The following is a 97,652-nucleotide window of genomic DNA, read 5'->3' on the forward strand; positions in this document are numbered from 1 at the left end:
GCACACCCCGTGCTGACCCGCATATGTGCGACGAACTTCTGTTAAGGGACACTAGATCGTCGATTATTACCGAGCCGGCCATGGTTGAGACTCCGGGCCCAAACAAATGAACACGCATCTCCAAGCGCTTCAGGCGGCTTGATTTGAGTCGGGGTCATCCAGGCGCTCTGCCAGCCAAACTTTGATGATGGACTGTCGGGTTACGCCAAGCCGCTTGGCTTCGCGGTCAAGTCGCTCGATCATCCAAGTGGGGAAATCCACGTTGACACGGCGCTGCTCTAGGTTCGGTCGCCGAGCCTTGGATAGGTCGAGTTCATCGCTGACGTCCTCTCCGGAGTCGAACTTGCGGTCAAATGTCTTAGCCTTCATACAACTCAACCTCCTGGCGTCTGGATCGCCTCACCGAGATGATTCGAATTTTGTCGTTCCGGTGCGTGATTACTGCCGACCAGTGCTTCGTTCCAATTCTCCCTACGATAAGAGAGCGGGGTTCGTCATCCGTTCTTGCGGGGATCTCAAGAAGCCGTGGATCGTCCCACAGGACCTGCGCATCGATGAAGTCAATGCCGTGCTTGGCCTTGTTTGCGGCGCTCTTGGCTTCGTCAAACTCAAACATGGTATATAAATCATACCGTATCTAAGCTTTTCGCAGCCCACAGGGGTACAGTCCTTTGGTTTGGTTTGCGACCACCGCGGCCGTTTCTGACCGTAATCAGCTCACTCATCCGGCGCGCCCAATTGTTTGATGACTTCCACCCGCAAGCAGTGATAGATGGTTTATCTCCAAACGCAGGAGCCAAATCTAATCCACCATATGTGAGCATTTCGAGCACCGCCGCTGACCGAAATTGCAAGCGTTATGACGTACCGACACAACGTCCGTCACGGACTCAACAAACCCACAGGCAGGTTAAGGACCGCTTAGGAAGTCCGCGAGCGCAGCAAGGTGGATTGCCGCCGGAGCGCAGGAGCCGCAGCATATCTAGGATATGTGAGGACTCCGAGTACCGCCGGCAATGCAGATTGCAAGCGCAGCGACTTACTCAGTGGTTCTTCAGGCGCTGGGTCGTGTTGAGAACCGATACCCCGTCCCACGCACCGTCTGAATCAAGGCATCGCAGCCATGTGGAGCTAGAGCTTTACGGAGTCGACGAATATGCACGTCAACCGTTCGCTCCTCCACGTAAACATTTTGCCCCCATACACGATCCAGCACCTGCTCGCGGGTATAGGCCCGTTCTGGGTGGGTGCAGAAAAAATGCAGCAGGCGATACTCGGTGGGACCTAAGGACAAGGGCTGGCCTTGGATGGTGACACGTTGCGCAGCAACATCAATCGCAATGTCTCCAACCTCAATTGGCGCGTCCAGCCCACCCACATGGCTGCGGCGCAGCACCGCGTGGATACGCGCAACCAGCTCTGCTGCAGAGAAAGGTTTGGTCAGGTAATCATCACAGCCGGCATACAGGCCACGAACCTTGTCTTCTTCTTCACCACGAGCTGTGAGCATGATGATGGGGATATCACAAAAGCTCTCGCTGGACTTGAGCTCGCGCGAAAAATCCAAACCGCTCATGGAGGGCAGCATCCAATCCATCAGGATTAAATCTGGTCGCCGCTCTGCAATAGCCACCCGCCCTTCCTGGGCTGTACCGGCTTCATGTACCTGGTAATCCTCACGCTCTAAAGCAAAGCGCACCAGATTCCGAATTGGCTCTTCATCCTCAACGATTAGGATATGACGACCGTACATAACTGCCCAAGACATCAGTCAAAAACTGATCTCATGATGTGACGCGATAATGACAGAAATATGTCAGTCGGCACTCTTGAGCAATCTACCGATTTGTTCATGCACGGCTGGGGAACGCACACGCTGACGGAGGCTTTGCAGCATCTGCGCGGTTAAATCCTGCCAATGGGCGTTCAAACAGAGGCGCGTTTCTAAGCCGGTGATCAAACGGGCCGTAAGCTGGGGATTCAGCCCATCCAAGGCCACGATCTCCTCCATCCAACACTGACGTGCCTGTTCATTAGCTGCCGAATAGAAGGCGCTAAGGTTATGTCGGAGCAGCGTGTCTAGCACTGCGCGCACGCGGTTAGGCGCCGTACGCTTATACCCAGGGTGCTGTAACAACTGCGGCCATTCGTCTGGCTTGGCATAGCGAGCACGCAGCCCCAACACTCGGTCTAGCACCAACTCATCATGGGCATACTCTTCCCAGAGGGACTCCCATAACGGCATCGCCTGCGCATCTTCACAGCTCCACAAAGCCGCAAGGGCGCCGAAGCGCTGGCTGAGGTTATCGCTATGTCTCAACCATTCCAGCGCGCGCTCACGAACACCATCGGCTTTGACCTTCAGGCCCAGCTGCAGCAAACGCAATGCGCGCTTGCGAGCTGCGACATCAGCCGGTACAAAGCGCCAACTGGAGGGCACATCCAAGGCTTTTTCAGCACGTTTAGGCTGCGACCAAACCGCGGCGGCGAGCGCCCGCTCCAGAGCATCGTGCTTGGGGGGTAAAACATTCGGGTCCACATCTTGACTGTCGGCCAAAACGCTAGCCGCTGGCGGCGGACTCAGCAGCGCTGCTTGAACATCGGCGGGAACATCGTCCTGCAAGGCAGCGCTGATCACCTCTTGCATCTGCGCCATCACGCTGGCGGGTTCTTGAGCGTCCATAGCCTCCCGATAAAGGGCTTGCATCGCCTCCCAACGCGCAACCAGGTCCGGTGCAGACCGAGCCGCCGCCAACTTTTGCTCGAAGGACCAATGCAGCTGTGCACGCACAGGGGCCGGGAAGCCTCCGCCAAGAATGGGTGTGACCGGGCCCTGCGCAGGTCGGCTCAAAGACAAGGTGGTGGTGGCCTTTGCTTCCCGCAAATGACAACAATAGGCTCCCGAGGCCTCCGCGCCGGCCAACGGCAAAATACCGGCAGAGTCCACAAAGCTCAGTTCAACAGGAATGGGCACCGGCTCGAACTGAGCATTGTTACGAGGCGGGCTTTGCTCCAGCTCTAACTGAATTTGAGTGTCGCTCTGTACGCTCAGCCGCAGCTCCAGCTGCGGCGTTCCTGCTTGGTCATACCAGCGCAACATAGCGGCCGTGAGGTCCTCGTCATGAGGCCCACGAAAGCAGCTCAGCAGATCCTCTAAGGTGACCGCTTGACCGTCAAAGCGCTCAAAGTAGGTTTGCATCCCGGCAGCGAAGCCACGCTCTCCAACCAGGCTGCGCAATACACGAATGAGCTCGGCCCCTTTCTCATACACCGTCACGGTGTAGAAATTATTCATGTCTACATAGGAGTCCGGGCGTACCGGATGCGACAAAGGGCCGGCGTCTTCAACGAATTGGCGACTGCGTAGAAGATCGACCTCATGAATCCTCTGCGCTGCACCGCCCCCATGCAAGGCCGAGAAATGCTGCTCTCTGTACACCGTTAATCCCTCTTTGAGAGAGAGCTGGAACCAATCCCTGCAGGTGATTCGGTTCCCGGTCCAGTTGTGCAGATATTCATGGGCCACCACGGCTTCGACCAGAATATGGTCCTCGTCGGTGGCGGTACGCGGATGAGCGAGAACACATTTGGGGTTGAAAATGTTCAAGCCCTTGTTCTCCATGGCCCCCATGTTGAAGGCCCTGGCGACGACCACCATGTAGAGATCCAGGTCGTATTCGCGTCCGTATTCTTGCTCGTCAAAATGCATCGCGTTTTTGAGGGATGCAACCGCGTGATCAAGCTGCGACTCCAAGCCACGATCGCACCAGAACTCGATGGCCACCTCGCGGCCAGAGCCTGTGGTGTAGCTATCACGCACACAACCCAAATCTCCAGCCACCATGGCAAAGAGATAGCAGGGCTTGAGGTATGGGTCTTCCCAGACAACCCGCCGAATGCCCGCCTCGTCTTGCTGTTCCACGCGATTGCCATTGGCCAGCAATACCGGATAACGCTCGCTAGGTGCCCGCAGCTCTACGCGATACCGGCTGAGCACATCTGGGCGATCCATAAACCAGGTGATGCGACTAAACCCATGTGCCTCACATTGGGTGCAAAGCAAACCTGGTGAGGCATACAGCCCTTCTAGACTTGCGTTAGCAAAGGGTGTAATGCGACCGGTAATCGTGAGTGTGGCACTTGCAGGCAATTCGCGAATCGTGAGCTGATCCGATCCGAGCTCATAGTGCTCTTCTGGCCATGTTTGGCCATCCACGGCGATGGAGAGTAGCTCCATGTCGCGCCCATCCAGCACCAGATCAGTGGGCCCGCTGCCCAGAGCTCTAAGCTGCTGGGTGCACCGCACCTCCATGGGATGCGCCCCTTGATCATCGGCAGCAGCGCAAAGGTCGATGTAGAGCTCAACGGTCTCTACGGCCCAATTGGGGGGCTGGTAGTCCTTACGGTAAATCCGCTGAGCGGATGGGCTGTCGTTGCGCATCGATCAGGCCTCCTGCGGCCAAAGTGTTGATCAAGCACTGGCGCTGTGCGCTGGTGCCAGCAAAAGTGAGATGGGCCCCTGGGAACCAGTATGGAGTGGGCACCTGCCAATGTTGGGCCAGCTGCAAGGGTTGATCCGGCCACACCAAGCTGTCCATAGTCCCGGCAAAAATTCCTAAACGACTGGGTGGAAGCTGCGCGGCAAACATGCCAGGGCTGACCGGAGCGTAGGCCATGCGGAGCAAATCTTCGCTCACGCCATCAGCTTCCAAGCTACGCCTGAGGGCCAAAGGAATATGGCGCCATTGTGTCTGCGCCATATCAAACACCGGAATGCCGGCGATCACGCAGGCCAAGTCTTCGTCCAGCCCCGCCAATAAGGCGGCGTTGTAACCACCCAGACTTAAGCCATATACACCGATAGCCGGAGCATGTCGGTTCAGGCGCAACCAGCTCAGCAAGCGCCGGATATCCCATTGTGCTTGACGCTCAGCATGGACGAAGGTGGAAAAATCCCCGTCCAAATAATGGCCGCCCGAGACGCGGCCGGTCTTCCGTGGGCCATGCAAGGGCAACACCACAGACGCGATATTGAGCCCCAGGCGCTTGTGGAGTAGCCCAGGCTCAAAGGCTCGAAAATCCAAACCTGGCGTCCCCATGCGATAGCCATGAATGGTGAGTAGCCACGGCCTCGGCTTGCCGGGATGCTCAAGCAACCACGCATGGGCGCGATGGTTGCGCATGTGTTGCCCCCAGCGCTGAAGCCCTGGCCAATCTTCGTCCAAAGGAAACTCAGACAGCCAGCGAATATGTTTGTAACGCAGCCCAAACAGGCTGCGCTCCATCCCCTCGACTCTAGGCAGAGCTGGCGGCGTGGGATGACAGTCGAGCAGTGCTGGGGGGTTGTCTGCCATCCAGCAATCGCGCCATTGTTGTAACTCGTCCAAGACCTGCACACGCGCGCTGTTCTGAGGCGGACGAATGATCGTTTTAAACCAGGCTAATAAGGCTTGATCTGTCCCAATACGCGCTGCCGAGGCCCAGTCGTGACGCGGCGCCGGCGCTCCACTGACTCGAGGGAAGCTTGCCAGGGAAATGGTCCCCGCAACCCACCAGCTCAAAGCCGCAGCGAGAATGAGTACTGCTCCTAGTACTGGCAGCTGCAAAACGAGCGCAGCTACTCCTGGCAATACAGCCAATCCCGCCCCTAATGTGAGGTATTGGGGCAGTCGAACGTCCCCTGGCCAGAGCAGTAAGCCTATCCCGGAAGCCACCAGTAGCACGGCAGGAAGCACACTCAAAGCGGCTAATAACCAGTGACCATTCGTAAGTTGCAATATCAGCAGCACGCCCAGCAGTGTTGGAATGATGGCCTTGGGGTAGCCACGCGCGACGGATGTGAACTGAACCGGGGGGGCGTTCTCAGGCATAGGCCTGCCATAAAAACAGAATCGATAGCGGCAGGCAGGCTAGCAATGCCCCATCCCACCAAAGGCGTCGCGGCCATGATTTGATGCTGGCCAGACTGGCCAGCGTCGCCAAGCCCCCGAGCATTGCGAAGATGAGGGTGGTTACCAACAGTAGGGGCATGTCGGCCGCTAAGTCGGGGTGATCATTGAGGTATACGCCGTAGATGAGCATGACGACTGCAAGAACCACGGCCATGCCGCCGCCAGTCACGGCTAAGAGGAGTCGAAAAATCATTCCCCTATTGTGCCGCACGGCGCGCCGCTCGGCGCGCAACTCCAGCTAATCCCGGCATAATTTTGGCCGCCACCTTAGGCTGTAATAAAGCCGCTCGAATTAAGGTGCTCATCGCTAACTTGGCGATGCGATCGCGGTAGGCAAAGATGCTTCCCACCATCCAGACCTCACGATCATCTATCACCGTGACCCGATCCTCCTCGTCCGGCCCGAAGGCCACACTCACCGTGAGCTGCATCTTCAGCGGTGGACGCTGCGTGCGACGCGGCTTGGGTTTAGCCATCGAGTGCATCCATCAAGGGACCTGCGGCGCAATATTCCTGCCCTAAGGGCGGCACCTTCAAGCTCATCGCTTGGGCTAACTGACGGCAGGCCACGGGCAGCTCGGTGTCGAGCACAATCGCCGCTTCAGGAGACTCCAAAGGAGCGTCGTTGACCTCTAGCTCCAGCGGCAGTTGATCATCCACGCCCTGCCAGCTCTGCAGGACTTCATTCCAGGATTGGTTGGCGACCGGCGCTGGCGCCAGAACCACCCTTAAGCGGCCAGCATGACGCTCTCTAGCTGCTGGCAGCGCTCCTTTGTGGCCGTGCAGGAGAACGTTTAATCCACCATCAAGCCATCGATCGACCTCGATTCCGGCCGCATGGCGGTGCCCACGCGCAGTCCAACTAAAACTAAAACAGCCATAGTCATCACGCGCAGCGAACTCGGGCGCGGCCAAAGGCACGCTGTAGCTGCGCAAGCGGCTATCGGTGGTGTAGCGGTGCGCCACGACACTGCGGTGGCTGCGGTCCAGCAAATTTCGAGTATCCGTCAGCAACTGACGGGCACGCATATCGCTGCGCGCCACCAGCACAAACAAATAGCCCTGATCGCGAATCATACCGACGAAAGCTGTTGCTAAGCCGCCTTAAATAGCGGCCTCATTGGTTTCGCTAGTGCGAATTCGAACCACCTGCTCCAGCGGGGTAACAAAAACCTTGCCGTCGCCAATTTTTCCGGTCTTCGCTGCTTGCAATATAGCATCCACAGCGGCGTCAGTCTGATCGTCACCCACCGCCACTTCTATTTTGATCTTTGGCAGAAAGTCCACCACATACTCCGCTCCACGGTAGAGCTCGGTATGCCCTTTTTGGCGACCGAAGCCCTTCACCTCGGTGACGGTCATGCCGGATACGCCAGCTTGAGCCAAAGCTTCGCGAACCTCATCCAAGCGGAAGGGTTTAATAATGGCGGAAATAAGCTTCATGGATGATCTCCGAACAACGATATCCACCAGTGTATCAGCCTGCTTGCTGCAAACTCTTCAGCCGCCACGTTCGCCGCCCCGCCGCTTTGGCGGCGTACAGTTGCTCATCGGCCAGTTGCAAACACTCCGATGCCTGCATCACCACTTCTGGCGGAATGACCACCGCTCCGATGCTTACGGCTATGGGCTGCTGCTGATTCTGGCGCTCAAGACCTTGCAAAGCCGTCTGCAGCTGCTCAAAGCGCTGCTGCAAGATGTCGAGCCGAGCGCAATGCCATAGCGCCACAAACTCATCACCACCCCAACGCGCACTGAGGTCTCGGGGGTGATGTCCCTTCGCCTGCATGTGTTGGCCCACCGCCTCAAGTACTTGATCACCCACGGCGTGACCTGCGACGTCGTTCACCTGCTTAAAGTGATCCACGTCGAGCAGCACCAAACACACCGCCTCTTCCGCCGTCCGGGCCTGGTCCATGCGCTGTGGCAGGCGCTGCTCGAAGGCGGCGCGGTTATACAGACCGGTCACCGGATCAATCCGGGCCTGGGACTCAAGGCTGCGTTGACGCAGCCAGGATTCCCGTTCGCGGCTTTCCACTAAGTACTGCGCGCAAAAACCCAGGGCGATAGTGAGGAATAAAAAGAAAAGCTGGTAGATCAAATTTTCTGTGCTAATCGCTGATAAGGGCATGAGCACGGCATACAGCACGTAAATGGCAGCGACCACCAACACCGCATGGCGCAGCAGGAGCCCGCTGAGAACCAGGCAGTGAAACACGATAAAGATCATGCCTTCATAACGTGCAACCTCACCCGCGGCTAGGTTCAAACCCTCAATAGCCGCGAGGCAAGCCGTGAACAGCACATAGTTCAGTGCGATCAACCAACGCCTAGCATCACCCTGTATCCGCTCGAGTACCAAATACACGGCTAGCATGCTGATGATGATGACGCCCCGCAGCATACTGGTATGCAGTAAGGTGCGGTCCCATTCGCCTAAACCTCTGACCAGGGCATAACCCACGTACATCAGGGCTGCGATCAGCAGCCCCAGCCGCACCATGAATAGGCGCCGCGCTTCGTACTCCGCAACGAACTTTGACTCCAGCGGAGTCGCAAACCGAAGTAAGAAGCGCCGCCCCAAGCGCTCACCACGGTCTTCAGCCATGCCTACTACTTGCATGACCTTTCTCCCCGTTTTGATCCGGGGGCATCATGCCCCTTAATCTGGGTTGGGGTCTAGTCGGACTAAAAGTTGGCGGTTGGCGACCTGCTGTCCTTCCTCCACGAGCACCTCGGCCACAGTCGCGGCCACCGGGGTCTGCAACTGAAACTCCATCTTCATCGCCTCCAGACTCACGATGGCTTGTCCAGCGGCCACTGTTTCACCAACAGCAACACGTACTCTGGTGACTTTGCCGTCGCTATGCGCGCAAATACGCCCATCAGAACCAGGAGCTGGCGGTTTTTCCGCAGCGTAGCTCAGGTCCTCGAAACACCAGTTCCGGTCGGCGAAACTCAGCCATACCCTATTGTGATCACGGGTATAAGCGGCGCGGACCTTCACATTGCGCCAAATCAAGTGACGCACATGACCATCGCATTCGGCTGCGCCAAGCTCTAAGGTCTGATCTCCGACCCGCAGCTGACAACGCTTTTCGCCCAAGTGCAGCACGCTGACGTTGTACTCAGTGTCTCCCTGCTTCAAGACCAGAGTCTGCGGCACCTGATTGGAGCTACTCCAAGCCATGGCATCAGCGCTGAGATCGCTGCTTTGCTGCAGTTTCCAAGCATCATCCCAATACAGCACCATGGCGGCAACAGCCACATCTAGAGGCTGTGGGGCCCATTGTTCCAAGGCCGCAGTGGGGAAATGGCTCTCCACATATCCCGTATGAAACTCCCCAGACGCGAAGTCCTCTTCGGCCAAAATCGCGTCTAGATAATCCTGGTTGGTTTGCACTCCATGCAGGCGCAGCTGCCTGAGGCCCTGGCGTAGCCGGCGGATGGCGGCTGCGCGATCGGCGCCATGCGCGATGACCTTTGCCACCATGGAGTCATAGTAGGGGCTGATTTCACCGCCCCTACGCAGACCATGGTCGACCCGCACACCCGCTAACTCTGGCAGATCCCAGCGCAGTACCGCTCCGGTTTGCGGCAGGTAATCCTGAGTCGGGTCCTCGGCACAGAGGCGCACCTCAATCGCGTGTCCGGTCTGGCTCAGCTCGTCTTGTGTGCATGGCAGGCTTTCGCCATCGGCAATCCGAAGCTGCCATTCCACCAGATCCTGGCCGGTGACCATCTCAGTCACAGGATGCTCCACCTGTAGGCGGGTATTCATCTCCAAAAAGTAGAACTCGCCATCGGCTCCCAGCAGGAACTCCACCGTGCCAGCACCCACATAGCCGATGGCCGCAGCGGCCTGTACCGCTGCCTCACCCATACGCGTGCGCAAAGCCGCGTCGACGGCTGGCGATGGGCTTTCTTCCACCACCTTTTGATGACGACGTTGCACCGAGCAGTCCCGCTCGAACAGGTGCACCACCTGGCCTTGGCTGTCCCCAAAGACCTGCACCTCGACATGCCGGGCGCCAATAACGGCTTTCTCTAAAATGATCTCACCCGAGCCAAAGGCATTTTCGGCTTCGGTTCGGGCGGCCCGCAGTAGCTCCTCCAGCTGGTTATCCTGCGTGCATAAGCGCATTCCCCGACCGCCGCCGCCAGCCGCAGCCTTGATCATCAAGGGCAAACCAATTTCGCGCGCTCGTGCGAGAAGGGTTGCGTCATCCTGATCAGCGCCTTCATAACCTGGTACGCATGGCACGCCCGCTTCAATCATGCGTAGTTTCGCGGCGCGCTTATTCCCCATCAGGGAGATGGCTTCGGGGCTAGGGCCAATAAAGATCAGCCCGGCATCCGCACAGGCTTTTGCAAACTCAGCGTTCTCAGCAAGAAAGCCATACCCAGGATGTACGGCTTGCGCCCCAGCCTCTTGCGCGGCGGCAATGATGCGGTCGATGCGTAGGTAAGAGTCTGCCGATGGCGCCGGGCCTACCGGATAGGCAGCATCTGCCATTTGCACGTGCAAGGCTCCGGCATCCGCAGCAGAAAACACTGCCACCGCGCGCAGACCCATTTTGTGAATACCGCGAATAATGCGAACCGCAATTTCCCCGCGGTTAGCAACCAATACTGTTTGTATGCGTTTCACGCCTGTGTCTCCCCTGCTCCAACTTCGGCCCACTGTGGGCGGCGCTTTTCCACAAAAGCGCGTGTTCCCTCCTGCCCTTCTTCGCTGCGAATCCCAAGGGCAAAAACCCGCGCCGCCTCTTCGATGTTGGCTTCAGGACTGCGTTGCTGGCAGTCCAGCATTAATGCTTTGGTATCGGCGACAGCTTGCGGGGCGCAGCGACGAACTTCATGCCGTACACGAGCAACAAGATCGTCAATGTCGCCCGCATCATCGGCGAGAAAATGCACCAGCCCCAAGCGCCGGGCTTCTGCACCATCAAAGCGCCCCCCACACACTCCCAGCCGGCGCGCCTGCGTCAGGCCAATGCGCTGGACCACCACGGGGGCAATCTGAGCCGGGGTGATTCCCAAGCCGGTCTCCGGCAAACCAAATTTCGCGTCGCGATGAGCAATGGCCACGTCCGTCACACAAGCCAGACCGAAACCGCCGCCCAGAACGGCACCCTCTAGTACTCCCACAACGGCCTGCGGGGCCCGGTTCACGGCCAGAATCATGCGACCGAAGGCGCGGCTGTAATCCACAACGGCATCCTCAGCCTCGCTGGGTGGCTGTTGTCGAGCCCGCGCCATATCTTTGATGTCGCCGCCGGCACAAAAATGGCCACCCCGCCCGCGTAGAACCAAAGTGCGGATGCTGCGGTCATCATGAATAGCCGCCAATACGGCCTCGATTTCCGCCAACATCTCCAAAGACATGGCGTTGCGGGCTTCGGGCCGGTTAAACCAGATCGTCAGCAGTTCCTCGCTGCGCTCCAGTTGGAGATGCTGCGTAGCCGGCAGGGTGCTCATGCACGCCCTCCGGCCAAGCCTAAGCGCTTGGCGATGATGCTCAGCATGACCTCATCGGCGCCACCGCCAATGGAGTGCAGGCGGAGGTCACGGTAGAACTGGGCAACGGAGGATTCCCACATAAAGCCTTGCCCCCCCCAAAACTGCAAGCAGGTATCGGTGAGCTCGCGCGCCAAGCGAGTGGTTTTCAGCTTCGCCATCGAAGCCTTCAGCGTCACATCGCGCCCGGCAATGAGGTCTGCACAGGACTCACGGGTCAGTGACCTTGCTGCCTCCAGCTCCGTGTGTAATTCACACAGCTTGAACTGCACATACTGCTTATCGAGTACCGTGGCTCCAAACATCTTCCGGCCACGCGCGTATTCAGCAGTATCGGCCAGCACGCGATCCATGGCTTTGAGAATGCTGGCCGCAAGGAAAATGCGTTCCTCTTGGAACTGCTGCATTTGGTAAATAAAGCCCTTGCCCTCTTCACCAATGAGATAGCGGCGGGGCACGCGCACGTTATCGAAGAACACCATCGCCGTATCCGAGGAGCGCTGGCCCAGCTTGTCCAGCTTGGTATTCCGGGTGACGCCAGGAGCATCTAAAGGAATGACCACCAAGGATTTATTCCCATGCCGATTCCCGGCCTGCGCCTCAGAGGTATTGACCAAGGTGCAGGCCCAGTCTGCCTGGGTACCATTGGTAATCCACATCTTTTGCCCGTTGATGACGTAGTCCCCGCCTTCGGCGATGGCGGTGGTGCTAATCGCTGCTACGTCCGAACCTGCGCCAGGCTCAGAAACCGCGATAGAGGTCACGTGCTCCCCAGATACAGCTGGCGCCAAAAACTGCTCGCGAAGCTCATCAGAGCCATAGCGGGACAAAGCCGGCGTCGACATATCGGTCTGCACCCCAATGGCCATGGGAATGCCGCCGCAGGTGCAGGTGCCTAAGGCCTCGGCAAACATGTACTGATAGGAATAATCCAGCCCTAGGCCGCCGACATCCTCGTCCTTAGTGATGCCTAGCAGGCCCAACTCGCCCAGACCACGAAACACTTCTCGGGCGGGGAAGACGCCTGCGGCTTCCCACTCAGCCACATTGGGATTGATCTCGTCTTCTACAAAGCGAGCTGTGGTGCGATAGATCTCGTCGTGTTCATGTGTGATATGCATAGCAATTGTCTCCAGCTCCTAGGCTGGAGTCCTCAGTGAATAAAAGGGGTACAGAGTGGGCGCTAGGGTCGCCGTGAGCATGACAACAGCCCCTTAGAGGCGAGCCACGCCGAAACTGTTGGTTTGCACCTTGCGGTGCTCACGCTCCCGGCAGATAGCCAAACACAGCGCTAGAACGCGGCGCGAGTCACGGGGGTCAATGATGCCGTCGTCCCATAGCCGTCCCGAGACTTTGAAGGGGTGGGAGTTCTCCGCGAACATGGCCTCAATTTTGGCCTGCATTTGCTCCAAGAACTCGGTAGAAACCTCTTGCCCGGATTTCTTCATCTTGGCTTCGGTCACAATGGATAAGACCTTGCCGGCTTGTTCACCGCCCATAACAGCGGTGCGAGAATTGGGCCAAGCAAAGATGAAATCGGGATCAAAACCGCGCCCGCACATCCCGTAATTTCCGGCCCCAAAACTGCCACCCACCACCAAAGTAATTTGGGGGACGCTGGCGTTAGCAACAGCCTGAATCATCTTCGAGCCATGCTTCACGATTCCGCCCCGTTCGGACTCCGTGCCCACCATGTAGCCCGTAATGTTTTGCAGATAAACAATGGGCATGTTGAGCTGACAGCAAAGCTGAATGAACTGCCCCGCCTTATTCGCCCCCTTGGTGGTGATCGGGCCGTTATTGCCAATGAGGCCGACGGGCCAACCCTCAATACTGGCCTGGCCACAAATGGTTTGCTGATCAAACTCAGCCTTAAACTCAGTGAAGTCGGAGTCGTCCACCAGCCGCGCAATGAGCTCGCGACAATCGTAGGGTTGGCGATAATCAGCAGGCACCACGCCGAGCAGGTCTTCTATGGGGTACTGGGGCGGCGCAAAGTCGCGCCCACCGGGGAGGGTTTGATTGCTATTCCAGCCCAGCTTTTGCATCACCTCGCGTGCAATGCGAATGGCCTGGGCATCATCGCTGGCGGTGAACTCACAGGTGCCAGCGACCGTTGCATGCATCTCGGCTCCTCCAAGTTCTTCGTCGTCGGCGATTTCCCCGGTTGCCGCTTTGAGCAGCGGAGGACCAGCCAAGAAGACCTTGGCATTGTCGCGCACCATGATGGTCACATCCGATAGGCCAGGCATATAAGCACCGCCGGCCGTAGACGAACCATGCACGATGGTCACCTGGGGAATGCCGGCGGCAGAGAGCCGGGCTTGGTTGCAAAAGGTTTTACCACCCTGGATAAACATCTCATGCTGGTAAGGCAGATTTGCCCCCCCAGATTCAATCAAGGCCACAACCGGCAGTTTGTTGGCCAAGGCGATCTCTTGCAGCCGCAGCGTCTTTTGAACCCCCCAGGGGCTCATGGTGCCGCCTTTAATCGCCGAGTTGCTGGCAGTAATGAGGCACCGGACACCGGAGACATAACCGATCCCTCCGATGAGGTTGCCGCCCGCTAAAGAGCCATCTTTGTCGTCATGCTCCTTGTACCCACACAGAGTGCTGAGCTCCAAAAACGGCGAGCCACGATCTAACAGGCGTGCGACCCGCTCACGCGGCATCAGTTGTTGACGACTACGAAAACGCTCCCGCTTGCTCTCCTCAGAGGCCCGCACCTTTTCTTCTACGGCGCGAAACTCCGCAATACACGCCAACATGTCTTCTTGATTCTGGGCGAACTCCGGGCTGTGGCTATCGACCTTGCTTTCAATGACGGCCATGCTTTTCTCTGTCTCCTAGCAATGTGTATGCGTGGGCTCAGCCGCCAAGAATCTTGGGCCGAACTGCGCGGTGGAAGCCCTGATACGGCTGAGACCGATCATGGTCTGGAATGGGGTACATACGCTGATTGAGGGTAGAGCCTCCGTCAACTCGTATGGTGATGCCGGTGAGATAAGCAGCCGCAGGACTCAGCAAAAAGGTCATTGCCGCAGCAACCTCGGCCTCTTCGGCTAATCGCTTCAGGGGTACAGCATGGCGAATCTTCGGTAGAGCCGCGCGAATCTGTGGGTCGGTATAGGTATCCAAGCCTGAACTGGCAATCCAGCCTGGGGCCACTGCATTCACCCGAACACCACTGCGCGCCCACTCCACAGCGGCCGTTTCGGTGAAGTTGACCATGCCAGCGCGTGCCGCGCCGGAATGGCCCATGTTGGGCATGCCGCCGAACATATCTGCAACGATGTTGACGATAGCGCCACCGGTTTCCGCCATACACTGGGTGTAGACCTCGCGACTGACGAGAAAACCGCCCGTAAGGTTCGTGCGAACTACGGTTTCCCAACCCTTTTGATTGATGGCGGTGAGCGGGGCCGGAAACTGTCCGCCGGCATTATTGACCAAGCCGTGAATCGGTCCGTGTTCGGCAATGATCCCTGCGATGGCGGCTTCCACAGCGGCTTCGTCCCGAATATCCAAAGTGGTGTAGGCCGCCTGACCACCGTCACTTTGGATCTCGGCTTGGGTCTGGATGAGCTTCGTCTCCTGGCGGCCAACCAGAACAACCTTGGCGCCTAAACTCGCCAACTCATGCGCAGTGCATCGGCCGATACCGCTGCCACCGCCGGTCACCACGATGGTTTGTTCGGCAAATAAGCCTGGCCTAAATACCGAGTCATACAGTGCTGTCTTGTGCTGGCTCATGCTAGCGGAGCTCGCAGCCATATGAATTAAGGTCGTGTGTGAGGTAATGCTTATACATCATTGTTCTAATTGGTTTTTTAGGAGCATTTCATCGCGACGTCATCACAAGCCAGGGTGCGCCGACACTTTAGCTGAGGGTAGAGTTAGCGCAAACATCATCTGTTTTGACAGGGCGTTTTAAGCTTTATATCAGGCACTTAGGGAACATTATTAAGGTATTTAAGCGCTTTGAAGTTGTGCACTTCGCCATCCTAGCCCTCAAGTTCAGCTCGCTTTGCGGCTGGGCAAGATACTCATCATCTTGCAAATAATGCCCAGCATGATCTCGTCCGCCCCACCGCCAATGGAAATCAACCTGGAGTCGCGGAAATTACGGGTAATTTCTGTTTCATTCACGTAGCCCATCCCGCCCCAATACTGCAGGCAAGAATCCGCGACCTCACGCACCAGCCGACCGGCTTTGAGCTTGGCCATGGAGCACTGCTTAACCGCGTCTTTACCGTTAACGTAGTCCTCGCAGGCTTGGTAGCACAGCGCTCTTAAGCACTCCACCTCGGTTTGCAGCTCAGCCAGGCGGAAGTGGATCACTTGGTTATTGATCAGAGGCTGGCCGAAAGTCTGCCGCTCTTTGCAGTAGTCAATGGTTTGATTGATCGCGCGCTCCATGCCTTTGACGGCGCTCATGGCCCCATACAAGCGCTCTTCCTGGAATTGCATCATTTGATACATGAAGCCTGCACCCTCTTGGCCGATGCGAAAGCGCTGGGGCACCCGCACATTATCGAAATGGATAATCGCCGTGTCCGAGGCGCGCATGCCCAGCTTGTCCAGCTTCTTTTCCACGGTCACACCGGGAGCATCCATAGGCACAATCACCAAGGATTTATTGCCATGACGCGAACCCTCGGAGGTGTTGACCAACAGGCAAATCCAATCCGCCTGAGTGCCGTTTGTGATCCACATCTTCTGCCCGTTGATGATGTAGTTCTCCCCTTCTTTAGCCGCTCGGGTTTGGATGTTTGCAACATCCGAGCCGGCTCCAGGTTCACTCACCCCAATCGAACACACCCGCTCACCCGCGATGGTTGGCGCCAGAAACTCTTCCCGCAATTCGTCAGAGCCGAACTTGGCCAGAGCTGGCGTGGCCATATCCGTGACCACACCAATGGCCATGGGTAAGCTGCCACAGGAGCAATTGCCCATCTCTTCAGCGAACACCAAAGAATAGCTGTAGTCCAAACCCATGCCGCCATAGGCCTCGGGTTTAGATATTCCCAGCAGCCCAAGGCCTGCCATTTTCTTGAGAACCTCGCGAGCAGGCCAAATGCCGGCCTCCTCCCACGCCTCGACATGCGGGTTGAGTTCGGCCTCGACAAAACGTGCTACGGTTTTCCGGAGCTCCTGGTGCTCTGCACTAAATTGCATTGATAGTCATCCTCTTAGCCGCACTATCTAGAATTAGTCTGAGCCGTCTCGCACGACCAGACCTTCATGTAATTTATTTAAAGTAACTTCTCAGGCACTTGTACTGGATGCTCGAGCAGGATCTGCCCTAGGCATTTGCCCTGCGGGTCGATACGTAATGAGGCCACACCGCCTCCGCCTAAGGCCGAGTCCAGCAAAAAGTTCAGAGCATGCGTTCCGGGCAGCACATAACGATGTACGCCAGCGTTATCGGCAAGTAAGTACGCAAACCAGTCGCGAACAGCTTCGGCACTTAAACTGTGGGCAATCCAGGGAAAATACTGCGGCTTGCGCGCCATGACGCCGATGTTGGCCTTATCCCCCTTGTCGCCACTACGCGCCACCGCCAATGTCATCAACGGCACTTCCGTCAGCGGCTGGTCCAAGTCTATGTTCCAATGCCCTCCGGCATCGATCACCGGGGCCTGGTGGGCAAGCTGATCGTCCCCTGGAGGAACCGGCACCGCGACTTCCTCGTCGCTGATCTGCAGCCGAACCGGAACCTTGTTCTTGGCCACCAGCGTGGAATAAAGACGTGGAATGGGTGTCACGCTTGCCCGGCCGCCAAAATAACCCGTCACTCCAGGCACCATGCCCGTCGCCGCCTGCGGCATCTCCCGCGTTAAAACCTCCAAGGCTTCTTTGCGCGTGTGTTTGGCGGCAATTTTCAAAACAACTTCGCGGGTATCATCGCGCCGGCTATGAGGCCCGTAGATTGACTCGGCCCCTAAGGTTTCGACACACACTTCACTGAAGTCGCCCCAGCCTTGTTGTTCCAAAATGCCACGCGTTTTGGTCAGTATGGCTTCGGCGGCTCGCCGGGCCTTTGCTGGCGCTTGCATGCCGCCGATGAGCAGGGTGGTCGTCACTCTAAATTGATCGGGATAGAGCGCCGAGACTTTGTAACTCGAACTGGGGCTGCGGCCACGACATCCGCTGACTTCCACCAGATCCGGCCCCACCTGGGTCAATTCCACGCTGCGAAAGTCGCAGGTCACATCCGGCAATAAATAGCAGCCAGGATCCCCAATCTCGTAGAGCATCTGCTCACCCACAGTCAAAGGAGTAACAAGGCCTCCAGTGTTGGGTGGCTTGCTCACCAGGAATCGACCGTCGGCAAAGCATTCCACGACGGGAAAGCCCATGTTCTCGTAGCCCGGCACGGACTCCCAATCCGTAAAGTTCCCCCCCGTACACTGCGCCCCACATTCGATAATGTGGCCGGCGATACCACCGGCAGCCAGACGGTCGTAGTCGTCTTCTGACCACGAGAACTCGTGCATTAAAGGGGCCAAGGTCACCGCCGAGTCGACAATGCGCCCCGTAATAACCACATCGGCGCCGGCATCCAGAGCCTGCTTAAGCCCACCCGCACCTAGGTAAGCATTCATGGTGATGAGCTGCTCGGGCATTGGCGTATCGCTAAACATTTCACGCGCACCTTCGGCGCGCAGTTCGTCTTGCAGGTGGCGCACATCATCACCGAGCACAACGGCTACTTTGAGCTCAATCCCTTGCGCCTGGGCCGCCTCCTGCAGCGCCTGGGCACATGCCTGGGGGTTCAAGCCGCCAGCATTCGACAATACGCGGATACCCTGGCGTTTAATTGCGGGCAACAACGGCCGCATGACGGGATCGATGAAGTCGCGTGCGAAGCCTGCTTGAGGATTCTTCATGCGCTGGCGCAACATGATCGACAGCGTCACTTCCGCAAGATAATCGAAGACCAAATAGTCCAGATCACCATGCTCGACCAATTGCCGGGCCGCAGTCTGCGTGTCACCCCAAAAAGCAGACGCACAACCAATGCGTACTGAAGTCTTCATTCTGTCTCCTTCCCTGCTCCCAGCAGTCCTAGTGTCTAGAGCATTGCAGCCAGGCCACGCGGCAAGCCCACTGTCCAATCCGGCTGATCACTCACCGGCTGCGGCGCAAATCCTGAATTGATGGCTCCCAACACCCGCGCCAATGCCGGCAGATGGGGGCCGATAGCGGCTTTGCCTGTGGTGAGCAAGGCCACAGAGATATCTCTCTCCGGATCCGCCCAACACAGAATATTGAGAAAACCCAAGTGACCAAATGCTAATGGATTCCGATGCCCATAAAGGCTGACGAGAGGGTGACCAAGCATCAATCCACGACTATATCGAATCGGAATACGCAACATCCGGTCGTAACGAATGCGACCGAAAGGTGCAACCAAGTTGCGTACCGTTTCCGGGCTGAGAAGTTGTTGCCCTTCCCAGCGCCCACCATCCAGCAACATTTGAAAAACGCGACTGCTCTCCTCGGCAGTGGAGAAGATGTTCCCCGCCGGAATCACATTGTTCAGGAAGATGGGGGTATTGGAGATGGCACAAGCCTCTTCAAACTCTATGCCCAATGCTTTACGCGCCATCGCGCCCAAAATCGGCGGTAGTGGCGGGCCGGTGAAGGCGTTTAAGGCCACTGAGTCGTTGTGTTCAGGGCGCACACCATAGGTAAAGTGCTTCAACCCCAGGGGTTTACGCAGCAAAGTATCGAGCAGCTCAGGCAAGGGGCGGCCTGTGGCTCGCTGCGCCACTTCGCCCAGCACGAAGCCGCCAGTGATAGCGTGGTAGGCCGTCATCCGCCCGGCTTTAGACATGGGCGGCATCCGGCAGAGAACGTCGATGACGGAATCCCAATCTCCGGCATGCTCAATGCCGAACTCTGTGGGAAAAGACGGTATGCCCGCCTGATGCGCCAACACCTGTTCAACCGTGGTTTTATGCTTGCCGGCGCGACCAAACTCGGGAATGAACTCAGCTACGGGGTCATGCAGGCTTAAATACCCCTGCTCCGCCAACTGATGGATCAGCAAGGCGGTCATGGCCTTCGAAGAAGAAAACAAACTAATCGGCGTATCCAGATCCAAGGGGACCGCCGGACCAACATCGCCGGGCGCATTGCCACGAGCATGCCCAATCGCGCGGTTCAGCACTACACGCCCGCGATGCCGAATACACAGGCTGATTCCAGGGTGGTAGCCAGTTCGGTAAAGGTCCTCCACCCGGCGCCAGATCGACTCCCTGAGACGGGATTGACCCTGCTCCTCAGAGTCGACGCAAGTTACCTGGCTCAGATCTGCCGGCACAGACACCAGATTCCGCTGGTAATGACGCCGAATAATTTTGGTAACCACGCTTACTCGTCTCTTCCATTTGTCGCCAGGTCAGAAGGGACAAAACTACCACAACAAGGTCATCACGCGCCCATTCCATTGGAAATACTAATTACCGGATTTGCCGAGCAGACTGGGTTTCGGGCTACACTGAGCTCGGCTTCGCTGCTCAGCGCGTCCTCGAGGACGCACGCAGTAGGACGCGGCCGCCGAATTTATCGACCATCGACCACGAGCGAGACAACTATGACCCTGGACGAAATCTTCACCAAAATGCCCACAGCTGTAGACCCTGATGGTGCAGCTGGTGTGAACGCGGTAGTGCAGTTCAACTGCTCCACCCCACGCTATGTCACCATCGCTGATGGAGCGGCAACGGTGAGCGAAGGAACCGCAGGCGAACCCACCGTATCCATCACGATGACAGATGACGACTTACGGGACCTGCTCACCGGAGAATTGGACGGCATGACCGCCTTCATGACCGGCAAGGTGCAACTCGAAGGCGACATGATGTTCGCCCAGCGTTTAGGCTCCATCTTCGATTTGTCGAAGGCTGCCTAAGTTAAGGCTTCAACCACATACTGCCCAACAATGCGGCAGAGGCCATGGCGCGACACTGCCCTGGCTAGTGCGAATACCAACCCCGGCCGCTAGACCTGCTATGGCGCCGGGGTTTGGCTTAACGGGCCGCAGCAACCATGTCTTGAATCAAGGCCGGTCCTCTGTAGACAAAACCCGTGTAAACCTGCAGTAAATCTGCGCCAGCGTTCAGGCGAGCCTTCGCCGAGGGGCCGTCATGCAGGCCACCCACGCCAACCAAAGCAACCTCAGAGCCCAGTTCATCTCGCAGTAAGGACAATTGCTGACAGGCGAGTTCACATAAGGGCTTGCCGCTGAGTCCTCCACTTTGTTCGGCCAGCTTCTGCTCCTGCAATGCAGGGCGAGAGATGGTGGTGTTCGTGGCGATCACCAATGGCACGCCTGAGGCCTTGAGAATTTTGGCCATCGCGCGTAGCTGATCCGCATCATTATCCGGCGCCACCTTCACAGCCACAGGCCGCGACCCGTGCTGGCCGCCCAGCTGTTCGGCGCGTTCCATCAGAGTACCCACAAAGGCCTCTAGAGCCGCCGGTGCCTGCAGATCGCGCAGATTGCGGGTGTTGGGCGATGAAATATTGATGGTGACGTAGTCCGCCAAGGGGTAAACCCGCTCCAGGCAATACAGATAATCCTCCACAGCACGCTCCATAGGCGTGTCTGCGTTCTTACCAATGTTGATTCCCAAAGGCCCACGGCGTTGGCTGCGCTCAACATTGCGCACCAAGTTGTCCACCCCTTTGTTATTAAAGCCCAGCCGGTTGATGATGGCCTGGTCAGCAACCAGTCGAAACACGCGCGGCCGGGGGTTGCCCGTTTGTGGACGGGGCGTCACCGTTCCGACTTCGACAAACCCAAAGCCCATGGCGAACAGGCCGTCTATGCATTCGCCGTTTTTGTCCAGACCTGCGGCAACACCGACTGGATTAGGAAATTGCAGACCACACACTTCGCGTGGCAACACGCTGGGCTTGGCTCCCATGGTGCTGGCGGCCAGTTTGGGCATACGCGACAGCATCTGGATGGTGGCTGTGTGGGCGCTTTCCGCGTCCAGCTGAAACAGCGCTTTCTGCCCTAAAGAAAAAAGGTTCATGTGATGCAATAAGCCCTTTTGCTAATCATGCCTGCGCTCAGGCAGGGCCAGAGCGGCCATCTGGACTATGACCAGTCGTGCGCCACCTTACTCTTGATGGGGCGGCTCCAACAGGTGCCCCAGCTTTGCAGCTTTGGTCGACAGATACTGCTCGTTATGAGGATTGGCATAGCCTGCTAAGGGCAAGCGCTCTACCAAGGGCAGACCCGCCATCTCCAAAGCATGTAGCTTGCGCGGATTATTCGTTAATAACCGCACCTGGGTAATTCCTAGCTGATGCAGCATCTCCACAGCGACGTCGTAGCGTCGCTGGTCAGCAGCAAAACCCAATTGCTCGTTGGCTTCTACGGTGTCGGCGCCTTTGTCTTGGAGGGCGTAGGCGCGGATCTTATTGGCTAGGCCAATGCCCCGCCCTTCCTGACGCAAATACAAAATCGCACCCTGGCCCGTTTGGGCAATTTGGCGCATGGCCGCTTGGAGTTGTTCGCCACAGTCGCAGCGCAGGCTGCCAAAGGCATCGCCGGTCAGGCACTCAGAGTGCAAGCGTACCAACACCGGCTCGTCGGCTTTCCAGGATCCGCGCGTGAGTGCGACATGCTCTAGACCCTTGTTGTCTTTATAGACTTGCACGGAGAATTCACCATGCGGCGTGGGCAAAACACTCTGGGCTTCAAATTGCACTAGGGGCGTGCTGGACACGGTCGTTGGGACTCAGGGCGAGAAGACGCGCTATTGTAGTGGAGCCTCGACATTGACGTCGGCATCAGGGTGCCGGATAGTGCGGGGCCGCAAACCTGCGTTTGCGTCCATCGTCGTACGAGAACATTTTCTGGAGGATAAAAAATATGGCAGCAGCCGGGGGAGATACGGTTGTCCCGACCAATTGGAAAGGACTCATCATGACCGCGGTCGCCGTCGCCATAGTGGCGGGGTTGACTTATATGGGATTGAACTTGTTCCTGGGTCAGGCCGAGGGTGAAGGCACTGCGAAGCCTGAAACCAGTCTGCAAGACCTGTATTCCGTGAATGCGCGTCGGGACATACCGGCCATGGATACCGTGCGGGCATTGCCCCGCACGGCCTTGGCACCCACCCAAAGCTTGCCGCCGCCGGAAATTGTCGACGACGAACCCAATGTTGAGGCCGAAATGGCCGAAATGGCCGAAGCCGCAGACACTCCAGCAGAAACCGCTTCGGACTCCGTAGAGGAGGCAGCCGAAAGCCGCGTGGAGATGGCCGAAGCTGAGCCTGTAGACAGCGCTCCTGGCGAGACCACGAACGAAGTGGACCTCACAGCGCAATCCACCGACGACCCTGTTCCTGCGCAGCCAGAGCAAAGCCCCTCTACCCAGAGTCAGTCAGACACTCTGGATACACGGTATCGCGTGACCACAGCCGCGCTGCGTGCTTGGTGGGCCAGTGAGGACGCTCCAGCGGAGGCCCTGAGCATCCGTTTTGTGGGCCCGCTGGATGCTAGTGTGGCGCCCCAAGGCATGGGCGTGCTGTTCGACCATCCCGTCGATGCCCAAACCTTTGCCAGCTTCATCTCCCTGCAAAGTCCTCGGGGTCAATCCTTGCAGCCACAATGGTACAACGGTCAGAACCCACGCTTGGTCTACACCAAGGGCTTAGCGCCGGGTCGCTATTCTTTGAGTCTAGATGCCGGCTTACCGGCAAGAAACGGTTATTTGTTGCCGCAGCAATTCAGCGGCCCAGTATTCGTTAACTAGATATGGCTCCCGCACAGACCTTATTTGACCTGAGCGGCAAAGTCGCTCTGGTGACTGGCTCATCCAGAGGCATCGGGGAGGCCACGGCTAAACTTCTGGCAGAGCATGGCGCCACAGTGATTGTCTCCAGCCGCAAGCAAGAAGCCTGCGAAGCCGTTGCCGCGGCCATTGTTGACGGCGGTGGCCGCGCCGAAGCACGCGCTTGTCATGCTGGCGATTTGGATGCCATGACACATTTGGTCAGTAGCATCGTCAGCCACCATGGACGCCTGGACATTTTGGTCAACAATGCTGCCGCAAACCCCTTTTTCGGCAATGTGCTGGATACACCTCTAGAGGCCATCGATAAGACCTTACAAGTCAATTTACGGGGCTATTTCGTACTCAGCCAGTTGGCCGGACGGCAGATGCGGGAGCAAGGTGGCGGCTGTATCGTCAACATTGCGTCTATTAACGGTCTACGGCCGGGCATGCACCAGGCGATCTACTCCATCACCAAAGCGGCCGTCATCAATATGACACAGGCTTTTGCCAAGGAATGCGCCCAGTTCGGCATTCGCTGCAATGCCGTGCTGCCTGGCCTCACAGATACCAAGTTTGCCTCCGCGCTCACCCAGAACCCACAACTGCTCGAGTCCGTACTGCCCCAGATTCCGGCGGGCCGGTATGCGGAGCCAGAAGAAATTGCCCCAGCGGTGCTCTATTTGTGCAGCCCGGCGGCAAGCTATGTGAATGGCACCACGCTCACCGTGGATGGTGGGTTTATCGGTGCTGGCGGGCTCTAACTCGGCAAGCATTACCGCAGGCGATCCTTATCGGTATCTGGGGGCAGATTTTTCTTTGCCAGCGGGCAGTAGCGGACACAAACTTGCAGGGCAGCGAGCATTGCATCTTTGTATGCCAGAGTAGCGGCCTATGAATGCGGCCAGCTCACCACCTCTCGCCATACCAGTATCGCTATGCCCAATATGCGCTTCCGTCACCATCGCTACTGCACAGCAAGGCCTGCTGCTCAGTTCAGGGGCCTCGGCTCGCTCAGTAATAATGCGCCTCCACCGCCATGGCGGTTAGGGCTGTAATCCCATGCCTAATGAGATGATTGCTGTCGGTGGGGGCAAAGGTGGGGTCGGGAAAAGCCTCTTTTCACTCGCTCTAGCCATGGCCTATGCTGAGCGCGGCCAAGAGGTTGTATTGGTTGACCTGGATCTAGGTGCAGGCAACTTGCATACCTACTTGGGTATTGCCCCAACCCAACCATCGATTGCTGAGTTTCTGGAACGAAAAGCCGCCAGTCTGGACGAGCTACGCCTGCACACCAGCGTACCGCAACTGAGCTTGATCAGTGGCGCGGGGTTTTTGCCTGGAATGGCCAATCCGCCGCACTGGCTGAAGCTCAAGTTGATCCGCCATCTGCAACAACTACCCTGCGCCGTCGTCATTTTGGATTTGGGCGCCGGAGTGAGCTTCAACACTTTAGATTTTTTTCTGGCCGCCCAGCATGGGGTGGTGGTCAGCGTGCCAGAAGCTCCAGCCATCATGAACGCCTACAGCTTCTTGAAGGCAGTGGCGTTTCGTCAGCTACATCGGGTGTTCAAGCAACATCAGGAAGTGGCTCCGCTACTCGCTTCGCACGCAACTGCGGATAACGCCGCTGCCGCGAATCACACCACCTTGGAAATGTTGTTTGCCGATATTCTTCGCTGCGGACCAGACGCGGCCCAACTCGGTGAAGAAGTGCTGCAAAGCCTCCAAGCAGGGCTGGTCATGAACCGACTTGCCCCTGGCAACCAACATGAACTCCTGCACAATTTGCTCAAGTTAGCGCAGCATAAATTGGGCCTACCCCTGACCCATTTGGGCAACATGCCCGAGGTCCGCGAGATGGGTCACTACCTACTCAAAGTGCCTAGCCTGACTGGAACCCCGTCAGGGCGCGCCTGGGTTGATGCAGCCGCGCACATTGCCGACAGTCTCGTTCCACCCCGCCCTGCGATTCCCTTAGATGCTCTCAAACGCAGTTATTCCGATACCGAGGTTGCGGCAGTCATCGAATTGATCGAGCAGTTGGATGACAGCATCTTCCCAGATGGCAAGCGGGATTCTTGGAAGCTACGCATGTACTTCAAGCCCGAGACCGTGCTGCACCATCTACTCGATCATGGCCTACCACCCCAGCAGCTCAACAGCGTACTGGAGCAGCCGCTTCCCCTATCCCATGTGGCAGCGTAGATAACCTCGGTCTTACAGGGCACTGAAGGTGACGCGGAGCCGAGCAAGGCCTAAACTGCGCCCCTTTCTCTGGCGCAATAGCTCTTAAACGCGCCAACCCAACCTCATTGCATGACTGACACCAAACCACCCCATATCGATGCCAGTCCCTGGCGCTTTAGTGTGGCCCCTATGATGGATTGGACCACCTCAGAGTGCCGGCAATTTCATCGCCTGCTCAGCAAGCGCGCCCGGCTCTACACCGAAATGGTCACCACAGGTGCGCTCCGCCACGGCGATGTACAGCGTCACCTAGGCTATCAGCCCGAGGAGCACCCACTCGCCTTGCAGCTTGGGGGCTCGGATAGCCAGGATTTAGCCTTCAGTGCCAGGCTCGCCGAAGACTACGGATATGCGGAAGTGAACCTCAATTGCGGCTGTCCATCGGACCGGGTGCGCAATGGGCGCTTTGGTGCTTGCTTGATGGCCGAGCCCGAGGTCGTCGCCGAGGCTGTCAGTGCCATGCAAGCCGCGGTGCGTATTCCAGTCACCGTCAAATGTCGCCTGGGTATTGATGAGCTGGACTCTGAAGAACATCTGCACCACTTTGTAGGCCAGGTGCACAGTGCAGGCTGTCACGTATTCATTGTGCATGCTAGGAAGGCTTGGCTGCAGGGGCTCAGTCCTAAACAGAATCGCGAGGTGCCGCCGCTGGACTATGCGCGAGTCGGTAGGCTCAAGCAGGCTTTCCCCGACTGCGTGATTGTGCTCAACGGCGGGCTGAGCAACCTGCAACAGGCCGAGGACGCCATGCGCGACTATGCCCTCGATGGTGTGATGCTGGGCCGCGCGGCTTACCAAAACCCCTGGTTACTCCACGCGGTCGATCAGCGCTTCTTTGCCGAAACACCTGTGCAAGGGGAACTGACCAATCCCTTGGATATTGCCCCTGGCCTACGGCAGCTGCTGCAGGCTATAGAAGAACAAGGCCGCCCACCGCGGCACTTACTACGGCATACTCTAGGCCTGTTTAATGGCCAGCCAGGGGCCAAACTTTGGCGCCGGCGCTTATCCCAGCCGCTGGCCAGCGGTGAGGGTTTATTGGCCTTGGATCAAGCACTAAACCACCTGAAGCAGGAATTATCGCGCCATGCTGAAACGGCTTTCTCTTAACGTTTTTGCTCTGATTTGCTGTATGACCACAACTGTTCACGCCGCCCAAGACCAAGTTCGCCTGGATACTTCCGAAGGCACCATTGTGGTCGAGCTATATACCGACAAAGCGCCGCGCAGCGTTGCGAACTTCCTGCGTTACGTCGATGCCGGATTTTACGACCAAACCATCTTCCACCGGGTGATCAGCGGCTTTATGGTGCAAGGCGGCGGTTACACCAGTACCTTCAGCCGCAAAGACACCTTGGAGCCAGTGGAGAATGAAGCCAACAATGGCTTAAGCAATACCCGCGGCACCTTGGCCATGGCACGTACTGCCGACCCACATTCGGCCACAGCCCAGTTCTTCATCAACCACGCCGATAATCCCTACCTCGACCATCGTAGTGAAACCATGCGGGGCTGGGGATATACCGTATTCGGTCAAGTCATCGAAGGCATGGATGTTGTGGATGCTATTGCCAGCTTGCCTACAGGGGCTAAAGGCCCGTTCCGTAGCGATGTCCCCGAACCCTTGGTTGTGATCAACACAGTCACTCGCGTTGCCACACCAGCCGAGGACCCGGCAACGGTCAACCCTACACCCGAGTGAGTGCGGAGCCGGGTTCGCTGTGTCGGCATTTTCTGGCCGACCTCCATCTAAGCCCTCAGCTTCCTGAGCTCACGCGGGCCTTTGTGGCCTACTTACGAGGCCCTGCCACGCAGGCCCAAGAGATTTATTTACTCGGCGATATCTTTGAATATTGGCTGGGTGATGACATCAGCATGCCGGAGCACACCGCGGTGATCCAAGCACTGTCGGATTTGCCCAAGACGACCCGGCGCTACTTTGCCGCCGGCAATCGTGACTTCCTGCTCGGCAAGACAATGGCGAAACGCTGTGGTTTTCAGATCTTGCCGCAGCCCTCGATACTCTCGGGTGAGCCACGCACGGTGGTGCTTCATGGCGACCAGCTGTGCACCTCCGATCGAGCCTATCAACGCTATCGTCGTGTGGTGAATCAGCCCTGGGTACAAAGCCTTTTCACAAGCTTGCCACGTCGCTGGCGTCAACAGATTGCGCGCCGTCTACGCTTACAGAGCCAAATGCGCCAACAACAACCTCAGATGCTCAGCCTCACCGATGCCAGCCCGGAGGCCGTTGATGCCCTACTTGCGCAAAGCGAAGCGGAGCTGATGATTCATGGCCATACTCACCGCCCCGCAAGCCATCAACATCCGCATGGTCGGCGTGAGGTTTTAACCGATTGGCGCCCAGGCCACCCGCAGACCTTTAGCTGGCTGGTCCAAGACCACCGCGGCCTGCACCGCGAATCGCTCAGCGCGCAGGCGGAGCCTGAACCCAAGCGGCACAGCCTCTCAGGAGAATGAGTCCGTCAGCTGCGCGAGCCCTTCATACTCAGCGCGCTGAAAACCCGCTTCGGCCCTAGCCTGATGGTTAAAAGGCCCAGGGCTTTGAAAACCAGGCAAATACTTGGCGACCAGAGCGTGAAAGGTCTGCAAACGCGGCAACTTGCGCTGCGTGCATAAGTGGGCATACCAGCGACTGCCAATGGCAACATGGCGCACTTCTTCGCGCAGAATCACGTCCAGTATGGCCACCTCTTCCTGCGCACCGACCTGCGCTAAGCGCGCCATCATGGGTGGGGTCACATCCAAACCCCGCGCTTCCAATACTCTGGGCACCAAGGCCATGCGCGCCAGCACATCATGCGCCGTTTTTTGCGCAGCCTCCCATAAGCCATTATGCGCCGGTAGATCCCCATAACCAGCGCCTAGACATTGCAGACGCTGCTCTAGCATTTGGAAGTGACGGGCTTCGTCCACCGCCACTGACCACCAATCTCGACTAAAGCTCAAAGGCATATCTGGCCCAAAACGGATGAGGGCATCTAAGGCCAAGTTGATGGCGTTGAACTCTATATGTGCCACGGCATGCAGTAGGCCAATGCGCCCCTCCACACTCCCCAGCCCCCGCCGCGGCACTTGGCGCGGCGAAATGAGTCGCGGGTGCTCCGGCCGCCCAGGCTCCAGACCGAGCGCAGCTCTGAGTGGTGGATGCTTGGGCTCAGGCAAGGCCAAAGTCGCTTTTAGCTTGGCATGTGGATCGCAGATTTGCCAGGCCTGCTGATAAGGGCACTCGCCCGCCACACCTTCTGCCGCCTCAGCCACTTTGCTCCAGCGCCTGAGCAAAGTCCTCGCGCAGGTCCTCAACGTGTTCTAGGCCAATGGACAGCCGAACCAGGCCATCATTGATTCCGGCCGCCGCTCGCGCTTCCGGGCCTATACGGTAATGCGTGGTACTTGCCGGATGGGTCACCGTGGTCCTGGCGTCACCGAGGTTGGCGGTGATGGAAACCAGCTTACAGGCGTTGATAAAAGCATAGGCTTGAGGCTGACCACCGGCCAGCTCTATGGCCATGATGGCTCCATGCGCGCTTTGCTGACGATTAGCCAGTACATGTTCGGGATGACTGCTCAACCCCGTGTAATGCACTTGATTGACGCCAGGCTGCTCCTGAAACCAATGTGCAAGATCTTGAGCATTACGGCTGTGTGCCTGCATACGTAGATCGAGCGTTTCCAAACCCTTGAGGAATACCCAGGCGTTGAAGGGCGACATGCTCGGACCAGCGCTCCGCAAGAAGCCAAATATCTTCTCCCCTACACGCTGCGGGTCACCCACCACGGCACCACCCACACAGCGCCCCTGCCCGTCCAAAAATTTGGTCGCAGAATGGATCACCAAATCGGCTCCCCAGTTCAGCGGGCGCTGTAAAGCCGGGGTGCAAAAGCAGTTATCCACCACAAAGGTCGCCTGATGCGAGCGAGCTACGGCAGCCAGAGCCCGCAGGTCAGAGACTCGGCAAAGAGGGTTGGTCGGGGTTTCGACCAAGAACATTTTGGTGTTGGGCTGACACGCGGCCTCCCAGGCAGCAACGTCCGTAGGATCGACCAGGTCCACCTGTACACCAAAGCGCGTGAGATGGTTCAGCAAAAAACCCGTTGTCGAGCCGAATAAACCCTCGGCGGCCAACATATGGTCCCCGGCATTGAGCAATGCAAAACAGGTGCTCATCACTGCTGCCATGCCCGACGCGGTAGCCACGCAGTGGCTGCCCCCTTCCATCGCGGCCAAGCGCTGCTCGAAGGCCTGTACAGTGGGATTGGTAAAGCGCGAGTAGATAAAACCCTGCTCTTGCCCGGAAAAGCGTGCTGCGGCTTCTTCAGCACTGGCAAACACAAAGGACGATGTCGGGTGAATGGCAGCGGAGTGCTCGCCCCACTCTGATCGCTGATCAGCCGCGCGAATACCTAATGTTTGCGGGCGCCATTGGCGGTCCTTGCTCATGGCTGCGGGCTCCTGCTAACTAGAGCCAACATCGTGCATGCCAACCAACTTGCTAGGACCGGACTCTGGCCGTTGACGGCGCGCGCTATCGTTGCGGAATAACTCCAGCTGATCCAGGTACTCGTTGTCGATGTCTGCGGTGGGGTACTGACCACTGAATACCGAGTCCTCAAAATCTTCAATTTCGGTGCGGTGGTGGCGTACAGCCTCTTTCAACGCATCCAGGCTTTGGTAGATGAGCTTGTCGGCTCCGAGCTCGGCTGCTATTTCATCCACGCTGCGGCCATGGGCGACCAGCTCTGTGGCGGATGGCATATCGATACCGTAGACGTTGGGATAGCGTACTGGCGGCGCTGCGGAGGCAAAGTACACCCGCTTGGCTCCGGCATCACGCGCCATCTGAATAATTTCTTTGGAGGTGGTGCCGCGGACAATAGAGTCGTCCACCAGCAACACGTTTTTACCCGCGAACTCGAGGCCAATGGGGTTGAGCTTCTGGCGGACAGATTTTCGTCTTAAGGCCTGCCCCGGCATGATGAAGGTTCGACCGATGTAGCGGTTCTTGATAAACCCTTCCCGGTACTTCAGGCCCAAATCATTAGCCAGCTGCATGGCAGCTGTACGGCTGGTGTCGGGGATGGGGATCACCACATCGATATCGTGATCTGGCCACTCATTCTCGATTTGCCGGGCCAATTGCGTGCCCATGCGGAGCCGCGCCTTGTACACATAGATGTTGTCCAGCACCGAGTCCGGGCGAGCGAGGTAGACATGCTCAAACAGACAGGGGCGGTAAGGCCCGGGTTTGATGCATTGGCGCTTGCTGAAAGTGCCGTCGAAGCGGATGGCGATCGCCTCCCCAGGCGCAATATCATCTATCCGCTCAAAGCCCAGTGTGTCCAAAGCAACGGACTCGGAGGCAATAATGTACTCATCACCACGCTCCGTACTGCGTTTGCCGTACACCGCAGGTCGAATGCCCATAGGGTCACGAAAACCCACCACGCCAAAGCCGTTAATCATGGCCACGCAGGCGTAGGCACCGCGCGCCCGTTGCCCTAATCGACGGATGGCTGTGAAGACCGCGTCTTCATCGACATTTAGTCCGCCGGTATGGGCCAGCTCGGTCGCGAGCACATTGAGCAACACTTCGGAATCAGAACTGGTATTGAGATGCCGCCGATCCTCTAAGAACAATTGCTCACGCAGTTCATCAGCATTGGTGAGGTTGCCGTTATGCGCGAGCACGATGCCGTAGGGAGAGTTCACGTACAAAGGCTGAGCCTCAGCAGAAGAACTGCAACCCGCAGTCGGATAACGGACATGGCCAATCCCGGCTGCTCCCTGCAGGCTGAGCATATGCTCCTTGCCGAAGACATCCCGGACCAAGCCATTAGCCTTACGCAAGAAGAACTCACCCTTATCCCAGGTCATAATGCCTGCGGCATCCTGCCCACGATGTTGCAGAACTGTAAGAGCGTCGTAAATGGATTGATTAGCGGCGCTATGCGCCACCATGCCAACGATTCCACACATGGGATCAGGGCTCCTGGGGGGCTGGAGAAGGACTGGGGCTCATGGCCGGCATCAATGACGCCGTCGTCGGGCGCTGCGGCAACCAACCAGGCGGCAGTTGTTCCGCCACCCAATCGGCCAAAATTTCAAATTGCGACACCATGACGCTGCGCTGCCACCATGGCTCCTGAGGCATCGGTGTTTGCCTGGCCAGCAATACCAGTGCCGTGACAATGACCGCACCGCGCAATAGCCCGAATAACAGACCCAAGCTGCGATCCGTGCCCTGCAAATGGGTGCGGTTCACGAGCAGAGTCAGTAAATGAGAGATGACGGCGCCGGCAATCAACACGCCAATAAAAACACCGGCATACGCCGCACCAAGGCGCGCCGTCGGCGAATCGATAGAGGAAAGGAATTGCTCCGCAACCGCCGGCCCCAGGCGAATGGCCACCCACACGGCGATGATCCACGATGCCAAGGAAAACACTTCCTTAACAAAGCCGCGGAACAGGCCAATGAGCAGCGACACCAATAAGATGCCGGCGATCAGGGCATCTACCCAGACCAGCGAGTCAGTCACAGTGCAAAGCGGTCGTCACTAAGCCGTCATTTTAGCGCAGCCTGCGCGGGAAGCGAATCATTCACGGCTGAGCAGCAAAGATTGAATGCGAAATTGCATGTTCAGGCGCGCAGCCAAGGACTCCGCCTCACGGCGAGTACCCGCCAGCTCCAAGCGCACCCGCCACACACTGCGCCCGCCTGCATCGTTTTGGACCACCTTTGGATTGAGGCCTTCTTTGCGCAAAGCCTGCACGAATCGCTGCGCCGATTGAGCGTCGGTGTAGCTGGCTAGCTGTAGTGTCCAACGTTGTGCCCCTACCGGCGGCTCAGTGGCTACTGGTGATGGTGCTACGCGCCTCGTTGCAGCGGGTGCGGGCTGGGTCGGCCGTGGACTTGGTCGCACAATAGGCGTAGGACTGGGCCGGACTGGCTGCGCGACAGCGACCTGCGGACCCGGACTAGGCGCAATGCTAGGCCGCACCACAACAGGTCGACTGGAGGCATAACGGCTGCGTATGGTGCTCCGTGGATCGACCGGATCACCAAATAGCAGCGGAAAACTGACCACTCCTACTATGGCGAATACCGCAGCACCAACCCAGCGCGCCCGGTGTTGCTCATCCAAGTCCACTCATCCCCAGCGTTACAAACGAGCCGCACATGATAATTCGTAGCGGCTGCGGATGAGCGTGCGCAGCGCTTTCGGCTGCGGACAGGGCCTGTTGCGGATGCGCAAAACAGCGAACCGGCACCCCTTCGGCGCAGTGCAGACGCAAATCCTCGGCAAGGCTCCCGCGTGGCGCAGGTAGGTCTGTCAGGAACACTTGCTCTGCCTGCGCGGTCAATGCTGGCAACATTGCGGCCACGTCTTTATCGGCCTGCACCCCGCAAATTACCCAGGTGGGCATGTCCGGCCGGTGCCTAAGCCGCTCCAGCAAGCGCTGCACAGCCTCCAGATTATGGGCCACGTCCAACACTAGCTCACCATAATCTCGAGACCGAATTTCCATTCGCCCTGGAATGCTCAGGCGGCTGAAAACATCTTCGACCTGCGCCGAACTGAGGCGCCAACCCAGCACATCTGCTGCGCAGACAGCCGCGCCCAACGACAAATGTGGCAGATCACCCTCGCTACGCAGGGCATAGTCACGCCCTGCCAGCCAAACCGGACCAGCTTGTATGGCATGAATGGATGGAGCGTAGTACTCCCATGTCTGCGGGTCCGCCACAACCACCGGCCGCGCACGCCGGCATACTCCGGCCTTTTCCTTGGCAATCAGGTCCAGGCTGTGGCCCAACCATTCCTGATGATCTAAGCCCAATGAGCACAATATGGCAGCATCGGCATCCACGATATTAGTCGCGTCGAGGCGGCCACCTAAGCCCACTTCCAGCAGCACGACATCCGGCCGAAGCTGCGCCGCAATGTACAGCGCTGCCAGGGTGCCAAACTCGAAAAATGTGAGTGGCGTTTGTCCTCGAGCTGCCTCGATAGCGGCGAAAGCGGTGCACAGAGATTCATCGCTGACGGGCGCCCCATCCACGCAAATACGCTCGTTGTAACGATACAAATGCGGCGAGGTGTAACGGAGTGTGCGCTTTCCCGCTGCTTGTGCCAGCGCGTCCAAGGCATGGACGCAGCTGCCCTTGCCATTGGTGCCGGCCACAATCACGATCTGCGACGGAAGACGCAGGCCAAGCGCCGCAAACACACTGCGAACGCGCTCCAGGCCTAGGTCAATCTCTGCGTTGTGTAGGTCTTGTTGATACGCCAGCCAGGAGGCAAGATCAGGCAAGGCGAGCTGGCTCCGCAGTCGAGGAAGGCACATCCAAAGCCGGGCGATGCATGAGCACTCCTAGCAACTGGATCAGCGTGTCGCGGGCTTCGCGGCGGTCACATATCAGATCGATGGCGCCATGTTCGAGCAAAAACTCCGCGCGCTGGAAGCCTTCAGGCAGGGTTTCACGCACGGTCTGCTCGATCACCCGCGGGCCAGCAAAGCCAATCAAAGCACCGGGTTCGGCCATATTGATATCACCCAGCATGGCTAATGAGGCGCTCACACCACCCATGGTGGAATCGGTGAGCACCGAAATGTAAGGCAGACCCGCTTGACTCAGACTGGCTAGAGCCGCACTGACTTTAGCCATCTGCATGAGGGAGAGCAGCGCCTCCTGCATGCGTGCGCCACCCGATGCGGCAATACAGACCAGTGGCGCGCCAGCATCGATCGCGGCTTTCACGGCGCGGGCGAATTTCTCCCCCACCACACTGCCCATGGAGCCACCAATGAAGCTGAACTCGAAAATGGCCAGCACCACACGTTGCCCACCCATGGATCCTTTAAAAACGATGAGGGCCTCTTTTTCCTGAGACACCTTTTCCGCTGCGGACAACCGATCCTTATATTTCTTCAGGTCTCGGAACTTCAGAGGGTCGCTAGAACGCAGGCCTGCTGCGAGTTCTTCACGACCATCTTCGTCAAGCAGTAGCTCCATGCGCCGCCGGGCGCGAATTGGGTGATGCGCACCACACTTAGGGCACACCTCACAGTTGCGCTCCAACTCGGCGCGATAAAGCATGGCGCTACAGGACTTACATTTGGCCCACAGCCCTTCAGGCACGTTATGCCGGGAATCACGCGCCGTCGCGATACGCGAGGGCATGATTTTTCCCAACCAACTCATGCGGCCTGCCTGGCGCGATCGATACCAGAACGCAGCTCACGGGCTGCTAATTCCAGCTTCGCTGCCATTTGCTCGGTATCGTCACCATTGCTGGCAGCATCGGCGATGCACTGTACCAATGCGCTGCCGACGACGACGCCATCTGCTACGTCCGCCACTTGGGCCACCTGATCTGCCGTTCGAATCCCAAAGCCTACAGCCAGCGGCAGCTCAACGGTACCGCGCAATTCCGCTAGACGACTGGCGACGGCAACACTATCCAAGGCGGCACTGCCAGTCACCCCTTTAAGGGACACGTAATACAAATAGCCACTTCCGTAACGGCTCATCTGTCCGGCCCGCTCCAGGCTAGTGGTTGGCGACATCAAAAAGATGCAGTCCAGGCCCTGGCCCTCCAGTGCGGGCTGCAAGCTATCCCATTCTTCGACGCTAAGATCCACAGCGAGCACGCCGTCCACACCCGCTGCAGCGGCCTGCTCGGCAAAGCGCTCTGCTCCCATGCTCTCAATGGGGTTGAGGTAGCCCATGAGCACCACAGGAGTCTGCGCGTCCTGCTGCCGGAATTCACGCACCATGTCGAGTACGCCGCGCAGATGCGTTCCCGCGTTCAATGCCCGCTCACAGGCCAATTGGATAGTCGGGCCATCCGCCATGGGATCGGAAAATGGCACACCCAACTCAATGACATCAGCGCCACCGCGAACCAAGGCGTGCATCAATGCCACCGTGTGCTTGGGGTGTGGATCACCCGCCGTTAAGTACGGCACCAAACAGGCTCGATTGTTGCCCTTGCATGCGGCAAACACCTGCTGGATACGACTCACAACTCCCACCCTTCCATGCGTGCGATCGAGTAAAGGTCTTTGTCACCGCGGCCTGAGAGGTTAATCACAATGCTTTGATCCTTGCGCATCGTTGGCGCCAACTCCATCACGTGGCCAATGGCATGGGCGGTTTCCAAAGCGCAAATAATCCCTTCGGTGCGCGTGAGCAGATGAAAACCCGCCATCGCTTGGGCATCTGTTGCCGCCACATACTCGGCGCGCCCGCAATCCTTCAGCCAGGAGTGCTCAGGGCCCACGCCAGGGTAGTCCAAACCAGCGGACACGGAGTGCGTCCCGGCCACTTGGCCATTGTCGTCTTGCATTAAATAGGTGCGATTGCCATGCAAGATGCCTGGACGGCCCGCCGTGAGCGGCGCTGCATGGCGGCCCGTTTCCACACCATCACCGCCTGCCTCCACGCCAATCATGCGCACACCAGCATCGTCAATGAAGGGATGAAACAAACCGATCGCATTCGAGCCGCCACCAACGCAGGCCATGACGACGTCCGGGAGTTGCCCGGTCATCTCCAGCATCTGAGCACGCGCTTCACGGCCCATGACGGATTGCAGTTCACGCACCATCTCTGGGTATGGATGCGGGCCCGCACAGGTCCCAATGATGTAGAAGGTATCGTCAACATTGGTCACCCAATCACGCAGGGCCTCGTTCATCGCATCCTTGAGAGTGCGGGTGCCGCTGGTGACGCCGACGACCTCCGCCCCCAGCAGCTTCATTCGATAGACGTTGGGTTGCTGCCGTTCGATATCGGTTTCGCCCATATAAACGATGCATTCAAGCCCGAGCCGCGCTGCGACGGTAGCGCTAGCCACACCATGCTGACCGGCTCCGGTCTCCGCGATGATGCGCGATTTTCCCATATGCCGAGCTAACAGCGCCTGGCCGACAGTATTGTTAATTTTGTGAGCCCCAGTGTGATTCAGATCCTCCCGTTTCAGGAAGATCTGCGCACCACCGAGTTCATCGGACAGCCGTTTAGCGTGGTAGAGCGGGCTTGGTCGTCCCACATAATGCGCGAGATCATCGTCCAGCTCGGCACGAAACGCGGAATCCGCCCACAGTTCACGCCAGTTCGACTCCAGCTCACTGAGCGGGCCAATCAGCGTTTCCGCCACAAAAGATCCGCCGTAGGGGCCAAAGTGGCCGGGGCGAGAATCTGCGGTCTGGGGGGAGCGATTCATCATGAAGAAGTCTCGTTAACTGGAGTGTTGACTGCCGCATCCGCCAAACGGACAGCAGCCGCGAAGTCCACCATTTTACGGGCAGATTTGATCCCTGGATGCTCTTCGATCCCACTACTGAGGTCTATACCCCAGGGATGATGTGTGCGAATGAGCTCGCCCACGTTGTCAATGCGCAGACCACCGGCGATCAGACTTTGCGCCGGCAGCTCAGGAATCTGCGCCCAATCGAAACGATGACCACTGCCACCGCTAGCATGGGCGCCGCCGTGACTATCGGCCAACCAAAATGCCGCGCGGCCCGCATGGTCGGCCTGGAAGGCCGCCGCCTGCTCTGGGTTACCCATCGGCAGTGCCTTGATATACGGCAGGCCAAAAGCGGCGCAGAAGTCCGCGCTTTCGCGGCCATGAAATTGCAAATAATCCGGCTGCACCTGGTCCAAGACGGTATGGACCTGCGCCGCATCTGGGTCCATAAACAAAAACACCGTATGGGTTAACGCCGGCCGATGTTGCAACCAGCTTTTGACCTCCTTGGCCGCGACCGCACGTTTACTCTTGGGGTGGAATACAAAACCCACCGCATCTATGCCCAACTGCCCACAAAGCTCAAGGTCTTCTGGACGGGTGAGACCACAGTATTTAATGCGCGTGCGCGCCATGCGCGGGCTCCGATCAGATAGGTATTCGCAATTCTGGCGCTGCAGGCAGCGCAAATTCATCTGGGTATTGTGCCGCAACAAAATAAAGCCCGCCGGGCGCAACCGTAGGGCCAGCGGCACAACGGTCACGCGAGGCCAAGACATCGTCCACCCAGTCCACGGCACGTGCACCCCGACCTACCTCGATCAAGGTGCCTACAATGTTGCGCACCATGTTGTGCAAGAACCCGCCAGCCTCGATATCGAGCATGAGCCAGCAGCCTACACGCTGCAGGGTAATACTATGCACGGTCTTCACTGGGGTTTTGGCTTGGCAGTCGCGTCCGCGAAAGGCTGAGAAATCATGTTGGCCCTGGAGGCGCCTTGCGGCCTCCTGCATCGCCCGCGCATCTAAGGGGCGAGGTTCATATAGACAGCGCCCATGCCAGGTCGCCCGCCGGGCTGGAGCATTCAGAATCACATAACGATAACGTCGCGATATGGCCCGGAATCGGGCATCGAAGTCCTCGGCGACCGGCCCAATCCACTGCAAGCTGATATCGCTGGGGAGATGGGTATTCGTGCCCAACAACCAGCCCCGAGCGCTGCGAACGGCGTCGGTCTCAAAGTGCACAATTTGGCCCAGAGCATGGACGCCCGCATCGGTACGCCCGGCGCAGCGCAAACCAATCGCATGACTAGCCACCTGAGCCAGTGCCTGCTCCAAACACGCCTGCACACTCCGCAAGCCTTGCTGGCTCTGCCAACCTACAAAATCGCGACCGTCGTATTCGACCATCGCCGCCCATTTCGCCATGCTCGCGTATTACCCAGCCTTAGACACCATCACAGTCGCTGCCATCGCGACCACGGAGAACAGTGGCACAGACCACACCAATGGGCTGGAATGATACTCAACCTGTATGGGCCTATGACTGCGCAGGCTAATCTCTTGGCTTTCCAGTTCCCAGCACAAGGCTGCCAAGGCATCGATAGCTCCCTTCCAGCCGCCCCCACGGGGGCGCGACAGTAGCTGACGGCGCATGTCTTGGGCTTGTTCCAGAGCCAAAGCCAACATCGCCGCCACGCGCTGGGGTTGCAGTCGCAGCACAGCCAGTGGACGAAACAAGGCAGCCAAAGCGGCAATACGTTGATCTAGCGACAAGGGTTCGAGTACGGCCACCACGCTCAGAAGCAATGTCAGCAGCACTACGCCCTGGCGCAGACCCGCTTGAGCCAACTCCCAACGAAGCTCATTCGGACTGCTCAGCACGGTCACGCCATGCAAAATGAGTAGTGCCAGCAAAAACCAACGCAGGCTCACAATGCGCGCGAAGAACACTGGCCATAGCTGCGAACGGCGTCCCTGCACGTAAACCGCCCAGGCCAGCCCCAGAAGCAAGGCTTGCGGCAGACTGGCCCAAGCACTGGCCATGGCGGTCATTAAGATTTGGACGCTGCCCACCAAGCCACGTACCGGGCCACGAGCGAGGCGGGACGTCTTTCCTGAACTCAGCCTAATTGCTCCAGCATGGATTTCGCCTCAGATTGCTGTTCCGCAGAACCGCGTAGAGCCACTTCATCTAAGAGCGAGCGCGCCATGTCCAGTTCGCTCATATCGATGTAGGCCCGCGCCAAATCCAGCTTGCCGGCCATGTCATCGCCGGTACTCACCACCTCGTCATGACTCACGACGGATGTGCTCTCGTCACCGGAATCGTCTAGTTCGGGCTCCCCCTCCATACTCAAGCTGTCATCGTCAGCGATGGCGCTGTCATCCAGCTCGAACTGGTCCAAGCTGAGCTCCATATCAGCGGAGTCGGTATCAGCAACATCGCTCATGGCAGCGTTGTCCTGCTGTTCCAAGTCCAGATCAAAGCCTTGTTCTTCGGTGTCGTCGGTTTGCAGGTCGTCCAGGGAAAAATCTACATCTTCCAGGGCGCCATCCGAAAGATCGTCATCCGACAGCTCTTCGCCAGACAGTCCTTCGGCAGCCTGCGAAAGGCTTTGTATGTCATCTGTTAATTCCAGATCTGGCGCGGCGTCAGCTTCCAGGTCTGAGAGCGAAAACTCCTCCGAAGACTCTGCGTCGTCCAGCGGCTTAGAAAGCGCATCCGCTCCAAATTCCTCATCTAGGCTGGCTGGCTGCGCTTCAGACTCCACCACCGCTGAGGGCTCAGCCGGTACGTCGCTGTCTAGGTCAAAGTCAATGATGTTGCCGGTGTCGGTTTGATCCGGCTCTGGAGCATTCGGCGTGTCCGGAGCCTCTGGAAGCTCGAACTCCACCACATTGCCATCTTCGCCAGGCGTCTCTTCGACCAATGTGCGCTCTGTATCGGACTCAGAGCTATCCAGGCTCAACTCCTCGTCCTCGCCCTCGTCCAGAGGCGCCGACGCCTCCTCGAGGGAGAGGTCCACCGTATCCGTGTCGACCTGCTCAGAAACAGAGTCCATGGCTTGAGACTCTGGCTCGGCAGCGGTTGTCGCAAAGTCAGACGAGGACGATTCTGCTTCCGGCAAATCCAAAGAGCCCAGTTCTTCAGCCTCGGCGCTGTCCGCAGACGCAAACAAGGCCGCAGCGGGCAGCAATTGTGAACCCCATTCGCTAATCCGCGGCCAGGCAGCGGACTCGGGGCGGTTCAGATGGACCTCACTGGCCAAGGCCTCAAAGGCTTGGGTGTTACCGCTGGCGAAATATGTTTCAGCCAACTTCTCAATCAGGTCATCGCGTTCGGGCTGAGCCTCTCTGGCCTGAACCAACACCCGCTCTGCCTCATCGTAAAGACCATAGGCAATATGAAAATCAGCCTCGGCGATGGGGTCGGCGACCCCATCGTCCAAGCCATCCATAGCCTCATCATCAGAATCGGTGAGCGGCGCAGCATCTAAGGACACCGACTCCAAAGCCTCACCCTCATCTTCCGCTTGAGCCGTACCGACCGGGGCGGCAAAGGCGTCCTCCATCGGCCGGGCTTGGCCCACATCATCCGCAGGCGCAGCGCTAGAAGCCAAGGCTTCTTCGTCACGACCCCAGGGGCGCTTGCGTAACAGCAACAGCAAGAACACCAAGATCAGCGCCGCAGCACCTAACCACACCCACAAGGGCATTTTCTCTACAGCCGCAGAATCCGCTTGGGATGGCGGCGTAGTGGCTGCAGTGGCATCAGCAGACTCATCCAAAAAGGACTCTTCCAACAAATCGTCGGTATCTGCAGTCATCGACTCCGCCGGGCTCTCAAACTCGGACGCCGACACAGCCTGCGCCGAGTCAGCATCCGCCGAAGCCGTCTCGTCTTTTGCCGGCCCGGCGCCAGCAACCACCGCGGCCGTCGGGGCCGGCGTGACCTGCGTCACCCGCGTCGGTGTAGGGGCGCGGGTTGCAACTGGCTCAGAGCGGAGCACCTCCCGAGGCGGCGGCGTAATTGGAACGCCCGCAGCAACATCAAGCTGCTCGCCACCTAACAAGCGTTTAGCCTGACCCTCAGAGACGCGCTGCATCGTCGCGACACTCGGCACCGTCAAGCGTGCACCACGCAGGAGCTTGTCTGGAGAGCCGGCGAAAGCCCTGGGGTTGTTTTGATACAAGGCCCAAGCCGCCTGCGAGACACCAACGCTACTCGCACCGGCAATATCTGCGGCAATGGCGAATAAGTTTGCTCCAGGGCGAACACGCAATACCTCGCCTGGTTGCGTGCCCCTAACGATGGGCTCGTTACCCCGAGCTGAAGTGGGAATGCGCCGCTGGTCAGCGGAATCAACGATTGGGCTATTGCCGAGTACCGCTTCGCCTGTAGCGAGGCTAGGCACTGACGGGGGCGGCACGGCCATCTGGCGCTCGGCCGCAGTGTCCACCCCGCGCACAGTCGGCGTGGCGACCTCAGTCCGCGCAGGCGCTGGCACCTGAGCCTGCGCAGGCAGCGCGGACTGGGCCTGCTCTTCAACGGGAAGCGCAGTAGGCGCCGGGCTTGGCTGAGCGACAACCAAGGGTGCTGGCGCGGCCTGTGCCGGATCCAAGAGCAGCGTGTACTCGCGCAGCAAACGCCCCTTGCTGGTGCCGATATCGAGAACCAAAATGACATAGGGCTCTAGCCAGGGTCGCTGGCCGCGGACGCGGATTCTCAAGTTGTCCGGCGCCTGTCCCTCGATGGCAAAGCGCAAATCACTGGCGGCAACAGACCGCTCTAAACCCAACTGGGCATAAATATCCGCAGATGCCACGCGCACCTGAAGGTTGGCTGCTTCAGCTGCAGATACATCACTAATGCTCAGCACTGCCTCCAGGGGCTCATTTAAGCGCGACTGCGTTTGAATATCTCCGGTGCGCAGAGCCCACCCGGGCAAGCACACCAAAGTGAGCATGGAAACCAGAAACCAGCGTGTCATCGTCATCCTCAAACCCCAAAACGTGACGGTGTTTGGCAACATCTGCCGTTGTAATAGCTTGCCACTGTAACCGGCCAACGGCGGAGCTACAACGCAGCAATGATGCGCTATGTGGAATCAGGGTGCATTCATGATGCCGTGGCGCCATGATGCGAACCACAGCAGCTCAGAAAATGGCGGTTTTCTGCTGTAGCTGACGGCAACGATCTCAGCGCGGCGCTTAGACCACCGTCGCCATGCTGTGAGCAAAACTCACAACCTGGGCCCACCCTCGGCTAGCGCAGCCATAGTGCTTTTCCAGCAAGATTTATTGCGCCAGCGGAGGCGTCTATGCGGTGGACGGCGCTCAGATGTGGCCCCGAGTACGCAGCAGCTCAGCAATCTGCACCGAGTTCGTTGCGGCCCCTTTACGCACATTGTCAGATACCACCCACATGTTTAAGCCCCTGGGGTGAGAAATGTCTTCACGCAGCCGGCCTACCCAGGTCCAATCATTGCCTGCAGCCTCCGTCAATGCCGTGGGATAGCCGCCATCCATATGCTGATCGAGCACACGCACGCCAGGCGCCTTCTCCAGCAAAGCACGCGCATCAGCCAAGCTGAGCTTGTCACGGGTTTCGATATGCACCGCCTCAGAGTGACCGAAGACCACAGGTACCCTGACGCAGGTTGGATTCACCTGAATCTGATGATCACCCAAAATTTTGCGCGTCTCCCACACCATTTTCATCTCTTCTTTGGTGTAGCCATTGTCCTGAAACACATCAATATGTGGCAAAACGTTGGCAGCAATGGGCTTGGGGTACACCTTGCAGTGCATGCTAGTCCCCTGCGCGATGGCCGCATTCTGCTCGGCCAGCTCGTCAATGGCTTCCTTACCGGTGCCGGAGACAGCCTGGTAGGTGGCTACATTAATTCGCTCAATGCCTGCGGCATCGTGAATGGGCTTGAGCGCAACCAGCATTTGGATGGTGGAACAATTGGGGTTAGCGATGATGTTGCGCGTTGCGTAACCATCTACGGCCTGAGGGTTCACCTCAGGCACCACCAGGGGCACATCATCTTCGTAACGGAAGTGACTGGTGTTATCGATCACGATACAACCAGCTTCTGCCGCCACCGGCGCCCACTGCGCGGAAATGCTGCCACCTGCTGAGAACAATCCAATCTGGGCGCGACTAAAATCAAAGTCGTCCACACACAGCACCTCCAGCTCACGATCACCAAAGCTCACCATCTGGCCTGCGGAGCGACGGCTGGCAAGCGGAAATACTTCGGCCACCGGAAACTGGCGTTCGGCGAGCACCTCAAGCAGAGTACGGCCAACAGCGCCGGTAGCGCCAAGAATTGCAATGTTGAGTGGTTTCATGGGGAGGTCAGTAGCAGTCTTTGAGAAGAAAGAAAGAAAAGCGACAGGAAGCTACAACTTAGAGTAGCGGTCTCAGGAGCTGAGCCAGGCCCCCTCGACCAATAGATCGATGACGCCAACCTAGAGATGACAGCGCGGGAGCCGTAAGCGCAGCACACACCGCAGCATTTGCACTCAACGCTATTGCGCCGCTTGCAGTCGATGGCGCAACGCCGCTAACACGGCATCTCCCATAGCCTGTGTGCCGACCGGAGTTTCTCCGGCCCCAGCGATATCCGCCGTGCGGACCCCGCTGGCCAAGACATCAGTAATCGCCTGCTCTAATTGCTTAGCCAGATCCGCCCGATTCAGGCTATGGCGGAGTGCCATCGCCAAAGAGAGCAACATGGCCAATGGGTTGGCCCGATCCTGGCCGGCAATATCCGGAGCGCTTCCATGCACAGGCTCATACAGACCTCGGCCACCGGAATTCAGCGAGGCCGAAGGCAACATACCAATGGAGCCCGTGAGCATGGCGGCTAGGTCCGACAAAATATCGCCGAACAGATTCCCTGTGACCAACACGTCGAACTGCTTGGGCTGACGCACCAACTGCATGGCAGCGTTGTCCACGTACATGTGGCTCAGACTCACATCCGGATAATCTGCACTCAGCTCGGTCACCACATCCCGCCACAGCTGGCTTACCTCCAACACATTGGCCTTGTCGACGGAGCACAGGCGCCCCTGCCGACGGCGCGCCGCCTCGAAGCCTGCTCTTGCAATCCGCTCAATCTCTTCCGCGGTATACACCATGGTGTTAAAGGCCCTGCGCGGCTGGTCTTCCTGAGCGCGCGGTTGGCCAAAATAAATACCGCCGGTCAGTTCGCGAACAATCAGGATGTCTAGCCCTGCCACCAGCTCGGGCTTCAGGCTGGAGGCCGCCGCCAACTCCGCAAAGGCTTGAGCCGGGCGCAAATTGGCGAACAAGTCCAAACTGGCACGCATCCGCAGCAAGCCGCTCTCAGGCCGCTGAGCACGTGGCAACTCATCATATTGGGGGCCACCAACAGCGCCGAACAAAATGGCATCTGCTGCATGACAAAGGCGCTCTGTTTCCTCCGGGAAAGGGTCGCCATCCACATCGTAAGCAGCTCCGCCCACGCGGGCATGCTCCCACTCACATTGCCAATCGGACAGCTCATTGAGAAGGGCTAATACCCGCTCCGCCTGCGCCACAATTTCAGGACCGATGCCATCCCCAGGGAGCAAGAGTAATTTGGCAACGCTCATACTTGGGCTCCAAATAACCAGGGCTTTTCGGCCCGACGCTGGGCCTCATAGGCTTCAATTTTGTCGCGCATCTGTAGGGTTTCGCCAATATCATCCAAACCCGCCAACAAGCGCTCTCGGCGCGCTGGGTCGACCTCGAAGGCCACCGTCAGCTCTCCAACCTGGAGCTGATTATTCTCCAGATCAACCGTCATATCGGCCCCGGAGACGGTCGCCGCAAACAGCTGCTCCACAGTGTCTTCATCAAGCTGAATGGGCAGCACGCCATTCTTGAAGCAGTTATTAAAGAAGATATCGGCGAAGCTAGGGGCGATCACGCAGCGAATGCCGAAATTGTCCAGGGCCCAGACGGCGTGCTCGCGTGAGGAACCACAGCCAAAGTTCCGCCGTGCCAGCAGAATACTGGCACCGGAGTAGCGCGCATCGTGCAACTCAAAATCTGGGTTGATGCGCCGAGTTTCCAGTGGGGTGTCTAGTGTGCCGGGGTCCAAATAACGCCAGTCGTCAAACAAATAAGGGCCAAAACCTGTGCGGCGCACCGACTTGAGGTATTGCTTGGGGATGATGGCATCGGTATCGACATTGGCCCGGTCCATCGGCAGGACGCGCCCGGTATGACAGCGAAACGCTTGCATAGTGAAATCCTTTGTAAAGCTACTCACTCGCTCAGCTGTAGCGATGAGAGCAGCTCTTAATCGGCATCTTTGAGTTGACGAAAATCGGTGAAGTGTCCCAACACTCCGGCCGCTGCCGCCATTGCGGGGCTGACCAAATGGGTACGCCCACCCTGCCCTTGGCGGCCTTCAAAATTTCGATTGGAGGTCGACGCGCAGCGTTCGCCGGGCTCCAAACGATCAGCATTCATGGCCAAACACATGGAGCAGCCCGGCTCTCGCCATTCAAAACCAGCGGCTTCAAAAATACGATGCAGCCCCTCCTGCTCAGCTTGCTCTTTGACCAGTCCGGAGCCCGGAACCACCATGGCCAATTTGACGGTAGGTGACTTGCGGCGACCGGCCACAACCGCAGCCGCTTCGCGGAGGTCTTCGATACGGCTGTTGGTGCAGGAGCCGATGAAGACTTTGTCCACGGCGATGTCGGCAATTGCCTGCCCGGCCTTCAAGCCCATGTAATCCAGGGCGCGCTGCATACTGCCAGACCGCGTTGGGTCCGCCTCTGCAGCGGGATCAGGCACCCGAGCATCGACGCCAAGAACCATCTCCGGCGATGTGCCCCAGGTGACCTGCGGACCAATTTGCGTAGCGTCGAGCCGAACCTCGGTATCGAAAACGGCATCGGCGTCTGAGTGCAGACCGCGCCAATAGTCCTCGGCACGATCCCACACCTCAGCTTCAGGTGCGTAAGGACGGCCGCGAACATAGTCCAAGGTGGTCTGGTCAACGGCAACCATGCCCGCGCGTGCGCCTGCCTCAATGGTCATGTTGCACAAGGTCATACGCCCTTCCATGCTCAGGGCTTGGACCGCGGGCCCGGCAAATTCGATCACATGTTGGGTACCACCGGCGGTACCGATGTGGCCAATGATGGCCAGCGCGAGATCTTTGGCAGTCACGCCCTTGGCGAGCTCGCCATCGACCCAAACGCGCATGGTTTTTGCTGGTTGTTGGAGCAAACATTGGGTGGCCAAAACATGTTCGACCTCAGAGGTTCCAATGCCAAAAGCCAAAGCCCCAAAAGCACCATGCGTAGAGGTATGAGAGTCACCGCACACCACTGTCATGCCCGGCAGAGTGGCTCCCTGCTCCGGGCCAATCACATGGACGATGCCCTGCCTGCGATCCTGCATCGGAAAGTAGGGCAACTGATGTTCGGCCGCGTTGCGATCCAATGTCTCCACTTGTAAGCGAGAAATCGGATCGGCTATGCCCTCGGCGCGAGATGTGGTTGGCACATTGTGATCGGCGACAGCCAAATTAGCATCGGTGCGCCATACGGGCCGACCGGCAAGACGCAGCCCTTCGAAAGCCTGCGGCGAAGTCACCTCGTGCACTAGATGACGATCGATATAGATGAGCCCAGTGCCATCCGGCAGAGTATCCACCAAGTGGTCGTCCCAAAGTTTTTGATACAGCGTGCGTCCCATGCAGTCTTCCCGCCCTTTCCCAGGCGACACCTTCATCAATTGAACAACCTCCCATTGTAAGCTGCCTTGGCCCGCGCGTCCGCGCCCTTTGCCCTCCGCACCGTCCGACCTCCCATGAAACACATTCGCGAGTCCCTGCAAGAGCTACTGCATCGCCATGAACAAAGGCTACAGTCGCGTACGCTCTTAGAGCTGGGCGCAGGGGGCCAACATTGGCCGTTGCAGGTGGTGCACCTAGGCAGCCAGGACCCTGTGGCACCTCGAGTGTTCGTTGTCGGCGGCATTCATGGCAATGAGCGCATTGGCGTGGATGTGGTGATGGCCTTTCTGCATTCCTTACTCGAACAGTTGCGCTGGGATGCGTACTTGCAGGCGCTGATGCAGTCCATCCATGTCGTGGTGGTGCCCGTCGCCAACCCCAGTGGATACGCCTTAGGCCAACGCGCTACCCAAGACGGCATTGATTTAATGCGCAATGCTCCTTTGGACTCACCCCAGCCCCACTGGTTAGCCGGAGGGCAGCGCCTTAGTCGCCACCTGCCCTGGTTTCGCGGACATGCCCTGGCCGCCGAAAATGTCGCACTGATCAGGTTGATTGAGGAGCAGACCCGACACGCCACCTTTAGCTTGAGCGTGGACTGCCATAGCGGCTTTGGCAGCACGAACCGCCTGTGGTTTCCTTGGGCGCATAAGCAAGAGCCCATGCCGCACCTTGCCGAGATTTACGCTCTGCGCACCCTATTCCGGCAAACCTACCCGCACCACATTGGCTACAGAATTGAGCCCCAATGCCAGCATTACATGACCCATGGTGACCTCTGGGATTTTCTCTATGCGCGGCATCTGGCGCGCCGCCGCGGCTTGTTTCTGCCCCTCACTTTGGAAATGGGCAGCTGGCTCTGGGTGCGCAAAAACCCCCGCCAGCTCTTTCGCAAACATGGATGGTTTAACCCCCAGGTTCCTCACCGGCGGCGGCGCATCCTGCGCCAACATTTGCTGTTGCTGCAGTTTTTACTGCGTGCCGCGGCCAACCACACGGCATGGCTACCGCTGCAGGCCGAGCGTGACCAGATATTTGGTGATGCGCAGAATTATTGGGCGGAACATTTTGGCCTGGTCGAGCCCGCGTCAAACTCAAGAATCAGCGAACCCAGCGCCAAGCCAGCAGACTCGCTCCCACGGCAGCCATAGCCGCCATCCTGTAAGCCCAATCTGGACCGGCCCAATCCCATAGCCCTCCTGCCGCAGCGGAACCCAGGGAGCCACCCACACCAAAGCTCAACGAAACATAGAGGGCTTGCCCACGCCCGCGCTGGTGCGCCTCAAATTCGCGGTGAATCAGCTGCACGCCAGCCGCGTGATACAGGCCGAAGCTACTCAGATGCAAGGCTTGGAGCAACAACAGTCCCGGTAGCCACTGAACCGTCCATTCCAGCAGGCTCCAGCGCGCCACTGTGGTGAGCATGGCAAACAAGAAAATGCGCCGTAGACCAAAGCGACGAATCAGGCTGCCGGTCCAGATGAACATGACGATTTCGCAGATGACCCCGAAGGCCCAGAGCAAGCCCGTACTGGTCTTTCCCCAGCCTTGTTGCTCTAAATACAGCGAAAAGAACCCGTAATAGGGCGCAAAACTGAACTGATGCAGCATGCAGGCGCCCAGCAGGGCCAGCACCACGGGGCGACGCAAGGTGCTAAATATTGAACCCTGGACCACAGAGCGTGGCACGCAATGGTCTGCCGGCAGGCCCCGCGCGGCGATGGTCATACCAACGACCAACAGGGCCATCGCTAGGGGCAAAGGCTGTAGATCCCAGTAGTCAAAGGCCGCTCCGCCACCCACAACGGCCAGCACAAACCCGACACTGCCCCATAGGCGGATTCGCGAATAATCTCCGCCACGCTGGGCCAACTGACCCAAGGTATAGGCCTCAAACTGGGGCATGGTGGCGTTCCAAAACACCGAAAACAGCAGCACAGCACCAAGCACGGTCCAAAAGCTATGCGCCAGGGGTAACAACAACAACCCCATTGCACATGCCAGGCTGGCCCACTGAATAATGACCAGCCGCTTCCCACTTGCATCAGCCCAGGCCGCCCATAGTGGAGGCAGAACAATGCGGGTGAGACCATGAGCCGCGAGTACTGCGCCTATTTGCGCCGCACTCAGACCACGCTCCGCCATCCACAAACCAAAGAATGGCAGCATCAAGCCGAGAACGGCGTAAAAATGGAAGTAGTAGGCCGATAAACGAGTGTAGAGGCCGCCGCTGAGGGCCTGGGTCATTCTGTATCCGGCACCTGCGCGGCCACACGCGGAGTACGGGACTCAACATGACCATTCTGGCCGCGCTGACGTAAGGCATGGTCGAGCAAGGTCAACGCAAGCATAGCCTCGGCAATTGGCGTCGCACGCACACCCACGCAGGGGTCGTGACGGCCAGTGGTTCGCATTTCCGTGTCTTCACCATCGCGCGTAATGGTCTGCCCAGGAATAATGATGCTCGAGGTCGGCTTGAGAGCCAGCCTGGCAGTAATCACTTGCCCGGTAGAGATGCCACCACTGACCCCACCGGAATGGTTACTTAAAAACCCCTCGGCCGACATTTCATCGCGATGCTCGGAGCCGCGCATGGCAACCACGTCAAAGCCATCCCCGAGCGCGACGCCTTTGACGGCATTAATACTCATGAGTGCATGGGCAATATCAGCATCCAAGCGATCGAAGACTGGCTCCCCCCAGCCGGGCGGGACCCCGGTCGCCTCGACATACAGCTCAGCACCGATGGAGTCTCCATCGCGACGAATTTGATTGATATAGGCCTCTAACTCCGGAATACGGTCTGGGTCCGGACTGAAAAAGGGGTTGTCATTCACGGCTGACCAGTCGCGCAGCTGCATCCGCAGCTCACCCATCTGCACCATGCAACCACGAATCTCAACCCCCCACCAATGCTGTAAGGCCGCTTTGGCAATAGCACCTGCCGCCACACGAGCGGCCGTCTCTCGCGCCGAAGAACGCCCGCCACCGCGGTAATCCCTAAAGCCGTATTTTTGATCGTAGGCGTAGTCGGCATGGTTGGGCCTGAACACCTGTTTAATCTTGTCGTAGTCGCGTGAGCGCTGGTCTTTGTTGCGGATCAGAAGGCCAATAGGAGTACCCGTTGTTTTGCCCTCGAAGACGCCGCTGAGGATCTCCACCGCATCATCTTCGCGGCGCTGGGTAACGTATTTGGACTGGCCGGGCTTACGGCGGTCCAAATCCGCCTGAATATTTTCCGCACTGAGGGACAGACCCGGAGGGCAACCGTCAATAATGGCGCCCAGGGCTACGCCGTGCGATTCACCGAAGGTCGTTACCGTAAACAGACGGCCAAAACTATTTCCAGACATGGGTTATTCCTCGGTTATTCCTCGTCTAAGAGCAACAGCTCTTCACGGGTGAGCACGAACACGCCATCGCCGCCGACGTCAAACTCCAACCAGTTGAAAGGCAACTGCGGAAATTCCTGAATCAGCGCTGAGGTCGCACTACCGACTTCGCAAATCAATACGCCCTGCGGGTTGAGGTGACGCGGCGCTTGTCGTAACAGCTGGCGAACAAAATCCAAGCCATCCGCGCCGGACTCCAAGGCCATTGCAGGCTCATGGGTGTACTCGGCAGGCAGACTTTGATGCTCAGCGGTTGCCACGTACGGCGGGTTCGTGAGGATAAGGTCGTAGCGCTGCTCCGCGCAGGCCTGAAGGCCATCGCCCTGAAGAAGGCGTAGCTGCTCTTGCAAACCGAATTTATCGCGATTCACCCGCGCGACCTCAAGGGCGGCCGCCGACAAATCACTGGCATCAACCTGCGCCTCCGGGAAAGCCAAGGCCAGCAGGATTGCCAAGCAACCACTCCCCGTGCACAAGTCCAATATGCGACTGGGCTCAGAGGCCAGCCAGGGGTGACAGCGTTGGTCGATGAGCTCAAACAAGGGCGAGCGCGGGATCAAAACCTCTTCATTGACCGCGAATTGATAACCCGCGTACCAACACCATCCCAGCAGATAGGGAACAGGAACACGATCCTGAATACGGCGCTGCAACAGCGTAGCTAGATGATCCCGTTCTTCGGCGACCAATACCCCGTCCAAATAGGGTGCCGCGACATCCGGAGGTAGATCCAGTGCGCCGAGTACCAGCGCGGCAGCTTCGTCCATGGAATTGTCGGTGCCATGACCAAAGAACACCGGATGCTTGGCCAGCTGAGAGCTGGCGTAACGCAGCCAGTCGATGACGCGCTGCAGTTGGTCCTCGATGGGGGGAGATGTGGACACCATGAAACTGTGCAAGGCGATAAACTGCGTATTGTGCCGCAAAGCCGGCGTTCCTATTGCTCCATCGCTCATCCTTATGCGTCGTCCTCAATTGACCCGCCTTCTCCTTAGTGGCCTTGCCGTTGTTTTGGTCGCCGGATTTCTCATTCCCAGGCTGGATTTGGGCTTTGGCAGCGCTCAGATGGACAGTGGTTTGCTGCTGGATCCCGCACGTCCGCTACAAAATTGGCCAGCGCCACTAATCACGGAGGATGCCCAGGCCTTTGGTTTGAGTGACTTCGAGGGGGCCTATCACCTGCTCTTCTTCGGCTTTGCGAGCTGTCCGGATATTTGCCCGAACACCCTGCTGCAGCTGGCACGGGTCTACCGTGATTTACCGCAGAGCATTCAGCAGCAGCTCAATGTGGTTTTAGTGTCGGTGGATCCTGAGCGCGATACACCCGCAAAGCTGCGCGCCTATGTGAAGAACTTTCACACGGATTTTCGGGCTTTAACGGGGCCTGAAGCCGCCATTGCTGACCTCTCTGGTCAGGCGGGGATTGCCTACATGAAAGTCGATTTGGATGAGGGTTATACGGTGGATCATTCCGCCGCTTTGGTGCTGCTGAACCCCCAGGCGCAGATCCAGGCCTATTTTGCCCCGCCGCTCAAGCTCGACAGTCTGCAAAGTGACCTCATCAGCCTGATTCAAAGCCGCTCCTAATGCGTGATCAGGCATTTGTGGCCCTACAAAGGGTACTACCGACACTGGCTCTGACGGGTCTGGCCCACCGGGTCGCGCAGTCCGCCAACCCCAGGTTATCGCAGTGGCTGATTCGCCAAGCCATTGACGCCTTCGACATCAATTTAGACGAAGCCCTGCACAGCGAACCGGAGGCCTATTCCAGCTTCAATGCCTTTTTCACACGCGCGCTGAAGCCGGGCGCCAGGCCATTTGCTAGTCAGCCCAACCTCATCAGTCCTGTGGATGGACGCATCTCCCAATTTGGAGACGTGCGCGAGGGACAGATCATCCAGGCCAAGGGTCTGAGCTACAGCGTAGAAGAGCTCTTGGTGGATGCGGTGCAAGCGGCAAAGTACGCCAATGGCAGCTTTATAACCCTGTACTTGGCGCCCTCTGATTACCACCGCATTCACATGCCTGTACAGGCCCAGGTCGCGTCTATGCGCTACCAACCAGGGCGCTTGCTCGCGGTTAACCCGCCCACCGTACGCACGGCCAAGCGCGTGTTTAGTCGTAACGAGCGTTTAATTTGCCACCTACTAGGACAGGGCGAACACAGTCCGAGTCATCTTGCGCTGGTCATGGTGGGCGCGCTGTTTGTCAGCGGGCTGGAAACGGTACTCACCGGTCCCATTTCCCCACCCCATGGCGGCCCTAGCCAACAGTTTGAGCCGCGGCGCGTACTGGACCGGGGTGCAGAGCTGGGCCGGTTCAACTATGGCAGCACCGTCATATTGTTATTGCCGCCTGGCTGGGAGTTTCAGCAAGCGCTCAAACCCGGCGACGCAGTCAGGATGGGCCAAGCCCTAGCCGCACCCAGGCGCTGAACTCCCGTACACTGCCTCCACGCGCAAGTTGCAGCGTTGTGGAGGAGACAGATGCAATCTAGTGGCCTGATTACCGTGGGCTTGCCCATTGCCTTGTTCATCATCATGGCGGGGATGGGGCTAAGCTTGACCCCCAAGGACTTCTACAGGGTGGTTGAACAACCCCGCGGGGTGATCGTAGGAACGCTGGGTCAGATGATCCTGGTGCCCTTGCTCGGCTTCCTGGTAGCCACCATCTTCGTGCCGCACTCCGCGGCACTAGCCGCCGGCATCGTACTAGTCGCCTTATGCCCTGGGGGCACCACCTCTAACCTCATCTGCTACCTAGCGCGAGCGGACCTTGCGCTGTCCATCACGCTCACTGTGATCGCTAGCCTGCTGACCATCCTCAGCATTCCGCCCCTACTGAACTTGGCCATGGAACACATCATGGGCGACGGCGAAGTGGTACACCTGCCCTTCCTAAAAACGCTGATCACCATGGGCGTGATTATTGTTTTACCCACTCTCTTAGGGATGATCGTGCGGCGAGCCAACCCTGCCCTCGCGCATAAACTGGAGCCCTGGATCAGCAAGTTTTCGGCCTTTGTACTGGTCGCCATTATTGTGGCCATTGTCGTCACTCAATGGGGCCAGATTCCAGGCTGGGTCGCTCAGGGCTTGTTGCCCGTGGTGGTCTTGAACTTCGCCGCTCTTGCTTGCGCTTATGTACTCGCTCTCGCCACAGGCCTGAATCCTTATGACCGAATGACGGTCATGGTAGAGCTCAGCCTGAAAAACACCACCATAGGATTACTGGTCGCGCTATCGCTGATTGGCGATGTAGAAATGGCCATTCCTTCGGCAATCTATGGGCTGTTTATGTACGCCAGCGCCTTTGTGTTGGTGCGCTATGGGCGCCGCAACCTCAAAGCCCAGGACCCATTACCGGCGTGATATTGGATCTTAAGGCCAAGCTGCCAAGGCTTTAGACCCGCTGCAACGGCACTGCCAGAAGCAGCCAAGAAAAAACCGGATGGGCGTTTCCACCCATCCGGCTCCCAGGTTCTCCAGGGCCGCTTAATTAAAAGCTGGACCAGGAGTCGGGGTTAACGGCTTGCTGCTGAGCACCATGGCCATTACCGCTTTTTTGAGCCTGCTTGCCCTGCATTGCGGCGGGAACATTGGACATGGAACCGGCATCAACCAAGGGCTGTGAATCCGGAACCTTGGTGACCGCCACACGTCCTTTGCTATCCCGCTTGAGCTTGAAGGCCGCGACCGAATCGGCCAGCCCCGTAGCCTGCTCAGCCAGCATCTGAGCCGAGGCCGTGGCTTCTTCCACCAGAGCCGCGTTTTGCTGGGTGACTTCGTCCATGGAGTTAATGGACTGGTTCACCTGCTCGATACCGGAGGTCTGCTCTTGGGAAGCTGCAGAGATCTCGCCCATGATGTCGGTCACGCGTTTCACGCTTTGGACAATCTCGTCCATGGTCTTACCGGCTTTTTCCACGAGTTTGGAACCGGCATCCACCTTCTCTACGGAGTTGCCAATGAGCTGTTTGATCTCTTTGGCAGCGCCCGCGGAGCGTTGGGCCAGGGACCGCACTTCCGAGGCTACCACCGCAAAGCCGCGACCCTGCTCGCCCGCTCTGGCGGCTTCCACCGCCGCGTTCAGCGCCAAAATGTTGGTCTGGAAGGCAATGGCATCGATGACGCTGATGATATCGACGATCTTGCGCGAGGACTCGTTGATCTCAGACATGGTCTTGACCACATTGCCCACAACCTCACCACCTTCGCTGGCCACCCCGGCGGCGCCTTGAGCAAGCTGATCAGCCTGCATGGCGTTTTCGGTGTTCTGACGCACTGTTGCAATCAGCTCTTCCATGGAAGAGGCCGTTTCTTCTAGCGACTGCGATTGCTGCTCGGTGCGGCGGGATAGATCGGCGTTGCCATCGGCGATTTCTTTGGAGGCGTTGGTGATGGTCTCCGTCGCGGTTTGGATCCGCTGCACGATATCGGCCAACTGCTCAGAGCAACTGTTGGTGTCGTCCTTGAGCTTATTGAAGATACCGCCGTAGCTACCATCTACCGACTGGCTCAAATCACCATCAGCGATCGCGGCTAGTACACCAGCGACTTTGTTAATGACCTCGTTCAACACCGCCACAGTGCTGTTCACGCTGTCTTTGAGGTCGCCCAAGTCACCGTTGTAGTCGGTTTCGATGCGCTCACTCAGATCCCCGGCCGAGAGTGCCGAAAGCACCCGACCCGTTTCTTGAATCGGCTGAATCACCGAATCCAGCGTATCGTTCACACCCTGCACAATGGCCCGGAACTTCCCTTGATGCTTGTTCGCATCGGCGCGGGTATCCAGGGCCCCGGCGACGGCTGCCTCGGAGAGCATGTTGGCATCGTCAATGAGCTTGTTGACAGCATCAATACAGGTATTGAGGTTGTCTTTAATGGTGTTGAAGTCGCCGTTATAGTTATCGGTGATGGGCTTGGGAATATCCCCCTTGGAGATGCGATCCACATACTCAGCCGCCACGTTCAAGGGGCCAATCACCGCATCCAGGGTGTCGTTCACCCCTTCCACAATCGCCCGGAAGCTACCCTCATGCTTGTCCGCATCGGCCCGGGTATCCAGGGCCCCCGCCACGGCTGCTTCTGAGAGCAGATTGGCGTCATCAATCATCTTGTTCACCGCATCAATGGCGCGGTTCAAGTTATTCTTGATGGTGTTGAAGTCACCGTTGTAGTTATCGGTAATCGGCTCGGGGATGTCGCCCTTGGAGATGCGGTCCACGTATTCAGCAGCCACGTTCAGGGGCCCAATCACCGCATCCAGAGTGTCGTTCACCCCTTCGACAATCGCCCGGAATTTGCCCTGATGCTTGGTAGCATCAGCCCGGGTATCCAGGGCACCGGCGACAGCTGCTTCTGAGAGCATATTGGCGTCATCAATCATCTTGTTCACTGCATCAATACAGGTATTGAGGTTGTTCTTGATGTTGTTGAAATCGCCGTTGTATTCGTCGGTGATCGGCTCAGGGATGTCACCATTAGAGATGCGGTCCACGTATTCAGCGGCCACGTTCAAGGGCCCAATCACCGCATCCAGGGTGTCGTTCACCCCTTCCACAATCGCCCGGAACTTACCTTGGTGTTTGCTGGCATCTGCCCGCGTATCCAGAGCCCCGGCGACCGCCGCCTCGGAGAGCATATTGGCGTCATCAATCATCTTGTTCACCGCATCGATAGCACGGTTCAAGTTGTTTTTGATGTTGTTGAAATCGCCGTTGTAGTTGTCGGTAATGGGCTCGGGGATGTCCCCGTTAGAAATCCGATCCACATATTCGGCCGCCACGTTTAAAGGCCCAATCACCGCATCCAGGGTGTCGTTCACCCCTTCCACAATGGCCCGGAATTTCCCAGAATGCTTATCCGCATCGGCCCGGGTATCCAACGCTCCGGCGACCGCAGCCTCGGAGAGCATGTTGGCATCATCAATCATCTTGTTGACCGCATCAATACAGGTATTGAGGTTGTCTTTGATGGTGTTGAAGTCGCCGCTGTAGTGGTCGGTAATCGGCTCCGGAATATCGCCCTTGGAGATGCGATCCACATATTCGGCGGCCACGTTCAGCGGCCCAATCACCGCATCCAGGGTGTCGTTCACCCCTTCCACAATCGCCCGGAATTTGCCTTCGTGTTTGGTCGCATCGGCGCGGGTGTCTAGTTCACCTGCCACCGCCGCCTCGGAGAGTTTATTCGCGTCATCAATCATCTTGTTGACCGCATCAATACAGGTATTGAGGTTGTCCTTGATGGTGTTGAAGTCGCCGTTGTACTCATCCGTAATCGGCTCGGGGATATCCCCTTTAGAGATCCGGTCCACGTATTCCGCGGCCACATTCAGCGGCCCAATCACCGCATCCAGAGTATCGTTCACCCCTTCCACAATCGCCCGGAACTTGCCTTCGTGTTTATCGGCATCTGCCCGCGTATCCAGAGCTCCGGCCACCGCCGCTTCGGAGAGCATATTGGCGTCATCAATCATCTTGTTCACCGCGTCGATGGCGCGGTTCAAGTTGTTCTTGATGTTGTTGAAGTCGCCGTTGTAGTTGTCGGTAATGGGCTCAGGGATATCACCCTTGGAAATACGGTCCACATACTCAGCCGCAACGTTCAGCGGCCCAATCACCGCATCCAAAGTCCCATTCACACCCTCAACAATGGCCCGGAACTTCCCGGAGTGCTTAGTAGCGTCTGCGCGAGTATCCAGGGCACCTGCAACGGCTGCCTCGGAGAGCATGTTGGCGTCGTCAATCATCTTGTTGACCGCATCAATACAGGTATTGAGGTTGTCCTTGATGGTGTTGAAGTCGCCGCTGTACTCATCGGTGATGGGCTCGGGAATATCGCCCTTGGAAATACGATCCACATAGTCGGCGGCCACATTCAAGGGACCAATCACCGCATCTAGGGTGTTGTTCACCCCTTCCACAATGGCCCGGAACTTCCCGGAATGCTTGTCGGCATCGGCCCGGGTATCCAACTCACCGGCCACAGCCGCTCTGGAGAGCTTATTGGCGTCGTCAATCATCTTGTTGACCGCATCAATACAAGTATTGAGGTTGTCTTTGATGGTGTTGAAATCGCCGTTGTATTCGTCGGTGATGGGCTCGGGGATATCCCCTTTGGAGATCCGGTCCACGTATTCGGCGGCCACGTTCAGCGGCCCAATCACCGCATCCAAGGTGTCGTTCACCCCTTCGACAATGGCCCGGAACTTCCCTTCATGTTTATCGGCATCGGCGCGGGTATCCAGGGCACCGGCGACTGCAGCCCTGGACAGCATATTGGCGTCATCAATCATCTTGTTCACCGCGTCAATGGCGCGGTTCAAGTTTGTCTTGATGGTATTGAAGTCGCCGTTGTAGTCATCGGTGATGGGTTCAGGAATATCGCCTTTGGAGATCCGGTCCACATACTCGGCAGCCACGTTCAAGGGACCGATCACCGCATCCAGGGTGTCGTTCACCCCTTCGACAATGGCCCGGAACTTCCCTTCATGCTTGTCGGCATCAGCGCGAGTATCTAGCTCACCGGCAACGGCAGCCCGCGACAACATATTGGCGTCATCAATCATCTTGTTCACCGCGTTAATGGCGCGGTTCAAGTTGGTCTTGATGGTATTGAAGTCGCCGTTGTAGTCATCGGTGATGGGCTCAGGAATGTCGCCCTTGGAAATCCGATCCACATACTCAGCCGCCACATTCAGCGGGCCAATCACCGCATCCAGGGTGTCATTTACACCCTGAACAATGCGCCGGTAATCCCCTTTATGCCGAGAGGGATCGGCACGGGTGGCAAGCTCGCCCGCCACTGCGGCACGCGACAACCGCCCGGCGTCGTCGATGAGAAGATTAATGGATTCAATACAGGTATTCAGGTTCTCCTTGATGGTATTGAACTCACCCTTGTATTCATCCGTAATGGGCTCTGGAATGTTCCCGCTGGAGATTTTGTCCACGTAATCTGCGGCCACTCGCAGCGGCCGCACCATGGCATCCACAACGGTGTTGACCTCCGCACCCACCTTGGCAACAAAGCCATCGCTGTTGTCGATCACACAGCGCGCGTCAAGATCACCATCCCCCACAGCAACAGCCAGATCCGCCAGTGTGCGCAGAGCCTTAGCCTCGTGGGTGACGTCCATCCATTCAACGACAAAGCCCAGACGATGACCACCGTCATCTTCCACAGGGTTCACGATCAATCTAAAAACGCGATCGCCCAGGGTTAGCTGAACCACATGTGTGCCTTCCATGTCTCTGAGCACCTTTGCCTGATGCGCAGGGTTCTTATGGAAGTTATCGATGCTACGCCCTTGGACGTTATCTGTAGAAAACTCGGGAAGGTCCTTTTTAATATCGGCTTCGCAAATACGCAGCATCTCCTCCATCGCAGGATTGAGGAACATGATCTCGCGATCGGCGTTAGCGAACATGACCTGCTGGTTCAGCGAATCGAGCATATGCTTCATGCCAGACATTTCCCGAACCTTTGCCTCAGCCTCACTGCAGGTCTGCTGCATCTCCTCTTGTTTTTGCTGAAGCCCGCTACTTAAGGACTCCAAAGCGGCAAACATCCCCGCGCCCGGGCCTTGCTTGTATCTGGGGTCCACAGACACAGTGTCGCCGTTCGCTAAGCTGGCGAGATACTGCTCGGCAGCTGCCATACGCTCTTTGACTTGATTCGGAACAAAATTAAACATGGGTTACTCCACGGTGTCCGAGGCTTCAGGGGCGAAGCAAAGGGGGGTACTTAAAGGAAGGATCATCATTGGCGCGCCAAGGTGCATAAGCACTGGGGGGATTGGCCGGCCGCTACAGTCATCAAAAAAGTTCTACGCCGCCGGTATTCAGGGTTTCCTGCTGGGCTGGCTTGTGCGGCGGCGCCTTCCAGGCATCCTGCCGCTCACGAAAACGGGCATCGGCAGTGTTCACCGCCTCGGCAGCGTTTGGTGGACGTGGGCGCATCAATGCCGTGGCTAAGGCCCCTTGCAGCTCCACCATTTCTGAGTGGATATCTTCGATGCGCTGCACATGACCTTCAGTGGCGCCTACAACCTGCGTGCTGATATCCCCAAACTGCAAGCTACGCACAGCCTCCTGGGTAGCCTGGCTAATTCTTTGTCCGCATGCGGACACGTTTTCGATACTTTGCTCTAGTGCACGCTGTAACTGTTCAGCCTGCCCTACTAAACCAGAAGCCTTGCTCTCGGCATCGTGGCAAGCATCCTGTCCACGAGTAGCCATCTCTTTGACGGTGCTACGCACCGTAGACATGGCCTCGCGCGATTCATGAATACGCTTACGAATCTGGTTATTAAAAGAGCCGGAGCGCTCGGATAGCGTCCGAACCTCTTCCGCAACGACCGCAAATCCGCGCCCAGCCTCACCAGCGCGGGCTGCCTCAATTGCGGCATTCAATGCCAGCAGGTTGGTTTGATCCGCGATGGACTCCACATCTTCAAGCAGGGCAAAAATCGCGTCCAAATGCTCAGCCATGGAATCGATATGCCCTACCGTGAGGGTGGAGTTCTGACTTTCCTCCGCAAGCACGCCCACCAAAGTTTTCATCATATCGCTGGCGCTATGCGCAAAAGCGGCAACGTCTACCGATTGCTGCGCACCACCTCCGCCAACAATGGAGCGTACGGCTTGCTCCTGGTCTGCGGACTGTTTTTGGATATCGTCGAAGCTGGCAGTGAGTGTATCAACGGCATCTGCAACCAAGGTGCGCAGGCGGCTTAGATCTGCACGTAGCCCACCCAGCTCACCAGAGGCCTGCTCACGCCACTGCGCTACTAACTTTTCGCAACGGGCTCGCTCGGATACATCTCTATCAGGAGTATCTAAGATCAGCGAGCCTTGCTGAAGACGAAAGAACAACCAGGCCCAGCTCGCGCCCACTGCCACCATTGCCCCCCAGCTTAGAGCTCCAGTCTGACCAGCCAGGCACACCCCAAACAAGGCGAGCGTACTGACAACAGCTGGCAAAAGCGCTTTAGTCGCGTTCACATTCATCAGCTTTTCCTTTTCGGGAAACGAACCGAGGTACTGGCATGTGCCCAAACCTCAGAGTTGTTATGAGATGTTTTCATCGGTTCTTACCCACCCAATCAACGATGGCTTGTGGAACGTCGTGCAGATTCAAGATGCGTTCCGCGGCGTCTAGTTTTGCCGCCGCACCCGGCATTCCCCAGACCACGCTGGATGCCTCGTCCTGAATCATGGTGTGGGCACCGGCCTGCTTCATCCGAAGCATGCCTCTCGCTCCATCCTCGCCCATGCCCGTCAGCAAGACGCCGCAAGCGTTTTTGCCGCAAGCGGTGACCACAGAATCAAACATCACGTCTACCGAAGGGCGATGACGGTTTACTGGCGGGGCCCCGGAGAGCCGACATAACCAGCGGGCCCCACTCTTCACAATTTCTAGGTGTTGGTCTCCCGGCGCGATATACACGTGGCCCGGCAGGATCTGCTGGTTGTCTTCGGCTTGCACTACAGACATAGCACTGGCTCGGTCCACGCGCTCGGCAAAGGGCCTGGAGAAACTAGCGGGAATATGCTGGGTCACCACCACTGCGGGGGCATCGGCCGGAAGTGCAGAAATGACTTCACGTAGGGCTTCCGTCCCGCCAGTTGAGGCCCCCATCGCCACCAATTTATAGGTGGTGCTGTAACCCAGCTGCGGTGCAGCTTGCTTGGAGGCCCCTTTTGCGATGCCCGGTTTGAGGGGTTGCAGCCTGGCTTTTGCAGCCACCCGAATTTTGGCTTCCAGCTCAGCGGCATGTTCACGCAGGCCTTCGGCCAAACCCAAGGCCGGCTTCGACACAAAATCGACAGCGCCCAGCTCCAATGCGCGTAGGGTTACATCTGCGCCCTTGACCGTGAGCGATGACACCATCACCACAGGCGTTGGGCGCAGGCGCATCAGATTTTCAAGAAAGACTAGACCGTCCATCCGCGGCATCTCGACGTCTAAAGTGACGACGTCCGGAGAATGCTGCTTGATCATGTCTCGCGCCACATAGGGGTCCTGGGCGGTGCCTACGACCTCGAAATCATCAACGCTGTTCAGAATGTCCTTCAGAACATGTCTGGCCAGAGCCGAGTCATCCACTACCAGAATCCGTACAGGCATTAGGTCACCTCATTCCAAACAATCGCGTTTGCAGACGCTGTTTCGGTGCAGCTTTGGTGCCACGGTGTCAAGCAATCGGCATCGCCAATTCCCGCACCCGGACATGTGTCATTACCCCAGCCGCGGGCTATTGCATGGGTCTGGCTGCGGGAGATGCCCGGTGTTGCTGTGGTGGCTGAACCTTGTTTGAAACGGAGCTGCTGTGGCTCACTTGGGCACCAGCGGCCGATGCAACCCCAGGCGGGTGCGCAGTGCGAACTCCATGTCCTGCTCCGGGCTGGGGCTCTAGCCGAAAGTTCTGCACCAGCCCCACCAAACCATGGGCTTCCTGGCGCATGGCTTGGGCGTTATTTGAGGACTCTTCCACCATCGCCGAGTTTTGCTGAGTCACCTGATCCAGCTCGGAAATGGTCTGATTCACCTGGGCGATTCCCTGACTCTGCTCCTGACTGGCCTGTGCAATCTGGGCAATGATGTCGGTGACCTGGTTCACACTGCTCACAATGTCGGTCATTGTTTTACCAGCATCGTCGACCAGCTCTGCACCCGTTTTCACTCGAGTGACACTGTCAGAAATCAGTGACGTGATTTCCTTGGCCGCCTCAGCACTGCGCTGAGCCAAAGACCGCACCTCAGAGGCAACCACAGCGAAGCCGCGACCCTGTTCACCAGCTCGGGCTGCTTCAACAGCCGCATTCAGAGCCAGGATATTGGTTTGGAAAGCGATCTCATCAATCACTGTGATGATGTCAGCAATTTTTTTACTGGCCTGACTAATCGAAGACATGGTCTCAACCACCTTCTGCACCACGGCCCCACCTTTGCCAGCAACATCCGAAGCACCAATGGCCAACTTGTTGGCGTTCTCCGCACTGCTGGCGTTTTGGTCCACTGTGCGCGTGAGCTGCTCAATGGAGGATGCCGTTTCTTCGAGATTAGCGGCTTGCTGCTCGGTTCGCCGCGACAGGTCATCGTTGCTTCCCGCAATTTCGTTGGAGGATTGGCTGATGGTCCCCGCTGCACGCTGAATCTGTTTCACCAGGTCGGTGAGGTTATCGATAGTAGTGTCGGCCTCGCTACGTAGGCGTGCAAACACGCCGGCGCCCTGAATATTGACGCGCGAGGAGAGATCTCCTTCGGCGAGATTGGCCATGAAACGCTGAATTTCCGAGAAGGCATTTTCATTCACGGCTAACAGCTGATTCAGGCCCTCAGCCAGGGCGGCCAGGAAGCCTTCCTTATTGGCTGTATTCAAGCGCTGTGAGTAGTCTCCATCCACAGCGGCTTGAACGATATTCTTCACCTCGTTCTCAACAGCCAACTCAGCCGTTTGGTCCTGCCATTCCACCACTGTTGCGAGTCGCTCACCAGCATCATCAATCACAGGACTGGCAATCAACCCAAAGGTGCGACCACCGAGGCGAATGGTGGTGTGATGCGGCTGCTCCAAGTGACGGAGCATGTTCATTTGATGGTCTGGGTTTTTGTGAAAGGCATCAATGCAGGTGCCAATCAAGCCCTCTACGCGAAAAGAGCTCAGCTCCTTGCCGATATCCGACTCAGCAGTACTAAGCATCTGCCGTACGGATGTGTTCAAGTACGTAATGCGACGGTCGTTGTCGGCAATCATCACGTTCGCAGTGACATTATCCAAGGCATTGCGAATACGCAGATTTTCAGCCGCAATCTCTCTCTCGCGCGCCTCCCGCGCGGCAATCTCCGCCTGCATTTTAAGCTCGGCGGTGCGATCCCCCCATTCGACAACCGTACCCAAGCGTGTACCCGTTTCATCAAGGACCGGGCTCGCAATCAGGGCGAAAGTGCGTCCACCCAACTGAATCTCGGTGTGATGGGGCTTCTCCAAAAACTCCAACATGCTGGATTGGTGTTTGGGGTTCTTGTGGAAGCTGTCTATACAGGTGCCAACCAGCCCATCTACTTTGAACCCCGGAAGGTCTTTGCGAATATCGGACTCAGCCTTGGCCAGCATGAGTCGCACCGCTTCATTCATGTAGGTGATGCGTCGCTCATTGTCCGCAATCATCACGTTGGCGGTGACGTTGTCTAAGGCACTACGAATGCGCTGGTTTTTCCCCGCAACCTCTAGCTCGCGCTCGCGCGTTTCACATAAGCCCTCGAGCAAATCGTTGAAACACTTTGCAAGGTCGACGGCCCCGCCTTCTTCAAGATCAACACTCACACGTTTATCAATATCGCGGCTGGTCGCAATCTCCTGGGCCTGAGCGATGGCATTCTTCATCGCTAATTCCTGCACTACCTGCGCAGTCACGTCGACTGCATATTTGACCACCTTGATGGGTTTTCCATCGGGATCAAAAATGGGGTTATAGGTCGCCTGAATCCAGATCTGACTCCCATCTTTGCGAATACGGCAATACCGGCCGGCATGGAATTGTCCACGTCCCAGCATGGCCCAGAACTCTCGATACTCTTTGGATTTAGCTGTGTTTTTGTCGACAAATAAGCGGTGATGCTGACCGACAATTTCATCCCGCGCATAGCCCACTGCCGCCAGGAAGTTGTCATTGGCGTCAAGAATGTTGCCTACCAAATCAAAGCTAATCACGGCTTGGCCGCGGTGAATAGCATCCACTTGGGCTTGATTGTCATGAACCCGCGACAGAGCCGGGGTGTTATCGACGGCGGTCATCAATAACTCATCGGAAGCCGCGTCGTCGTGTCCGGCTGAAGCCAGGGTGATGGTCCACCACCGCTGCTGTCGGGAGGCGTCAAAGACACGCAGCGCAAATGACTGGGGCTCGCCAGATTCGCGTAAAGCAGTCACGGATTCTTCGAGTTGGTGGTATTCCGCATCACCAACGTTCAGCAATTGCGCCAGGCTTTTGCCGGCAGCGCGCTTGGCGTCGATCCCTAAAGATTTTGCCAAGGCCGGGCTGATCTCGACAATGTCACACTTTGCGCTGAGAACAGCGCTCGGAACGACTTCCCCCCAGAGCTGCCAGGGGTTACTCGCTTGTGGTGGCGCGTCAGTGGTCTCAATACTCATGAGAGCACCTCCAACATACCCGGTGCCTGGAGGCAGCGAATCTCAGAGCCGAACAGCAGTTGACTAATCCGTGGGCAGTTGTGATGCACAGGTCTTCCTCCAACGCTTAAGGAGTTCATGAAAGGTCCACGCAGGCAAACCAAGGCTGCATCCCTGCATTCACATTGCATGCCGTGGGTGAGAGCTACTGGAGATTGGGGCAACCGAGCCATCTCAGTGGGCTCCTCCATGCACCGCTTCAGAAGAGCTCTATGTCTCCACCAGCTCGACTCATTCGGCTGGCCTGGGTGACATACTGCTCTTCCTCTCGGATACCGTTGTCTTCTGCGCCGCTGACATGGCGGACCAGCGCCTGTCCGGTTTTGGTGAAGAACAACACCCGCCGAGCTTTGTTGCCACGCAAATCCGATCCTTGCAGAGCAAAGCCCTCCGCCTTTAAGTACGCCTCAATGAACTTGGCGTTGTCGGACCCGACATCCATGTGCGACATAGATTTGAGGACGCGGGCAGCACCGAATACCTTGGCAACAAGACGCTGTCGCTGCGCCCCTCGCTTGAGCAGCTCGTTGACGAGTAATTCCATGGCGTGCACGCCGTAACGGCCACCCCAATCACCCGAATCCCGCCCGGGCAATAAGAAATGGTTCATGCCCCCAATCTGAGCCACCGGGTCATATAAGCAAGCCGCAACGCAGGAGCCAAGCACAGTGCTCAGCACCAAGTCCTGATTACTTGCGCAATATTCACCGGGTAACAACCGAAGCAAATCCTTTTGAAACTCCCGATCAAAGGATAAGCTGGGCCTACTGCCAACCAATGATGACCCCGCGCGGTTAAACGCCGGTGGCTCTGCGGTCACCTCGACCCCAGAGGGATATAAACGGTCTGCCCCAAGGAGCGAAACAAATCCTGAGCGTGGAATAGGTTTTCCGAATGCCCCACGATGAGGAGCCCCTCGGGTTTAAGGAGGCGGTGCATGCGTTCAACAATGTGGCGCTGTCCGGCCCGATCAAAGTAGATCATCACATTGCGTAGAAAGACGACGTCCAAGCCGGGCTGGATCTTATAGTCATCCTCGAGAAGATTTTTTTGCTTGAACTGGATAAGAGATTGCAGCTCGGGCCTGACGCGAACCTTACCTAGGTTTTCGCCCTGGCCACGGAAAAAAAACTTTCGCCGTTCAGGGGTCTCTAGGGCTTCAATACGCTCTTCAGCGTAGACGCCTTGCGCGGCAGTTTTGAGTACCTGCGTATCGATGTCGGTTGCCAAAATATCCACAGGGGGATGCATGTTTCTGAAAGCCTTGCAAGCCGTCATTGCAATGCTATATGGCTCTTCTCCGGTGGATGCCGCCGCGCACCAGACACGCACACGTGAGCTGTTTTTCTGTTCCTGTAGGTACTTCGCCAAGACCACGAAATGATGTGGCTCGCGATAAAACGCCGTGAGATTTGTGGTCAAGGCATTACAAAAATCCTGAAACTCTGCAGCGGGAGAGTCCTTGACATAATTCAGGTAGTCTTTGTAGTTCGCAAGGTTTAAAGCCTTGAGGCGACGCGCCAAACGGCGCGTCACCATTTCTCGTTTCTGTGGCCCCAGAACAATGCCGCAGTGATCGTAGATCATTTTTTGGACGCGGCGGAAGTCCGCATCCTGCAGCACCGCTGCAGGAGCCGCCTCCCAACTGGGCTTGTAGTCTGGGTCCGATGCGAGTTTGATGCGTCCTTCAGCGGCTTGGCTTAGAACTCCGTCCATGTGGTGTCCTCAGAAGTAGCACCGTTTTGCGTGGCGCTGGTGGAGGGCACATGTTCCTTAGCCGCGGAGTCAGACTCCTTAGACCGAACATGCTGGGCTGGTTTGACCCGAGAAGGCCCCTCCGCCTTCTTATTCTGAGAGCGCTGCGTTTGAGCCTGCGCATTCGCTGGCCGGGTGTTGCTGGGAATATCGACCCGATTCTGGTCCAGCTTGAAGACTTGAACCATTCCCACAAGCGCTTCTGCTTGCTGTTCCATGGACTTCGCAGACGCCGCTGATTCTTCAACCAAGGCTGCATTTTGCTGAGTGACATCATCCATCTGGGTGATGGCTTGATTCACCTGAGAAATGCCATTGCTTTGCTCCTGGCTGGCGGCAGTGATCTCCGCCATGATGTCCGTGACTTTTTGCACGCTGGACACGATTTCGCCCATGGTCTCCCCAGCATGGTCGACCAGACCTTTGCCGGTTTTCACCCGCTCCACACTATCCGTGATCAGGCGATTGATTTCCTTGGCTGCGTCTGCACTACGCTGAGCGAGTGAGCGAACCTCGGTTGCAACAACCGCGAAGCCTCTGCCCTGCTCTCCCGCACGAGCTGCCTCCACCGCGGCGTTTAGCGCCAGAATGTTGGTCTGGAAAGCGATGCTGTCAATCACTGAAATGATATCGGCAATCTTTCGGCTGGCCTCGCTGATGGACTCCATGTTGACCACCACTTTGCGGACAACATCCCCACCCTTGACGGCCACCTCCGATGCACCGGCAGCAAGTTGATTGGCTTGGCGAGCATTGTCCGCGTTCTGTTGTACGGTGGTCGTCAGCTCTTCCATGGACGCTGCAGTTTCTTCCAGGCTCGCGGCTTGCTCCTCGGTACGCTGCGAAAGATCGCTGTTCCCGATCGCAATTTCTCTGGAAGAGGTGTCAATAGAGTCGGCAGACTGACGAATTTGCGCGACGAGATTGGTCAGTTGGTCCAGTGTAGCGTTCGCCTCATCACGCAGTTGCGAGAACACGCCGGCCCCTTCGATATTGACCCGAGTGCGCAGGTCGCCCTTGGCAAGGTGCGAGAGCAGGCCCAGCAACTCGCCGAAGGCCTTCTCATTCGTATCCAGCAACTTATTCAACCCACTCGCCAGAGCGTGGAGGAATCCGGTCTTGTTCTCCGTCGTGAGACGCATGCTGAAATCGCCCATCACGGCGTTTTGGACAATCTCCTTGACCTCGTTCTCGATGGCCATTTCCGCTTTACGGTCTAGCCACTCTACAACCGTACCGCGGCGCTCCCCAGAGTCATTCAGGATGGGACTCACGGTTAAATTAAAGGCACGTCCGCCCACCACAATCTGAGCACGATGCGTGTCGATCATGTTCTCGATCATGCGCTGCTGATGCACAGGGTTCTTGTGGAAGATGTCGATGCACGAACCTAAAACCTTACGCACATCAAATTGCGGGAAGTCTTTACGCAGGTCTGCCTCTGCTCGCGTGAACATATCGAATAAAGAGCGGTTGATATAGGTAATGCGACGATCGTTGTCGGCAATCATCACATTGGTCGACACATTGTCTAGAGCGTTGCGAATACGCAGGTTCTCATCGGCGATTTCGCGTTCGCGCTCAGCACGCGCCTCAATTTCAGCCTCGAGCTTGAGCTCCGCCGTGCGGTCCCGCCACTCAACCACAGTGCCTAAACGTTCATCGTCGGCGTCTATCACTGGGCTGGCAATCAATGCAAAAGTCCGACCGCCCAGACGAATTTCTGTGTGATAGGCCTCTTGCAGGCGCGAAATCATCCGTGCCTGGTGATCGGGGTTTTTATGGAAGGAGTCGATGCATGTTCCCTCCAGCGAAGCCATATCGAAGCCTTTGAGCTCTTTTTGGATATCGCTTTCCGCCTCGCGCATCATCCGCCGAACCGCTGAGTTCATGTAAATGATGCGGCGATCATTGTCGGCAATCATGACGTTGGTGGTGACGTTATCTAGTGCCGCGCGAATGCGTAAGTTCGAGGCAGCCACTGATTGCTCGCGCTGATGATTCTGATGCAGTGTTTGCAGCAATCCATTGACGACACTCACCAGCTCGTTGACCGCAGTGCAGTCCTCATGCTCGCGTAACCGACGCGACAAATCCTCGCTGGCCGCAATCTCGGCTGCCTCGCTGACCACATGTTTGAGAGCCTGCGACTCGCGCACACGATCAGTGACAACGGTCGCGTACTTGACGACCTTATAAGGCCTTCCATCCAGGCCGTATATGGGGTTGTAAGTGGCCTCAATCCAAACCTCGCTACCATCTTTAGCGCGACGTTTGAACTCCCCCGCCTGGAACTGCCCTATCCTTAGCTGGGCCCAAAAATTCTCGTATTCCTTGCTGCTAGCCGTGTCAGAGCTGACGAACATGCGGTGATGGCGACCAATGAGCTCACTTTCGTCGTAGCCCATGGCTTCCAAGAAGTTCTCGTTAGCCGATAGGATCTTGCCATCCAAATCAAACTCAATTACCGCCTGGGATTTCGAGATTGCGGAGATTTGGCCCTCAAAATCCGCCGACATTTTCATCTGCGCGGTGATATCCGTCGCAAATTTGACGATTTTGAAAGGCTTTCCACTTTGATCGAGGATGGGGTTGTAGCTGGCCTCAATCCAAACCTCTTCACCATCTTTACGAATTCGTTTGTAACGACCCGCATCAAATTCCGCATTCTGTAGCTTGGCCCAGAACTGCTGATAGCCGTCCGACTTTGCGGTGTCGGCGTCCACAAACATGCGGTGATGAAGACCAACGACTTCCGAGCGTTGATAGCCCATCAAACGCAGGAAGTTGTCATTGGCTTCAGTGATCGTGCCATCCATGGCAAATTCCACCACCGCCTGTACTTTATGGATAGCTTGTATTTGGCCTTGCAGGTCAGCTTCGCGCTGAAGAGCCTCGGCACGGCGGTGACGGAAATCAAGTAAGAACATAATGCCCCCGGAGAATGTAGGGTGGTGTTAGTGCATGGTCTCGGCATCATCCGATGCCAAGTCATCCGCTAGAGCGAGCCCCTCACTGCCCATTAGCGCCTCTATATCCACCAAAATAAGTAACCGTTCATCAATGGACCCCAACCCGGTTACAAAGCGGGTGTCCAATGCACCTGCCGACATATCTGGCGGTGGGCGAATTTGGTCGTCGGCCAGCGATATCACATCGCTCACGCCATCAACGATTAAACCGATAATGCGCTCGCCAACGCTAAGCATGATCATGACGGTGAATTCGTTGTACTCGGCCTGATCCATTTTGAAGCGCAGCCGCATGTCTACGATGGGCACAATGGTGCCGCGTAGGTTGATGACACCCTTGATGTAATCTGGCGCCGCCGGCAGTCGGGTTACGGTGTCGTAACTTCGGATCTCCTGGACTTTCAGAATATCAACGCCGTACTCTTCATCTCCCAGCTTAAACGTCAGGAATTCGCGTCCATCAGCATTCGCATCCTTGGCCCCGCCAGCAATGCCATTTACAGGGTTTTCCGATGCGTCTTTGGCTACCGGAGCCGTTAGTTCAGACATGTTTCAAGCCTCCTGCACAGCGCTTAGGCTGCGGCTTTTCTGGTTTCGCTGGCCGCACGAATGAGACCAGATACATCAACAATTAAGGACACGCGTCCATCGCCAAGGATGGTCGCCCCAGCGACTCCATCGACAGCGCGGTAATGGGTTTCGAGGTTCTTCACAACCACTTGCTGCTGACCGACCAACTCGGAAATCACCAGCGCCAATTTGTCGCGATCATCCTCGACCAGAACCACCAAGTAGTTGTCCGACTCTTCTTCTTCGGTGTAACCAAAGAAGGGCCCGAGTCCCAGCACGGGGACATATTCATCGCGCACTTTAATCAGCGACTTCTGGCCACCAACGCTGCGAATTTCGTCCGCTTTGACCTGCAAAGACTCCATCACCGAAGCTAATGGGAGGACCAGAATCTCCTCGCCCACACGCACGGTCATACCGTCCAGAATGGCAAGCGTGAGGGGAAGACGAATGGTGACGCGACTACCTTTTCCGGGCGTGGAGTCAATATCCACAGCGCCGCCTAATGCACCGATGTTCTTTTTGACCACATCCATTCCGACGCCTCGGCCGGAAATGTCTGTGACCTTCTCCGCAGTGGATAGGCCTGGCATGAAGACCAAGTTCCAAACATCGGAGTCGGGCATGCTGTCTGGCACATCAATCCCGCTTTTGCGGGCTTTGGCAATGATCTTCTCGCGGGACATCCCACGACCGTCATCACTGACTTCAATAATGATGTTGCCGCCTTGGTGCCAAGCTGAGAGCCGGACCGTGGCCATCTCGTCTTTACCCGCCGCCGCCCGGTCATCGGGTGTCTCGATGCCATGGTCAATCGCGTTGCGCACAATGTGATTCAGCGGATCAACAATTTTCTCAATCACGCCTTTGTCGAGTTCTGCGCCTTCGCCCTCGGTCACCAAGCGAACCTTCTTGCCCATCTGATTGGCGGTATCGCGAACCAAGCGTGGGAAGCGACTAAACACGAAATCAACGGGCAACATGCGCGTCGACATCACCGCCTCTTGCAGGTGGCGAGTGTTGCGATCCAGTTGGCCTAGGCCTGTGAGTAAAGATTCGTGTTCGACGGGATCAAGCTTGGCCGCGCGCTGTTGCAACATGGCCTGGGTGATCACTAGCTCACCCACCAAATTAATCAGTGCATCCAGTTTCTCGACGGAGACCCGGATGGAACCGCCAGAGTCGCGTTTGGTGTCTTTGGCGACAGCGGCCTTCGCTGCGGCGGCCTTGGGAACACCTCCGGATTCGTCAACGGCTTCAGCCTTATCAGCCGCTGGAGTGCAATCCTCTATGGTCAGCTCGCAGGCATCTTCCACCCAAGCAAACACATCGCGAATATCGGCCTCGGACGACTCCGTTTTAAGCCAAATCGTCCAGCTTAGAGGACAGCTTTCAGGGTCATGTTCGATCAGCGGCTTGAGGCGAGCAAGATCGGCCTCCACCTTGGTGTCACCCAGAGCGGATAGGGCCCGCAGTATGCGCAGGGGGTCATTACCCTGCTGTGCCACATCTGGTTCTGGAGCGAAGTGAATTTTGAATTCTCGCTGCCCGGCCTGTGCCGGACTCGCGGCCGCCGGGGCGCTCACCTGTGCAGCAGGGGCTTCGTCCGACAAGATCGCTTTGAGGCTGTTTTCTACCTCAGGATCCGGAGCGGCGTCTTCACCGCGCTGCGACGCCTCAAGCATGGCCCTGGTGCAGTCCACCGAGCGCAGGAGCACCTCGATAATGTCGCTGCTCCACGGCCTTGTGAGGGCGCGCAGCTCCTCTAGCAGAGTCTCCATAAGGTGGGTGAAACCACCGACCTCCATGAAGCCAAAGGTGCCTGCACCACCCTTTATAGAGTGTGCAGCCCGGAAAATGGCGTTCACCGCTTCCGGGTCATCGGCCGCAGTTTCGGGCTGCAGTTCCAGCAGCTTGGTTTCCATGGCGTCCAAACCTTCAAAACTTTCGTCAAAGAAGGTTTGGTGAAATTGGCTCATGTCCATACTCATGCTGGACTCTCCCTTTTAACCGAGAACGCGCGATATGGTGCTAAGTAACTGGTCCGGGTTAAATGGCTTCACAATCCAACCCGTCGCTCCCGCGCTGCGGCCTTCGGTTTTCTTGTCGGAGCCCGCTTCAGTGGTCAACATCAAAATCGGTGTGAACTTGAAAGCGGGAAGCTCGCGAAGCTTCTTGACCAAAGAAATGCCATCCATGCGCGGCATGTTGACGTCTGCCAGCACCAAGTCGAATTGCCCCGTTTGAGCAATGTCGTAGGCCTGCTGGCCATCTTCGGCCTCGGTGATTTGGTGACCTGCAGCTTGAAGGGTGAAAGTCACCATTTGCCGCATTGATCGGGAATCGTCGACAGCGAGAATGTGCGCCATGGCCGGCTACTCCTGATGGGTGGATATTGATTCGGAAGACTGCAAGCGTTGGGCCACGCCAAAGTCTGTAGCGCCTTCCTGCAGGGCCTGGCTGGCGTTTTCTACAGACCAGGGGCGTCCGTGCGCGTCGAGTTGGGCCAGCAAAGACAGCAGTAGCGTGAGCCCAGTGCCATCAACCCGCTGAACAGCTGAGGCATCGATACTGAGCGGCGTGTCATCACTGTCCCATTCCGCCAGTTGGTCAGCCCATAGCTTGGCCGTGTCGGCGGCGGTCTGTATTTGGAGCTGCTCGGGCAATGGCATTTGCAACATGGGTTTTCCTTGTGCCTGGAACGAAAAATCAGTTACGAGCAGAAACCGCTGCGAGCAGCTCTTGCTCAGCCCTGTTGAGAGGTCGTGACGGGACACTGGCGACTTGCTGCGCCGAAACCTTGGCGCGTTGACCTGCTGCTGCGACGCTGCGTGCAGCTTGCGCCTGAAGCTCTAGCGAATAGGTCTTCATTTCTAGATTGGCGCTGACCGTTGTTAAGGACTCCAAGCCGTCACGTAAATGGCTTAGCGCTCCTTCGGTTGCCTCCGCATAGGCCATTTGCGCTTGATGCACCGCCTCGAGTTGTCGGAGCAGCTCTCGCTGATGAACGCGCAGCTTGGCCAGTTTCCTACCTAGAACCGCGCTGAGAAATAATCCACAAACAGCCAAGCCGCAGCCTGCAAAGGCGAGCACAATGGGGTCGATCATGAGGCGTTCTCCGGCAGTAAGGAGTCCAAAGCCAGCACCACGACAAAGCGGCCGTCTCGGTGGATCATTGCGCCAAGCCCTGCACTGCCAGCCGCCGAAGAATCTGTGATCTCATCCTCGCGCACCTGTGTGGAAACCACTTCACCCACGTCGTCGACCAGCAGCCCAATCAAGCGATTGCCGCGTTCTACAACCAATAAATGGGTGGCTGCATCATCACTGGCTGGAGGGAGTGATAACAGCTGTCGAAGATCGAGCACCGAGACAATTCGACCGCGTAAATTGGTCACCCCAATACAGGCTGGTCCAGCTCCTGGGACCGAGGTCAGGTCGGGGTTTTGTAAGACCTCACGGACTTGCAGCACATCCACACCGAAGCACTCATCCGCCAGGTTGAAGCTGACACAACGCGCGGGGATGTCCGGCAGTTCTTCCGGGTTCATGTGGTGACTCAGGCGATATTCCTGGCCATCAGATGCAGTCTTTGGACCACGACCCTTGGCAGCCACTAAGCTGGGCTACCGATTCATAGGGCGACACTCCGCTGAGGGGCTTACGGAGCTTTAAGGAGCTCAGACTCTAGTGCCGCTTGCACAATGATCAGAACGCGGCGATTACGATTTCGTCCTTCCTCCGTGCTATTGCTAGCCTCTGGACGATGTTCACCGTAGGCGCGAATGGTCAAGCGCTGAGGGTCAATGCCACTGTCTGCGAACAACCGCACTACGCGGCCAGCGCGACCGGCGGATAGCTCCCAGTTTGACGGAAAGCGCGAGGTGGCAATGGGGCGGTCATCCGTATGACCCTCAATCGTAATGGGTGCTTGATAGGGCGCCAAAATCTTGGCGACCTGAGCTAGGGCACTGTTGGCCTCTTTGGCAAGACTGGCCTGGCCACTCCCGAACAATAAATCCGAGCCTATGGCGACCTCTAACCCACGCTGGGTTTGTCGCAAGCGCACATCATCGCTGGCAATCAGCTCTGCTAAGGATTCCTCCATCTGCGCCGCAATGTCGCCGAGCACTTGCTGCGCTTTGGCCTTTTGATCCACAGCGCGCGCCACTTGCGCATCCACGGGGATAGGCAAGTGCACTTTTTGCTGCCGTAGCAGGTTTTGAGGCGCCTGATCCAGAGGCATTCGCGCGAGTCCACGCAAATTACTTTGATCCGCATGCGTGGCCATATTCAGTTGAATGGGCGTGGGGGCGCGGGGCGTCCCTCTGAAGGCGGCGACGATGGAGTCGGACAGAACTCGGTATTTACCCTCGTTGAGCGTGCTGGTGGCATACATCACAACAAAGAAGGCCAGCAGCAAAGTGATCAAATCCCCATAGGGAATGGCCCAGGCTTCATGGTTGACATGCTCTTCCACATGTTTGCGTCTAGCCATGCAAAAAAGCCTCTAGCTTGGACTGAATGTAGCGGGGATTTTCCCCTTCAGCGATGGCCACGAAGCCCTCTAGCTGAATGGTTTTATTGCGCACCTGGTCGGCGACAACGCTTTTGAGCTTGGCCGCAATGGGCAGGAAAAACAGGTTGGCAGATGCAATTCCATAGATGGTCGCCACAAAAGCCGCCGCAATACCGGTGCCCAGCTTGGACGGATCCGCCAGATTCTGCATCACTGCCATCAACCCCATGACGGCGCCAATGATGCCCAGCGTTGGCGCGTAGATACCAAGCCCTTCATACACCTTGGCGGCATTGATATAGGTGTGCTCATGGGTATCGATATCTGTTTCCAAAATGTCGCGAAGCACATCCGGCTCTACCCCATCAACCAGAAACTGCAGGCCCTTACGCACAAAGAGATCATTTTGCTTGGCAATTTGGGGTTCTAGGCCGAGCAGCCCCTCACGGCGAGCGACCTGACTCCAGTCCAAGATCCGGGCGATGGCCTGCTGAGGGTTCTCCTGCGGCGGCCGCAGCGTCCATTTGAAGACTTTGAGCGCTCGCAGCATCGTCTCGCCTGGGGTCTGTACACAGATGGACGCGAGGGTGCCCACCAGCACGATGACAAAGGCGGCCGGCGAAAGCAAAGCGCCGACTCCGCTGCCTTTGAGCATACTGCCGCCGATCACTGCCACCATGGCCAGGATCAACCCGGTGATGGTGAGTTTGTCCATGCTGAGTCACGCTCCCGCTAGGCGGCCATGCTATGTGGGGGACGCCTGGGTCCACCTTTAAGCAACCCGCCAGGGTCGACGACCAATGCGATGCGCCCATCACCTGTTACCGTTGCGCCAGAGAAGCACACAGCATCCGACAGACTGGTGTCCAAGGCCTTAATCACGACCTCTTCTCTGCCCATGACGCGAGCGCCGATTACCGCATAGCGCTGGGCTCCAGAGCGCATCACGATGCCATGGCCGTGACTACGACTATGCTCCGCTTCGCTGGGAACCCACAAACTGAGATCAAAGACCGGCAGGGGCTCATCATCGACCAGCATGACCTGCCGCCCATCCAATACGGTGAGACTATTCGGGCTGAGACGGCGCACATCCTCAACCGCCGATAGAGGCAGCGAGAATACTCGGCGCCCTACAGACACCATCAGGGTAGCCAGAATGGCCAAAGTCAGGGGTAAGCGTAGCTCGATGACCGAGCCTTCGCCGACCTCTGAACTCAAATTCACCTCACCGCCCATCTCCTCGATCTTAGTGCGCACTACATCCATGCCTACACCACGCCCGGAGACATCAGAGATAGTTTCGCGGGTGGAAAAGCCAGGTGCGAAGATAAGCTGTAAACAGGCCTGGGTATCCAGGGCAGCGGCTTGCTCCCCTGTGAGCAGCCCGCGTTCGATAGCTCTTGCCCGCAACTTGTTAGGGTCCATACCAGCGCCATCATCCTGCAGGGTGATTACGACATGATCCCCCTGCGCACGTGACCGCAGCCGTACCGTCCCATGTGGCGGCTTCCCTGCGGCTTTGCGATGCTCAGGGTCTTCGATGCCATGATCCACGGCATTGCGGACCAAATGAATCATCGGGTCGGACAAGGCCTCAACCACGTTTTTATCGAGTTCGGTTTCCGCGCCTTCCAGCTCTAGCTCAATCTGCTTACCAAGATTTCTCGCCAAGTCACGCACCATGCGTGGCAAGCGCGAGTACATCTTGGTGAGCGGTTGCATCCGAATGCGCATCACCGCTGTTTGCAGATCGGCTGTGACCCGATCCAGAGTCGTAATCGCTTTTTGACTGCTCCTATCGCTTTGCACCAGTAGTGCATTGCGTACCAAAACCAGTTCCCCTACCAAATCCATGACCGCATCCAGGCGTTTGGTGTCGACCCGTATGGAGGTTTCAACCGGTGGCGGCGCCACCGGCGGAGTAGCGCTGGCAGCGCGCGGCTTGCTTGGGGCCTCGGTCTCCAACAAGGTTGGCGCCGGCTTGGTGTCGGGTTCGCTCTGCAATACTGGCGGAGGACTCGGCTGAGCCGCCTGCTGGGGTTGGGGCTTGTCGGAGGGATCAGCAGATGTTGCTGGGGCCGAATCAATTCCATGAGCGGCGTCCAGCAGCGCCTCAAAGTCGAGCTCATCATCCGCTGAGCCCTTGGCGGCTGCCGAAGGCTGCTCAGCTTCTGGAGGCTGTGCAGCTGCTGGGGCCTGCGTCGGCGGCGCCTCAGAGATGCCATGGACTTGGTCCAGAATTGCTTCGAGATCGTCGTCCAGAGGCGTGCGCTGGGCGGACTCTGATTCCGGCTGTGCCGATGCCGTTGCGGCGCTAGGCTCGGCTGGGGCCTGCGCAGCTGGCTGATCAGCCGTGTCACCGGATTTACGCTGGGCAACGCCCGCAGAGGCCTGCCGCAGGCTCTGTAACAAAGCTTCTGAAGCTACAGGTATCTCGCTTCCGGCACGCAAGGCCCCCATTTGCGCCTCGAGTACGTCGATGGACTCACTGAGAACATCAATATCTTCCGGTATGGGGGATACCTCAGGGGCACGCAAGGCACTGCATAGGTCCTCGGCCACGTGACATAAGTTCACGATGGCGTCCAAACCTAAGAAGCCAGCACCGCCTTTGAGCGTGTGGAAGCTACGAAACAGGGCGTGAATTGCTCCAGGATCACCGTCGGCTTCAGCAAGGTCCATCAAAGACGGGCCTAAGCTCTCAGTAAGCTCAACCGACTCGGTCAGAAAGTCCTGTAGCAGCTCTTGATCCATGGCTTAAATTCCTAAGTCATCCAAGAGGGAATCCGCATCATCTTGCGACGCTGTATTTTTGGTCTGTAAACCCGCCACCTGCGGACCGGCCAATTTTGGTGCCGGGCTTGCATCGCCGTCCTGGGGCATGGCCACACCTGCCCGTTCCATGAGCGTTTCCAACCCGCCCTGCATGGTTTCCAAAATGCCATGCACACGCGAGATGATCTGACCGGATAAATCCTGGAAACCCTGGGCTTCAGCCAGAGATACGCACACTGTGGCAAGGCGCTGAGCACCGGCCTGCACCTCAGGGTCGGCGTGTTGTTTAAGCGCCCGCACCTCGACCTGCGCCTCTTCCACCAGATCTAAAGTCCGGTGAGCCGCTTGCTCCGAGATCTCAGCGACAGCCTGAAGTCGGCTGCGTGCATCTGGAAGGTCGGCGACGGCTCGTCGAAGTCGTCCATCATTATCCAGGCCCTGCAGCTCCTGAGCCAGATGAGAGGCCAGTTGCGCCAATCCTTGCACCAGTATTCCCTCGCGTTGTTCCGCTGTCGGTGCCTCCGATTCCCGACGACTCTGCGCCGCCTCCGTGCGCGCCATGATTTAAGCCGCTGCCTGCATACGAGCAGAGATCCGCTCGAGTTTTTCGGCCAAGGTGGCCGCTGTGAAGGGCTTGATGATGTAGCCAGACACGCCGGCTTGCGCAGCCTCAACAATCTGCTCTTTACTCGCCTCGGCGGTGACCATCAGCACCGGCAACTTGGCAAGCTTTTCATCGGCCCGAACAGCCTTGAGCAAATCGATGCCGGTCATACCGGGCATGTTCCAATCGGTGACCAAAAAGTCGAAATCGCCAGTTTTGAGCATAGGCAGGGCCGTCTGCCCATCGTCGGCCTCAGAAATTTTGGTGTAGCCCAACTCCCCCAGTAAGTTACGCACAATGCGACGCATGGTGGGGAAGTCGTCGACTACGAGGATGCGGGTATCAGGACTCATGAATAACTAACCTCCGTAGATGTGGTTGCTGGACCTCGCCTAGGCCCAGAACCTGGCGAGGATTCAACCTGCAATATTTCACGTAAACGCTTGAGAGCACGGGAATGAAGCTGACTGACGCGAGATTCCGTCACGCTGAGGACCTCGGCAATTTCACGCTGATGGAGCTCTTCCCGGTAATACAGCGAGAGCACCAATTGGTCGCGTTCAGGCAGCTGGCGGATACCTTCCGCTAGCTGCTGTTTACTTTGCATTTCAGTAATGAGTTGGTCAGGGCCAGCCTCACTACTGCGTAAATGGCGCGTTTGGCTGGAGCCCATCTCGTCCTCGGGCTCGGCATCTAAAGCGAGTAGCTGACAGCGCTGCCCATCAGACTCTAGCTGTTGCACTTCGGCCTGACTCATCTCTAAGGCTTCGGCCACTTCACGAATGCTTGGCGGACGGCCTAAGGACTGCTCCAGCTGCTGCCGAGCCTGGGCAAGACGACGCGATTGTCGATGCACTGAGCGGGGCGACCAATCGCCTCGGCGCAGTTCATCCAGCATGGCACCACGAATGCGGTAACCAGCAAAAGTTTCAAAACTGGCTTGGGAGTCGGCCTGATAGCTTTGCGCCGCTTCTAGCAGCCCACACATTCCGGACTGGAGTAAGTCATCCAGTTCAACTCCCGCAGGAAGCCTTGCCGCTAAATGCAGAGCAATACGCCGTACTAAGGGCGCATGAATGCGCGCTAGTTCGGCCGGGTCTTGTGCGGGCGCAGTTTCCCAAGCCACCGCCACCATTAGGCTGCTCCCACCATGGCGCGAGGGTCCACCTGAGCCAGGCTTTCCACAAAGAACTCAATATGGCCTCTAGGCGCATCGGGCAGCGGCCACTTCAAGACCTTTTCAGCAAGTTGATGAATGGCGCGAGCGGCTGGGGTTCCCGGCTGCCAGTCCACCAGCGTGCGTTGCTGCTGGATCGCCGCGCGGATTTGCTCATCAAAGGGAACGTAACCCGCGTAATGCAAACACACATCTAAGAAGCGATCTGTCACCCGCTGCAACTTTTCGAAGAGTAACTGCCCCTCGGCTACGGAGCGGGTTTGATTCGCAACCACCTCAAAATTACGGACCCGGTATTCGGTCGATAACACCTTAATGAGGGCGTAAGCATCGGTGATTGCCGCGGGCTCATCACAAACTACAACGAGCACAGAATGGGCCGCCTGAGCTAAAGCCAAAACATTGCCAGTGATACCCGCGGCGGTGTCGATAACCAGACAGTCCACTTCACCAGCGAACTCTGAGAATCCGTGAATAAGGCCAGTACGCATGGCATCACTCATCTCGGCCATACGGCGCTGGCCAGAGGGTGACGGCACAATGCGAAGTCCACTTTTGGTCTCGACTACGGTATCAATGAGCCTGGCCTTACCTTCCAGCACATGGCCCAGATGCAAGCGCGGGTGTAAGCCCAGCAATACATCCACGTTGGCCAAGCCAAAGTCGGCGTCAAAGAGCAGTACGCGCTGCCCCTTCATCTGTAAAGCCGTGGACAAGTTGATGGACAAAGTGGTTTTTCCCACCCCGCCCTTACCACTGGCTACCGCAATCACCCGAGCGCGCGAGGACTTCTGGCGCACGCCAACCAATTCTTGGGCTTGATGAGCCGCGCCTTTAGGCACAAGCATTGTGAACCTCCGTATCCTGGCCCGAATTGTCGTCCGGCGTGGCGGCCGCTACCGCATGTCCGATGATGGTGGCCGCGTTCCAACGATGCAGGTCCTGTGGGACCCGCTGCCCATCCGTCATCCAATACACTGGCAACTCCTGTTCAACCACCAGGGAAATCGCTGGACCCCATAAATGGGTTTCGTCCAGCTTCGTAAGAATCAGCCCAGCTGGCTGCGCTGTGGAGTAGCGTTGAAGCACCCTGCGACTCTCCAGAGGGTGAGTTGAGGCCTGCAAACACAGCAAAGTGCACAAGCCTGGAATCTGCGTGAGTAAGGGCAGTTGCTGCGCAAGCTCATGATCGCGTGGACCGATACCAGGGGTATCGATAATCAGCAGGTCGGGAGCATGGGTTTCGGCGACCACGGCGCGCAATCGATCGAAATCATCGATGACTTCAACCTGTGCCCCTAAGAGCCTGGCGAAACTTTGTAATTGCTCCCGGCCTCCAATGCGATAAGTATCGGTACAGACCAAACGCAAGCGCGCTTGTGGGAAACGCATGAGATGACGAGCAGCGATCTTTGCAGCCGTGGTTGTTTTACCCGCCCCGGTCGGACCAATTAAAGCGATGTGGTGAGACTCTTGATCGGTCAGGCGACGCTGAAGCCGCCGCACCACACTCGCACACAAGGATTTCTCATTCTCTTCGACGCCCAACATCTGTAACTCAGTTTGCAACCGGGTCACCAAACCGGGCTCCAAGCCAATGCGATGCAAGACATTGTTTTCCGTCATGCCGCCTTGGCCCTGGCCCTGCTGCGGCAGGCGATCGACCAGCAGCTCGCGCAATCTAGAGAGCTCCTGCTCGATACTCGCCACTCGATGGTCGGAATCGGGTGTACTCGATGATGCCGCCGGATCCGCTTGGGGAGAAGTCTGCTGCGAGGCCATGGCTAAGCGATACGGAGTAGCACCTGCATCGGCTGGCCCACGCTCTGGCTCCGGACTCTTCGCCCGTGGCGGCGGTTCCTGCGCTGGCGCCAGTAAGGCGGCGTCGTAATCGAGTGCGGCGATTACGCAGACCTGATCACCCAGGTTTTGGGTCGACAGAATCACCGCTTCCGCCCCGAGTTCATGCTGAACCTGGCGTAGGGCCGCCCGCATGTCCGGCGCTTCAAAGCGTTTGATTTTCATAGGGTGTTCACCACGCGCAATCTCTGGTTATCCGGAATCTCGTCGTAGGCCAGCACCTGCAATCCGGGGACCGCGCTCCGTAGCAAGCGTGCGAGTAGCTTGCGTAAGGCGCTTTGGACCAACAGGACCACCGGCTGAGCCTGGGCTTGCAATTGCTGGGCCTCGCGCTGCAATCGCTCTTGTAAGGAGTTCATCAGCCCCGGATCCAAGGCATTGTTTTGCACCGCATCGCTCAGGGTTCGCTCCAGACCTGCATCTAAAGTCAGTACCGGCAGCTCATTCTCTGGACCCACAATTTGCTGGGTAATCTGGCGCCCTAGATCGATTCTGAGTTGGGCTGTGAGAGCGTCGGGATCCTGGCTATGCGTGGCAAGGCCCGCTAACGACTCGGCGATGGTGCGCATATTGCGAATAGGTACGCCTTCAGAGAGCAAGTTACGTAGCACCCGAACCAGGACTGCCGTTGAAAGCGGCTTGGGCGTGAGGGCCTCTACCAACTTCGGCGCGTGCTCAGCCACGCGAGCAATCAACCGCTCCACCTCTTCATGACCCAGTAAGTCGGCCGCTTGGGCGGACATCACCTGCGACATATGGGTGGCGATGATGGTGGGCCCATCCACCACGGTATAACCTTGTGCCATGGCCCGATCATGCTGATCCGGCAGAATCCACCAGGCCTCTAATCCGAATACGGGATCTTTCACTGGCGTTCCAGGTAGGCTTCCCGTTGTGGAGCCTCCGGCCATGGCCAACTCCATTCCCGGTCTTAGCTCCCCCTGGGCCGCAGTGGTGCCATAAACGCGAATGCGGTAGGCCGAGGGACGAAGTTCCAGATCGTCACGAATATGCACAGCGGGAATCAGGAAACCCAGCTCTTGGGTCAGTTTCTTACGCACACCCTTCACGCGTCCCAGAAGGCTTCCGCCCTGGCTTTCATCCACTAAGCTGATCAGTCGGTAGCCCAGCTCTAGCACCAGAGGCTCATCCAGGGGAACATCTTTCCAACCCAGTTCTGCTGGGGCTTGTGGTTTTGCAGCCTCGGCTTGCTCTTCGGCCAGGGCCTGCTGCTCCTTACGCTGAGCCTTTTGCCGAAGCAGATAGGCAGCGCCGCCCATGGTTGATGCCAGAATCAAAAAGGGCAGATTCGGCATCCCCGGGATAATGCCAATAAAGCCCAAGATCCCCGCGGTAACCAGAAGAGCTTGCGGTGTCGCGAATAGCTGCGCCATCACCGTTTGGCTCATGTTCTGCGAGGAGCTCATCCGGGTGACGAGAATGGCCACCGCAATGGATAGCAATAGCGCCGGGATTTGTGCCACCAGACCGTCGCCAATGGTCAACAGACTGTAGGTCTCAGCGGCCTCACCCACCGGCAGGTCATGCTGCAAGGTGCCAATGAGGAGACCACCAATGAGGTTAATAAATAAGATCAGCAGGCCGGCAATGGCGTCCCCTCGGACAAACTTGCTGGCACCATCCATGGATCCGTAGAAGTCTGCCTCCTGTGCCACTTCTGCCCGCTTGACCCGCGCTTCGTCTGGCCCCATCAAACCGGCACCCAAGTCAGCGTCAATAGCCATCTGCTTGCCGGGCATCGCATCGAGGGTGAAGCGGGCACTCACTTCAGATATGCGCTCGGCCCCCTTCGTGACCACTACAAAGTTAATGATGGTCAAAATCACAAAGACCACTAGGCCAACTGCGTAATTGCCGCCAATAACGAAGGAACCGAAGGCTTCGATCACACGGCCAACAGCGCCCTCGCCGGCATGCCCGTTGAGCAAGACCACACGCGTACTGGCCACGTTCAAAGCCAGCCGCAGCAGGGTGACAACCAGAAGCACCGTCGGGAAGGCGGACAGCTCAAGGGGGCGCATGGCGTAGATCACGGCCAACAGAATCGCTACCGACAAGGCGATGTTGAAACTGAACAACAGGTCCAGTAGCCACGGCGCCATTGGGATCACCATCATGCCGATGATGAGTAGCAACAGTAGCGGTGCGCCAAGCTCCCCGCGGGCTAAGGTCTGTAGGGCCGAACTCCAAGTTGGTACCCGTGCTTCCATGAACCCCTACTTCCATCCTGCGCGTCAGAGATATGGCTGTTTTGCAATTGCAATGCCATGGAAGCCTGCTCCTCGCCAACGGTTAGCAGCATCGATGATGCTAAAGCGTTTGGCCCTGCACGCTGCCCGCCCTGTGGGATTACTGGGGTATTGCCTAGCGAAGCAGAAACTACTCTTCCTCGCTGCTTACATCGTCTACTGGATCCCAGGTCCAACCCTCCGGAATAGGTGGCTGCGGAACGGGCGGGGCCTGACCGGCGGTGCTACGACGCAACTGATAGACGTAGCTGAGGATCTGCGCAACCGCTAAATACAAAGCCTGAGGCACGCTTTGATCTACCTCCACAAAACGGTACAAGGCGCGTGCTAAGGGAGGGGCCTCGACCCGAGGAATCCCATTGTCTGCCGCAATCTGCCGAATAAGCTGCGCATCTGGGCCGCGCCCCTTGGCAATCAGTTGGGGGGCAGCCATTTCGTCCGCGTCATACTTCAGGGCAACCGAGAAATGCATAGGGTTACTCACAACCACATCCGCCTGTGGTACGCGCTCCTGCAAACGACGCTGGCTCATTTGATGCTGTAGCTGGCGTACCCGTTGCTTGATCTCTGGTCTGCCCTCACTTTCTTTGCGTTCGTCCTTGACCTCTTGCAGGGTCATTTTTAAGCGCTTGTGGTAATGCCAGGCCTGGAAGGGAGCATCAATCGCGGCGATGATCAACAACCCCGCACACAGACTTCCCAGGGCCACAATCACCACATGAGCGCCCAGCTTCGGCGCTTGTGGCCAGGCCAAGCGCCCTAGATTCAGCAGCTCTTGCCGATACAGGTAAAGGATTGCCGCCAGCAAACAGCCCAGCAATACAAACTTCGCCAAACCCTTGAGCAGCTCAGACAGCCCTTGCACAGAGACCATGCGTTTGAATCCACTTAAGGGGTTCAATCGCTTCAAATCTGGCACCCAGGCCTTGGTGGAAAAGTTCCAACCACCTAGCAGCAAACTACCGGCCAAGGCTCCGAGAATCGAGGCGATAAGCAAGGGCACCATCCAGCCGAGGCCCTGCAACAAGGTATGCCCCAGGATGTGTAGCAGATCCGCGCCCGCAACCTCTTGAGCTTCGAAGATAAGAGCCTGACGTAAGTCATTGCGGATATTGTCTATGGTCGCCGCTCCGGTCCCGACCATGGCAATCACCGAGGCCAAGGTAACCATCAAGGTCCCAGCCTCCCTAGAACGCGCTACCTGCCCTTTTTCCCGAGTTTCACGGATTCGTTTGGGAGTCGGTTCTTCTGTTTTTTGGGCGCTACTGTCCTCTGCCATTGGTCTAGCTCAGTAGATCGGCAATAAGCATGTAGCCAGCCTCCAGGCCGACTTGTACTTTTTCCACCAGTACCGGTGCCAGGATCACTAGCAGGCCCAAGCCTAAGAGCAATGCCGCCGGGAAGCCAACGGCGAGCAAATTCAAACTCGGCGCCGAACGGCTAATGACACCAAATCCAAGATTGACCAACAGCAAGGCGAACAAGGCCGGAAGAGCGACTTGTAATGCATGAATAAACATCCAGCCTGACCATTGCAAAATGCCGTCATTGAGCCAGAAAGCCAAACCTGGGCTCGGCGTCTCATAACTCCAAAGAAGCCACTGAAGCATGTACACATGGCCATTGAGGCTTAGAAAGACCAAGGTGGTAAAGACGCTGAAGAGTTGACCCAACACCGGCGCGGAGGTGCCGCGCAAGGGATCATTAAGTTGCGCAAAGCCCAACCCCATCGCCAGGCTCATCAACTCTGCACCCAGCAGCATGGCTTCAAACACCAAACGCAGTACAAAGCCAAGCAACATACCGATGGCCAGCTCAGACAGTGCAGCCATCCAGAATTGCGGACCATCCATAGCCGGCATGCTCAGGCCATCGCCGAGCGCCACCCAGACCAAAGCCGCGGTTGCAATGACCAACAACAAGCGAATGCGGTTCGGCAGCACCGCGCTGCCAAATACCGGCATGACCATCCACATGCCACCGACCCTTAAGCTGACCCATAGGCCCTCTTGCAGCAGGGGCATGCTCAGAATGAGGCCGCCTTCCATGGCCTAGCCACCAACGATTTGCGGGAAGCTCAGCATTAACCGACGAGTGAAGTCCACCAAATGCTCAAGCATCCAGCCTCCGGCCAAAAGCATGACCGCACCCATGGCCAGAAGCTTAGGAATAAAGGACAAGGTCATTTCGTTGACCTGAGTTGCCGCCTGGAATAAGCCAACAACAAGCCCCACTCCCAAGGCAACGAGCAACATGGGCGCCGACACCAAAAAGGTCAGCGTCATAGCCTGACGGAGTAGATCGATCACGTCGGCGCTGGTCATTGGAAACTCGCTGCCAAAGACCCCATCAGTAGGGTCCAGCCATCGACCAAGACAAACAACATGATCTTGAGCGGCAAAGAAATCAGCATCGGCGACAGCATCATCATGCCCATAGACATCAATACCGATGCCACGACCAAGTCGATGACGACAAAGGGCACAAAGAGCATGAACCCGATCTGAAAAGCGGTGGTCAATTCACTGAGCACAAAGGCGGGTAGTAGAACAGCAATAGGGACCTCATCCACACTGGCATAAGGACCATCACCAGCCATCTCCGCCAAACTTTGCAGGCTGGTTTCGCGCGTTTGCGCCAACATAAAACCGCGCATGGGCTGCAAAGCGGTATTCAAAGCCTCAGCTGGGCTCAAACTTCCGGCCGCATAAGGCTCCCAAGCCTCGGCATACACCTGTTCCAAAACCGGGCGCATGACGAACATGGCCAACATCAAAGCCAAGCCCAGCAGAATTTGATTAGAAGGCGTTTGCCCCGTGCCGAGGGCATGCCTTAACAAGCCCAGCACCACAATGATTCTTGTAAAGGCCGTGGTCATGAGTATGACGGCTGGCAACAGAGTAAGCGCGGTCATCACCAGCAAAAGCTGGATAGACAAAGAATACGTTCCTCCGCCGTCGGGCCCTGCCTGGAACTGGACTGCCGGCAGCCCGGTCGCTTCTTGTGCCCAGGACAGACTCGGAATAAGCAGCAGAACCAAGAGGCACAAGCGGATCATGAGCTTGCATTTCTTCTCGGCGATGAGGCCGGTGCGTGTGCAGAGCTGGTGAGCGCCTTCGCCGTCTGCGCATCCAATTTGGTGAGTAACTGCACACGACCAGGCGCCACCCCCAATGCCAAAGCCTCACCACCAAGATCAACGACCACCACTCGCTCTCGCGGGCCCACAGCAACGCTGGTCAGAATCCGCCCTGATGCTTTCGGTAATAGCTTTTGCAGTGCCGGCATGCGAGCCAGCCCTCGGGTTAACACCCAAAACGCAGCCAATAGACCGAATAAGACCAGGAGCATGCTGAGCATGGGCGTGACCGTGGACATGCTCTTAGCCTTCCTGCAGCTTGCGAATGCGCTCTGCCGGGCTCACCACATCCAGTAGGCGAACACCAAACTTTTCATTCACAACAACCACTTCACCGTGGGCAATCAAAGTCCCATTGACGAAGACATCCAAGGGTTGACCAGCCACACGATCCAACTCAACGACTGAACCTGGGTTGAGTTGCAGCAAATTGCGAATAGGCACACGGGAGCGACCCACTTCCATGGATAGGGTGATAGGGACGTCCAGAATCAGGTCCAGCTTCAGGTTCTTCCCATCCACCGTCGTGCCGCTGGGGGCACCACTCTGGCCTGCGTGCAATTCCGGAGGCTCATAGGACTGGTCCGCAACACCCTGCTCTGCATCACCTGCTTGTGCGGCCTGCTCTTGCTGCTTTTTCTCAAATTCGGCTTGCTCAGCCATGGCAGCCGCCATGTCCATATCAGCGTCTGTTTGCTCTTCACTCATGATTTACTCCGTTTCCCCAAACTGCGGCGGACTAGGCTCGGGACTAATAACCTGCTGAATCAGCACAGCGTTATGCCCCGCTGATACGCCAAACTGCCCTTTAAAGCGGGTCTGATTCTCGACCCGTATTTCCACCTCGGGCGGCCACTTGATGGGAATGATGTCGTCCTCAGTAAGGCTGAGCAGGTCGGCAATTGTGATGCGTGGCTCAGCGAGCACACCGCGCAGCTCCACCTCTGACTCACGCACGTGAGAGCGTAGGTTGTCGTCCCAGCGCTGGTCTCTATCGGTACGATCCGACTGAATGCCGTGAGAAAGCTGCTCCCGAATGGGCTCGATCATGCCGTAGGGCAAAGTGATGTGTAGCTCACCACTGGTGCCATCCAGATCGATGGTGAAGCGCGAGACCACAACAATTTCGGAGGGGCTAACAATAGTAGCGAGGTGAGGATTAAGCTCAGATTGGATGTACTCCAGATCCAAGGGCATGATGGGCCGCCACGCTTCTTTGAGATCTTCGAAGGCTGCGTCTACCAAGATCCGGATAACCCGCATTTCCGTGGCCGTAAACTCGCGGCCTTCAATGCGCGTGTTAAAACGGCCGTCACCTCCAAAGAAGCGATCTACAACCCCAAACACCAGCTTTGGCTCCATCAACAGCAGAGCCGTCCCGCGCAGTGGCTTGGCGCGAAACAGGTTGAGGTTGGTCGGTACATACAAGCGATGCATGTAATCGCTGTATTTCATCGACTCCAGACCCGCAAAGCTAATCTCTGGGTTGCGCCTTAAAATATTGAATAAGGTGACGCGAAACTGGCGGGCAAACCTTTCCCCAACCATTTCCAGGCTGGGCAAGCGGCCGCGAACAATTCGGTCCTGACCACCAAAATGGAAAGTCCGCACACCCTCCGTGTCGGTTTCCTCTTCGGTCTCGACCTCACCGGTGTCGACACCATCAAGGAGGGCGTCGATCTCGTCCTGACTGAGCAGGTCGTGGCTCATCTTATTGAACCACCAAACTGGTGAAGTACACCTCTTCTATGGGCTCTGCGATTCCAGTGCGGTCTAGGAGTAGTTTGTTGATGTCTTGACGCATGTCTTGCAACGTCTGGTCTTTGCCTTGTTGCGTCAAAAGATCGGCGAAGCGGCGTGAAGTCAATGTCAAGAGAAGCGCATGACGGATGGCCGGCATATGCTCTTCCACCTTCATCGGCACCTCAGGATCGCGTGTCATGAGGTCGACTTCGGCTTGTACGAAGCGCAGCACGTCGCTATCAGAAAGGTTAGACACAAAGGCCGGGCGCAGCTCAATGTAATGGGGAGCCAGTTTGGCTGGCGTCTCCTCCGCGCCATCCAGCGCGCCTTCCTCCGCAACCTGCTTATCCAAAACCAGAAATTTGTAGGCGGCGGCGCCCCCGCCACCGAGCAACAACAGCAGCGCTAATAAAATAAACAGGCCCTTGCGGGACTTCTTAGGCTTTGCAGCCGCCTGTGTTTCGGTGTCCTTATCAGCCACTGGAGCAATTCCCATGAAGTACATCCGCGGGCGGCAAGTGTTGTGCCGCCGCAAATGTTCATCCAGTCAAAGCCCGCTGATATCAGGCGTAGAGGTGTAATCCCGCGCTAGAAACGGCTGCGATATGCCCTGCTGGCGACGTATCTTTGTCGGCGCCGTCCGACGCTGCCTCAGCAAGGCCTTGTCCTTCGCCGGATTCTTGGCGTCGCGTACTGTCCCGCTGCTCTTGGCTACTGCAGCTAAAGTGACTCAAACTCATTCCCTGGTTGTGCAGCTTCTCACGCAGCTCAGAACTTTGCGCCAATAACAAATCTCGTGCGGAAGAATTTTCGGCCTGCATTCGTAATTCCAAGCTACCGTCACTGAGTTGCCGCAGCTCTAGTTCCATATGCCCCAGATGCTCCGGGGCCAAAACAACTTTGAGCGCTTGTTCGCCCGCTTGCCGGAGCTGAACAAGCTCCTGGCCCAGCTGCGCCGGCCAGTTCGCATCCTGCATGTTGATGGTGGTCTGAGCACTCAGACCAGTCAGTGGGGCAGATAACCCCAGCATAGCTACCGATGATGTGGGTGCAGTGCTTAGTGGGCCAATAGGCGTAAGTACTCCATTCGGTGATGACTCAGTGATCGAAATCCCGCTGAGATGAGGCTCGAAGGCTGGGCCCAAAGACATGTCCAAAACCCCAGGGTCAGCGCTTGCTTGTTGTCCCAACTCAGCCGCAGCAATTGTTTTGGGCATCACTGCATCTGGCACTTCCTGTGACGCAAACCCCATAACGGCTTTGGCGGTCTTCTGTGATGAGATTTCGCCGGAACCGTGGCCGTGACTCAGCGCCGCTTGCCCCGCCGCTGATGCTGCCGATGGTGCGGTCAATTGGCTGGCTTGGAGCGCCAAATCTTGCAGGCTCGGCGGATTCATCGCTCTGCCTTCTACGGAGCCAACCTGTTTTGCAGTCAGCATGGGACTGGCGACTGCTGTAGTTGAATCGACTGGACCACTGGCTCTCGCTCCAGCTAATCCACTCTTGGTGACAGCTTCCACTACTCGCTCTGTCGAAGCTCGCTGAGCCTGTGACGCAGGCCCTGCCCCAAGTGCTTGCGTCTGGCCCGCCAATAAGGTCGGCTTTTCGATTGCTGCAGCTAGCTCTTGATGGCCTGCAGAGCGTCCTTGCAAACCGTTCCGCGCCACGGGTAATGCTGCATCCGCCTGCGCTCGTGTCTCAGCTAAGTCCACCTCGCCAGGCTGTCCGGCGCCTAAAGCAGGCTGCACACCCCGACTTGGGGCATTCTCGATTGGCGGGCTCAGTAAAGACGGCTGAGACTGCGATGCAGACTTGGGAGCGAGGGTAGATGCACTTAAGGCTGAGCTCAGAGGAGGGGTTGCTCCCTCTGCTTGTTTTATGTGCGGTGTGTTGGCCGCGGGGGGCTCGGCGCTGGGGAGTGCTTGGGGGTCGACCAAGTCACTAGCATGCGGTGTCGCTGCTGTTTTGCCAGACACAGCAGGCCTTGGCACCTCCAAGTTTGGTTTTACCCGTGACACCTGAGCTGGAATGTCGATGTCTCGGCGCCCATCCTGAGTCAGCAGCTTGGTTGCCATTGGCATGGCCTCGCCTGTGTCGACGGCGCCCCTCTGCACTGAAGCGGATACGGGTGAAGGGGTGACCGATTCGGGCAATGCTTGCTCAGCATCCACGGGTTGTCCCTGGTCATTCGATACTTGAGCCTGGGATGTTGGGACCTGGGCTTGTTGGCTCTGGACATCTGCTTGGAGCAGAGCACCAAAAGTGTCCGTTTCCAAGCCCGCAGATTCTTCGCCAAGCTTTGCAGCGGAGCTGCGCGCCTTCGCCCCCGCTCCTACCTCCAGCTTGGCGCCTGTAGTGTTAAGCAAAGCGTCCATGGCGAGCACTGCTGAAGTCGTCGAGTTGGCGCTCCTCGCTACGCAGCTGCTGCGCCGCTCGCAGTGTTTGCTCACGTGCCGTGAGCTTACGTGCGATGAGGGTTTGCTGATGTCGGTGCCGGAGTGCTTCGCGTTGCTCTTCCGTAATCTGATCCTGCGCCTTTAACTGGGATCGTCCACTGCGTAGGGCAAAGTCTAAGCGCGCCCCAAACTGTTGCCGCATACGCAGCGTCGCAGGGTCAATCGCACCGCTGGTCTGCATAGTTTGTTGGGCTTGGTGCAATTGTGTTTGCAGCTGCTGCATCCGAGATAAGCGATCTTGCCCTTGCTGCCAGACCTGCTGTGCGGCCTGACGCTCTTGCTCGCGCAGATGCGTCAGCGCCCTTAAGGTTCTTTTGTTCACCGTCCCAATCCTTCGCTGCAATGCTTAGGCAGTGGGCTGCAAGTCGTGGTCCATGACGCTACTGACCAATGCGTGGAGCTCAGAACGCGCTTGCTGCAGGCTGCAAGCCTCAGTCGGCCCTTGGCGTAAAAAGTCCTCAATGGACTGCAGATGCGCCAAAGCCCGGTCAGTGCGCTGGTCGGACCCGGCCTTATAAGCACCAATAGCGATAAGCTCCTGATTTCTGCGCCAAGCAGATATCAGAGCGCGCAGCTCCCGCGCGTCATGTTGTTGCTCCGGGGTCTGAACAACGTTCGCCAAGCGGCTCACCGACTTTTCCACATCAATGGCCGGATACATGCCGGCGTCTGCGAGATCGCGAGACAACACAATGTGCCCATCCAGAATGGCGCGGGCATGATCACCAACCGGGTCGTTCAAATCGTCGCCTTCGACCAAAACGGTATATATGGCGCTGATTGAACCACGCCCAGATTCAGCGTTACCGGCGCGTTCAATGAGCTGTGGTAGGTGTGTGAACACTGAAGGGGGGTAACCGCGTGTTGTCGGTGGTTCACCTACAGCCAAGCCAATTTCCCGTTGCGCCTGAGCGAAACGGGTGAGCGAGTCCATAAGCAGCAATACCTGAGCCCCATCGTCGCGAAAACCCTCGGCAATAGCAGTGGCCATATAGGCGGCGCGAACACGAGTGAGCGGAGGCGAATCGGCAGGAGCGGCCACAACCACGGCATTCTTCAGGCCTTCCTCCCCCAAGGTATGCTGCACGAACTCCTGTACTTCACGGCCGCGCTCACCGATAAGCGCAACCACAGTGACCTCCGCCGAGGTATGTCGGGTCATCATGCCCAGCAAGCTACTCTTGCCCACACCGGCACCAGCGAAGAGGCCAATACGCTGTCCGCGGGCCAAACTGAGTACGGCGTTGATGCTGCGCACGCCCACATCCAGTGGCTGATCCACCGGCGCTCGCAGCAAGGGGTTAATAGGTGGTACACGGAGCTGACCATGGCGAATGCCACGCAGACGTCCTAACTGATCCAGAGGATGCCCGTCCGCATTGAGAACCCGCCCCAGCAAGCCCTGACCTTGAGGCACCTCAGCGCGTCTTGCCGCAGGTGTCACACGGGCGCCAGGCTGCAAGTGAGCTGTCGCACCGCGGGGCATCAAATAGATTTTATCGGCTTCGAATCCGACCACCTCGGCATCAACGGGGGAACCATGACCCGTGTCCAGTTCACAGGAGGTGCCCAAAGCGACCGGACATCCGCGCGCTTCCAGAGTCAGTCCCACAACCCGGGTCAAGGTACCCGCAGTGACCAAACCACTGGACATACCAGTACGGGCTCCACGCGCCGCAATGCCATCGGCAAAACGGGCGTTGCGCCGCTCTCGAGCCGGATTACTGTCCATCGAGCATATCTGCGGCGAGGCGCTCCACGCGCTGACTCAAACGCCCATCAATTTGGGCATCATCCTGAGTTACGATGACATCTGCAGGCTGTAAATCCGCATTAGGGTGCAAACGCCACAGAGGGTCGAGATTTTGAACCTGCAAAAGTCGTGCGTGATCCTGCGGATGCAACTGGATGTCCACCGGCGCTTCCAGACTTCCCAGATGACTGACGACTCGGTGCACCAGCTGCCTGAGAGTCTCGGCCTCGGCCTCCACGACCTGACCCACCATTCGTCGTGCCAATGTCAGAGCAAGATTGACTAAAGAGCGCTCAACTTCGGTGTCCAGCTCTGCCAGGGGGCGCACCATCTGTGCTGCGATCAACCTTAAGCTGTCCAGGTCCTGCTGCGCATCGCGTAGACCAGCTTCACGACCCTCGTTATAGCCAGCCTGGCGGGCTTGCTCACAAATGGCCTCAATTTCAGCAGCGGTTGGCGGCTTGGGTCCTTCGGGCTCTTTGCTCTGCTCTTTTTCAGCAGCCTGATCCAAATCGGGAAGAGTCCAGGGCTGCGCCTCGACTCCATGCCAAATAGCGTCAGAGCGATTGTCATTACCTGAGAATGACATGCTCAGACCATCTCATCGCTGCTTCCGCCCAGGGAAATATCCCCAGCATCAGCCAAGCGCTTGGCGGCCGCGAGAATTTCTTTCTGCGCAGCATCGACTTCGGCCAGCTTCACTGGTCCTTTGGCTTCCATATCATCGCGCAGCATTTCAGCCGCTCTGGAGGACATGTTGCGGAAGAATTTCTCTTGTAAGCCTTCGGATGCCCCGCGCAATGCAACCACCAGAAGATCGTTATTGATCTCACGCAATAGCGTTTGCATGGAGCGATCGTCCATCTCATTCAGATTGTCGAAGACGAACATTAACTCTTCGATGCGTTCGCTCAAGCCCTCATCCTTCTCCCGAATTAGCTCCATCAGAGCCTGCTCAGAGGCAGTATCCAGCTCGTTCAGAATACTCGCGGCCGACTTCAGCCCACCCACGCTAGAGGCTTTGGACCCCGAACTGCCATTGAACTGACGCTCAATAATCTCGTCCAGTTCCATCAAGGCCCGGGCCTGTATGCCATCCAAGGAGGCAATCCGCATAACAACATCGGCCCTGTCCCGGGCAGGCAGCAAAGGCAAAACTTCAGCCGATTGGTCCGGATCCAAATAGGACAACACAATCGCAATAATTTGCGGATGCTCGCCGCGAATCAGGTCCGCGATGCCTCTGGCATCCATCCACTTCAAGGACTCCAGCCCCTTGGCGTTCTTCCCGATGAGAATACGGTCAATGATTCGGCCGGCCTTGTCTTCGCCCAGGGCCGATACCAGCATATTCTTGATGTATTCATCCGAGCCCACGCCCAAAGAGGTCTGCTCGCCCCAGTCCTTCACAAAGGTTTGGATAACGGCCTCGGCTTTCTCTCGGGTCACCGCGGTCATGCTCGCCATCGCGCTGCCAAGCTTCTGGACCTCTTTAGCATCCAGATGCTTGAGGACGCTGGCCGCAGGCTCTTCACCCAAGGACAGCAATAAGATTGCGGCTCGCTCGGGCCCAGATATTTCGGGGACTTGAACCTCACTCACTGGCTAACCACCCTTTGACGACTTGGGCCACCTTGGCCGGGTCCTGCGTCACGGCCTGGCGCACGGAGCCCAATTTATCTTCAAACATCATTCCTGGAGTGATGGCATTGGGGTCCATGAACTCGCCTTGCTGGGCAGCAACATTTTGGCCATCCGCTCCAGTCTGCGGACCCACACCAAGCTGGGCGGCAACTTGCGCTTGGGTCAGGGCATTGGGCGCTGCGCCCTGCGCTCCAGGCGCTCCTGCCGGCGCTGGGAGTGCTTCAGAGTTTTCCACCGCGAGGGTCGTTCCCGTCGAGCGTCCTAAAGCGGGTTGGTCCGCGGTTTTGAGCACCGTTGCAATCGCCGGCTTGAACAGTCGGAAGGCGACGAACAACAGAACCAATAATCCTAGAAGCTGCCGGCCTAAATCCCACACCATGGGATCTTCCCAGAGAGGCACATCAGCAACGGGGTCGAGCTCTGGAGCCTGGAAGCGCAGATTCTGTACGTTGACGGAATCACCACGCTCCGCGGAAAACCCGATAGCCTCACGAACCAAGGCCTCGATTCGTTCCATCTTTTCCGCGTCCAGCGCATCGCGCACACCCTCTTCCCCAGTGGGTAGGTGATCAACCACTACGGCAGCACTAATACGCCGAATCTGTCCGGGCTGGCGCCAGGTCTGCTCCACCACACGATTAATTTCGTAATTCCGTGTGGCCTGCAGTGAGCGCATCTCTGGAGCTGCAGAGTCTGGCTCTGCTGCCACCACTTCTTCAGGCGGGCGGTTGCTGAGTGCCCCCGGAACACCACCCGTGGCGGAGCCACCACCGCGCTCCTCCATTGTCTGTTCGGAACGAATGGTCCGTGACTGAGGGTCATAAACCTCGCGGGTTTGTTCTGAGCGGGACAGATCCAAATCCACGGTCACCTGAGCGCTGACATTGCCCGGCCCGGCTAAGGGCTGCAGCAACTGCAGGATACGCTGCACGTACCGCTGCTCGAGGCGGTCCTGATAGGCCAGCTGCTCGGTGTCCATACCCTGCCCCGCGGCAGTCGTTGGACGGCTCAATAAGGTGCCGCGTTGATCCACCACGCTCACCCGATCATCGCTCAATGCCGGAACACTGGATGACACCAAGTGGACAATGGCGGCAACCTGACCACCGTCCAGCTCGCGCCCTGGGTACAGAGATAACATCACTGCAGCCGAAGCCTTTTGCTCGCTACGGACAAAAGCGCTGCGACGCGGCGTTGCCAAATGAACACGCGCCGAACGAATGGACTGCATGTTAGCAATGGTACGTGCGAGCTCGGTCTCTAAGGCATGCTGGTAGCGGGCGTTCTCCATAAATGGGCTAGAGCCCAGGGCGCCAGTATCCTGCATAGACTCGAAACCAACACCGGCCGCTCTTGGTAAGCCCTCCGCAGCCATAGCCAGACGTAACTCATGGACTTGCGCTGAAGGAACCAGGACCGTGCCATTTGCTGCCGTTTCATAGCGTACGCCGCGGCTCTCCAGGGCCTGTGCCACGCTCATTTCATCGGCTGTGGTCAACCCGCTAAACAGCGGGGCCAGCCCCGGAGTTTGCGACCAAAACCACATGGTGATGCCGATGGCAATGGCAAGCGCAATACCCACCAAGCTCAGAATTTGGCGCGTACCCGGGTGCCCCAGGACGCGGCGTAAATTCTGCGCCAGCGTGGGTGCGGGCGTGGGAGCGGTATCGGCAGCAGCCATCGTGATCTACGCCGACCTTAGACCGGCATATTCATGATGTCTTGGTAAGCAGACACCAAGCGATTACGAACCTCAGCCAAGGTCTTGAAAGATACGCTGGCTTTATTTAGGGCCAACATCACATCCGCAACCTCCACATCGGGATTACCCTGCACAAAGGCGGTGCTGAGATCCTTGGCCTCCGACTGTTTATCGTTCACCGCGTTCAAGGCGTCGCTCAACGCCGCCTGAAAATCCACGGACTCAGACGAGTCCGTGGACTTATCAGCGGCCGGCGCAATCTCACCGCTGCGTGCCTGAAGGGCTCGCAGCTGGGTTAGAACACCATCTACACCTTGCATACTCATAGCAAACTGCCTCTATGCGGAATCTGTGCCACGGCACATGACTTGCTGTGCCAACTTAACGACACCTGCTCATCCGTGCGCCTGAGCACTTTGCGGACGATGAATTTGGTACTTGCGGAGCTTTTCAACCAGCGTGGTTCGGCGCAGCTTGAGCAGGTTGGCCGCATGAGCAACGACGCCATCACTGGCATCCAAAGCCTGTTCGATCAACCGACTTTCGATCTGCCGAATATGTTCGCGCAGGTCTAAACCCTCTTCAGGCAACTGCTCGGCGCCGGCCTCCATGGGCCTGATTAAGGCGCCGGCCCCTTCTCGAGCACGGTGCCGATAACGTTCCGGCAACATATCCATGCTCACGGTCTGATTAGGATGCAACACCGCCAATCGTTCTATCAGATTGGATAGCTCGCGAACATTGCCCGGCCAGAAGTATTCCTGCAGGCACGCAATGGTATCCGGCGCCAATTCCACGCCGCCTCGGCCTTTATCCTCGAGCAGCTCGCGAAACTCCTGGATGAGTTCAGGGAGGTCTGCTGCGCGTTCACGCAAGGCGGGCATTTCGATGGGGAACACATTCAAGCGGTAGTACAAATCTTCGCGGAATTTGCCCTCGGCAATGCGCTCCTCGAGATCACGATGGGTGGCCGCAACAATACGCACATCACAGTGGCGGGTTTGGTTACTCCCAACCCGCTCGAAGCTACGCTCCTGCAACACCCGCAGCAGTTTCACCTGCATGGGCAAACTCATGTCGCCTATTTCGTCCAGAAAGAGGGTTCCGCCTTCGGCTAGTTCAAAGCGCCCTTGACGGGTACTGATGGCCCCGGTGAAAGCGCCTTTTTCATGGCCGAAAAGCTCGCTTTCCAGCAGCTCCGCCGGGATTGCGCCGCAGTTCACTGCCACAAAAGGCAAGGAGTTGCGGGATGACTGAGCATGAATAGCCCGCGCCACGACTTCTTTACCCGTGCCTGACTCGCCGGTTATTAATACCGAAGTGTCATAACCCGCTACCTGTTCAATCATGTGACGCACGCGGCGGATGGCAGGTGTTTCACCACTAGGACCAAGTGCAGGAGCATCAGTCCCGCTTTGTGCGTGGAGGTGGCGGATGCTGATACGCCGCAAAATTTCCGTGAGTTGGGATTGCTGAACTGGGTAGGCCAGCTGCCACACATCCGTGGGATCAAAGCTCAGCGTATCCTCACCGTACTCCGGCAAAAGCAAAGCCGGCGCGTGCTTAGGGTCAGAGGTCCACCACTGCGCAAAATCATGACTGCCCCCCAGGGGCAGTTGACCCAGAACAACCGCGAGTGCGTCACGCGGCCGAATATCGCTGGCCTGGGCAGCAGCGAGATCCTCAAATACGCAGGGCGTGAAGTCCAGAAAGTGGAGAATTGCACCGATTTCGCGGGCCCGGTCTTCATCTTGGTCAATGACGACAATCCGTGATTCAGACATGGGTGCCTCCAGCCATGGTGTGCACCAGGTCGGCGACAGCCGGCAGAAAATCCACCTTATTAATGAAGTGCTCAGCCCCAGCCTTGATCGCGTGTGAGCGGTGCTCGGCATCGCCGTAAATACTCACCAGGGCCACCACCGGAGCGTCGTCCTGGGCCTTGATCAAACGCGTTGCCTGTACACCTCCCATGCGGGGCATGGCGATGTCACACAAAAGCAGGTCTGGGCGATGCTCTTCACATAGGCGTACGGCTTCTTCGCCGTCACCACCCATGGCAATCAGTTCTACCTCGTCTAATTCGGACAACAGCACCTGTGCCAGGCGCCGAAAATCGGCATGGTCGTCGACTAGAATCGTTCTTATCGTCATCAGTTCACCCTCTTAGGCGGCAGGTCGACAACCCGCCTGAGAGCTTCCCAGGCTGCGGTTATGAGGGGCTGGGCGAGCGTGCATTTTCCGCGCAGCCATACGTTCTTTGGATGAGCGAATGCCGAGGGCTTCGCGATACTTGGCAATGGTTCGCCGCGCAATAGAAATTCCGCGGCGCGCCAGAATGTCGGCAATATCCACGTCTCTGAGCGGAGCTTCTGCGGGCTCGGCATCCACAAGCCGCCGAATCAAAGCTTTAACCGAGGCGCCAGAGGCGTTAACCCCTTCCGCTGTTTGGAGCTGGCTGGGGAAGAAATGCTTCAGGGAGTAAGTGCCGCGTGGTGTCTGCACATATTTAGAACTGGTGATGCGCG

The 97,652-nt window shown here is 57.6% G+C and carries 90 protein-coding genes and 1 pseudogene; 11 read left to right on the forward strand and 80 right to left on the reverse strand.

What is annotated here, in order from left to right:
• Window positions 1-129 precede the first annotated feature (129 nt).
• The 18 genes and pseudogenes from KI787_14125 to KI787_14210 all read right to left on the reverse strand — a co-directional run bounded on the left by KI787_14125 (window position 130) and on the right by KI787_14210 (window position 19,851).
• Window positions 130-369 (reverse strand): CopG family transcriptional regulator, encoded by a 240-nt coding sequence (locus KI787_14125; GenBank protein MBV6631089.1) that lies wholly within the window; start codon window positions 367-369, stop codon window positions 130-132.
• Window positions 359-616: a BrnT family toxin gene (locus KI787_14130; protein MBV6631090.1), complete on the reverse strand. Its 258-nt coding sequence runs from the start codon at window positions 614-616 to the stop codon at window positions 359-361. Before KI787_14130 ends, KI787_14125 begins: the two co-directional genes overlap by 11 nt.
• 438 nt (window positions 617-1,054) lie before the next feature.
• Window positions 1,055-1,753 carry a phosphate regulon transcriptional regulator PhoB gene (phoB, locus tag KI787_14135; protein MBV6631091.1) on the reverse strand — a complete coding sequence of 233 codons (699 nt, stop codon included), beginning with the start codon at window positions 1,751-1,753 and terminating at the stop codon, window positions 1,055-1,057.
• 63 nt (window positions 1,754-1,816) lie between these two features.
• On the reverse strand, window positions 1,817-4,441 hold the full coding sequence (gene pepN, locus KI787_14140) for an aminopeptidase N (GenBank protein MBV6631092.1): 2,625 nt from the start codon (window positions 4,439-4,441) through the stop codon (window positions 1,817-1,819).
• A complete protein-coding gene (locus KI787_14145) occupies window positions 4,401-5,870 on the reverse strand; it encodes a prolyl oligopeptidase family serine peptidase (GenBank protein MBV6631093.1) in 1,470 nt (489 codons plus the stop codon). The genes pepN and KI787_14145 overlap by 41 nt, the downstream gene beginning before the upstream one ends.
• Entirely contained in the window at window positions 5,863-6,144 is a 282-nt protein-coding gene (locus tag KI787_14150) for a hypothetical protein (GenBank protein MBV6631094.1), read from the reverse strand. The genes KI787_14145 and KI787_14150 overlap by 8 nt, the downstream gene beginning before the upstream one ends.
• Before the next feature lie 4 nt (window positions 6,145-6,148).
• Window positions 6,149-6,427 carry a hypothetical protein gene (locus tag KI787_14155; protein ID MBV6631095.1) on the reverse strand — a complete coding sequence of 93 codons (279 nt, stop codon included), beginning with the start codon at window positions 6,425-6,427 and terminating at the stop codon, window positions 6,149-6,151.
• On the reverse strand, window positions 6,420-7,028 hold the full coding sequence (locus KI787_14160; GenBank protein ID MBV6631096.1) for a hypothetical protein: 609 nt from the start codon (window positions 7,026-7,028) through the stop codon (window positions 6,420-6,422). The genes KI787_14155 and KI787_14160 overlap by 8 nt, the downstream gene beginning before the upstream one ends.
• Before the next feature lie 27 nt (window positions 7,029-7,055).
• Complete coding sequence (locus KI787_14165; GenBank protein MBV6631097.1) at window positions 7,056-7,394, reverse strand: P-II family nitrogen regulator; 339 nt, start codon at window positions 7,392-7,394, stop codon at window positions 7,056-7,058.
• Window positions 7,395-7,428: 34 nt separating this feature from the next.
• Entirely contained in the window at window positions 7,429-8,574 is a 1,146-nt protein-coding gene (locus KI787_14170; protein ID MBV6631098.1) for a GGDEF domain-containing protein, read from the reverse strand.
• Between the two features lie 39 nt (window positions 8,575-8,613).
• Window positions 8,614-10,584, reverse strand: a pseudogene (locus tag KI787_14175) (acetyl-CoA carboxylase biotin carboxylase subunit).
• A 14-nt stretch (window positions 10,585-10,598) separates the two neighbouring features.
• Window positions 10,599-11,432, reverse strand: a complete 834-nt coding sequence (locus KI787_14180) for an enoyl-CoA hydratase/isomerase family protein (GenBank protein ID MBV6631099.1) — start codon at window positions 11,430-11,432, stop codon at window positions 10,599-10,601.
• Window positions 11,429-12,592, reverse strand: a complete 1,164-nt coding sequence (locus KI787_14185; protein MBV6631100.1) for an acyl-CoA dehydrogenase family protein — start codon at window positions 12,590-12,592, stop codon at window positions 11,429-11,431. The genes KI787_14180 and KI787_14185 overlap by 4 nt, the downstream gene beginning before the upstream one ends.
• Before the next feature lie 93 nt (window positions 12,593-12,685).
• Window positions 12,686-14,302: an acyl-CoA carboxylase subunit beta gene (locus tag KI787_14190; protein ID MBV6631101.1), complete on the reverse strand. Its 1,617-nt coding sequence runs from the start codon at window positions 14,300-14,302 to the stop codon at window positions 12,686-12,688.
• A gap of 37 nt (window positions 14,303-14,339) precedes the next feature.
• Window positions 14,340-15,224: an SDR family oxidoreductase gene (locus tag KI787_14195; protein ID MBV6631102.1), complete on the reverse strand. Its 885-nt coding sequence runs from the start codon at window positions 15,222-15,224 to the stop codon at window positions 14,340-14,342.
• A gap of 264 nt (window positions 15,225-15,488) precedes the next feature.
• Window positions 15,489-16,649, reverse strand: coding sequence for an acyl-CoA dehydrogenase family protein (locus KI787_14200; protein ID MBV6631103.1), 1,161 nt, complete (start codon window positions 16,647-16,649; stop codon window positions 15,489-15,491).
• A gap of 77 nt (window positions 16,650-16,726) precedes the next feature.
• Window positions 16,727-18,514 (reverse strand): DUF1446 domain-containing protein, encoded by a 1,788-nt coding sequence (locus tag KI787_14205; GenBank protein ID MBV6631104.1) that lies wholly within the window; start codon window positions 18,512-18,514, stop codon window positions 16,727-16,729.
• Window positions 18,515-18,549: 35 nt separating this feature from the next.
• Window positions 18,550-19,851, reverse strand: coding sequence for a beta-lactamase family protein (locus KI787_14210; protein MBV6631105.1), 1,302 nt, complete (start codon window positions 19,849-19,851; stop codon window positions 18,550-18,552).
• Window positions 19,852-20,076: 225 nt separating this feature from the next.
• Between KI787_14210 and KI787_14215 the strand changes: the two genes are divergently transcribed.
• Window positions 20,077-20,394: an SCP2 sterol-binding domain-containing protein gene (locus tag KI787_14215; protein ID MBV6631106.1), complete on the forward strand. Its 318-nt coding sequence runs from the start codon at window positions 20,077-20,079 to the stop codon at window positions 20,392-20,394.
• A gap of 118 nt (window positions 20,395-20,512) precedes the next feature.
• On the opposite strand, the gene KI787_14220 is transcribed toward KI787_14215, so the two are convergent.
• Window positions 20,513-21,523, reverse strand: coding sequence for a quinone-dependent dihydroorotate dehydrogenase (locus KI787_14220; protein ID MBV6631107.1), 1,011 nt, complete (start codon window positions 21,521-21,523; stop codon window positions 20,513-20,515).
• An 87-nt stretch (window positions 21,524-21,610) separates the two neighbouring features.
• Window positions 21,611-22,204 (reverse strand): GTP cyclohydrolase II, encoded by a 594-nt coding sequence (gene ribA / locus KI787_14225; protein ID MBV6631108.1) that lies wholly within the window; start codon window positions 22,202-22,204, stop codon window positions 21,611-21,613.
• A 218-nt stretch (window positions 22,205-22,422) separates the two neighbouring features.
• Here ribA and KI787_14230 point away from each other — a divergent pair, with 218 nt between their 5' ends.
• From KI787_14230 to KI787_14255, 6 genes are all read left to right on the forward strand, one after another.
• On the forward strand, window positions 22,423-23,253 hold the full coding sequence (locus KI787_14230) for a hypothetical protein (GenBank protein MBV6631109.1): 831 nt from the start codon (window positions 22,423-22,425) through the stop codon (window positions 23,251-23,253).
• Window positions 23,254-23,255: 2 nt separating this feature from the next.
• Complete coding sequence (locus KI787_14235) at window positions 23,256-24,038, forward strand: SDR family oxidoreductase (GenBank protein MBV6631110.1); 783 nt, start codon at window positions 23,256-23,258, stop codon at window positions 24,036-24,038.
• A gap of 298 nt (window positions 24,039-24,336) precedes the next feature.
• Window positions 24,337-25,482, forward strand: coding sequence for a P-loop NTPase (locus KI787_14240; GenBank protein MBV6631111.1), 1,146 nt, complete (start codon window positions 24,337-24,339; stop codon window positions 25,480-25,482).
• Between the two features lie 111 nt (window positions 25,483-25,593).
• Window positions 25,594-26,634, forward strand: a complete 1,041-nt coding sequence (gene dusA / locus KI787_14245; protein ID MBV6631112.1) for a tRNA dihydrouridine(20/20a) synthase DusA — start codon at window positions 25,594-25,596, stop codon at window positions 26,632-26,634.
• On the forward strand, window positions 26,612-27,226 hold the full coding sequence (locus tag KI787_14250; GenBank protein ID MBV6631113.1) for a peptidyl-prolyl cis-trans isomerase: 615 nt from the start codon (window positions 26,612-26,614) through the stop codon (window positions 27,224-27,226). The genes dusA and KI787_14250 overlap by 23 nt, the downstream gene beginning before the upstream one ends.
• Window positions 27,223-28,005: a UDP-2,3-diacylglucosamine diphosphatase gene (locus KI787_14255; GenBank protein MBV6631114.1), complete on the forward strand. Its 783-nt coding sequence runs from the start codon at window positions 27,223-27,225 to the stop codon at window positions 28,003-28,005. Before KI787_14250 ends, KI787_14255 begins: the two co-directional genes overlap by 4 nt.
• On the opposite strand, the gene KI787_14260 is transcribed toward KI787_14255, so the two are convergent.
• The 17 genes from KI787_14260 to leuC all read right to left on the reverse strand — a co-directional run bounded on the left by KI787_14260 (window position 27,994) and on the right by leuC (window position 46,548).
• Window positions 27,994-28,806 (reverse strand): ferritin-like domain-containing protein, encoded by an 813-nt coding sequence (locus KI787_14260; protein MBV6631115.1) that lies wholly within the window; start codon window positions 28,804-28,806, stop codon window positions 27,994-27,996. The two genes, KI787_14255 and KI787_14260, sit on opposite strands and share 12 nt — an antisense overlap.
• Entirely contained in the window at window positions 28,799-29,986 is a 1,188-nt protein-coding gene (locus KI787_14265) for an O-succinylhomoserine sulfhydrylase (GenBank protein MBV6631116.1), read from the reverse strand. Before KI787_14265 ends, KI787_14260 begins: the two co-directional genes overlap by 8 nt.
• A 15-nt stretch (window positions 29,987-30,001) precedes the next feature.
• Window positions 30,002-31,522, reverse strand: a complete 1,521-nt coding sequence (gene purF / locus KI787_14270; GenBank protein MBV6631117.1) for an amidophosphoribosyltransferase — start codon at window positions 31,520-31,522, stop codon at window positions 30,002-30,004.
• Between the two features lie 4 nt (window positions 31,523-31,526).
• A complete protein-coding gene (locus KI787_14275) occupies window positions 31,527-32,084 on the reverse strand; it encodes a CvpA family protein (protein MBV6631118.1) in 558 nt (185 codons plus the stop codon).
• Between the two features lie 57 nt (window positions 32,085-32,141).
• On the reverse strand, window positions 32,142-32,690 hold the full coding sequence (locus KI787_14280; GenBank protein ID MBV6631119.1) for an SPOR domain-containing protein: 549 nt from the start codon (window positions 32,688-32,690) through the stop codon (window positions 32,142-32,144).
• Complete coding sequence (locus KI787_14285) at window positions 32,683-33,861, reverse strand: bifunctional folylpolyglutamate synthase/dihydrofolate synthase (protein ID MBV6631120.1); 1,179 nt, start codon at window positions 33,859-33,861, stop codon at window positions 32,683-32,685. Before KI787_14285 ends, KI787_14280 begins: the two co-directional genes overlap by 8 nt.
• Complete coding sequence (gene accD / locus KI787_14290; protein MBV6631121.1) at window positions 33,854-34,753, reverse strand: acetyl-CoA carboxylase, carboxyltransferase subunit beta; 900 nt, start codon at window positions 34,751-34,753, stop codon at window positions 33,854-33,856. The genes KI787_14285 and accD overlap by 8 nt, the downstream gene beginning before the upstream one ends.
• A complete protein-coding gene (gene trpA / locus KI787_14295; protein ID MBV6631122.1) occupies window positions 34,750-35,577 on the reverse strand; it encodes a tryptophan synthase subunit alpha in 828 nt (275 codons plus the stop codon). The genes accD and trpA overlap by 4 nt, the downstream gene beginning before the upstream one ends.
• Complete coding sequence (gene trpB, locus KI787_14300) at window positions 35,574-36,779, reverse strand: tryptophan synthase subunit beta (protein ID MBV6631123.1); 1,206 nt, start codon at window positions 36,777-36,779, stop codon at window positions 35,574-35,576. The genes trpA and trpB overlap by 4 nt, the downstream gene beginning before the upstream one ends.
• A complete protein-coding gene (locus tag KI787_14305) occupies window positions 36,779-37,441 on the reverse strand; it encodes a phosphoribosylanthranilate isomerase (GenBank protein MBV6631124.1) in 663 nt (220 codons plus the stop codon). Before KI787_14305 ends, trpB begins: the two co-directional genes overlap by 1 nt.
• A 13-nt stretch (window positions 37,442-37,454) precedes the next feature.
• Entirely contained in the window at window positions 37,455-38,237 is a 783-nt protein-coding gene (truA, locus tag KI787_14310) for a tRNA pseudouridine(38-40) synthase TruA (GenBank protein ID MBV6631125.1), read from the reverse strand.
• Between the two features lie 9 nt (window positions 38,238-38,246).
• Window positions 38,247-38,864: a hypothetical protein gene (locus KI787_14315; GenBank protein MBV6631126.1), complete on the reverse strand. Its 618-nt coding sequence runs from the start codon at window positions 38,862-38,864 to the stop codon at window positions 38,247-38,249.
• A gap of 68 nt (window positions 38,865-38,932) precedes the next feature.
• Window positions 38,933-41,809: a hypothetical protein gene (locus KI787_14320; GenBank protein MBV6631127.1), complete on the reverse strand. Its 2,877-nt coding sequence runs from the start codon at window positions 41,807-41,809 to the stop codon at window positions 38,933-38,935.
• A gap of 340 nt (window positions 41,810-42,149) precedes the next feature.
• A complete protein-coding gene (locus KI787_14325; protein ID MBV6631128.1) occupies window positions 42,150-43,172 on the reverse strand; it encodes an aspartate-semialdehyde dehydrogenase in 1,023 nt (340 codons plus the stop codon).
• Between the two features lie 180 nt (window positions 43,173-43,352).
• Window positions 43,353-44,444 carry a 3-isopropylmalate dehydrogenase gene (gene leuB / locus KI787_14330; protein ID MBV6631129.1) on the reverse strand — a complete coding sequence of 364 codons (1,092 nt, stop codon included), beginning with the start codon at window positions 44,442-44,444 and terminating at the stop codon, window positions 43,353-43,355.
• The gene (gene leuD, locus KI787_14335; GenBank protein ID MBV6631130.1) at window positions 44,441-45,079 is read right to left on the reverse strand and encodes a 3-isopropylmalate dehydratase small subunit; all 639 of its coding nucleotides are present in this window, start codon (window positions 45,077-45,079) and stop codon (window positions 44,441-44,443) included. The genes leuB and leuD overlap by 4 nt, the downstream gene beginning before the upstream one ends.
• Before the next feature lie 56 nt (window positions 45,080-45,135).
• Window positions 45,136-46,548 carry a 3-isopropylmalate dehydratase large subunit gene (gene leuC / locus KI787_14340; protein MBV6631131.1) on the reverse strand — a complete coding sequence of 471 codons (1,413 nt, stop codon included), beginning with the start codon at window positions 46,546-46,548 and terminating at the stop codon, window positions 45,136-45,138.
• Between the two features lie 114 nt (window positions 46,549-46,662).
• Between leuC and KI787_14345 the strand changes: the two genes are divergently transcribed.
• Entirely contained in the window at window positions 46,663-47,739 is a 1,077-nt protein-coding gene (locus KI787_14345; protein MBV6631132.1) for a DUF2817 domain-containing protein, read from the forward strand.
• On the opposite strand, the gene KI787_14350 is transcribed toward KI787_14345, so the two are convergent.
• The 3 genes from KI787_14350 to prmB are packed head-to-tail and all read right to left on the reverse strand — an operon-like array spanning window position 47,690 to window position 50,867.
• A complete protein-coding gene (locus tag KI787_14350) occupies window positions 47,690-48,835 on the reverse strand; it encodes an MFS transporter (GenBank protein MBV6631133.1) in 1,146 nt (381 codons plus the stop codon). The genes KI787_14345 and KI787_14350 overlap by 50 nt on opposite strands.
• Window positions 48,832-49,941 carry a chorismate synthase gene (gene aroC, locus KI787_14355; GenBank protein MBV6631134.1) on the reverse strand — a complete coding sequence of 370 codons (1,110 nt, stop codon included), beginning with the start codon at window positions 49,939-49,941 and terminating at the stop codon, window positions 48,832-48,834. The genes KI787_14350 and aroC overlap by 4 nt, the downstream gene beginning before the upstream one ends.
• A gap of 14 nt (window positions 49,942-49,955) precedes the next feature.
• On the reverse strand, window positions 49,956-50,867 hold the full coding sequence (prmB, locus tag KI787_14360; protein MBV6631135.1) for a 50S ribosomal protein L3 N(5)-glutamine methyltransferase: 912 nt from the start codon (window positions 50,865-50,867) through the stop codon (window positions 49,956-49,958).
• Between prmB and KI787_14365 the strand changes: the two genes are divergently transcribed.
• From KI787_14365 to KI787_14375, 3 genes are read left to right on the forward strand one after another with little or no spacing between them, the layout of a single operon-like run.
• The gene (locus tag KI787_14365) at window positions 50,866-51,567 is read left to right on the forward strand and encodes an SCO family protein (protein MBV6631136.1); all 702 of its coding nucleotides are present in this window, start codon (window positions 50,866-50,868) and stop codon (window positions 51,565-51,567) included. The genes prmB and KI787_14365 overlap by 2 nt on opposite strands.
• Window positions 51,567-52,415 (forward strand): phosphatidylserine decarboxylase, encoded by an 849-nt coding sequence (gene psd / locus KI787_14370; GenBank protein ID MBV6631137.1) that lies wholly within the window; start codon window positions 51,567-51,569, stop codon window positions 52,413-52,415. Before KI787_14365 ends, psd begins: the two co-directional genes overlap by 1 nt.
• A 51-nt stretch (window positions 52,416-52,466) precedes the next feature.
• On the forward strand, window positions 52,467-53,351 hold the full coding sequence (locus tag KI787_14375; GenBank protein MBV6631138.1) for a bile acid:sodium symporter family protein: 885 nt from the start codon (window positions 52,467-52,469) through the stop codon (window positions 53,349-53,351).
• 127 nt (window positions 53,352-53,478) lie between these two features.
• Here the strand turns inward: KI787_14375 and KI787_14380 are convergent, their stop codons facing one another.
• The 40 genes from KI787_14380 to KI787_14575 form a co-directional block, all read right to left on the reverse strand.
• Window positions 53,479-54,681: a hypothetical protein gene (locus tag KI787_14380; protein ID MBV6631139.1), complete on the reverse strand. Its 1,203-nt coding sequence runs from the start codon at window positions 54,679-54,681 to the stop codon at window positions 53,479-53,481.
• A gap of 4,120 nt (window positions 54,682-58,801) precedes the next feature.
• On the reverse strand, window positions 58,802-59,995 hold the full coding sequence (locus KI787_14385; protein ID MBV6631140.1) for a hypothetical protein: 1,194 nt from the start codon (window positions 59,993-59,995) through the stop codon (window positions 58,802-58,804).
• A gap of 73 nt (window positions 59,996-60,068) precedes the next feature.
• A complete protein-coding gene (locus KI787_14390) occupies window positions 60,069-61,115 on the reverse strand; it encodes a chemotaxis response regulator protein-glutamate methylesterase (protein MBV6631141.1) in 1,047 nt (348 codons plus the stop codon).
• A gap of 127 nt (window positions 61,116-61,242) precedes the next feature.
• Window positions 61,243-64,143, reverse strand: a complete 2,901-nt coding sequence (locus tag KI787_14395; GenBank protein ID MBV6631142.1) for a PAS domain-containing protein — start codon at window positions 64,141-64,143, stop codon at window positions 61,243-61,245.
• Window positions 64,144-64,381: 238 nt separating this feature from the next.
• A complete protein-coding gene (locus KI787_14400) occupies window positions 64,382-65,002 on the reverse strand; it encodes a chemoreceptor glutamine deamidase CheD (protein ID MBV6631143.1) in 621 nt (206 codons plus the stop codon).
• Window positions 64,999-65,898 (reverse strand): chemotaxis protein CheR, encoded by a 900-nt coding sequence (locus KI787_14405; GenBank protein ID MBV6631144.1) that lies wholly within the window; start codon window positions 65,896-65,898, stop codon window positions 64,999-65,001. The genes KI787_14400 and KI787_14405 overlap by 4 nt, the downstream gene beginning before the upstream one ends.
• The gene (locus KI787_14410) at window positions 65,883-68,867 is read right to left on the reverse strand and encodes a PAS domain-containing protein (GenBank protein MBV6631145.1); all 2,985 of its coding nucleotides are present in this window, start codon (window positions 68,865-68,867) and stop codon (window positions 65,883-65,885) included. Before KI787_14410 ends, KI787_14405 begins: the two co-directional genes overlap by 16 nt.
• Window positions 68,868-68,894: 27 nt before the next feature.
• Window positions 68,895-69,458: a chemotaxis protein CheW gene (locus KI787_14415; protein MBV6631146.1), complete on the reverse strand. Its 564-nt coding sequence runs from the start codon at window positions 69,456-69,458 to the stop codon at window positions 68,895-68,897.
• A gap of 23 nt (window positions 69,459-69,481) precedes the next feature.
• Window positions 69,482-71,470 (reverse strand): chemotaxis protein CheA, encoded by a 1,989-nt coding sequence (locus tag KI787_14420; protein MBV6631147.1) that lies wholly within the window; start codon window positions 71,468-71,470, stop codon window positions 69,482-69,484.
• 15 nt (window positions 71,471-71,485) lie between these two features.
• On the reverse strand, window positions 71,486-71,848 hold the full coding sequence (locus tag KI787_14425) for a response regulator (GenBank protein MBV6631148.1): 363 nt from the start codon (window positions 71,846-71,848) through the stop codon (window positions 71,486-71,488).
• Window positions 71,849-71,854: 6 nt separating this feature from the next.
• Entirely contained in the window at window positions 71,855-72,160 is a 306-nt protein-coding gene (locus KI787_14430) for an STAS domain-containing protein (GenBank protein MBV6631149.1), read from the reverse strand.
• Window positions 72,161-72,188: 28 nt separating this feature from the next.
• On the reverse strand, window positions 72,189-72,587 hold the full coding sequence (locus KI787_14435) for a hypothetical protein (GenBank protein ID MBV6631150.1): 399 nt from the start codon (window positions 72,585-72,587) through the stop codon (window positions 72,189-72,191).
• Window positions 72,584-73,030, reverse strand: a complete 447-nt coding sequence (locus KI787_14440) for a chemotaxis protein CheW (protein ID MBV6631151.1) — start codon at window positions 73,028-73,030, stop codon at window positions 72,584-72,586. The genes KI787_14435 and KI787_14440 overlap by 4 nt, the downstream gene beginning before the upstream one ends.
• A gap of 110 nt (window positions 73,031-73,140) precedes the next feature.
• Window positions 73,141-73,977 (reverse strand): flagellar motor protein MotD, encoded by an 837-nt coding sequence (gene motD / locus KI787_14445; GenBank protein ID MBV6631152.1) that lies wholly within the window; start codon window positions 73,975-73,977, stop codon window positions 73,141-73,143.
• Entirely contained in the window at window positions 73,970-74,713 is a 744-nt protein-coding gene (locus tag KI787_14450) for a flagellar motor protein (protein ID MBV6631153.1), read from the reverse strand. The genes motD and KI787_14450 overlap by 8 nt, the downstream gene beginning before the upstream one ends.
• Before the next feature lie 17 nt (window positions 74,714-74,730).
• Window positions 74,731-76,755: a chemotaxis protein CheA gene (locus KI787_14455; GenBank protein MBV6631154.1), complete on the reverse strand. Its 2,025-nt coding sequence runs from the start codon at window positions 76,753-76,755 to the stop codon at window positions 74,731-74,733.
• Between the two features lie 3 nt (window positions 76,756-76,758).
• Entirely contained in the window at window positions 76,759-77,337 is a 579-nt protein-coding gene (locus tag KI787_14460) for a protein phosphatase CheZ (GenBank protein MBV6631155.1), read from the reverse strand.
• A gap of 3 nt (window positions 77,338-77,340) precedes the next feature.
• Entirely contained in the window at window positions 77,341-77,733 is a 393-nt protein-coding gene (locus KI787_14465) for a chemotaxis response regulator CheY (protein ID MBV6631156.1), read from the reverse strand.
• Window positions 77,730-78,515, reverse strand: a complete 786-nt coding sequence (locus tag KI787_14470) for an RNA polymerase sigma factor FliA (GenBank protein MBV6631157.1) — start codon at window positions 78,513-78,515, stop codon at window positions 77,730-77,732. Before KI787_14470 ends, KI787_14465 begins: the two co-directional genes overlap by 4 nt.
• Window positions 78,515-79,405, reverse strand: a complete 891-nt coding sequence (locus tag KI787_14475; GenBank protein ID MBV6631158.1) for a MinD/ParA family protein — start codon at window positions 79,403-79,405, stop codon at window positions 78,515-78,517. The genes KI787_14470 and KI787_14475 overlap by 1 nt, the downstream gene beginning before the upstream one ends.
• Complete coding sequence (gene flhF / locus KI787_14480; GenBank protein MBV6631159.1) at window positions 79,392-80,582, reverse strand: flagellar biosynthesis protein FlhF; 1,191 nt, start codon at window positions 80,580-80,582, stop codon at window positions 79,392-79,394. Before flhF ends, KI787_14475 begins: the two co-directional genes overlap by 14 nt.
• On the reverse strand, window positions 80,579-82,648 hold the full coding sequence (gene flhA, locus KI787_14485) for a flagellar biosynthesis protein FlhA (protein ID MBV6631160.1): 2,070 nt from the start codon (window positions 82,646-82,648) through the stop codon (window positions 80,579-80,581). The genes flhF and flhA overlap by 4 nt, the downstream gene beginning before the upstream one ends.
• A 169-nt stretch (window positions 82,649-82,817) precedes the next feature.
• The gene (flhB, locus tag KI787_14490) at window positions 82,818-83,966 is read right to left on the reverse strand and encodes a flagellar biosynthesis protein FlhB (GenBank protein ID MBV6631161.1); all 1,149 of its coding nucleotides are present in this window, start codon (window positions 83,964-83,966) and stop codon (window positions 82,818-82,820) included.
• Window positions 83,967-83,970: 4 nt separating this feature from the next.
• A complete protein-coding gene (gene fliR, locus KI787_14495; protein MBV6631162.1) occupies window positions 83,971-84,735 on the reverse strand; it encodes a flagellar biosynthetic protein FliR in 765 nt (254 codons plus the stop codon).
• A gap of 3 nt (window positions 84,736-84,738) precedes the next feature.
• Window positions 84,739-85,011 (reverse strand): flagellar biosynthesis protein FliQ, encoded by a 273-nt coding sequence (fliQ, locus tag KI787_14500; GenBank protein ID MBV6631163.1) that lies wholly within the window; start codon window positions 85,009-85,011, stop codon window positions 84,739-84,741.
• Window positions 85,008-85,745 (reverse strand): flagellar type III secretion system pore protein FliP, encoded by a 738-nt coding sequence (fliP, locus tag KI787_14505; GenBank protein ID MBV6631164.1) that lies wholly within the window; start codon window positions 85,743-85,745, stop codon window positions 85,008-85,010. The genes fliQ and fliP overlap by 4 nt, the downstream gene beginning before the upstream one ends.
• Window positions 85,742-86,065: a flagellar biosynthetic protein FliO gene (locus KI787_14510; GenBank protein MBV6631165.1), complete on the reverse strand. Its 324-nt coding sequence runs from the start codon at window positions 86,063-86,065 to the stop codon at window positions 85,742-85,744. Before KI787_14510 ends, fliP begins: the two co-directional genes overlap by 4 nt.
• 4 nt (window positions 86,066-86,069) lie before the next feature.
• The gene (gene fliN / locus KI787_14515) at window positions 86,070-86,534 is read right to left on the reverse strand and encodes a flagellar motor switch protein FliN (GenBank protein ID MBV6631166.1); all 465 of its coding nucleotides are present in this window, start codon (window positions 86,532-86,534) and stop codon (window positions 86,070-86,072) included.
• A 3-nt stretch (window positions 86,535-86,537) separates the two neighbouring features.
• Window positions 86,538-87,536 (reverse strand): flagellar motor switch protein FliM, encoded by a 999-nt coding sequence (gene fliM / locus KI787_14520; protein MBV6631167.1) that lies wholly within the window; start codon window positions 87,534-87,536, stop codon window positions 86,538-86,540.
• Between the two features lies 1 nt (window position 87,537).
• The gene (locus tag KI787_14525) at window positions 87,538-88,065 is read right to left on the reverse strand and encodes a flagellar basal body-associated FliL family protein (GenBank protein MBV6631168.1); all 528 of its coding nucleotides are present in this window, start codon (window positions 88,063-88,065) and stop codon (window positions 87,538-87,540) included.
• A 67-nt stretch (window positions 88,066-88,132) separates the two neighbouring features.
• A complete protein-coding gene (locus KI787_14530) occupies window positions 88,133-89,008 on the reverse strand; it encodes a flagellar hook-length control protein FliK (GenBank protein MBV6631169.1) in 876 nt (291 codons plus the stop codon).
• A 919-nt stretch (window positions 89,009-89,927) separates the two neighbouring features.
• On the reverse strand, window positions 89,928-90,347 hold the full coding sequence (locus tag KI787_14535) for a flagellar FliJ family protein (GenBank protein ID MBV6631170.1): 420 nt from the start codon (window positions 90,345-90,347) through the stop codon (window positions 89,928-89,930).
• A 24-nt stretch (window positions 90,348-90,371) separates the two neighbouring features.
• Window positions 90,372-91,757 carry a FliI/YscN family ATPase gene (locus tag KI787_14540; GenBank protein MBV6631171.1) on the reverse strand — a complete coding sequence of 462 codons (1,386 nt, stop codon included), beginning with the start codon at window positions 91,755-91,757 and terminating at the stop codon, window positions 90,372-90,374.
• On the reverse strand, window positions 91,747-92,367 hold the full coding sequence (locus KI787_14545) for a hypothetical protein (protein MBV6631172.1): 621 nt from the start codon (window positions 92,365-92,367) through the stop codon (window positions 91,747-91,749). The genes KI787_14540 and KI787_14545 overlap by 11 nt, the downstream gene beginning before the upstream one ends.
• Window positions 92,368-92,369: 2 nt before the next feature.
• Window positions 92,370-93,380: a flagellar motor switch protein FliG gene (gene fliG, locus KI787_14550; protein ID MBV6631173.1), complete on the reverse strand. Its 1,011-nt coding sequence runs from the start codon at window positions 93,378-93,380 to the stop codon at window positions 92,370-92,372.
• Window positions 93,373-95,103, reverse strand: a complete 1,731-nt coding sequence (gene fliF / locus KI787_14555; protein MBV6631174.1) for a flagellar M-ring protein FliF — start codon at window positions 95,101-95,103, stop codon at window positions 93,373-93,375. The genes fliG and fliF overlap by 8 nt, the downstream gene beginning before the upstream one ends.
• Window positions 95,104-95,120: 17 nt before the next feature.
• The gene (fliE, locus tag KI787_14560; protein ID MBV6631175.1) at window positions 95,121-95,450 is read right to left on the reverse strand and encodes a flagellar hook-basal body complex protein FliE; all 330 of its coding nucleotides are present in this window, start codon (window positions 95,448-95,450) and stop codon (window positions 95,121-95,123) included.
• Between the two features lie 69 nt (window positions 95,451-95,519).
• Window positions 95,520-96,908 (reverse strand): sigma-54-dependent Fis family transcriptional regulator, encoded by a 1,389-nt coding sequence (locus KI787_14565; GenBank protein ID MBV6631176.1) that lies wholly within the window; start codon window positions 96,906-96,908, stop codon window positions 95,520-95,522.
• Window positions 96,901-97,278: a response regulator transcription factor gene (locus KI787_14570; protein MBV6631177.1), complete on the reverse strand. Its 378-nt coding sequence runs from the start codon at window positions 97,276-97,278 to the stop codon at window positions 96,901-96,903. The genes KI787_14565 and KI787_14570 overlap by 8 nt, the downstream gene beginning before the upstream one ends.
• A gap of 12 nt (window positions 97,279-97,290) precedes the next feature.
• Window positions 97,291-97,652 (reverse strand): hypothetical protein (locus KI787_14575; protein ID MBV6631178.1); only part of this gene is annotated, 362 nt, incomplete at its 5' end.

Source organism: Oceanococcus sp. HetDA_MAG_MS8, assembly GCA_019192445.1.
In the GTDB taxonomy this organism is placed as follows: Bacteria; Pseudomonadota; Gammaproteobacteria; order Nevskiales; family Oceanococcaceae; genus MS8.

Bases quoted from the DNA above. Each gene is read 5' to 3' on its own strand.
- KI787_14475 (MBV6631158.1), bottom strand. From the start codon at position 79,405: ATGCTTGTGCCTAAAGGCGCGGCTCATCAAGCCCAAGAATTGGTTGGC.
- KI787_14415 (MBV6631146.1), bottom strand. From the start codon at position 69,458: ATGTCTGAACTAACGGCTCCGGTAGCCAAAGACGCATCGGAAAACCCT.
- KI787_14565 (MBV6631176.1), bottom strand. From the start codon at position 96,908: ATGTCTGAATCACGGATTGTCGTCATTGACCAAGATGAAGACCGGGCC.
- KI787_14365 (MBV6631136.1), top strand. From the start codon at position 50,866: ATGAAACTGTGCAAGGCGATAAACTGCGTATTGTGCCGCAAAGCCGGC.
- KI787_14180 (MBV6631099.1), bottom strand. From the start codon at position 11,432: ATGAGCACCCTGCCGGCTACGCAGCATCTCCAACTGGAGCGCAGCGAG.
- flhF (MBV6631159.1), bottom strand. From the start codon at position 80,582: ATGAAAATCAAACGCTTTGAAGCGCCGGACATGCGGGCGGCCCTACGC.
- leuC (MBV6631131.1), bottom strand. From the start codon at position 46,548: ATGGGACGCACGCTGTATCAAAAACTTTGGGACGACCACTTGGTGGAT.
- fliN (MBV6631166.1), bottom strand. From the start codon at position 86,534: ATGAGTGAAGAGCAAACAGACGCTGATATGGACATGGCGGCTGCCATG.
- KI787_14385 (MBV6631140.1), bottom strand. From the start codon at position 59,995: ATGAATGTGAACGCGACTAAAGCGCTTTTGCCAGCTGTTGTCAGTACG.
- fliE (MBV6631175.1), bottom strand. From the start codon at position 95,450: ATGAGTATGCAAGGTGTAGATGGTGTTCTAACCCAGCTGCGAGCCCTT.
- fliP (MBV6631164.1), bottom strand. From the start codon at position 85,745: ATGATCCGCTTGTGCCTCTTGGTTCTGCTGCTTATTCCGAGTCTGTCC.
- KI787_14540 (MBV6631171.1), bottom strand. From the start codon at position 91,757: ATGGACAGTAATCCGGCTCGAGAGCGGCGCAACGCCCGTTTTGCCGAT.
- KI787_14525 (MBV6631168.1), bottom strand. From the start codon at position 88,065: ATGGGAATTGCTCCAGTGGCTGATAAGGACACCGAAACACAGGCGGCT.
- KI787_14205 (MBV6631104.1), bottom strand. From the start codon at position 18,514: ATGAAGACTTCAGTACGCATTGGTTGTGCGTCTGCTTTTTGGGGTGAC.
- fliQ (MBV6631163.1), bottom strand. From the start codon at position 85,011: ATGACCAGCGCCGACGTGATCGATCTACTCCGTCAGGCTATGACGCTG.
- truA (MBV6631125.1), bottom strand. From the start codon at position 38,237: ATGGCGAAATGGGCGGCGATGGTCGAATACGACGGTCGCGATTTTGTA.
- KI787_14165 (MBV6631097.1), bottom strand. From the start codon at position 7,394: ATGAAGCTTATTTCCGCCATTATTAAACCCTTCCGCTTGGATGAGGTT.
- KI787_14265 (MBV6631116.1), bottom strand. From the start codon at position 29,986: ATGAGCAAGGACCGCCAATGGCGCCCGCAAACATTAGGTATTCGCGCG.
- KI787_14440 (MBV6631151.1), bottom strand. From the start codon at position 73,030: ATGAACCCGGAAGAACTGCCGGACATCCCCGCGCGTTGTGTCAGCTTC.
- KI787_14350 (MBV6631133.1), bottom strand. From the start codon at position 48,835: ATGACCCAGGCCCTCAGCGGCGGCCTCTACACTCGTTTATCGGCCTAC.
- KI787_14230 (MBV6631109.1), top strand. From the start codon at position 22,423: ATGACCGCGGTCGCCGTCGCCATAGTGGCGGGGTTGACTTATATGGGA.
- KI787_14220 (MBV6631107.1), bottom strand. From the start codon at position 21,523: ATGAACCTTTTTTCTTTAGGGCAGAAAGCGCTGTTTCAGCTGGACGCG.
- KI787_14190 (MBV6631101.1), bottom strand. From the start codon at position 14,302: ATGGCCGTCATTGAAAGCAAGGTCGATAGCCACAGCCCGGAGTTCGCC.
- trpB (MBV6631123.1), bottom strand. From the start codon at position 36,779: ATGAATCGCTCCCCCCAGACCGCAGATTCTCGCCCCGGCCACTTTGGC.
- KI787_14375 (MBV6631138.1), top strand. From the start codon at position 52,467: ATGCAATCTAGTGGCCTGATTACCGTGGGCTTGCCCATTGCCTTGTTC.
- KI787_14465 (MBV6631156.1), bottom strand. From the start codon at position 77,733: ATGAGTCCTGATACCCGCATCCTCGTAGTCGACGACTTCCCCACCATG.
- KI787_14530 (MBV6631169.1), bottom strand. From the start codon at position 89,008: ATGCTGACTGCAAAACAGGTTGGCTCCGTAGAAGGCAGAGCGATGAAT.
- KI787_14155 (MBV6631095.1), bottom strand. From the start codon at position 6,427: ATGGCTAAACCCAAGCCGCGTCGCACGCAGCGTCCACCGCTGAAGATG.
- KI787_14130 (MBV6631090.1), bottom strand. From the start codon at position 616: ATGTTTGAGTTTGACGAAGCCAAGAGCGCCGCAAACAAGGCCAAGCAC.
- KI787_14200 (MBV6631103.1), bottom strand. From the start codon at position 16,649: ATGCAATTTAGTGCAGAGCACCAGGAGCTCCGGAAAACCGTAGCACGT.
- KI787_14195 (MBV6631102.1), bottom strand. From the start codon at position 15,224: ATGAGCCAGCACAAGACAGCACTGTATGACTCGGTATTTAGGCCAGGC.
- KI787_14420 (MBV6631147.1), bottom strand. From the start codon at position 71,470: ATGAGTATGGACATGAGCCAATTTCACCAAACCTTCTTTGACGAAAGT.
- KI787_14390 (MBV6631141.1), bottom strand. From the start codon at position 61,115: ATGCCTGTACGGATTCTGGTAGTGGATGACTCGGCTCTGGCCAGACAT.
- motD (MBV6631152.1), bottom strand. From the start codon at position 73,977: ATGGCTAGACGCAAACATGTGGAAGAGCATGTCAACCATGAAGCCTGG.
- accD (MBV6631121.1), bottom strand. From the start codon at position 34,753: ATGAGTTGGTTGGGAAAAATCATGCCCTCGCGTATCGCGACGGCGCGT.
- phoB (MBV6631091.1), bottom strand. From the start codon at position 1,753: ATGTACGGTCGTCATATCCTAATCGTTGAGGATGAAGAGCCAATTCGG.
- KI787_14215 (MBV6631106.1), top strand. From the start codon at position 20,077: ATGACCCTGGACGAAATCTTCACCAAAATGCCCACAGCTGTAGACCCT.
- KI787_14425 (MBV6631148.1), bottom strand. From the start codon at position 71,848: ATGGCGCACATTCTCGCTGTCGACGATTCCCGATCAATGCGGCAAATG.
- KI787_14305 (MBV6631124.1), bottom strand. From the start codon at position 37,441: ATGGCGCGCACGCGCATTAAATACTGTGGTCTCACCCGTCCAGAAGAC.
- KI787_14405 (MBV6631144.1), bottom strand. From the start codon at position 65,898: ATGGACGGAGTTCTAAGCCAAGCCGCTGAAGGACGCATCAAACTCGCA.
- leuD (MBV6631130.1), bottom strand. From the start codon at position 45,079: ATGCAAGCGTTTCGCTGTCATACCGGGCGCGTCCTGCCGATGGACCGG.
- KI787_14125 (MBV6631089.1), bottom strand. From the start codon at position 369: ATGAAGGCTAAGACATTTGACCGCAAGTTCGACTCCGGAGAGGACGTC.
- KI787_14545 (MBV6631172.1), bottom strand. From the start codon at position 92,367: ATGTCATTCTCAGGTAATGACAATCGCTCTGACGCTATTTGGCATGGA.
- prmB (MBV6631135.1), bottom strand. From the start codon at position 50,867: ATGGTGTCCACATCTCCCCCCATCGAGGACCAACTGCAGCGCGTCATC.
- KI787_14150 (MBV6631094.1), bottom strand. From the start codon at position 6,144: ATGATTTTTCGACTCCTCTTAGCCGTGACTGGCGGCGGCATGGCCGTG.
- KI787_14395 (MBV6631142.1), bottom strand. From the start codon at position 64,143: ATGAGTATTGAGACCACTGACGCGCCACCACAAGCGAGTAACCCCTGG.
- pepN (MBV6631092.1), bottom strand. From the start codon at position 4,441: ATGCGCAACGACAGCCCATCCGCTCAGCGGATTTACCGTAAGGACTAC.
- fliR (MBV6631162.1), bottom strand. From the start codon at position 84,735: ATGGAAGGCGGCCTCATTCTGAGCATGCCCCTGCTGCAAGAGGGCCTA.
- KI787_14240 (MBV6631111.1), top strand. From the start codon at position 24,337: ATGCCTAATGAGATGATTGCTGTCGGTGGGGGCAAAGGTGGGGTCGGG.
- KI787_14455 (MBV6631154.1), bottom strand. From the start codon at position 76,755: ATGGATCAAGAGCTGCTACAGGACTTTCTGACCGAGTCGGTTGAGCTT.
- KI787_14315 (MBV6631126.1), bottom strand. From the start codon at position 38,864: ATGACCGCCATGGCCAGTGCTTGGGCCAGTCTGCCGCAAGCCTTGCTT.
- fliM (MBV6631167.1), bottom strand. From the start codon at position 87,536: ATGAGCCACGACCTGCTCAGTCAGGACGAGATCGACGCCCTCCTTGAT.
- KI787_14450 (MBV6631153.1), bottom strand. From the start codon at position 74,713: ATGGACAAACTCACCATCACCGGGTTGATCCTGGCCATGGTGGCAGTG.
- KI787_14510 (MBV6631165.1), bottom strand. From the start codon at position 86,065: ATGTCCACGGTCACGCCCATGCTCAGCATGCTCCTGGTCTTATTCGGT.
- flhA (MBV6631160.1), bottom strand. From the start codon at position 82,648: ATGGAAGCACGGGTACCAACTTGGAGTTCGGCCCTACAGACCTTAGCC.
- fliF (MBV6631174.1), bottom strand. From the start codon at position 95,103: ATGGCTGCTGCCGATACCGCTCCCACGCCCGCACCCACGCTGGCGCAG.
- KI787_14570 (MBV6631177.1), bottom strand. From the start codon at position 97,278: ATGACGATAAGAACGATTCTAGTCGACGACCATGCCGATTTTCGGCGC.
- flhB (MBV6631161.1), bottom strand. From the start codon at position 83,966: ATGGCAGAGGACAGTAGCGCCCAAAAAACAGAAGAACCGACTCCCAAA.
- KI787_14460 (MBV6631155.1), bottom strand. From the start codon at position 77,337: ATGGCGCGCACGGAGGCGGCGCAGAGTCGTCGGGAATCGGAGGCACCG.
- KI787_14170 (MBV6631098.1), bottom strand. From the start codon at position 8,574: ATGCAAGTAGTAGGCATGGCTGAAGACCGTGGTGAGCGCTTGGGGCGG.
- KI787_14325 (MBV6631128.1), bottom strand. From the start codon at position 43,172: ATGAAACCACTCAACATTGCAATTCTTGGCGCTACCGGCGCTGTTGGC.
- leuB (MBV6631129.1), bottom strand. From the start codon at position 44,444: ATGAGCGTTGCCAAATTACTCTTGCTCCCTGGGGATGGCATCGGTCCT.
- KI787_14235 (MBV6631110.1), top strand. From the start codon at position 23,256: ATGGCTCCCGCACAGACCTTATTTGACCTGAGCGGCAAAGTCGCTCTG.
- KI787_14185 (MBV6631100.1), bottom strand. From the start codon at position 12,592: ATGCATATCACACATGAACACGACGAGATCTATCGCACCACAGCTCGC.
- aroC (MBV6631134.1), bottom strand. From the start codon at position 49,941: ATGTCTGGAAATAGTTTTGGCCGTCTGTTTACGGTAACGACCTTCGGT.
- psd (MBV6631137.1), top strand. From the start codon at position 51,567: ATGCGTGATCAGGCATTTGTGGCCCTACAAAGGGTACTACCGACACTG.
- KI787_14345 (MBV6631132.1), top strand. From the start codon at position 46,663: ATGAAACACATTCGCGAGTCCCTGCAAGAGCTACTGCATCGCCATGAA.
- KI787_14250 (MBV6631113.1), top strand. From the start codon at position 26,612: ATGCTGAAACGGCTTTCTCTTAACGTTTTTGCTCTGATTTGCTGTATG.
- KI787_14160 (MBV6631096.1), bottom strand. From the start codon at position 7,028: ATGATTCGCGATCAGGGCTATTTGTTTGTGCTGGTGGCGCGCAGCGAT.
- KI787_14430 (MBV6631149.1), bottom strand. From the start codon at position 72,160: ATGTTGCAAATGCCATTGCCCGAGCAGCTCCAAATACAGACCGCCGCC.
- KI787_14320 (MBV6631127.1), bottom strand. From the start codon at position 41,809: ATGACGATGACACGCTGGTTTCTGGTTTCCATGCTCACTTTGGTGTGC.
- purF (MBV6631117.1), bottom strand. From the start codon at position 31,522: ATGTGTGGAATCGTTGGCATGGTGGCGCATAGCGCCGCTAATCAATCC.
- KI787_14145 (MBV6631093.1), bottom strand. From the start codon at position 5,870: ATGCCTGAGAACGCCCCCCCGGTTCAGTTCACATCCGTCGCGCGTGGC.
- dusA (MBV6631112.1), top strand. From the start codon at position 25,594: ATGACTGACACCAAACCACCCCATATCGATGCCAGTCCCTGGCGCTTT.
- KI787_14435 (MBV6631150.1), bottom strand. From the start codon at position 72,587: ATGATCGACCCCATTGTGCTCGCCTTTGCAGGCTGCGGCTTGGCTGTT.
- KI787_14470 (MBV6631157.1), bottom strand. From the start codon at position 78,515: ATGGTGGCGGTGGCTTGGGAAACTGCGCCCGCACAAGACCCGGCCGAA.
- KI787_14410 (MBV6631145.1), bottom strand. From the start codon at position 68,867: ATGTTCTTACTTGATTTCCGTCACCGCCGTGCCGAGGCTCTTCAGCGC.